The sequence below is a fragment of the Bradyrhizobium jicamae genome (assembly GCF_018130695.1).
In the GTDB taxonomy this organism is placed as follows: domain Bacteria; phylum Pseudomonadota; class Alphaproteobacteria; order Rhizobiales; family Xanthobacteraceae; genus Bradyrhizobium; species Bradyrhizobium jicamae_B.
This window is the reverse complement of record NZ_JAFCJX010000005.1, coordinates 54,843-170,185: the sequence shown is the minus strand read 5'-3', so window position 1 is coordinate 170,185 and position 115,343 is coordinate 54,843. Positions and strand designations below refer to the sequence as shown.

General features: G+C 64.8%; 90 protein-coding genes, 1 tRNA gene and 1 pseudogene (2 of these 92 cut by a window edge). 51 read left to right on the top strand and 41 right to left on the bottom strand.

Translation table 11 applies throughout. The annotated features are described in order from the left end of the window. The 9 genes from JQ604_RS09080 to JQ604_RS09040 form a co-directional block, all read left to right on the top strand. On the top strand, positions 1-506 hold the final stretch of the coding sequence (locus JQ604_RS09080) for a LamG domain-containing protein (protein ID WP_212355640.1). The gene continues 1,813 nt to the left of window position 1, outside the view; only the last 506 of its 2,319 coding nucleotides appear in the window; its start codon lies beyond the left edge, outside the window; its stop codon occupies positions 504-506. A gap of 267 nt (positions 507-773) precedes the next feature. Next, complete coding sequence (locus JQ604_RS09075) at positions 774-944, top strand: hypothetical protein (RefSeq protein ID WP_433996232.1); 171 nt, start codon at positions 774-776, stop codon at positions 942-944. 122 nt (positions 945-1,066) lie between these two features. Continuing rightward, the gene (locus tag JQ604_RS09070; protein ID WP_212355637.1) at positions 1,067-2,104 is read left to right on the top strand and encodes a putative FMN-dependent luciferase-like monooxygenase; all 1,038 of its coding nucleotides are present in this window, start codon (positions 1,067-1,069) and stop codon (positions 2,102-2,104) included. Between the two features lie 35 nt (positions 2,105-2,139). Next, a complete protein-coding gene (locus JQ604_RS09065) occupies positions 2,140-2,766 on the top strand; it encodes a CMD domain protein (protein WP_212355634.1) in 627 nt (208 codons plus the stop codon). Between the two features lie 12 nt (positions 2,767-2,778). Continuing rightward, entirely contained in the window at positions 2,779-3,363 is a 585-nt protein-coding gene (locus tag JQ604_RS09060) for an alkylhydroperoxidase domain protein (RefSeq protein WP_212355630.1), read from the top strand. Positions 3,364-3,420: 57 nt separating this feature from the next. Further along, on the top strand, positions 3,421-4,578 hold the full coding sequence (locus tag JQ604_RS09055) for an ABC transporter substrate-binding protein (protein WP_212355627.1): 1,158 nt from the start codon (positions 3,421-3,423) through the stop codon (positions 4,576-4,578). A gap of 41 nt (positions 4,579-4,619) precedes the next feature. After that, positions 4,620-6,443 carry an ABC transporter permease gene (locus JQ604_RS09050; protein ID WP_212355625.1) on the top strand — a complete coding sequence of 608 codons (1,824 nt, stop codon included), beginning with the start codon at positions 4,620-4,622 and terminating at the stop codon, positions 6,441-6,443. Then, positions 6,443-7,291: an ABC transporter ATP-binding protein gene (locus tag JQ604_RS09045; protein WP_212355622.1), complete on the top strand. Its 849-nt coding sequence runs from the start codon at positions 6,443-6,445 to the stop codon at positions 7,289-7,291. The genes JQ604_RS09050 and JQ604_RS09045 overlap by 1 nt, the downstream gene beginning before the upstream one ends. Continuing rightward, positions 7,288-8,028: an ABC transporter ATP-binding protein gene (locus JQ604_RS09040; protein ID WP_212355620.1), complete on the top strand. Its 741-nt coding sequence runs from the start codon at positions 7,288-7,290 to the stop codon at positions 8,026-8,028. Before JQ604_RS09045 ends, JQ604_RS09040 begins: the two co-directional genes overlap by 4 nt. An 86-nt stretch (positions 8,029-8,114) precedes the next feature. On the opposite strand, the gene JQ604_RS09035 is transcribed toward JQ604_RS09040, so the two are convergent. The 4 genes from JQ604_RS09035 to JQ604_RS09020 are packed head-to-tail and all read right to left on the bottom strand — an operon-like array spanning position 8,115 to position 11,043. Further along, entirely contained in the window at positions 8,115-8,780 is a 666-nt protein-coding gene (locus tag JQ604_RS09035; protein WP_212355618.1) for a TetR/AcrR family transcriptional regulator, read from the bottom strand. Continuing rightward, positions 8,777-9,985, bottom strand: coding sequence for an amidase (locus tag JQ604_RS09030; RefSeq protein ID WP_349631075.1), 1,209 nt, complete (start codon positions 9,983-9,985; stop codon positions 8,777-8,779). The genes JQ604_RS09035 and JQ604_RS09030 overlap by 4 nt, the downstream gene beginning before the upstream one ends. A gap of 1 nt (position 9,986) precedes the next feature. Further along, complete coding sequence (locus tag JQ604_RS09025; RefSeq protein ID WP_212355616.1) at positions 9,987-10,790, bottom strand: cysteine hydrolase; 804 nt, start codon at positions 10,788-10,790, stop codon at positions 9,987-9,989. Further along, complete coding sequence (locus JQ604_RS09020; RefSeq protein ID WP_212355614.1) at positions 10,777-11,043, bottom strand: hypothetical protein; 267 nt, start codon at positions 11,041-11,043, stop codon at positions 10,777-10,779. The genes JQ604_RS09025 and JQ604_RS09020 overlap by 14 nt, the downstream gene beginning before the upstream one ends. A gap of 73 nt (positions 11,044-11,116) precedes the next feature. Between JQ604_RS09020 and JQ604_RS09015 the strand changes: the two genes are divergently transcribed. Genes JQ604_RS09015 through JQ604_RS09000 form a run of 4 tightly spaced genes read left to right on the top strand, consistent with a single transcriptional unit; the run spans position 11,117 to position 15,674 of the window. Next, the gene (locus JQ604_RS09015; RefSeq protein WP_212355613.1) at positions 11,117-12,085 is read left to right on the top strand and encodes a BMP family protein; all 969 of its coding nucleotides are present in this window, start codon (positions 11,117-11,119) and stop codon (positions 12,083-12,085) included. 39 nt (positions 12,086-12,124) lie between these two features. Next, a complete protein-coding gene (locus JQ604_RS09010) occupies positions 12,125-13,672 on the top strand; it encodes an ABC transporter ATP-binding protein (RefSeq protein WP_349631074.1) in 1,548 nt (515 codons plus the stop codon). Next, a complete protein-coding gene (locus JQ604_RS09005) occupies positions 13,669-14,760 on the top strand; it encodes an ABC transporter permease (RefSeq protein WP_212355603.1) in 1,092 nt (363 codons plus the stop codon). The genes JQ604_RS09010 and JQ604_RS09005 overlap by 4 nt, the downstream gene beginning before the upstream one ends. After that, positions 14,757-15,674, top strand: coding sequence for an ABC transporter permease (locus JQ604_RS09000; RefSeq protein WP_212355601.1), 918 nt, complete (start codon positions 14,757-14,759; stop codon positions 15,672-15,674). Before JQ604_RS09005 ends, JQ604_RS09000 begins: the two co-directional genes overlap by 4 nt. Before the next feature lie 245 nt (positions 15,675-15,919). On the opposite strand, the gene JQ604_RS08995 is transcribed toward JQ604_RS09000, so the two are convergent. Together JQ604_RS08995 and JQ604_RS08990 are read right to left on the bottom strand one after the other, a co-directional pair. Then, a tRNA-Ile gene (locus JQ604_RS08995) sits at positions 15,920-15,995 on the bottom strand. 814 nt (positions 15,996-16,809) lie between these two features. Further along, positions 16,810-17,778 (bottom strand): Bug family tripartite tricarboxylate transporter substrate binding protein, encoded by a 969-nt coding sequence (locus JQ604_RS08990; protein WP_212355599.1) that lies wholly within the window; start codon positions 17,776-17,778, stop codon positions 16,810-16,812. 125 nt (positions 17,779-17,903) lie between these two features. Here JQ604_RS08990 and JQ604_RS08985 point away from each other — a divergent pair, with 125 nt between their 5' ends. Further along, entirely contained in the window at positions 17,904-18,872 is a 969-nt protein-coding gene (locus JQ604_RS08985) for a TAXI family TRAP transporter solute-binding subunit (protein ID WP_212355597.1), read from the top strand. An 84-nt stretch (positions 18,873-18,956) separates the two neighbouring features. On the opposite strand, the gene JQ604_RS08980 is transcribed toward JQ604_RS08985, so the two are convergent. Further along, positions 18,957-20,147, bottom strand: a complete 1,191-nt coding sequence (locus JQ604_RS08980) for an ABC transporter substrate-binding protein (protein WP_249158140.1) — start codon at positions 20,145-20,147, stop codon at positions 18,957-18,959. 204 nt (positions 20,148-20,351) lie between these two features. Between JQ604_RS08980 and JQ604_RS08975 the strand changes: the two genes are divergently transcribed. Genes JQ604_RS08975 through JQ604_RS08965 form a run of 3 tightly spaced genes read left to right on the top strand, consistent with a single transcriptional unit; the run spans position 20,352 to position 24,596 of the window. Then, complete coding sequence (locus JQ604_RS08975) at positions 20,352-21,464, top strand: molybdopterin-binding protein (RefSeq protein ID WP_212355592.1); 1,113 nt, start codon at positions 20,352-20,354, stop codon at positions 21,462-21,464. Between the two features lie 6 nt (positions 21,465-21,470). Then, positions 21,471-23,420 (top strand): molybdopterin biosynthesis protein, encoded by a 1,950-nt coding sequence (locus JQ604_RS08970; RefSeq protein ID WP_212355590.1) that lies wholly within the window; start codon positions 21,471-21,473, stop codon positions 23,418-23,420. A 45-nt stretch (positions 23,421-23,465) separates the two neighbouring features. Then, complete coding sequence (locus JQ604_RS08965) at positions 23,466-24,596, top strand: FAD-dependent monooxygenase (RefSeq protein ID WP_212355588.1); 1,131 nt, start codon at positions 23,466-23,468, stop codon at positions 24,594-24,596. A 3-nt stretch (positions 24,597-24,599) separates the two neighbouring features. On the opposite strand, the gene JQ604_RS08960 is transcribed toward JQ604_RS08965, so the two are convergent. From JQ604_RS08960 to fdhD, 3 genes are all read right to left on the bottom strand, one after another. After that, on the bottom strand, positions 24,600-24,845 hold the full coding sequence (locus JQ604_RS08960) for a hypothetical protein (RefSeq protein WP_212355970.1): 246 nt from the start codon (positions 24,843-24,845) through the stop codon (positions 24,600-24,602). A 73-nt stretch (positions 24,846-24,918) separates the two neighbouring features. After that, positions 24,919-25,617, bottom strand: a complete 699-nt coding sequence (gene mobA / locus JQ604_RS08955) for a molybdenum cofactor guanylyltransferase MobA (RefSeq protein WP_212355586.1) — start codon at positions 25,615-25,617, stop codon at positions 24,919-24,921. Beyond that, complete coding sequence (gene fdhD / locus JQ604_RS08950) at positions 25,562-26,452, bottom strand: formate dehydrogenase accessory sulfurtransferase FdhD (RefSeq protein WP_212355584.1); 891 nt, start codon at positions 26,450-26,452, stop codon at positions 25,562-25,564. The genes mobA and fdhD overlap by 56 nt, the downstream gene beginning before the upstream one ends. Before the next feature lie 93 nt (positions 26,453-26,545). Between fdhD and mobB the strand changes: the two genes are divergently transcribed. The 7 genes from mobB to fdhF all read left to right on the top strand — a co-directional run bounded on the left by mobB (position 26,546) and on the right by fdhF (position 35,761). Next, positions 26,546-27,073, top strand: coding sequence for a molybdopterin-guanine dinucleotide biosynthesis protein B (mobB, locus tag JQ604_RS08945; RefSeq protein WP_212355582.1), 528 nt, complete (start codon positions 26,546-26,548; stop codon positions 27,071-27,073). Between the two features lie 9 nt (positions 27,074-27,082). Continuing rightward, positions 27,083-28,336, top strand: a complete 1,254-nt coding sequence (locus JQ604_RS08940; RefSeq protein ID WP_212355580.1) for a molybdopterin molybdotransferase MoeA — start codon at positions 27,083-27,085, stop codon at positions 28,334-28,336. Between the two features lie 15 nt (positions 28,337-28,351). Continuing rightward, positions 28,352-28,615 carry a sulfurtransferase TusA family protein gene (locus tag JQ604_RS08935; protein ID WP_212355578.1) on the top strand — a complete coding sequence of 88 codons (264 nt, stop codon included), beginning with the start codon at positions 28,352-28,354 and terminating at the stop codon, positions 28,613-28,615. Positions 28,616-28,949: 334 nt separating this feature from the next. Further along, positions 28,950-30,602, top strand: coding sequence for an OFA family MFS transporter (locus JQ604_RS08930; RefSeq protein ID WP_212355576.1), 1,653 nt, complete (start codon positions 28,950-28,952; stop codon positions 30,600-30,602). 88 nt (positions 30,603-30,690) lie between these two features. Next, positions 30,691-30,942: a hypothetical protein gene (locus JQ604_RS08925; RefSeq protein ID WP_212355574.1), complete on the top strand. Its 252-nt coding sequence runs from the start codon at positions 30,691-30,693 to the stop codon at positions 30,940-30,942. A gap of 350 nt (positions 30,943-31,292) precedes the next feature. Next, the gene (locus JQ604_RS08920; RefSeq protein WP_212355572.1) at positions 31,293-32,999 is read left to right on the top strand and encodes an NADH-ubiquinone oxidoreductase-F iron-sulfur binding region domain-containing protein; all 1,707 of its coding nucleotides are present in this window, start codon (positions 31,293-31,295) and stop codon (positions 32,997-32,999) included. Beyond that, complete coding sequence (gene fdhF / locus JQ604_RS08915) at positions 32,996-35,761, top strand: formate dehydrogenase subunit alpha (protein ID WP_212355570.1); 2,766 nt, start codon at positions 32,996-32,998, stop codon at positions 35,759-35,761. The genes JQ604_RS08920 and fdhF overlap by 4 nt, the downstream gene beginning before the upstream one ends. A gap of 102 nt (positions 35,762-35,863) precedes the next feature. On the opposite strand, the gene corA is transcribed toward fdhF, so the two are convergent. Then, on the bottom strand, positions 35,864-36,880 hold the full coding sequence (corA, locus tag JQ604_RS08910; RefSeq protein ID WP_212355568.1) for a magnesium/cobalt transporter CorA: 1,017 nt from the start codon (positions 36,878-36,880) through the stop codon (positions 35,864-35,866). 236 nt (positions 36,881-37,116) lie between these two features. Between corA and JQ604_RS08905 the strand changes: the two genes are divergently transcribed. Then, complete coding sequence (locus JQ604_RS08905) at positions 37,117-37,398, top strand: hypothetical protein (RefSeq protein WP_212355566.1); 282 nt, start codon at positions 37,117-37,119, stop codon at positions 37,396-37,398. Positions 37,399-37,594: 196 nt separating this feature from the next. Here the strand turns inward: JQ604_RS08905 and JQ604_RS08900 are convergent, their stop codons facing one another. The 3 genes from JQ604_RS08900 to JQ604_RS08890 form a co-directional block, all read right to left on the bottom strand. Continuing rightward, positions 37,595-38,356, bottom strand: a complete 762-nt coding sequence (locus tag JQ604_RS08900; protein ID WP_212355564.1) for a slipin family protein — start codon at positions 38,354-38,356, stop codon at positions 37,595-37,597. After that, on the bottom strand, positions 38,353-39,750 hold the full coding sequence (locus JQ604_RS08895) for an NfeD family protein (protein WP_212355562.1): 1,398 nt from the start codon (positions 39,748-39,750) through the stop codon (positions 38,353-38,355). Before JQ604_RS08895 ends, JQ604_RS08900 begins: the two co-directional genes overlap by 4 nt. 247 nt (positions 39,751-39,997) lie before the next feature. Next, positions 39,998-40,462, bottom strand: a complete 465-nt coding sequence (locus tag JQ604_RS08890) for a hypothetical protein (RefSeq protein ID WP_212355560.1) — start codon at positions 40,460-40,462, stop codon at positions 39,998-40,000. 460 nt (positions 40,463-40,922) lie between these two features. Between JQ604_RS08890 and JQ604_RS08885 the strand changes: the two genes are divergently transcribed. From JQ604_RS08885 to JQ604_RS08855, 7 genes are all read left to right on the top strand, one after another. After that, entirely contained in the window at positions 40,923-41,012 is a 90-nt protein-coding gene (locus JQ604_RS08885; protein ID WP_016846764.1) for a K(+)-transporting ATPase subunit F, read from the top strand. Between the two features lie 117 nt (positions 41,013-41,129). Further along, positions 41,130-42,833: a potassium-transporting ATPase subunit KdpA gene (gene kdpA / locus JQ604_RS08880; protein ID WP_212355558.1), complete on the top strand. Its 1,704-nt coding sequence runs from the start codon at positions 41,130-41,132 to the stop codon at positions 42,831-42,833. A 23-nt stretch (positions 42,834-42,856) separates the two neighbouring features. Beyond that, positions 42,857-44,968 (top strand): potassium-transporting ATPase subunit KdpB, encoded by a 2,112-nt coding sequence (gene kdpB / locus JQ604_RS08875; protein ID WP_212355556.1) that lies wholly within the window; start codon positions 42,857-42,859, stop codon positions 44,966-44,968. A 12-nt stretch (positions 44,969-44,980) separates the two neighbouring features. After that, the gene (locus tag JQ604_RS08870; protein WP_212355546.1) at positions 44,981-45,586 is read left to right on the top strand and encodes a K(+)-transporting ATPase subunit C; all 606 of its coding nucleotides are present in this window, start codon (positions 44,981-44,983) and stop codon (positions 45,584-45,586) included. 40 nt (positions 45,587-45,626) lie between these two features. Then, positions 45,627-48,341, top strand: a complete 2,715-nt coding sequence (locus JQ604_RS08865) for a sensor histidine kinase (RefSeq protein ID WP_212355538.1) — start codon at positions 45,627-45,629, stop codon at positions 48,339-48,341. Further along, positions 48,338-49,027 (top strand): response regulator, encoded by a 690-nt coding sequence (locus JQ604_RS08860; RefSeq protein ID WP_212355536.1) that lies wholly within the window; start codon positions 48,338-48,340, stop codon positions 49,025-49,027. Before JQ604_RS08865 ends, JQ604_RS08860 begins: the two co-directional genes overlap by 4 nt. Before the next feature lie 53 nt (positions 49,028-49,080). Beyond that, entirely contained in the window at positions 49,081-49,308 is a 228-nt protein-coding gene (locus tag JQ604_RS08855; RefSeq protein ID WP_212355534.1) for a DUF6496 domain-containing protein, read from the top strand. Between the two features lie 106 nt (positions 49,309-49,414). Here the strand turns inward: JQ604_RS08855 and JQ604_RS08850 are convergent, their stop codons facing one another. Next, positions 49,415-50,299: a Ku protein gene (locus JQ604_RS08850; protein ID WP_212355532.1), complete on the bottom strand. Its 885-nt coding sequence runs from the start codon at positions 50,297-50,299 to the stop codon at positions 49,415-49,417. Between the two features lie 121 nt (positions 50,300-50,420). On the opposite strand from JQ604_RS08850, the gene ligD reads away from it, so the two are divergent. Beyond that, entirely contained in the window at positions 50,421-53,036 is a 2,616-nt protein-coding gene (ligD, locus tag JQ604_RS08845) for a DNA ligase D (protein ID WP_212355521.1), read from the top strand. Between the two features lie 129 nt (positions 53,037-53,165). Here ligD and JQ604_RS08840 read toward each other — a convergent pair whose 3' ends face one another. Next, entirely contained in the window at positions 53,166-53,330 is a 165-nt protein-coding gene (locus JQ604_RS08840) for a DUF3309 family protein (protein ID WP_082190472.1), read from the bottom strand. Between the two features lie 166 nt (positions 53,331-53,496). Here JQ604_RS08840 and JQ604_RS08835 point away from each other — a divergent pair. Beyond that, a pseudogene (locus tag JQ604_RS08835) lies at positions 53,497-53,807 on the top strand (polyhydroxyalkanoic acid system family protein). Between the two features lie 177 nt (positions 53,808-53,984). Here JQ604_RS08835 and treY read toward each other — a convergent pair. Genes treY through JQ604_RS08805 form a run of 6 tightly spaced genes read right to left on the bottom strand, consistent with a single transcriptional unit; the run spans position 53,985 to position 68,009 of the window. Beyond that, on the bottom strand, positions 53,985-56,774 hold the full coding sequence (gene treY / locus JQ604_RS08830; RefSeq protein ID WP_212355519.1) for a malto-oligosyltrehalose synthase: 2,790 nt from the start codon (positions 56,772-56,774) through the stop codon (positions 53,985-53,987). Positions 56,775-56,778: 4 nt separating this feature from the next. Next, a complete protein-coding gene (treZ, locus tag JQ604_RS08825) occupies positions 56,779-58,533 on the bottom strand; it encodes a malto-oligosyltrehalose trehalohydrolase (RefSeq protein ID WP_212355517.1) in 1,755 nt (584 codons plus the stop codon). Continuing rightward, a complete protein-coding gene (gene glgX / locus JQ604_RS08820) occupies positions 58,530-60,602 on the bottom strand; it encodes a glycogen debranching protein GlgX (RefSeq protein ID WP_212355515.1) in 2,073 nt (690 codons plus the stop codon). The genes treZ and glgX overlap by 4 nt, the downstream gene beginning before the upstream one ends. A gap of 3 nt (positions 60,603-60,605) precedes the next feature. Continuing rightward, a complete protein-coding gene (gene glgB / locus JQ604_RS08815; protein ID WP_212355513.1) occupies positions 60,606-62,753 on the bottom strand; it encodes a 1,4-alpha-glucan branching protein GlgB in 2,148 nt (715 codons plus the stop codon). Beyond that, on the bottom strand, positions 62,750-66,055 hold the full coding sequence (treS, locus tag JQ604_RS08810) for a maltose alpha-D-glucosyltransferase (RefSeq protein WP_212355511.1): 3,306 nt from the start codon (positions 66,053-66,055) through the stop codon (positions 62,750-62,752). Before treS ends, glgB begins: the two co-directional genes overlap by 4 nt. A gap of 10 nt (positions 66,056-66,065) precedes the next feature. Then, complete coding sequence (locus JQ604_RS08805) at positions 66,066-68,009, bottom strand: alpha-1,4-glucan--maltose-1-phosphate maltosyltransferase (protein ID WP_349631081.1); 1,944 nt, start codon at positions 68,007-68,009, stop codon at positions 66,066-66,068. Positions 68,010-68,222: 213 nt separating this feature from the next. Here JQ604_RS08805 and malQ point away from each other — a divergent pair, with 213 nt between their 5' ends. Then, positions 68,223-70,172, top strand: coding sequence for a 4-alpha-glucanotransferase (malQ, locus tag JQ604_RS08800; protein ID WP_212355499.1), 1,950 nt, complete (start codon positions 68,223-68,225; stop codon positions 70,170-70,172). A 22-nt stretch (positions 70,173-70,194) separates the two neighbouring features. After that, positions 70,195-72,003, top strand: coding sequence for a glycoside hydrolase family 15 protein (locus tag JQ604_RS08795; RefSeq protein WP_212355497.1), 1,809 nt, complete (start codon positions 70,195-70,197; stop codon positions 72,001-72,003). A 114-nt stretch (positions 72,004-72,117) separates the two neighbouring features. Here JQ604_RS08795 and JQ604_RS08790 read toward each other — a convergent pair whose 3' ends face one another. The 8 genes from JQ604_RS08790 to JQ604_RS08755 form a co-directional block, all read right to left on the bottom strand. Then, a complete protein-coding gene (locus JQ604_RS08790; RefSeq protein WP_212355495.1) occupies positions 72,118-76,218 on the bottom strand; it encodes a beta strand repeat-containing protein in 4,101 nt (1,366 codons plus the stop codon). Positions 76,219-76,559: 341 nt separating this feature from the next. Beyond that, positions 76,560-77,363: an HAD family hydrolase gene (locus tag JQ604_RS08785; protein ID WP_212355493.1), complete on the bottom strand. Its 804-nt coding sequence runs from the start codon at positions 77,361-77,363 to the stop codon at positions 76,560-76,562. After that, positions 77,360-77,848, bottom strand: a complete 489-nt coding sequence (locus JQ604_RS08780; protein WP_249158153.1) for a gluconokinase — start codon at positions 77,846-77,848, stop codon at positions 77,360-77,362. The genes JQ604_RS08785 and JQ604_RS08780 overlap by 4 nt, the downstream gene beginning before the upstream one ends. 28 nt (positions 77,849-77,876) lie before the next feature. Then, entirely contained in the window at positions 77,877-78,629 is a 753-nt protein-coding gene (pgl, locus tag JQ604_RS08775; protein ID WP_212355489.1) for a 6-phosphogluconolactonase, read from the bottom strand. Between the two features lies 1 nt (position 78,630). Beyond that, positions 78,631-80,142: a glucose-6-phosphate dehydrogenase gene (zwf, locus tag JQ604_RS08770; protein WP_212355482.1), complete on the bottom strand. Its 1,512-nt coding sequence runs from the start codon at positions 80,140-80,142 to the stop codon at positions 78,631-78,633. Next, positions 80,142-81,125, bottom strand: a complete 984-nt coding sequence (gnd, locus tag JQ604_RS08765) for a phosphogluconate dehydrogenase (NAD(+)-dependent, decarboxylating) (protein WP_212355480.1) — start codon at positions 81,123-81,125, stop codon at positions 80,142-80,144. The genes zwf and gnd overlap by 1 nt, the downstream gene beginning before the upstream one ends. A 12-nt stretch (positions 81,126-81,137) precedes the next feature. Continuing rightward, positions 81,138-83,984 carry a bifunctional transaldolase/phosoglucose isomerase gene (locus JQ604_RS08760; RefSeq protein WP_212355478.1) on the bottom strand — a complete coding sequence of 949 codons (2,847 nt, stop codon included), beginning with the start codon at positions 83,982-83,984 and terminating at the stop codon, positions 81,138-81,140. A gap of 215 nt (positions 83,985-84,199) precedes the next feature. Further along, positions 84,200-84,649 (bottom strand): DsrE family protein, encoded by a 450-nt coding sequence (locus JQ604_RS08755; RefSeq protein ID WP_212355476.1) that lies wholly within the window; start codon positions 84,647-84,649, stop codon positions 84,200-84,202. A 788-nt stretch (positions 84,650-85,437) separates the two neighbouring features. Here JQ604_RS08755 and JQ604_RS08750 point away from each other — a divergent pair. From JQ604_RS08750 to JQ604_RS08740, 3 genes are all read left to right on the top strand, one after another. Next, positions 85,438-87,381, top strand: coding sequence for a PrkA family serine protein kinase (locus JQ604_RS08750; protein WP_212355474.1), 1,944 nt, complete (start codon positions 85,438-85,440; stop codon positions 87,379-87,381). A gap of 138 nt (positions 87,382-87,519) precedes the next feature. Further along, positions 87,520-88,791 carry a YeaH/YhbH family protein gene (locus JQ604_RS08745; protein ID WP_212355926.1) on the top strand — a complete coding sequence of 424 codons (1,272 nt, stop codon included), beginning with the start codon at positions 87,520-87,522 and terminating at the stop codon, positions 88,789-88,791. Next, positions 88,791-90,323 (top strand): SpoVR family protein, encoded by a 1,533-nt coding sequence (locus JQ604_RS08740; RefSeq protein ID WP_212355472.1) that lies wholly within the window; start codon positions 88,791-88,793, stop codon positions 90,321-90,323. Before JQ604_RS08745 ends, JQ604_RS08740 begins: the two co-directional genes overlap by 1 nt. A 250-nt stretch (positions 90,324-90,573) precedes the next feature. Here JQ604_RS08740 and JQ604_RS08735 read toward each other — a convergent pair whose 3' ends face one another. From JQ604_RS08735 to JQ604_RS08720, 4 genes are all read right to left on the bottom strand, one after another. Beyond that, positions 90,574-91,629 carry a 2-oxoacid:ferredoxin oxidoreductase subunit beta gene (locus tag JQ604_RS08735; protein WP_212355470.1) on the bottom strand — a complete coding sequence of 352 codons (1,056 nt, stop codon included), beginning with the start codon at positions 91,627-91,629 and terminating at the stop codon, positions 90,574-90,576. Continuing rightward, positions 91,626-93,473: a 2-oxoacid:acceptor oxidoreductase subunit alpha gene (locus tag JQ604_RS08730; RefSeq protein WP_212355468.1), complete on the bottom strand. Its 1,848-nt coding sequence runs from the start codon at positions 93,471-93,473 to the stop codon at positions 91,626-91,628. The genes JQ604_RS08735 and JQ604_RS08730 overlap by 4 nt, the downstream gene beginning before the upstream one ends. Beyond that, a complete protein-coding gene (locus JQ604_RS08725; protein WP_212355466.1) occupies positions 93,443-95,242 on the bottom strand; it encodes an FAD-dependent oxidoreductase in 1,800 nt (599 codons plus the stop codon). Before JQ604_RS08725 ends, JQ604_RS08730 begins: the two co-directional genes overlap by 31 nt. A gap of 241 nt (positions 95,243-95,483) precedes the next feature. Continuing rightward, the gene (locus JQ604_RS08720; protein ID WP_212355464.1) at positions 95,484-96,152 is read right to left on the bottom strand and encodes a DUF4286 family protein; all 669 of its coding nucleotides are present in this window, start codon (positions 96,150-96,152) and stop codon (positions 95,484-95,486) included. Between the two features lie 219 nt (positions 96,153-96,371). Between JQ604_RS08720 and JQ604_RS08715 the strand changes: the two genes are divergently transcribed. From JQ604_RS08715 to JQ604_RS08705, 3 genes are all read left to right on the top strand, one after another. Continuing rightward, entirely contained in the window at positions 96,372-98,567 is a 2,196-nt protein-coding gene (locus tag JQ604_RS08715; RefSeq protein ID WP_212355462.1) for a caspase family protein, read from the top strand. Positions 98,568-98,707: 140 nt separating this feature from the next. Then, on the top strand, positions 98,708-100,252 hold the full coding sequence (locus JQ604_RS08710) for a DUF1800 domain-containing protein (RefSeq protein ID WP_212355460.1): 1,545 nt from the start codon (positions 98,708-98,710) through the stop codon (positions 100,250-100,252). A gap of 13 nt (positions 100,253-100,265) precedes the next feature. Next, positions 100,266-101,459, top strand: a complete 1,194-nt coding sequence (locus tag JQ604_RS08705) for a DUF1501 domain-containing protein (RefSeq protein ID WP_212355458.1) — start codon at positions 100,266-100,268, stop codon at positions 101,457-101,459. A gap of 135 nt (positions 101,460-101,594) precedes the next feature. Here the strand turns inward: JQ604_RS08705 and pip are convergent, their stop codons facing one another. The 6 genes from pip to pqqA form a co-directional block, all read right to left on the bottom strand. Then, positions 101,595-102,578 (bottom strand): prolyl aminopeptidase, encoded by a 984-nt coding sequence (pip, locus tag JQ604_RS08700; RefSeq protein WP_212355456.1) that lies wholly within the window; start codon positions 102,576-102,578, stop codon positions 101,595-101,597. Further along, positions 102,568-103,797 carry a pyrroloquinoline quinone biosynthesis protein PqqE gene (gene pqqE / locus JQ604_RS08695; protein WP_212355454.1) on the bottom strand — a complete coding sequence of 410 codons (1,230 nt, stop codon included), beginning with the start codon at positions 103,795-103,797 and terminating at the stop codon, positions 102,568-102,570. Before pqqE ends, pip begins: the two co-directional genes overlap by 11 nt. After that, on the bottom strand, positions 103,794-104,102 hold the full coding sequence (gene pqqD, locus JQ604_RS08690; RefSeq protein WP_212355452.1) for a pyrroloquinoline quinone biosynthesis peptide chaperone PqqD: 309 nt from the start codon (positions 104,100-104,102) through the stop codon (positions 103,794-103,796). The genes pqqE and pqqD overlap by 4 nt, the downstream gene beginning before the upstream one ends. A gap of 9 nt (positions 104,103-104,111) precedes the next feature. Further along, on the bottom strand, positions 104,112-104,867 hold the full coding sequence (pqqC, locus tag JQ604_RS08685) for a pyrroloquinoline-quinone synthase PqqC (RefSeq protein WP_212355450.1): 756 nt from the start codon (positions 104,865-104,867) through the stop codon (positions 104,112-104,114). Positions 104,868-104,887: 20 nt separating this feature from the next. Further along, positions 104,888-105,817: a pyrroloquinoline quinone biosynthesis protein PqqB gene (pqqB, locus tag JQ604_RS08680; protein WP_212355447.1), complete on the bottom strand. Its 930-nt coding sequence runs from the start codon at positions 105,815-105,817 to the stop codon at positions 104,888-104,890. Between the two features lie 148 nt (positions 105,818-105,965). After that, the gene (pqqA, locus tag JQ604_RS08675) at positions 105,966-106,046 is read right to left on the bottom strand and encodes a pyrroloquinoline quinone precursor peptide PqqA (RefSeq protein ID WP_035635412.1); all 81 of its coding nucleotides are present in this window, start codon (positions 106,044-106,046) and stop codon (positions 105,966-105,968) included. A gap of 303 nt (positions 106,047-106,349) precedes the next feature. Here pqqA and JQ604_RS08670 point away from each other — a divergent pair, with 303 nt between their 5' ends. From JQ604_RS08670 to JQ604_RS08660, 3 genes are all read left to right on the top strand, one after another. Then, a complete protein-coding gene (locus tag JQ604_RS08670) occupies positions 106,350-106,607 on the top strand; it encodes a DUF6894 family protein (protein ID WP_212355445.1) in 258 nt (85 codons plus the stop codon). A gap of 155 nt (positions 106,608-106,762) precedes the next feature. Beyond that, positions 106,763-108,037: a PQQ-dependent sugar dehydrogenase gene (locus JQ604_RS08665; RefSeq protein WP_212355443.1), complete on the top strand. Its 1,275-nt coding sequence runs from the start codon at positions 106,763-106,765 to the stop codon at positions 108,035-108,037. Between the two features lie 74 nt (positions 108,038-108,111). Continuing rightward, positions 108,112-108,678, top strand: a complete 567-nt coding sequence (locus JQ604_RS08660) for a c-type cytochrome (RefSeq protein WP_212355441.1) — start codon at positions 108,112-108,114, stop codon at positions 108,676-108,678. Positions 108,679-108,695: 17 nt separating this feature from the next. Here the strand turns inward: JQ604_RS08660 and JQ604_RS08655 are convergent, their stop codons facing one another. Then, positions 108,696-109,061: a hypothetical protein gene (locus tag JQ604_RS08655; RefSeq protein ID WP_212355439.1), complete on the bottom strand. Its 366-nt coding sequence runs from the start codon at positions 109,059-109,061 to the stop codon at positions 108,696-108,698. Positions 109,062-109,203: 142 nt separating this feature from the next. Between JQ604_RS08655 and JQ604_RS08650 the strand changes: the two genes are divergently transcribed. The 6 genes from JQ604_RS08650 to JQ604_RS08625 form a co-directional block, all read left to right on the top strand. Then, complete coding sequence (locus JQ604_RS08650) at positions 109,204-110,595, top strand: amidase family protein (protein ID WP_212355437.1); 1,392 nt, start codon at positions 109,204-109,206, stop codon at positions 110,593-110,595. Between the two features lie 9 nt (positions 110,596-110,604). After that, positions 110,605-111,081 (top strand): glutathione peroxidase, encoded by a 477-nt coding sequence (locus tag JQ604_RS08645; protein WP_212355435.1) that lies wholly within the window; start codon positions 110,605-110,607, stop codon positions 111,079-111,081. Beyond that, a complete protein-coding gene (locus tag JQ604_RS08640) occupies positions 111,078-111,344 on the top strand; it encodes a DUF3297 family protein (protein ID WP_212355434.1) in 267 nt (88 codons plus the stop codon). Before JQ604_RS08645 ends, JQ604_RS08640 begins: the two co-directional genes overlap by 4 nt. A 148-nt stretch (positions 111,345-111,492) precedes the next feature. Next, positions 111,493-112,662, top strand: coding sequence for a mandelate racemase/muconate lactonizing enzyme family protein (locus JQ604_RS08635; RefSeq protein ID WP_212355431.1), 1,170 nt, complete (start codon positions 111,493-111,495; stop codon positions 112,660-112,662). 67 nt (positions 112,663-112,729) lie between these two features. Next, positions 112,730-113,995 (top strand): phosphoglycerate dehydrogenase, encoded by a 1,266-nt coding sequence (serA, locus tag JQ604_RS08630; RefSeq protein WP_212355429.1) that lies wholly within the window; start codon positions 112,730-112,732, stop codon positions 113,993-113,995. A 397-nt stretch (positions 113,996-114,392) separates the two neighbouring features. Then, positions 114,393-115,343, top strand: partial view of a hypothetical protein gene (locus JQ604_RS08625; protein ID WP_212355427.1) — the 5' portion only. It continues 96 nt past the right edge of the window; 951 of the gene's 1,047 nt are visible here — the first part of the coding sequence; the start codon lies at positions 114,393-114,395; its stop codon lies off the right edge, out of view.

Here is a 115,343-nt window from a genome sequence, read left to right as displayed (position 1 = left end):
TCGGCGTCGGCTTCATCTCGGAAGGATTCGACTCCTCGCGTCCGTTCCGCCGGATGCCCGACAGCTGGCATCGTCGTGCCGACTGGATATTCAAGGGAATCGAAGGCGAGATCATCGGCGACTTCGGCCTCGCCCACGGCGCGGCCGGCGGACTGGAGATCGACCGCTACGACCTCGCGCTCGGCACGCCGCCGCATTCATTGATTGTCGCCTCGTCGGGCGGGCACAGCGACAACTACCAGACCGTGGTCGAGGAGATCCTCTATCCCTATCCCGGACTGTCCGGCTCGCATGATTACCGCGTGCGCGCCGACATGGTCTACTTCACCGCCCCGAACAATGGCGCCGTGTTCTCGACCGGCTCGATCGCCTTCAGCCAGTCGCTGCCCTACAACAATTTCGACAACAACGTCTCGCGACTCCTGGACAACATCGTCACCGCGTTCAGTCGGGAAGGCCGGCTGCCGGGCTGGGCCTGGACGGCCGAGGAGAAGCAATGGCGGTAGGCTGCGTCAGCCGTTGAGGCGTTACTGGTGCCGTGGCCGCGCCGGGCTCTCATTGCGACAAGGCCGCCGCTCAGCCGTGTGATCCAAGCAGGAAAATCTGCAATCGCCGATCATGATGGGCTGGCGGAGCCACCCCACCCGGTTCCATCTCTTTTCATCGTCGCGGCAAGATCTATGTTCCGCTGCTGCAGCAATTTTGAATTTCCATTTCATTGATTTCACCGGCGATGCGGGCGATACGACGACCTCAATTCCTCGGAGAATGACATGTCATCTCGTCCCGTCCTGCTCCTCGCACCCTTGCTTGCCGCCTGGTCGGCTGATGCCTCGGCTGAGACGATCAAGATCGAAATCACGCCGGGACCGCATGCCCGGATACTCGAAGCCGTGAAGCCGATCGCAGCGACGGGCCGGCTCGACCTTCTGCCGAACTGGTAGGCAGTCTGCCCAGCCGCGCTCGGGGCTATTCCGGCGGGCAGCCTTGCGCAATGCCCGCTTGTCCTTGGCAGCGGCAACCGACATCATCGGGCGGAGGCAATTCTCGCCCCGACCGGAGTCCTATGAAACGTCTTGCAAACCTGAAACGGCTGGGGTTCTTCACGCGGCTGCTCGACGAGGCGCCACCCGCCGACCGCTACCGCTTCGCGGCCGAGCAGATCGTCCGTGCGGAGAAGGCCGGCCTCGATTCGGCGTGGATCGCGCAGCACCATTTCCATGAGCGCGAGGGCGGCCTGCCGTCGCCCTTCGCCTTTCTCGGCTACGTCGCCGCACAGACCTCGCGCATTCGCCTCGGCACCGGGATCGTCACGCTCCCATTGGAGAGCGCGGTGAGGGTGGCGGAGGACGCCGCCGTGCTCGATCTGCTTTGCAAAGGGCGGTTCGAACTCGGCGTCGGCACCGGCGGCAATCCGACGGCCTTTGCCGCCTTCGGCCTCGACAGCACCCAGCGCAACGAGATCTTTGCCCGCAATCTCGACATCGTCCGCAGGGCCCTGGTCGGCAAGCCGCTCGACGGGGGTGACACGCTCTATCCGCAGCGGCCGGAATTGGACAGGCGCATCTGGCAGGCGACATTCTCGGTCGCGGGCGGTGCCCGCGCCGGCAAGGCGGGCGATGGCCTCCTGTTGTCGCGCACCCAGCCGCGGACCAAAGAGGCGCCGAAGGCGACCCTTGCCGAGATCCAGAATCCGATCATCGATGCTTATCTCGCAGCGCTGCCGTCGGGATGCGAGCCGCGCATCATGGCCTCACGCAGTGTCTTCGTCGCCGACGATCATCGCGAGGCGATGCGCCTCGCAGACATCGGATTGCGCCGCGCGCTGCCGCAATTTATGAAGGGCGGTCACCTTCCTCCGGGCGACACGCTGGAGGAGATGATCGAGGCCTTCGACACCCATGTCGGCGCGGCCGACGAGGTCATCGCCTCGCTCCGCACCGACGCCACGCTGGAGCGGGTGACTGATCTCGTCTTCCAGGCGCATTCGGTCGATGCCCCGCATCCTCATATCTTGCGCTCGATCGAGCTCGTCGCGGCCAAGGTCGCGCCGGCGCTGGGCTGGGTCCGAACGGCGGCGGCTGACGTCGCGCTGGCGGGCTAGTCGCGACTTCTGACGGAATTGCACGAGGCTGAATGATGAGTACGAAGGATATCATCGACACGCTGGCCGGGATCGAATCGGGCTCGGCCCTGGACGGCATCCGCGCCCGCCGCTTGCAGGCGCGCGAGAACGCACAGAAGAGCTATCTCTCTCTGTTCGAGCCGATCGACGCCAGCGATTTTTCGCTTGCCGAACGCGCCGCGGTCGCGGCCTTCGTGGTCGGCCTCCACGGTGAGTCCCCTGTCGCCGCCTTCTACCGCGAGAAGCTTTCAGCGAGCGCGGGTGGAGCGGCCCTGTGGGATGCGATCAAGGCCGAGATCGCGCACGGCAAGACGTCGGGTCCGTATGGTGCGTTTCCGGCTGGCCCGTTGTCGGTCGAGAACGCGGCCGGGTTGATCTACCGCGTGAGTGCGGCGGGCAAATCCGTTCTCGGCGCCAAGCTCGCCGCAGCGCTGGAACATGCGCATCTTCTGGTATTCCGCCCACGTGATGCGGCGTCTTCAGACATGAAGACGCTGCAGGCCGCCGGCTGGTCGGACACCGGCATCGTCACGTTCTCGCAGCTGGTTGCGTTCCTGTCGTTCCAGGTGCGCGTCGTCACTGGCCTCCGGGTGCTCGGCGCCTCGTTCGGGCGCACCACGAACGCCGCGGCCGGCGCGTAAGGAGACTGCATCATGAGCACCGCAAACACCGTCAATCCGCCCGTCGTGTTCACCCAGGACGAGCTCGGCTGGGTGTCCTGGATTGATCCGCTGCCCGAGCCTGACCTGACCGAGCGGCATTTCGCCGGTCTCGTCGATCGCGCGCGGGCCAAGTCGGAATATTTCCGCCTGCTGGTGCGCGATCCCGAAGTGCTGGAAGCCCGCACCAAAACCGACAAGGACATCTTTTATAACGTCGCCGATGGCCTGCCGCGCGCCGAGCGCGAGCTCGCGGCGGCTGCGACCTCGCGCTACAATGGCTGCATTTACTGCGCCTCCGTGCATGCGCGATTTGCCAGCACCTATTCCAGGCGCCGCGAGGATGTGCAGCGCCTGCTCGACGAAGGCATCAAGGCCGATCTCGGCGAGCGCTGGAACGCCGTGGTCAAGGCATCGGTGGCGCTGGCGGCGACGCCAATCGCGTTCGGTCCTAACAATATCGAGGAGCTGCGCCGCGCCGGTCTCGACGACGCCGAGATCGTCGACGTCATCAACGGCGCGTCGTTCTTCAACTGGGCGAACCGGCTGATGCTGTCGCTCGGCGAGCCCTCGAAATAGGCAACCTCACTGGCACAAGAATTGCCAATTGATCACCACATCTGGATGGAGCCGGACATGAGCAACATCGATCGTCGTACCCTGGTCAAGGGCTCTCTCGCCGCCGTGATGGCGGGAGCCAGCTTCTCGCGCGCGGCGTTCGCGCAATCCTCCGAGCCGATCCTGCTCGGCGTCAGCGGCCCGCTGACCGGGCCGAACGCGCAATATGGCACGCAATGGAAGCAGGGCTTTGACCTCGCGCTGGACGAGATCCTCGCCGCCGGCGGCATCAATGGCCGCAAGCTCGCCTATCAATTCGAGGACAGCCAGAGCGACCCGCGCCAGTCGGTGGCGATCGCCCAGAAATTCGTCTCCAATCCAGGCATTGTCATGGAGCTCGGCGATTTCTCCAGCCCGGCCTCGATGGCGGCATCGCCGATCTATCAGCGCGGCGGCCTGGTGCAGTTCGGCTTCACCAATTCGCATCCCGATTTCACCAAGGGCGGCGATTTCATGTGGAGCACGTCGGTGAGCCAGGCCGACGAGCAGCCGCTGTTGGCGGCCTATGCCGTCAAGCGCCTCGGCCTCAAGAAGCTCGCGGTGCTTCATCTCAACACCGACTGGGGCCGCACCAGCCGCGACTATTTCGTCAAGGCGGCCAAGGAGCATGGCGCGGAGATCGCCGTCACCGAAGGCTACATTGCGGAGGAGCGCGATTTCCGTTCCACGCTGGTGCGCGTCCGCGACGCCAATCCGGACGGGCTGATCCTGATTTCCTATTACTCGGACGGCGCGCTGATCGCGCGCCAGGCGCGTCAGGTCGGGCTGAAGCAGGTGATCTGCGCCGCGAGCTCGGTCTACTCGCCGAAATTCCTCGAGCTCGGCGGCGAGGCGGTCGAGGACGTCCATGTCGGCACGCGCTACTTCCCGGAAGACCCGCGCCCCGAGGTGCAGAAATTCATCGCGGGCTTCAAGAAGAAATACAACGGGCTGGAGCCCGATGCCTTCAACGCCTATTCCTATGACGCGATGAACATGGCGGCCGCCGTCCTCAGGATCGGTGGCACCGACCGGCGCGCCATCCGCGACGCCTTCGCCAAGGTGAAGGATGTCTCGAGCGTCATCTTCGGGACCGCGACGTTCGACGTCGAGACCCGCCGCGTCAAGGGCGCCATGAACGCCGAACTCGTCGTGCGCAAGGGCCAGTTCGCGCTTTGGGACGGCAAGCCGACCTGACATGACGGCTGAAGCGCTCTTTCTCTGAGTAGGACCATCGCGTGTCTTCCTGGCTCGACTACACGATCAACGGGCTGATCGTCGGTAATGTGTACGCCCTTGTTGCGGTCGGGCTCGCGCTGATCTTCGGCGTCAGCCGGCTGATCAACTTCGCGCAGGGCTCGATCTATCTGGTCGGCGCCTATATCGGCTGGGTCGCGGTGGTGCAGCTGCATACCCCGCTGCCGCTCACCATCATCCTGGTGGCGGTGGTGGCGGCGCTGGTGGGGCTGATCATCGAGCGGTTCGGCCTGCGTCCACTGCAGAACTCGGTGCGCATCGCGCCACTGCTCGCCACCATCGGCATCAGCTTCGTGCTCGATCAGCTGGTGATGCTGACCTTCTCGCCCAATCCGCGCGCGCTGCCGAGCCAATTGCCGGATGTGCGGTTCCAGGTCGGTGGCGGCACCATCGGCCCGCTCGATCTGTTGATCGCCGGCGTCGGCCTCACCAGCGCGCTGCTGCTGTTCGCCTTCCTGCGCTACAGCAAGCTCGGCTGGGCGGTGCGGGCTGCGTCGCAGGATCGCGACGCCGCGATGCAGATGGGCGTCGACGTCAATCGCGTCAATCAGGCGGTGTTCGGCATTGCCGCGGCGCTCGGCGGCGTCTCCGGCCTGCTGGTCGGCATGTACTACAACCAGATCGACACCGCGATGAGCCTGCAGGCGACGCTCAAGGGCGTCGTTGCCGAAGTGGTCGGCGGCGCCGGCAATGTGCCGGGCGCCGTGGTCGGCAGCCTGCTGCTTGGCCTCGTCGAGAGCTACGGCGTCGCGGTGTTCGGCACCAGCTATCGCAATCTGTTCGCGTTCCTGCTGCTGGTCGTCGTGCTGGTGCTGCGGCCGAACGGTCTGTTTGCCAGCGCCCGCCAGGCGCCGCCCGAGCCGCTCACCGGCACCTTCATCGCGCCGAGCCGTCCGTTGCGCATTCCGCGCTGGGCGTTGCTGGTCACGGCCGCCGTCTTCGCGATCCTGCCGTTCTTCCCGGTGTCCTTCTACGTGCTGCAGACCCTGATCAACGCCTGGCTGCTCGGCATGCTCGCGCTGAGCCTGACGCTCGTTGCCGGCACGGTCGGACAGGTGTCGCTTGGGCATGCCGCGTTGCTCGCGATCGGCGCCTATACCTCCGCGCTGCTGTCGCTGACCTTGTCCGTTCCCGTCGGTCTCGCCATCATTGCCGGCGGACTGATGAGTGCCGCGCTCGGCACGCTGCTGATCTCGCCGTCGTTCCGCCTGCGTGGGCACTATGTCTCGATCGCGACGCTCGCGATCGGCGAGATCGTCTCACTGGTGATCCTGAACTGGGAGAGCGTCACCCGCGGGCCGATCGGCATCTCCGGGATCCCGCCGCTGTCGCTGTTCGGCTACGACCTGATCAGCCCGGCCTCGATCTACTGGTTCAGCTTTGTCGTGATGGTCGTGCTGGCACTGCTGCAGGGGCGGCTGCTCGGCTCGCATCTCGGCCGCAGCTTTCGCGCCATCCGCGACGACGACATCGCCGCGCGCGCCTATGGTCTCAGCCTGAACCGCTACAAGTCGCTGGCCTTCATCTTCGGCGGCTTCGCGGCGGGCGTCAGCGGCGGCATTGCCGCGCATCTTTATTCCTACATCAACCACGAGACCTTCAACACGCAGCAATCCATCCTGGCGCTGACGGTCGTGATCCTTGGCGGACTGGGCAACGTCGTCGGCGCGATCGTTGGAGCGGTCGCGCTGGTCGGCCTGCCGGAAGTCTTCCGGATCGCGGCCGAGTACCGCATCCTGATCTACGGCATCGTGCTGCTGCTGCTCGTGCGGTTCAGGCCGCAGGGCCTGCTGGGGACGATCTGATGGCGGAGCAGCTTCACGCCATGCTGTCCTTGCGCGGGCTCACGCGCCGCTTTGGCGGCCTCACCGCGGTGGATGCCATCGATCTCGACCTCGCCAGGGGTGAGCTCGTCAGCATCATCGGCCCGAACGGTGCGGGCAAGACGACGCTGTTCAACCTCGTGACCGGGCTTGACCGGCCTGATGCCGGCCATGTCGGCTTCGAAGGTGGAGACATCACCGGCCTGTCACCGGAACGCCTGGCTGCAGCGGGAATTGCGCGCACCTTCCAACTTGGTCGCGTGTTCGGCAATCTCAGCGTCATGGACAACGTGCTGGTCGGCGCGCACACGCGGTTGCGGGCGGTGAAGCCCGCTGTGCCCGTCATCGGCCCGCTGCTGGAACTGGGCCTGGCGCTGCTGCGCCCGGCCAGCGTCAAGGTCGAGGAGGAGCGGCTGCGCGAGGAGGTGAAGGTGATCCTCGCCCGCTTCGGCGAGCGGTTGCTGCCGCGGATCGACCAGCCGGCCTACAGCCTGTCCTACGCCAACCGCCGCCGGGTCGAGATCGCCCGCGCGCTCGCGCTGATGCCACGCCTGTTGCTGCTCGACGAACCGACGGCCGGCATGAACCCGACCGAAACCGCTGAGATGCAGGCGCTGATCGCCGAGCTGAAGGCGGAAGGGCTGACCATCCTCCTGATCGAGCACAAGCTGGAGATGGTGATGCGCCTGTCCGACCGCGTCATCGTCATGGACGAGGGCAGGAAGATCGCGGAAGGTCCGGGCGAGGAGGTGCGCAACGACCCCAAGGTGATCGAGGCCTATCTCGGTCATGGCCTGTCGGGGACGGCGGAGCAGGAGAGCGCGGCATGACAAGCGCATCCGGACCGCTGTTGGCGCTCACAGGCGTCAACACCTTCTACGGCCAGGCCCAGGTGCATTTCGACCTGTCGATCACGGTCGCGCGCGGCCACATCGTCTGTCTGCTCGGCGGCAATGCCAGCGGCAAGTCGACGACGATGAAGATCATCCTCGGCCTCGTCAAACCGCGTTCGGGTGAGGTGTCGTTCGACGGTGCCTCGCTGATCGGGCTGACCACGCCGCAGATCGTCCGTCGCGGCATCGCCTCGGTGCCGGAGGCGCGGCGGCTGTTTGCGGACATGAGTGTGCGCGAGAACATCCTGATGGGCGCCTTCGTGCGCAACGACCGCGACGCGGTGGCGCAGGATCTCGACAAGATGCTGACGCTGTTCCCGAAGCTCGGGCAGCGCCTGTCGCAGCGCGCGGGCTCCTTGTCCGGCGGCGAGCAGCAGATGGCCGCAATGGCGCGCGCGCTGATGAGCCGGCCGCGCATGATCGTCATGGACGAACCGACCATGGGCCTGTCGCCGCTTTACGTCGATCGCGTGCTGGAATTGATCCGCACGATCAACCGAGAGGGCGTCTCGGTCTTCATGGTCGAGCAGAATGCCAGCCTCGCCCTGGACATCGCGCATGAAGCCTATGTGCTGCAAACCGGCAGGATCGTCCTGTCCGGCCCGGCGCGCGAACTCCGCGACGACCCCCGAATCCGCGACGCGTATCTCGGCGGCGCCGAGGCGGCCACTTGAGGCACGGAATGCGGTGCCCGTCGCAATCAGGTCTTTTTCTGGTGCGAAACGGGTGCGACTATAGTTCTAGCCAGATGTTCTCCTGCCTACTTCCGCTGCAAATAGGCTGCAAGCATCTTGCGTGCATCTTCCCGTCGGGCCGCACGCCACTTCGCCTCGGCAAGGTTACGCTCGAACATGGCCGACAACGTATGGACGTTCGCCAGATGAAACTGGCTGAGCGCAGCAATCATGACGTAGAGGCGCAGGGGATCGACATCGGCGGTGAGCTTTCCTTCGGCTACACCGCGCTTGAGCAGGCGCTCTGTCATCGACAGCACGGGTGAAGACATCTCGTGGATGCGTGCAGACTTCTTCATGAAGCGCGCCTTCATGAGGTTTTCGGTGCGAAGCAGGCTCACCAGGTGGCCGTTGCGCTCGAAGTGGCCGTTCATGAAGTCGAACAATTTCAGCAGGCCCTCCAGCGGATCGAGATGCATCACCTCGAGCGTCAGTTCCTCGGTGCGCAGGGCACTCAGGGCGTTCTCCAGCGTTGCGACGTACAGATTGGACTTGCTGCCGAACAGTTCGTAGATCATCCGCGGATTGGTTCCTGCCTTCTTGACGATGCGCGTGATCCGGCCGCCGGCAAAGCCATGCATTGCGAATTCCGTCGTTGCGGCGCGAAGGATCTCTGCGCGGTTCTGGTCTGCGGAGCGACGCGGGCGCCGGCGTTGCTTGTGCTCGGCGTCGCTGGAAGGGCGTTCGGTCATGTCGCGGTCTTGGTCGTGAGCTGAAGGGACCAGTCGCGCGCGCCATCGAGCAGCGAGCGGTCGCAGCCGGCCGCTGCGATGATCGACAGGCCAACGGGGCAGCCGTCAATCCTGCCCGCCGGCAGACTGATTTGCGGTTGGCCGGTGTGACCGGCAATCGAGGTCAGCGCCAATGCACGCTGATAGAACGCGCCAATCTCCTCGCCGCCAGCGGCCTTGTGTAATGCGATGGAAGGCGCGGTCGGTATCACGAGCCCGGTGCCGTCCGCAAGCGCGGCGCGGACGCGGGATGCGAACGCGCCGCGTAATGGGCCCCAGTGCGCGACGTCGGCCTCGGTGATATCAGCGGTGTCGGCGAAGCGCGGCGCGATATTGTCGCCGAAGGCTGGCTTGGTCGCCGTGATCCAGGGACCCAGTTCGCGCCAGATCTCGGCTCCCTGGAGGACCCGGTAGCATTCGCGCCAGTCGTCGGGGCGACCATCGAAGATGTCGATCTCGTCGCGTACGCCCAGCTTGAGGCAGGCATCGTGCAGCATGGCCGCAATCCGGGCGTCGGCGAGCGCGAAGGCGTCGCGGATCGCGACCAACCTGTTCACACGCGCGGGTGCGGCTTGCGGCAGCAAGACGTCGCCGACCGCCGCGAGCGTCGCGATGTCGCGTGCGAACCAGCCAATCGTGTCGTAGGACGGCGCGAACGGGACAACGCCGGCCAGTGAAATGGCATTGTGCGTGGGGCGAAAGCCGAACAGGCCGCAGAAGCTCGCGGGCACCCGCACCGATCCGCCCGTATCAGTGCCGAGCGCGAAATCGACGACGCCGGCTGCGACCGCGCAAGCCGAGCCCGACGACGAGCCTCCGGGGATCCGATCGGGGCAGCACGGATTCATCGGCGTGCCGTAATGGGCATTGACGCCTTCAAGGCTGAAGGCGAGCTCGTCGGTCACTGTCTTGCCGCGCAGCGTTGCACCCGCCGCAAGCAGTTGCTCCACCGCGGGCGCCGAACGTACGGCTGGCGCATGCGTGCGCAGCCAGTCCGGATTGCCGCCGCCGGTGATATGGCCTGCGAGATCGATCAGGTCTTTCACTGCGAAGGTGAGCCCGTTCAGCGGCCCGGCCGCCGTCGGCTCCTGAGTGACCGGCGGTCCGGGAACGAATGCGCCGATATCGGCGGCCGTTCCGCGTCCCAGGGTGGAAGCTGCGCTCACCTCAGGCGCGCTTGCCGAGTGCGTCGATGATCGCGGAGGATGCGGTGACGAAGCCAAAACACTTCTTCACGTTCCAGATCGTCGCCTCCGTGCAGAAATCCGGTGACGAGGTGGCGCAGCAATCCTCGACCAACAGGCAGCCATAGCCGAGGAAGTTCGCATCGGTCAGCGAATGCATCACGCATTGGTCGGTGTTGACCCCGGTGAACAGCACCGACTTGACACCAAGGTTGCGCAAGATGCTGTCGAGCGGCGTGTCCCAGAAGCCGCTGATGCGATATTTGTCGACCTTGATGTCCTCCGCTTCCTGCGGCAGCTCGTCGACGACGGCGGCCGCCCATGAATCCTTCTCCAGCACATGTGAGCCGTTTCCCGGCAGGGGATCGCCGAGCCCGACGCCGGTGCCTTTCGGCTTGTAGAGGTGAATCTGGTTCGGCGGCATGTTTGCGAGGTCAGGGCGATTGCCCCAGTTGACCCAGATCACCGGCACGCCGGCCTTGCGCAGCGCCGGCAGCAGACGCCGCAGCGGCTCGATCGGCTTGCGGTCCGGACGATAGTCGCCACCGATATGGTCGACCCAGCCGCCCGCCGTGCAGAAATCGTTCTGCATGTCGATGACGATGATGGCGGTGCGAAGGAGATCGACGGTGACGTTCTGCGGTGCGCAGGGAATCGTCACGGGAACAGGCGTCGGCTGCGGCATCGCCATGTTCACGTCGGTCTCGGTCGCCCACCACGCGTACTGCCGGCCGAGGCCGAGTTGCCCGCCGGGAGCCGGTTGCGCGTGCTGTTCACTCGTCGTCATGATCTCCTCCTCTCGGGCGAACCTGCGCGTTCATTGAGCTGCGCGCGCCCCGTTCATCGATGCCGATCTGCAATTGCCTGCAATTGCAAGTTCGCTGCCAGAGACATTTCGCAAGGGAATTCAATGGCGACGATGAAGCGAACCGCGCAGTTGCCCATGAATCCGACAGACGCCCACGCAGCTTGGGTAAAAAGTAAGCATTTGTTTGTTTCGGAAGGTCTTCATGACGGGAATAGATAGCAATTTCAAGCATGTGCGCCTCTGGCACGCCGCTTGCTGCATAACTATCGCCGGACGATTTTCAACACTGTGCGAGGGGTTTTTCCATGAGGTCACGCCGTTTAGTTCTTCAGACTGCGCTGCTCGCCGGCGCACTGGCGCTTTCCGCCAATGCGGCTCACGCCGACGCACTTAAGGTCGGCATCCTGATTCCGGGATCGAAGTCCGACAAGGGATGGATGGAGTCGTCCTATGATGGACTGAAGGCCGCCGAAAAGAAGTACGGCGACAAGATCCAGGTGCAGATGATCGAGAACATCAACTACGCCGACATGGATCAGGCGCTGACCAACCTCGCGAGCAAGAACGAGCTCGTGATCGGCGTGGGTGGCCAGACCCAGGCCTCCGTCTACAAGATCGCCAAGCGCTTCCCCAAGGTTCACTTCTCGATCGTCGGCGGCAATGACGGCGAGAGCGCGCCGAACGTTGCGGGCTACGACGTCAAGCAGGCCGAAATCGCCTACGTCGCCGGCGCCGCGGCGGCGCTGCTGTCGAAGACGGGCGCGATCAGTTATGTCGGCGGGCTTGAAATTCCGTCGATCGTCAATGCCGGCAAGGAATTCGGCAACGGCGCGAAGTCGATCAATCCGAACATCAAGTACACCGAGAACTACACCGGCGATTTCGACGACGTCGCCAAGGCCAAGGAAGCGACGCTGGCCGCGATCGCGCAGGGCGCCGACATCCACTACCACATCCTCAATCTCGGCCTGCGCGGCATGGAGCAGGCGGCGAAGGAGAAGGGCACCCACATCATCGGCAGCTACACCGACCGTTGCGGCACCGACCCGCTGTACGTCGCCTATTCAATCACCGGCACCGGCTATCAGGTGCAGTATGCGATCGACGAGGCGGTGAAGGGCACGTGGGCGGCCGGCTACAAGGAGTTCGGCTTGAAGATGGGCCCCCAGGCCTCCAGCATGGTGATCTGCGGTGCGACGCCGGAACAGAAGGCGAAGCTCGACCAGATCATGAAGGACCTGCTCGACGGCAAGATCAAAGTGCTGAAGGGCTGAGGCCTGATGGAGGCCGTCTCGCCCCGACCGGCTGAAGCCGTGGCCGAGCCGCTTCTCGCCCTGTCCGAGGTGACGAAGCGGTTCGGCAACTTCGCGGCATTGTCGGACGTCTCGCTCGATCTCCGGCCCGGTGAGGTGCACTGTATCCTTGGCGAGAACGGCGCCGGCAAGTCGACGCTCTGCAACCTGATCTTCGGCGTGCACCGGCCCGATGGCGGGGGCATGCGCTACCAAGGCGCGCCGTTCCTGCCTGCAGGACCGGCGGATGCGCTGAGACAGGGCATCGCGATGGTGCACCAGCATTTCAGCCTGGTTGGCGACATGAGCGTCGTCGACAACGTGCTGCTGGGGCGCGAGCGCGGCATCCTCGACCGCAAGGGCTGCGCGCGGCAGCTCGCGAAGATCGCCGACCAATACGGTCTTCCGCTCGATCCCTTTGCGAAGATCGAGGATCTGTCGGTCGGCGAGCGCCAGCGGGTCGAAATCGTCAAATGCCTGATCCGCGATCCCCGGCTCTTCGTTCTCGACGAACCGACCGCGGTGCTGCTCCCGGCCGAAATCTCGGCTCTGCTCGATGTCTGCCGCCGGGTCGCGGCCGAAGGCCGCGCGGTCGTGCTGGTGACCCACAAGCTCGCCGAGATCAAGCAGGTCGCCGACCGCGTCACCGTGCTGCGGGGCGGGCGCACCGTGGCGACGTCCAGCGAGCCGTCGAAAGACATCGATGCGCTGGTGCGCGCGATGATCCAGGGCAACGTCGAGGCGCTCGACACTTCGGCGGCGTCGATCCTCGGGCTCGAGCTCGTCGCCCATGTCGACCACGAGCCGGCCGCGAAAGCCGGGATCGAGGCGCTCCAGATCGACGGCCTCACCGTGAAGGACAGCCAGGGCGTGACGCGGCTCGACAATTTCACCCTCACCGTCGACCGCGGCGAGATCGTCGGTGTCGCCGGGGTCGAAGGCAACGGCCAGAGCGAGTTGACCGCCGTGCTCGCCGGCATGATGGCGTCGACCGGGGGGCGCATCCATCTCGGCAGCACCGATCTCACCGGCCGGTCTCCGAAGGAGATCACCGCGGCCGGCGTCGGCATCGTGCCGGAGGACCGCCACGCGGTCGGCTGCGTGCCTGGAATGAGCCTTGCGGAAAACATCTACCTCAACCGGCTCGACGAATTCACCCGCTTCGGCTTCCTCAACCGCACCGCGTTGGAGCGCGAAGCGACGACGCTGATGCAGCGCTTCGACGTCCGCGCTCGCGGACCGGGCGCGCTGTTCTCATCGCTTTCCGGCGGCAACCAGCAGAAGGCCGTGCTCGCGCGCGAGATCACGCTGCCGAACCTGTCGTGCCTGATCGCGGCGCAGCCGACGCGCGGCCTCGACGTCGGCGCGGTCGCCGCGGTCTACGGCCACGTTCGCGAGGCCTGCAGCCGCGGCATTGCGGTTCTGCTGGTATCCTCGGAAATCGACGAACTCCTCACTGTCGCCGATCGCATCGTCGTGCTCTACCGCGGCCGGATCATGGGATCCTGTCCGGCCGATCCGGCGCGAAAGGATGCGATCGGCGCGATGATGGCGGGGCAGCCGCTATGACCGCCGTCAACCAGGAACGGTCCTTCGCCGCCGCGCTGCGCTACGTGCTGCGCCCGGCCTTGCTGGTGCCGGTGCTCGCAGTTGCGTTTGCAGCCCTGGTCGGGCTCGTGCTGATCGCGATGATCGGGGTCTCCGTGCCGAAGGCGGTGGCGGCGTTCATCGACGGCACCTTCGGCTCACCCTTTGCGCTCGCAGCCTCGCTCAACCGCAGCTCGGTCTTCGCGCTGGTCGGCTTCGGTTTCGTTCTCGCCAACCGCGCGAATCTGACCAATGTCGGTGGTGAGGGGCAGATCGCGGTCGGCGGCATCGCCGCCACCGCCGTGGCGCTCTACGGCCATGTCAGCGGCTTCCCGCTCGGCCTGGCCTTCATCCTGCCGATGCTCGCAGCCGTGATCGCCGGCGCGCTGTGGGGCGGGCTCGCCGCAGTTCTGAAGGTGAACTCGGGCACCAACGAGGTCATTTCGACGCTGTTGCTGTCCTTCATTGGCGTTTGGCTGCTGTATTGGTCGGTGCAGTCTCCGGCACTGTTGCGCAAGCCGATGACCAGTTCGGCGACACTGCCGGAATCACTCGAAATCCCCGATGCCACGCAGCTTCCGCTGCTGACCGGCGACTATTCCTTCCCGGTTCATATCGGCCTGCCGCTGACGCTGCTCCTCGCCATCGTCGTCGGCGTGATCCTGTCGCGGACGATTCTCGGCTTTCGTCTCCGGGCGGTCGGTCTCAATCCGGCCGCGGCCAAGCGGGCCGGCGTCTCCTACGCCAGGACCGTGATCTTCGCGCTCTCGACTGCCGGCGCGCTCGGAGGCCTGGCCGGCGCGCTGATGCTGCTTGGTGAACAGTACACACTCAAGGATGGCTTCTCATCGGGCTACGGCTTCGACGGTCTCGTCGCCGGGCTATTGGCACGCGGCTCGATTTTGGGCGTGATCGCGGCGTCGCTGTTGTTCGGCTTCATGCGCTCCGGTGGCATCAACATGGAGATGGTGGCGGCGGTACCGACTGCGCTCGTCGTCGTCATCCAGGGCCTGATCGTCATCACGCTCGCGGGCGCGAACCTCTTCATCGAGAAGTGGGAGCGGCGATGACCTTGGAGCTGTTCGCGGTCTTCCTGGGCTCCTCGATCCGGCTTGCGACGCCGCTGTTGCTTGCAGGTATCGGGGAGATGGTGTCGGAACGGGCCGGCGTGCTCAACATGAGCATCGAAGGCATGATGCTGATGTCGGCCTTCGCCGCCGCCGTTGGAGCATGGGGGACCGGCGATCCACTGATCGGCCTCCTGATCGGCATTGTGTCGGTGGTGCCCGTCGCGCTGCTCCAGGCTTGCCTGAGCAATACCCTGCGCGCCAACCAGATCGTTTCCGGCATCGGCATCAACATCCTGGTGCTTGGTGCCACCACACTCGCCTATCGCGAGATTTTTGGCGCGCGGTCGCGCGCGGAAATTCCCGGGCTTGCCAAGGTGAAGCCGCCGCTGCTCGGCGACATCCCGACGTTCGGCCCGGCCGTGTTCGAGCAGGTCTGGCTGCTCTATGCCGGCGTTGCCCTGATCATCATCACAGCGCTGACGCTGCGTTATACCTCGATCGGTCTCGCCATCCACGCTGCGGGCGCCGAGCCCAAGGCGGCCGACAAGTCCGGCCTTTCAGTGACGCGTATACGCTATGGCTGCGTGGTATTCGCCGGCTTCATGGCCTCGCTCGCCGGCGCGTTCCTGTCGATCGGCGACATCCATACCTTCACCGAAGGCATGACCCGCGGCGCCGGCTATCTCGCCATCGCCTCGGTCATCTTCGGCAAGTGGCGGATCGGCGGCACCACGATTGCCTGTCTGCTCTTCGGCACCGCGACCGCGCTGCAATTCCAATTGCCGGCGCTCGGCGTGGTCCTGCCCAATGCGCTCTTGATAATGCTCCCTTATCTCCTGGCATTGCTCGCCGTGAGTGGCCTCGTCGGCCGCCAGTTCGCGCCGGCAACGTTGGGAGAGCCATACCGCCGTTAACTTGGGAAAGGGCGCGCGGATCGCAGTCCGTGCAGAGATCGACCTGTTCATCGCATCCGAGACTGCTCCAATTGAGCCGCAATCTAATGAATCCGGCGAAACGGTCACGCTGAAAACTGTCATTGGCTGTGCGCACCATTGCGCGCCGCTCCCGCACAACTGAAGCGATGAGGAATCGGCCGATGCGTCTCCGGTGCGGTGACCGACGGTCGACGACATCAAGATCTGATAAGTGATTGATTTGTTGGTGGGCCCGGCAGGACTCGAACCTGCAACCAGACCGTTATGAGCGGCCGGCTCTAACCATTGAGCTACAGGCCCCGCCGCGGGCGGCCTTTCGGCCGGCAACGGTGCCGGGACCGTTTACAGGGTGAGCGGCGTTCGGGCAATGGCGCTTCTCGATCGGCGGGGATAACCGGCGAAATCCGGGTCGGACGTTGCGTGACCAGCGGCCGCGCCGATTCCAGGGGGCGAATCCCATGCGCCAAAGATCGAATTTTATCAATGATTTCAAGCTGATTTGGGTTGTCCAGTCCCCCAGCGAAAAAGAATTCTGTTTACATGAAATTCCGATTCTGTTAGTTATTGCCCGTCTCACCCGGCAAGAGGGGCGTTGCGCAACGTCAGGAACGCGGGTCGGGATGCGGTGGACGCCGAACGTGCGAGTGATGTGCGCGCGCAAGGCGTACGGCGAAGTCGTGTGGGCCTGCCGCCCCGATGCTGGTGGTAAGTCCGTGAGGGATGAAAATTCCTCGAGGGCGACGGTGACACCCAGGCATGGTCTCGCCGGGGCGAGCACGTATAAGCCGTAGAGCCATCGCGCAGGGAAGGCCGGCGTGCCTCCGCTGCATTTGTATGCCCGTGTGCGCCACTTTCTACTCATGGCACATGGGACCGCGGGTGCAGCGTGCGCCCGGTCTTCCCTGCGCCCTCGCTCAAGAGAGAGGGCGGAACGAGATGCAAGACTCGGACAGATCATGTCGCGAGAATGTTGATGCACGGCCGGCTGCCGTAGGGTGGGCAAAGCGCAAGCGTGCCCACCATCACGAGCACGCCGAGAATGGTGGGCACGTCGCTACGCTCCTTTGCCCACCCTACGGCTTCCATGATTGACGATGTGAGACCGATTGCGTTCTCAATCCACCGACACCCCGGCGAACTCCACCACCTTGCGCCATTTCTCGGTCTCGTCGCTGACCAGCTTGCCGAACTCGGCCGGCGTCATTGGCTTCGGGATGCCGCCGACTTCGGCGAGCCGGGCCACCAGCTTCGGATCCTTCAACGCTTCGCCGACCGCCTTGTTGAGGATCTCGATCACCTCCGGCGGCGTGCCCTTCGGCGCGGAGATGCCGTAGAAGCCGACCGACTCGAAGCCCGGCACGGTCTCGGCGATCGCGGGCACGTCGGGGACGCTGGGCCAGCGCTGCGGCGAGGTGACGCCGAGCGCGCGGACGCTGCCGCCGCGGGCCTGCTCCAGCGCCGACGGCAGATTGTCGAAGATCAGCTGCACCTTGTTGGAGATGATGTCGGGGAATGCGATCGCCGACCCGCGATACGGCACGTGCAGCATGTCGCACTTGGTCATCGCCTTGAACAGCTCGGCCGACATGTGCACGGAGGTGCCGTTGCCCGACGAGGCATAGGAGATCTTGCCGGGATTGGCCTTGCAATAGTCGATGAACTCCTGAACCGTCTTCACCGGCATCGCGTTCGACACCACCAGCATGTTGGTGAGCTGCATGATGCTGGCGACCGGGGTGGTGTCGCGCAGGAAGTCGAACGGCAGCTTCTTGTAGAGCGAGGTCGAGATCGCATTGTTCGGCGCGACGAACAACAGCGTGTAGCCGTCCGCCGGCGCGTTGATGGCAGCGGCAGCCGCGATGTTGCCGCCGGAGCCGGTGCGGTTCTCCACGATGAATTGCTGGCCGAGGCGGTCCGACAGCCACTGGCTCATGATGCGCGCGACGATGTCGACCGGGCCGCCGGCGGCAAAGCCGATCATCCAGCGCACGGGGCGGTTCGGGTAATCGGCGGCGAGGGAGGGGGCGGCGGAGGCAATGCAGCAAATCAAAGCGAGCAATATCGAACGAACCAGGCGGATCATTATTCTTCCCGTCATTTTCTTGTGACCGTTGGCGCCATGCTTTCACAAAACGCCGGTTTTGCCTACAACCCCTGCCGTGCAACGTTAGTCTGGCGGCCTGCGTGGAACGACGGTTGAGGCTCAACATGAAATTCGCTTTGATGATGTGTGCGGGAGCGCTGCTGTTCGCAGGCAGTGCGATCGCCGAGGAGGGAAACAAGGCCATGACAAAAACAACCATCAGCCTCGCGACCGCAACACCGGGCGGCGGCTTTCCGCTCTATGGCAACGCCTTTGCCGAAGCGATGAATGCGGCCGATCCGTCGCTGTCGATCGAGCCGCGCAACACCAAGGGCTCCAACGAGAACATCCCGCTGCTCGAGGCTGGCTCCGTCGATATCGCCACGGTGGCGGGCGAGCCGGCCTACGAGGCCTTCATGGGCATCGGGCGTGCGCCGGCGACGAAGATGAAAATCCTCACCGCGATGTATTCGAGCCCAGGCATGTTCGTGGTCCGCGGCGACAGTCCCTTCAGGACGATCCGTGATCTCGTCGGCCAGCCGGTTGCGTTCGGCGCAAAGGGCTCCGGCCTGCCGATCCTGTCGCGCTACATATTGGATGGCATCGGGCTGAAGCAGGACGAGGATTTCAAGTCGATCTATCTCGATCGCGCCGGCGACGGCCCCGCGATGGTGCAGGACGGCCGCGCCGCGGCGCTGTGGGGCGCCGGCATCGGCTGGCCCGGCTTCACCGCGATGGCCGAAAGCGCCAGCGGTGCGCGCTTCATCGCGCCGGATGCGGACGAGATCGCAAAAATCCGCGCCAAGCACACCTTCCTCAAGCCGCTGACGATTGCCGCCAACAGCTATCCGAAGCAGCCAGAGGCGATCTCATCGGTCGGCTCATGGAGCTACATCCTGGTACGCGACGGCCTGCCCGACGATGTCGCCTATCGCCTCGCGAAGACACTGCATGGCATCGAGGCGTCGTTCTGCCAGAAGCTTGCGCAGGCCTGCGAAACCACGGCCGCAAACACGGTGGCGGCCGCGCCGAAGGTGGAGCTGATCCACCCAGGTGTGCTCAAATATTTCCGCGAGATCGGGGTGGCGAAGTGAAGAGCGCGAATAGCGAATGGCGAGTAGCGAATAGGTCGCTCTCATCTCGCCGTGTCGTTTCGCTATTCGCTACTCCCTATTCGCCTACTTCTTCAACATCGAGCAAGCCGGGTCCGGCGGACCGAACGCGTCGTCACCCGAAATTTTTGCGAGGATCTTGTAATAGTCCCACGGATATTTCGACTCCTCCGGCGTCTTGACCTGGACCAGCCAGAGATCATGCACCATCAGATTGTCGTCGCGGATCTTGCCGTTGCGGGAGAAGAAATCCTCCACCGGCTTCTCGCGCATCTTGGCGGCGACCTTGAGCGGCTCGTCGGTGCCGGCCTCCTTGATGGCGTTGAGATAGGCCATCACCGAGGAGTAGACGCCGGCCTGCCACATCGTCGGCATCCGGTTCATCTTGGCGAAATAGCGCTTCGACCATTCGCGGGTCTTGTCGTCCATGTCCCAGTAGAACGAGGTCGTCAGCAACAGGCCTTGCGCTGCGGGCAGGCCGAGCGAATGGATGTCGGTGATCAGCGCGAGCAGCGCGGCCATCTGCTGGCCGCCCTTGAACACGCCGAACTCGGAGCCGGTCTTGATCTCGTTCATGTTGTTGGGCGGGCCGCCGGCGATGCCGATGATCTTGGCCTTGGAGGCCTGGGCCTGCAGCACGAAGGAGGACAGGTCGGGGGTGGCGAGCGGCGGCTTCACCGAGCCGAGCACCTTGCCGCCGTTCTTGGTGATGACGCTGGTTGCATCGCGCTCCAGCGAATGACCGAAGGCATAGTCGTCGGTGATGAAGAACCAGGTGTCGCCGCCGCGCTTCACCACGGCGTCCGCGGTGCCGACGGCGAGCGCGCGGGTGTCGAACACCCACTGCATCGCATAGGGCGAGCAGAACTTGCCGTGGAAGTCCGCGGTGCCGGTCGAATGGGTGATGAACAGCTTCTTCTTTTCATTGGCGATGTTCTGCACCGCAAGCCCGACCGCGGAGACCGGCACGTCGACGATCAGGTCGACCTGATCGACGTCGTACCAGCGCCGCGCGATGCTGGCGCCGATATCGGCTTTCAGCTGGTGATCGCCGATGGTGATCGAGATTGGCTTGCCCAGGACCTTGCCGCCGAAATCGTCGATCGCCATCTGGGCTGCGGTGACCGAGCCCTGGCCGGTCGGTGTCGAGGCCGGGCCATTCATGTCGGTGAGCACGCCGATCTTGACCTGGTCGTCGGAGATCTGCGCGCGCGCGGCGGTCGAGGCCATGAGCGCTGCGGCGAGCGTTCCAGCCATGGCTAAGTGTCTGGCGAACATCCTGTTTCCCTCCCGTCTGATGATCCGGCGCTTTGGCCATTGTTGCTTGCGGCCGCACCCTCCAGCGCGAGCCATATTGGTTTCTTTTGCAACTATTTCGGGGGCCCCGTCAACGCGCCTTCGGTCTAATGCCGCGGCCTCGGGAGGAGTTTATTTCGCACCCGATTCAGGTCATAGCGGATCATGACCAACGCTCAACGCCTGCCGGCTTCGCTGACCTCGCTCGATGTGGCGCTTGCCGCCGCACTCCGCGACGTCGCGCCGGTGGCGTCGGTCGAACTGCCCCTTGCCGAAGCGCTCGGCTGTGTCGCGGCCGAGATGCCGCTGCTGTCAGCACATCCGCCGCGCGATGTTGCGGTCGCCGATGGCTGGGCGATGCGCGCCAACGATCTGGTCGGCGCGTCCTCCTATGCGCCGCTGCCGCTGACCGCGCCGCCGATTTGGGTCGAGGCGGGCGACGCGATGCCCGACGGCACCGACTGTGTGATCGATGCCGACGCGGTCGATGCGACTGGTCCGCTTGTGCAGGTGCTCGCCGAAGCCATACCGGGACAAGGCGTTCGCCGCGCGGGCAGCGACATCGCCAATGGGAGCGCGATGTTGGACACGGGACGCCGCGTGAGCGCGCGCGGTCTCCTGTTCGCGCAAGCGGCTGGGCTCCAGACATTGCGTGTTCGGCGGCCGCGCGTTCGTCTCGTCAATATTCCGGGCGGACTTGCGACCACGCAATTCGTTGCCGCAAGCGCGCGCGCCGCCGGTGCCGAGCTGGAGATGCGCGCGGCTGCAGGGCGCGATGCCGCGTCGATCGCGAAAGCGCTCGACGGTGGCGACTGCGATCTGCTGTTGAGTGTCGGCGGCACTGGCGTGGGCCGCAGCGATGCGACCGTGACCGCCTTGGCTGCGCGCGGTGACGTGCTGGCGCATGGCATCGCGCTGCAGCCGGGGCGGACTGCTGCATTGGGACGCATCGGTGCAACGCCGGTCGTCGCACTGCCCGGTGCGCCAGACCAGGCGTTCGCGGCATGGTGGACGCTGGCGCGGCCCGTGCTCGATCGGCTGTCCGGACAGCGCGGGCGCGCGACGGTTCAATTGCCGCTGGCGCGCAAAATTGCCTCCAGCGTCGGCGTCGCCGAGCTGGTGCTGTTGAAACGCAAGGACGATCAATGGGTGCCGCTCGCCATCGGCGAGCTGTCGCTCGACGCAATCGCGCGTGCCGAAGCCTGGTTACTCGTTCCCGGCGGCGCCGAAGGTTTTGCTGCGGGCACGCCCGCCGACGGTTATATGGTGGGTGAGTGAGGTCCCATGACAAATACGCCCGCAGCAAACCACCGCAGCCACGTCGAGCAGGACCAGTTCCTGACCATCCTCTCGCGCGAGGAGGCCTTGGCGCGTTTCGAAGCCGCGCTGTTTCCGCGCGACCTGCCGGGCGAGATAAGGCCGCTCGCCGATGCGCTTGGCTGCGCGCTCGCCGGCGACGTGGTGGCGCCGATCGACGTGCCGCCGTTCGATCGCTCCAATGTCGACGGCTTTGCCGTGCGCTCGGCCGATCTCACATCGGCCGGCGAAGCAGCACCGGTCCGGCTGATGCTCAACGATGAGACGATTGCCTGCGGCATCGCGCCGACGCGGCCGGTGCTGTCGGGCACGACGACGGCGATCGCGACCGGCGGACCGGTGCCGCGTGGCGCCGATGCAATCGTGATGGTCGAGCACACCCAGCCGGCGGGCGATCGGGCCATCGAGATCCGCCGCGCGGCATCGCCCGGGCAATCCGTGTCCTATGCCGGCTCCGACATCGCGCGCGGCGAGGTGCTGCTGCGCGCCGGCACCGTCATTGGTTCGCGCGAGATCGGCATGTGTGCGGCTTGCGGGATTTCCGAGGTCCGGGTGGCGCGGCGGCTGCGCGTTGCGGTCCTCTCGACCGGCGACGAACTGGTGCAGCCGGGCGAGGCGCTGCGCCCCGCTGCGATCTATGACAGCAACGGCGCGATCGTCACAGCGGCGGTGTCCGAGAATGGCGGCGATGCGATGTTCCTCGGCGCGGTTGCCGACGACGAAAAGGCGCTCGAATCCGCGATGCGCGCAGCACTTGCGATTTGTGACATGCTGGTGCTCTCCGGCGGCACCTCGAAGGGCGCCGGCGATGTCTCGCACCGGATCATCGCGCGGCTCGGCAAGCCCGGCATCATCGCGCATGGTGTGGCGCTGAAGCCCGGCAAGCCGCTGTGCCTTGCGGTCTGCGACGGCAAGCCGGTGATCATCCTGCCGGGATTTCCGACCTCGGCGATGTTCACCTTCCACGACATGATCGTGCCTGTGCTGCGGCGAATGGCCGGCCTGCCGCCGCGCGCGGATGCCAAGGTCGACGCGAAGGTGCCGGTGCGCATCGCCTCCGAGCTCGGCCGCACCGAATTCGTGATGGTCTCGCTGGTCGAGGGCGCGGACGGACTGATCGCCTATCCCACCGGCAAGGGCTCCGGCGCGATCACCTCGTTCGCGCAGGCCGACGGCTTTCTGAAGATCGACGCGCTCGCCGACCAGATGCCGGCGGGCCGCGAGGTCGAGGTGACCTTGTTCACGCCGCATGTGCGGGTGCCTGATCTCGTCATCGTCGGCAGCCATTGCACCGGGCTCGATCGCGTCACCGCGCCGCTGGCGCGGGCCGGCCTCACGGTGCGCTCGATCGCGGTCGGCAGTCTCGGCGGGCTTGCGGCGGCCAAGCGCGGCGAATGCGACTTCGCGCCGATCCATCTGTTCGACGACAAGACCGAGACCTACAACACGCCCTATCTTTCCGACGGGCTCGAACTGGTGCCGGGCTGGCGGCGCATGCAGGGCATCGTGTTCCGGAAGGGTGATGCGCGCTTCGAGGGCCTGAGCGCCGAGGATGCGGTGCGCGCGGCGCTCGCCGATCCCGCCTGCATCATGGTCAACCGCAACCAAGGCGCGGGCACGCGGATCCTGATCGATCGCCTGCTGAAGGGCGCGCGGCCGGACGGCTACTGGAATCAGCCGCGCTCGCACAATGCGGTGGCCGCCGCGGTGGCGCAGCATCGTGCGGACTGGGGCATGACCATCGCGCCGGTCGCCCATGCGTCCGGCCTCGGTTTCATTCCGCACGCCGAGGAGCATTATGATTTCGCGCTGGTGACGGCGCGCAAGCAGCGGCCGGCCGTGCAGGCCTTTTTCGATGCGCTGTCGTCGGAGGAGGTGCGCGCCGCGCTGACGGAAGCGGGGTTCAGGCCGGCCTGACCGGCACGGGCTTCGCCAAAAAGAAATCGTGGGGCAGGGGGCAGCATGGCGAAGCCGTTGTCAGTTGCGATCATCGGCGCCGGCATGGGCGGGCTCGCCACCGCCGCAGCGCTGCGCCGCGTCGGCATCGACGTGACCGTCTACGAGCAGGCTATGCAATTCGCCCGCCTCGGCGCCGGCATCCAGATCGGCTGCAACGCGATGCAGGTGCTGCGCAAGCTCGGCCTCGAAGGGCGCCTGCGCGGCGGCTCGTTCTATCCGCGCTCCTGGAACAACCGCGATTGGCAGACCGGCGAGATCAAGTTCGACATGATTTTCGGCGAGAGCGCCGAAGAGAAATTCGGCGCACCCTATCTGCTCGCGCATCGCGGCGATCTGCATGCGGCGCTCGCGAGTATCGTGCCCAATGAGTTTGTCAGGCTGAGCCACAAGCTGACCGGTCTCGACCAGACGGCTGACGGCATCAAGCTCAGCTTCGCCAATGGCGAGACGGCAACGGCCGATGCGGTGGTCGGCGCCGACGGCGTGCACTCGGTGGTACGCGACATGCTGTTCAGCACGGCGCCGGCAAAATTCTCCGGGCGGATCGCCTATCGCACGACCTATCCGGCGGCGCTGCTCGGGACCGAGCGGATCGACGATTGCACGAAGTGGTGGGGCGAGGACCGCCACATCGTGATCTATTACGTCAAGCCGGACCGTAGCGAGATCTATCTCGTCACCAGCCAGCCGGAGCCTGACTTCCGCATCGAGTCATGGTCGGCGAAGGGCGACGTCCGCGAGTTGCGCAAGGCGTTCGACGGCTTCCATCCGGAGGTCACGCAGGTGCTGGCGGCGTGTCCTGACGTGCACAAATGGGCGATCATGGATCGCGAGGCGCTGCCCCGCTGGGCGGACGGCAATGTCACGTTGCTTGGCGACGCCTGTCATCCGATGACGCCCTACATGGCGCAGGGCGCGGCGATGGCGATCGAGGACGCTGCCGTGCTGTCGCGCTGCCTGGAGGGTGTCGATCGCGATGGTGTGACTGATGCCTTCCGTCGCTTCGAGGCGACGCGAAAGGAACGCACCACACGTGTGCAGGAAACGTCACGCGCCAACACCTGGCTGCGCGGCAGGACCAATGCTGATTGGGTCTATGGCTATGATGCGTGGAACGTGCCGCTGGCGGCGTAGGAGTCAGTCGTGGGCGGCCGCGTCGCGCCGCTGCTCGGCCTCGGCCAGCGCCCGCTCGGCGGCCGGCGGCAGCACCTTGGGGTCGGCAGGCACCTCGACGATCTCATCGCTGCCGGTCGCCTGGGCAGCCAGGCGCTTGGTGCGGTCATAGAAGAACAGGATATCCAGGAGTTCGCAGATCCCCCGGAAAATCAAGCCGACAAGGCCCCAGATGATCTCGACCACGATGCTGATGAGGAGGTCGACCATGGTGAATCGGTTGTGAAATTGCCCGCGATGACAGTTGGTCGCACCCCGGCGCCATCAGGTTCATGGGCAGGGCTTACCGCCCGCCGGCCTCATCCAGCGCCGCCAGCCGCTCGGCCTCGGCGATGTCGTCCATCGTGTTGGCGTTGAAGAAGGGATCGAGCGGGGTGGTCGGCCAGGTCACGGTGGCGAGCTTGTATCGTGCGGTCCAGCGGTCGATTTTCCTGACATCCTCGACCACCAGCGCATGGCGGAGTTCGTCGCGCAGGGCGACACTCCACAGGCCGATCACCGGATGCGATTGGCCGTCGGAGGCGGCGACCGCGAGCTGGGCGTTCTCGTCAGTTAGCGCGCGATGCAGCCGCGCGACGAGATCACGCGGCAGGAAAGGGCAGTCTGCGGCGGCGCTCAGCACAAGCCGGATGTTCGGGCGGTTGGCGGCGACCCAGTCGAGCGCGGCGAGGATGCCGGCGAGCGGGCCCGGGAAATCCGCGACGCCGTCAGCGATCACCGGCAGGCCGAACGCAGCGAAGCGCCCGGGATCGCCATTGGCGTTGAGCAGCAATTCGGCGCATTGCGGCTTAAGGCGCGTGATCACGCGCTCCAGAATGGTGCGGCCGCCGATAGTGCGCATCGGCTTGTCGCCGCCGCCCATGCGGCGGGCGAGGCCGCCGGCCAGAAGCACGCCCGGGATGTCCAGTGCGCCGCTCGGCGTCACGTCACTCGTCACGGGCTTCGCCCTTGCGTTTGTGGCGCGCCGCTTCCTCCTCGACATAGTCGAGGTTCTGGTCGAACACGATGCGCTCCTGCCCCGACAGCGCGATAAACCGCTTGCCGCGGGTGCGGCCGACCAAAGTCAGCCCGACCTGGCGCGCGAGCTCGACGCCCCAGGCTGTGAAGCCGGAGCGCGAGACGAGAATCGGAATCCCCATCCGCACCGTCTTGATCACCATCTCCGAGGTCAGCCGGCCCGTGGTGTAGAGGATCTTGTCGCCGGCATCGACGCCGTGCCGGAACATCCAGCCGGCGATCTTGTCGACGGCGTTGTGGCGGCCGACGTCCTCGGTGTAGCAGACCGGCGTCCCTTCCTTGCACAGCACGCAGCCATGGATCGCGCCGGCCTCCAGATACAGCGAGGGCATGGTGTTGATCGCATGCGTCATCTGGTAGAGCCAGGAGGTGCGCAGCTCGGCCTTCGGCAACGCGACGCTTTCGACGGCCTCGAGCAGATCACCGAACGCGGTGCCCTGCGCGCAGCCCGAGGTCTGCGTGCGCTTTTTCAGCTTCTGCTCGAAATTGGTGTTGTGCTCGGTGCGCACGACCACGACCTGAAGGTCGTCGTGATATTCGACCTCGGTGACGACGTCGTCGTATTTGAGCATGTTCTGGTTTAGGAGGTAGCCGAGCGCCAGATATTCCGGGTAGTCGCCGATCGTCATCATGGTGACGATCTCCTGCGCGTTGAGATAAAGCGTCAGCGGCCGCTCGACCGGCACCTTGGTCTCGATCCTGGCCCCGGTCTGGTCGATCCCCTCCACGCGCTCGGTGAGGCGCGGATCGTCCGGATTGGGGACGATCAGGGGAACGGGGGCTTTCTCCATTTTCATCATATGGCCGACGTTAGCATGACAAGGGCTCACAGCCGATATAAAGCGTCCCTAGATAATGCCTAGCCCCCGGTTCCGGCCGGTTTGGAGACCGCAATGAAAGTGATAGGCCTCGCGGGATGGAGCGGCGCCGGCAAGACCACCTTGCTGTCGCGGGTGATTCCGCACCTGCTCGGCCGGGGCCTGCGGGTCTCCGTGATCAAGCACGCCCATCACGAGTTCGACGTCGATATTCCGGGCAAGGATTCCTGGGTGCACCGCCAGTCCGGCGCCACCGAGGTGCTGGTGTCCTCGACGCGGCGCTGGGCGCTGATGCATGAGCTGCGCGGCGCCAACGAGCCGCGGCTGCCGGAGCTGCTGGCGAAGATGGCGCGGGTCGATCTGGTCGTGGTCGAGGGTTTCAAGCGCGAGCCGCTCAACAAGATCGAGGTGCACCGCGCCGCCAACGGCAAGCCGCTGCTGTTCCCCGACGATGCCGGCATCGTCGGGATCGCGAGCGATGTTGCGGTCGACACCAAACTGCCGGTGGCGCATCTCGACGACATCGAAGCGGTCGCCGCGCTGATGCTGCGGTCCGCGATTCCCGTCGACGACGTGCTCGCGACATCAGACGCCGACAGCTGACGAGGCCGCATGGCGCAACTGTCCGACGATTGCTTTGCATTCGGTGGGCCGATGATGTCGGTGGATGAGGCCGTGCGTCTCATCGCAGAGCGCGTGACGAAGATTTCCGCTGTCGAGACCGTGACGCTCGCCGCTGCCGATGGCCGCGTGCTGGCCGGCGACCTCGCCGCACCGCTGCCGCTGCCGCCGTTCACCAACTCCGCGGTCGACGGCTATGCGATTGCAAGCCGCCATTTGCCGACGTCCGAAGCGCAGGCCTTTCCCTTGTCCGGGCGCGTGCAGGCCGGTGCTTCGGCGCTGTCAGCGGTGAAAGCCGGCGAGGCCATGCGCATCTTCACGGGCGCGCCGATGCCCGAGGGCGCCGACACTGTGTTCATGCAGGAGGATGTCAGTCTCGAAGACGGCAAGGTCGTCCTGCCGACGGGGCTGAAGCCCGGCGCCAATGTGCGGCCGGCGGGCGAGGATATTCCGCTCGGGCATGCTGCGCTGAAGGCCGGCCAGCGGCTGCGGCCGCAGGATGTTGCCGTTGCCGCAGCGTTCGGGCTGACACAACTTTCGGTCGTCAGGCGACTGCGGGTTGCGGTGTTCTCGACCGGCAATGAGCTGGTTTCGCCGGGTGAAGTTCGTGCGGCGCCGCAATTGTTCGATTCCAACCGCTTCATGCTGATGGCGATGCTGCGGCGTCTCGGTTGTGAGGTCAGCGATCTCGGCATTTTGCGCGATGAGCGTGCCGCGCTTGCGGCTGCGCTGCGCGAGGTCGCAGGCAGCCATGATCTGATCCTCACCACCGGCGGCGTCTCGACCGGAGAGGAGGACCACGTCAAGGCAGCTGTCGAAGCGGTCGGAAAGCTCGTGCTGTGGCGGATGGCGATCAAACCGGGACGGCCGGTCGCGATGGGAATCATCGAGGGCACGCCGTTGATCGGTCTGCCCGGCAATCCCGTGGCGAGTTTTGTGACTTTCGTCCATGTGGTGCGCCCGACCATCCTGGCGCTATCGGGCGCGCGGCAGGAGCCGCTGCTGCCGATGCCGGTGCGCGCGGCCTTCACTTACAAGAAGAAGATCGCGCGGCGCGAATATGTCCGCGTCCATCTGCGCAGGGCCGACGACGGCGTGCTCGAAGCCGTCAAGTTTCCGCGCGAGGGGGCTGGGCTGTTGTCGTCGTTGACCGACACCGACGGACTGGTCGAGCTCAGCGAGGAGGTGACGCGCGTCGCGCCGGGCGACAGCGTCGGCTTCCTGTCCTACGCAACCTTGCTGTGAGGCCACGATCGACGCATGACCACGACAAAACTCGATCTCACCGGACTGAAATGCCCGCTGCCGGCCTTGAAGACGCGCAAGGCGCTGAAGAGCGTCATTGCGGGCGATTTCCTGGAGGTTCACTGCACCGATCCGCTGTCGGTGATCGACATTCCCGCCCTGATTCAGCAGACCGGCGACAAGGTCGAGATCACCGAGCGCAGCGAGAACCGCATCGTGTTCTTGATTGAAAAGACCGATGAACCAATAGGGAAATCCAATGGTGCGGCGCGTCCGTAAATTCTTGCGGTTGATTCCTACCATTTGCCTATCGACACCTGTTTCACCATCTGTGCCAATTGCTATTCTCCGCTGGGTTGCGGAGGAGCAGTCATGCCCCCGGGGACGGGGCGTGACGGGAGAGCTGGGCAGTACACTTCCAAATCGGGCCACGTGACCGGGCATATCCGGTCGCGCTGGGGGTTAAAATTCCGGAATGCGCATAGCGATCTCGGCGCATGCAAGGGATTTGTGCGGGGCAACGGGGCGACTTGTCGTGCCCGCACCGGGCTGAGACGGGATCGAAGATGGCAGCTGCGCCTCAGAAGGGGCGAACTGCAGGGGAGGATTCGCAATGACGATGACTAGCAGCGCCGGAACTGTTTCCGGAGCGGGCGCAGGGTTCCTCGACAAGGAGCGGACAATTGCCGCCGCCGGCTTCAATCGCTGGCTGGTGCCGCCGGCCGCACTTTGCATCCACCTGTGCATCGGCATGGCCTATGGCTTCTCGGTGTTCTGGCTGCCGCTGTCGCGCGCGATCGGTCTGACCGCGCCGAAGGCCTGCCCCGACATCTCGCTTTTCCAGGAGCTGTTCACCACCACCTGCGACTGGAAGGTGGCAAGCCTCGGCTGGATGTACACCCTGTTCTTTGTCGTGCTCGGTGTCGCTGCCGCGGTCTGGGGCGGCTGGCTGGAGAAGGCCGGGCCGCGCAAGGCCGGCTTCGTCTCGGCATTGTGCTGGTGCGGCGGTCTGTTCCTCGGTGCGATCGGCGTCTACACCCATCAGCTGTGGTTGATGTGGCTCGGCTCCGGCATCATTGGTGGCGTCGGCCTCGGCCTCGGCTACATCTCGCCGGTGTCGACGCTGGTGAAGTGGTTCCCCGATCGCCGCGGCATGGCGACCGGCATGGCCATCATGGGCTTCGGCGGCGGCGCGATGATCGGCGCACCGCTCGCGAACTGGCTGATGGACCAGTTCAAGACCTCGACCTCTGTCGGCGTCTGGGAAACCTTCTTCACCATGGGCGTGATCTATTTCGTGTTCATGATGATCGGCGCGTTCCGCTATCGCATTCCGCCGGCCGGCTGGCAGCCCGAGGGCTGGACCCCGCCCGCCAAGGCCAATGCGATGATCTCGAGCAAGAACGTTCACCTGAACGACGCGCACAAGACCCCGCAGTTCTGGCTGATCTGGTGGGTGTTGTGCTTGAACGTGTCCGCCGGCATCGGCGTGATCGGCATGGCCTCGCCGATGCTGCAGGAGATCTTCGCGGGCAAGCTGATCGGCCTGCCGGATGTCGGCTTCAACGCGTTGAACGCCGCGCAGAAGGCGCAAATCGCAGGCATCGCGGCGGGCTTCGCCGGATTGCTGTCGCTGTTTAACATCGGCGGCCGCTTCTTCTGGGCCTCGCTGTCGGACAAGATCGGCCGCAAGAACACCTACTACACGTTCTTCATCCTCGGCATCGTGCTCTATGCGCTGGCGCCGACCTTTGCGGCGATGGGCTCGAAGCTGCTGTTCGTGCTCGGCTTCGGCATCATCCTGTCGATGTATGGCGGCGGCTTCGCGACCGTTCCGGCGTATCTGGCCGACATGTTCGGCACCCAGTTCGTCGGCGCGATCCACGGCCGTCTGCTGACGGCCTGGTCGACCGCGGGTATCATCGGTCCGGTGGTGGTGAACTATCTGCGCGAGTTCCAGCTCGCCGCCGGTGTTCCGCGTGACCAGCTCTACAATTCCACCATGTACATCCTGTGCGGCATGCTGGTCGCCGGCCTAATCTGCAACTACCTGATCAAGCCGGTCAATCCGAAGTGGCACATGAGCGATGCCGACGTGGCGAAGCTGCAGGCCGCGACGGCGACCGCGGGTGCCGGACCGACCGGTTCGTTCGGCATCGGCAAGGGCGGCCTCGACGCCAAGGCCGCGCTGTTCTGGCTGTTCGTCGCGGTTCCGCTGGCCTATGGCGTCTACATGACGCTGCTCAGCGCGGTGAAGATCTTCTGATCTCGCTTGGGGTTCGCGGAACGGCATGCTCGTTCCGCGAACCGCTTCGCCTTTCAAATTCAACGCATGAATCTCAAGGACATTCCCCATGTTTCGTACCGGAACCTGCCTCGCCGCAGTGCTGCTGATCGCAGGCTCGCTGCACACGGCCTCGGCCCAGACCACGGACGCCAAGCCGCCGGGCAAGATCAAGCTCACCATGCAAAAGCTGAAGGACATGAAGGCCAAATGGGCGAGCAACCGGCCCAAGCTGAAGGCCTGCCGCGCCGAGGTGAAGACCAAGGGCCTCACCGGCGACGACCGCTGGTTCTATATCGAAGAATGCATGGGCAAGAGCTGAGGCCGCCGGTCGCGCTGAACCCGCCGGACGGTCGTCGACCGTCCGCCGTCCCCTGAGACGCGTGACTGCGCTCAATCACCAGCATCGAGCCTCGGCGGTGCTGGCGGCGGCCTTTGATGGGGGCTCCGAATCGATACGGATGCGCAATCGCAGCATGGGTCGGCTTTATTGATCTTGGGGTCGTTTCCGGCTCTCATTTGCTGTGAATACGCCGGGATCGGCTTGGCCTGCCATCCGTTAAATCATTGGCGACGTGCCACTATTACTTCTCTGGAATGATTCGAATTTAGTTGGCATCTGGCATGCCAGAGACTAGACTATTGATCTGACAGCAGAACGAGACGCCTCTCATGACGACGCATGACGTGCATCAGGTCCGCACCTTCGAGCATCCCGGCGCGGGCCGGAAGCGGGCGAAAGCCACGCCCAAGGGCCGCCAGGTCGACCCGACCGCCGCGCATGAGATCGAGCAACTGCTCGGCGAGGCGCCGCGGCAGCGCGACATGCTGATCGAATATCTGCACCTGATCCAGGACACCTATCACCAGATCTCCGCCGCCCATCTCGCAGCGCTCGCCGACGAGATGAAGCTCGCCTTTGCAGAAGTGTTCGAGACCGCGACCTTCTACGCGCATTTCGACGTGGTGAAAGAGGGCGAGCCCGACATCGCACCGCTGACCATCCGCGTCTGCGACTCGCTGACCTGCGCGATGCTCGGCGCCGAGCAATTGCTGCAGGATCTGCAGTCGAGCGTGGGTCCCGGCATCCGCGTCGTGCGGGCACCGTGTGTCGGCCGCTGCGACACCGCGCCTGCCGCAGAGGTCGGTCACAACTTCATCGATCACGCAACCGTGGACAATGTGCTGGCCACCGCGAAGGCGGGCGACACGCATGCCCATCTGCCCAAATACATCGACAATGCCGCCTATGTCGCCGATGGCGGATACAAGCTGCTCAATCGCCTGCGCTCGGGTCAGCTTCCGAAGGAAGATCTGCTGAAAGCGCTCGATGACGCGAGCCTGCGCGGGCTCGGCGGCGCAGGCTTCCCGACGGGACGCAAATGGCGCGCGGTGCTCGGTGAACCCGGTCCGCGGCTGATGGCGATCAATGGCGACGAGGGCGAGCCCGGTACGTTCAAGGATCGCGTCTATCTCGAGTCCGATCCGCATCGCTTCATCGAGGGCATGCTGATCGGCGCGCATGTCGTCGAAGCCACCGATGTCTACATCTACATCCGCGACGAATATCCGGCGTCGCGCGAGATCCTCGAACGCGAGATCGCCAAGCTTCCCGCCGGCGGTCCGAAGCTGCACATGCGCCGCGGCGCCGGCGCTTACATCTGCGGCGAGGAATCTTCGCTGCTGGAGAGCATCGAGGGCAAGCGCGGACTGCCCAGGCACAAGCCGCCATATCCGTTCCAGGTCGGCCTGTTCGGCCTGCCGACGCTGATCAACAACATCGAGACGCTGTGGTGGGTGCGCGACATCGTCGAGAAGGGCGCGACGTGGTGGAAGGGCCATGGCCGCCATGAGCGCTTCGGCCTGCGCAGCTTCTCGGTCTCCGGCCGGGTGAAGAACCCCGGCATGAAGCTCGCGCCTGCGGGCATCACGGTGCGCGAGTTGATCGACGAATATTGCGGCGGCATGGCCGATGGCCACACATTCCATGCGTATCTTCCCGGCGGCGCCTCCGGCGGCATCCTGCCGGCCTCGATGGACGACATACCCCTCGATTTCGGTACGCTGGAGAAATATGGCTGCTTCATCGGTTCGGCCGCGATCGTGATCCTGTCGCAGGCCGACAGCGTGAAATTCGCCGCGCTGAACCTGATGCGCTTCTTCGAGGACGAGAGTTGCGGCCAGTGCACGCCGTGCCGGGTCGGCACCCAGAAGGCGGCGCAGCTGATGGAGCGGCCGGTCTGGGACCAGAAGCTGCTCAATGAATTGAGCCAGGCGATGCGCGATGCGTCGATCTGCGGCCTCGGGCAGGCCGCATCGAATCCGTTAACGTCTGTGATCAAATACTTCCCCGACGAGTTCAAGGAAGCTGCCGAATGACCAGGATCACGTTCGAGCTCGACGGCAAGCAGGTCGAGGCCAACGCCGGCGAAACCATCTGGCAGGTGGCGAAGCGCCACCAGACCGAGATCCCGCATCTCTGCTACTCGCCCGAGCCCGACTATCGGCCCGACGGCAATTGCCGCGCCTGCATGGTCGAGATCGAGGGCGAGCGCGTGTTGGCCGCTTCCTGCAAGCGCACGCCCAGCGTTGGCATGAAGGTCAAGTCGGCGAGCGCGCGTGCGGTCGCGGCGCAGAAGATGGTGATGGAACTGCTCGTCGCCGACCAGCCGGCGCGCGAGACCTCGCACGATCCGGACTCCAAGTTCTGGCACTGGGCGGAAAAGACCGGCGTCACCGAAAGCCGCTTCCCGGCCGCCGAACGCTGGGAGACCGACGCCAGCCATCCGGCGATGCGGGTCAATCTCGATGCCTGCATCCAGTGCGGCCTGTGCGTGCGCGCCTGCCGCGAGGTGCAGGTCAACGACGTCATCGGCATGGCCTATCGCAGCCACGGCTCGAAGATCGTGTTCGACTTCGACGACCCCATGGGCGAGTCCACGTGCGTTGCCTGCGGTGAATGCGTGCAGGCCTGCCCGACCGGCGCGCTGATGCCGGCGGTGATGCTCGACGACAAGCAGACGCGCGTCACCTATGCCGACCGGAAGGTCGATTCACTCTGCCCGTTCTGCGGCGTCGGCTGCCAGGTGACCTATCAGGTCAAGGACGAGAAGGTGATCTATGCCGAAGGCCGCGATGGTCCGGCCAATCGCAATCGCCTCTGCGTCAAGGGCCGCTTCGGTTTCGACTACATCCACCACCCGCATCGCCTGACAAAGCCGCTGGTGCGGCTGCCGAATGCGAAGAAGGATGCCAACGACCAGGTCGACCCGGCCAATCCGTTCACGCATTTCCGTGAAGCATCGTGGGAAGAGGCGCTTGATCTCGCCGCCAACGGTCTGAAGAAGATCCGCGACGAGAAGGGCGTCAAGGCGCTCGCCGGCTTCGGCTCGGCGAAGGGCTCCAATGAGGAGGCCTATCTGTTCCAGAAGCTGGTGCGCACCGGCTTCGGCTCCAACAATGTCGATCACTGCACGCGGCTGTGCCATGCCTCGTCGGTCGCGGCGCTGTTCGAAGGCCTGAGTTCGGGCGCGGTGTCGGCGCCGTTCGCCGCCGCCATGGATGCCGAGGTCATCATCGTGATCGGCGCCAACCCGACGGTGAACCACCCGGTCGCCGCGACCTACATCAAGAACGCGGCCAAGAAGGGCGCCAAACTCTACGTGCTGGACCCGCGCCGGCAGACGCTGTCGCGCCATGCGACCAAGCATCTGCAGTTCAAGCCGGGCTCTGACGTCGCGATGCTGAACGCGATGCTCAACACCATCATCACCGAGGGCCTGACCGACGATCAGTATATCGCTGGATATACCGAAGGCTTCGCGGAGCTGAAGGAGAAGATCAAGGATTTCACGCCGGAGAAGATGGCGCCGATCTGCGGCATCGATGCCGAGACCCTGCGCGAGGTCGCGCGGAATTATGCACGCGCGAAGGCGTCGATCATCTTCTGGGGGATGGGCATCAGCCAGCATGTCCACGGCACCGACAATGCGCGCTGTCTGATCGCGCTCGCGCTGATCACCGGCCAGGTCGGCCGTCCCGGCACCGGGTTGCATCCGCTGCGCGGCCAGAACAACGTGCAGGGCGCCTCCGACGCCGGCCTGATCCCGATGTTCCTGCCCGACTACCAGCCTGTCAGCCGCGACGATCTGCGCGGCAATTTCGAGAAGCTGTGGCAGCAGGAACTCGACCCCGTGCGCGGCCTGACCGTGGTCGAGATCATGAATGCGATCCACGCCGGCGAGATCACAGGCATGTATATCGAGGGCGAGAACCCCGCGATGTCCGATCCCGACCTGCAGCACGCGCGCCAGGCGCTCGCGATGCTCGATCATCTCGTGGTGCAGGATCTCTTCGTCACCGAGACCGCGTTCCATGCCGACGTGATCCTGCCGGCCTCGGCGTTCGCGGAAAAGGACGGCTCGTTCACCAACACCGATCGCCGCGTCCAGCTGGCGCGCCAGGTGATCAAGCCGCCGGGCGATGCGCGGCAGGATCTCTGGATCATCCAGGAGATCGGCAAGCGCATGGGGCTGCCGTGGAATTATGCCGGCCCCGGCGACGTCTACACCGAGATGGCGGAGCTGATGCCGTCGCTGAAGAACATCAGCTGGGAACGGCTGGTCCGTGAAGGCGCCGTCACATATCCGGCTGACGATCCGAACAAGCCCGGCAACGAGATCATCTTCACGACGGGATTCCCGACCGCGAGCGGCCGCGGCAAGATCGTGCCGGCCAAGGTGATCCCGCCGGACGAGCTGCCCGACGCCGAATATCCGATGGTGCTGTCGACGGGACGCGTGCTCGAGCATTGGCACACCGGCTCGATGACGCGGCGTGCGCAGGTGCTGGACCAGATCGAGCCCGAGGCGGTCGCCTTCATGTCGCCCAAGGACATGCGGCGCCTGCAGGTCTGGCCGGGCGATTTCATCCGCCTGCAGACCCGCCGCGGCGCGGTCGAGGTCAAGGTGCGCTCCGACCGCGACGTGCCGGAGAACATGGTGTTCATGCCGTTCTGCTATGCGGAGGCGGCGGCGAACCTCTTGACCAATCCGGCGCTCGATCCGTTCGGCAAGATTCCGGAGTTCAAGTTCTGCGCGGTCAAGGCAGAGAAAGCCGAGTTGCGGTCAGCGGCCGAGTAGTTCGAATTGTAGCCCGGATGGAGCGAAGCGAAATCCGGGGCTGCATTCTCCGCGGTTGAAGCGGCCCCGGATTGCGCTGCGCTCCATCCGGGCTACGGACTGCTACAACCACCCCACTCGCCGGAACCGCCAGAACAGCACCGCGCAGACGGTCACGATCGCGCCGATCACGGCAAAGTAGCCATACTCCCATTCCAGCTCCGGCATGTGCTTGAAGTTCATGCCGTAGATTCCTGCAATCATGGTCGGCACTGCGACGATCGCGAGCCACGAGGCGAGCTTCTTGGAGATCGCGGTCTCCTGTGCCTGGCCGACCAGCAGGCTCGCTTCAAACGCGAACGCCAGAACCTCGCGCAGGGAATCGATCCGTTCCTGGACGGTGCGGACGTGGTCGGTGACGTCGCGGAACAACGGGCGCATCGTCGGGCGCACCATCGGCAGATTGTCATGCTCCAGCCGGCGGCAGACCTCGACGAGAGGCCCCACCGCGTTGCGCAGCCGCAGCAGATCGCGCCGCAAGAGATACAGCCGCTCGATCTGCGCACGCGTCATCGCGCTCGCTAGCACCTCGGCCTCCATCGCCTCGACCTCCACCTGAATGGTTTCGAGCACCGGCGAGTAGTTGTCGACGATGAAGTCGAGGATGGCGTAGAGGATGTAGTCTTCGCCGCGGGCGAGCGCGCGCGGACAGCTCTCGCAGCGTTCGCGCACCGGCTTGTACGAGGTCGAGGCGCCGTGGCGGACCGAGACGATGTAGCCCTCGCCGACGAACAGATGCGTCTCGCCGAAGGCGATGCTGTCGCCGTCGAGCTGCGCGGTGCGCGCCACGATGAACAGCGCGTCGCCATACTGCTCGATCTTCGGCCGCTGATGCGCATGATCGGCGTCCTCGATCGCGAGGTCGTGCAGCTCGAACTGCTGCTGCACCCGCTTGAGCAGTTGCGTCTCCGGCTCGTGCAGGCCGATCCACACCACATGATCCGGCTTGCTGCGCCAGCTGCCGGCCTCGTCGATCGCGATATTGGCGACGCGCCGTCCGTCGACATAGGCACCGGCGGCGATCACGCCGTCCGAGGTGACGGGTTCGGTGCTCGCACTGGCTGGCGATACGACGTTCATGGTTTCCACCCTTTGCGACAGATACCGGCCTGCTCGGCGGCGCGTCGTTTCGCAAAGGCTAGCACCGCCGGGGCTCTCGTCAATGCGTGGGGGAGAGGCCGTGTTCCCGTAGGGCCGGTCAACTCTTATGCGGACCCTATACGGATCGGTGGCAGCCCGTCTCGAATTCCTACGACGATGTCAGCATCTTCTCCCATGACGCGGTGCACAGCTGCGCCGCCATGGGATAACACGAGATGACCCTGCTTTATCAGAACGAGATTCGCCTGCGCGGGACGGCGCGCGCCCGGAGCTTTTCGCCGGCGCGCGTCCTCCGCCGGCTCGGCGCGACGCTGCGGATGATTCACCGGGCCATTGCTGCCGCGAAGATCAGGCGGTTGCGCAACGAGCTGAGGTGGCACGCGGCAAGCCAGAGGGACGGCGCGTTGACCGGCGACCGCCGCCTCGCCAATGCCGGCCAGGATGCCGAAAGCTATCCGCGGCAGCCGGTCGTGCTTGGTGAGAAATGGGACTATTGAGATGACGGCGCGCGCCCTGCTGCAAACGCTTCTCGGGCGGTTGCTATCCGTCCTCGCCAGGCTCGCCTGCGAGCCCGTCGGCATCTACCGTCCCGAAGCGCATTACATGCGTGGCCCCGGACCGGCATGGCGGGCGAAGCATCGTTAGTCCTGGCATGCGCCGGCGCGAGCCACGGTTCGCCGACAAGCGGCGAAGTCAGGTCGCTTCGCTGCGCCGTGTCAGGTGATCCAGCAGGTTCATCGGGAGCGGGAAGACGACAGTCGAGGAGCGTTCGCCCGCGATGTCATGCAGCGCCGCGAAATAGCGCAGCTGCATGGCTTGCGGCTCCTGCGCCAGGATCCTTCCCGCCTCGACCAGTTTCTCGGCGGCCTGCTGCTCGCCCATCGCGTTGATCACCTTGGCGCGCCGCAACCGTTCCGCCTCGGCCTGCTTGGCGATCGCCCGCACCATGGTCTCGTTGATATCGACATCCTTGATCTCGATCCCGGTCACCTTGATGCCCCAGACGTCGGTCTGCTTGTCGAGGATTTCCTGGATGTCGGCGTTCAGCCTGTCGCGTTCCGCCAGCATCTCGTCGAGCTCATGCTTGCCGAGCACCGAGCGCAGCGTGGTCTGTGCGAGCTGGCTGGTCGCGGCGAGGTAGTCGCTGACCTTGATGATGGCGCGCTCGGCATCGACGATGCGGAAGTAGAGGACGGCGTTGACCTTGACCGAGACGTTGTCGCGCGAAATCACGTCCTGCGGCGGCACGACCTGGACCACCACCCGAAGATCGACCTTCACGAGTTGCTGCACGACCGGAATCAGGATGATCAGCCCCGGGCCCTTGACTCCGGTGAAGCGGCCGAGCGTGAAGATGACGCCGCGCTCATATTCGCGCAGGACCCGAACGGCCTGGGTCAGGAATATGATCACGAGCAGCGCCAGCGCCGCGTAGCTGAAATAATCGAGCGTCATGCTGTACCTCCCTCGCCCGTGGAGGCCGGTGCGCGCCGGACCACGAGCGTCAAATCGATGATGTTGGCCACTTCGACCCGGTCTCCGGACTTGAACGTCTCGGTGCCGCGGGCCTGCCAGCGCTCACCATTGGTGAAGACGTGCCCCCTCGTCTCGGACCAGTCGAGCACCTCGGCGGGAAGGCCTTGCATCGCCTGCGCGCCGACCCGGACCGGCCCCTTGCGGGCGCGGCGAAGCGAGCCGAGCACGACGAGAAAGAACGCGACGAACACCGCGATCGTGCCGCCGATCACCCACCATGACAGCCTGTAGCCGGGTGCTTCAACGCGGAAGAGCATCAGCGCGCCCAGCGCAACGGCGATGGCCCCGCCGAAGCCAATCACGATCGTCGGGTTGAAGACTTCGATGGTGAGGAGCGCGAGCCCGACCAGCATCAGGGCGAAGCCGGCGTAGTTGATCGGGAGCATGTTGAGGGCATAGAGGCCGAGCAGCAGGCAGATTGTGCCGACGACCCCGGGGGCGACCGCGCCGGGGGACATGAACTCGAAGATCAGCCCGTAGATGCCGATCATCAGCAGGATAAAGGCCACGTTGGGATTGGTGATGACCGCAAGCAGGCGCGAGATCCAGCCGGGATCGATGGCTTCGACCGTTGCATCCGTCGTCGTCAGGCGTTGCGTCCTGCCGCCTGCAACCTCCACCACGCGCCCGTCGATCTGTTTTAGCAAATCCGCCGGATCGCGCGCGATGAGGTCGATGGCCTTGGCCTGCAGCGCGCCGTTGGCGGAGAGGGTGGCGGCTTCACGCACCGCCTTCTCGGCCCAGTCGGCATTGCGGCCACGCAATTCGGCAAGGCTGCGGATATAGGCGACGGCATCATTGGTCGCCTTGGCCATCATGGCGTCCTTTGCTTCCGCCGGACGGTCGCCATCCTTTTTGTCCTTGCCGTTCTTGTCGGGCGTTCCGCTCGGTAGCCCCGGAATCGGGCTGCCAATCTGCACCGGCGTTGCAGCACCGATATTGGTACCGGGCGCCATGGCCGCGATGTGCGTCGCGTAGAGGATGTAGGTCCCGGCACTCGCGGCATGGGCGCCGGAGGGCGCGACGAATCCGGCGACAGGAACGGGCGAGGCGAGCACGTCGGCGATGATCTCGCGCATGCTGGTGTTGAGACCGCCCGGCGTATTCAGGCGCAGCACGACGATTTCGGCGCGCCGTTCGGCCGCCTTGGCCAGGGCGTCCTTGACGTAGCTGGCCGACGCCGGTCCGATGGCGCCGTCGATTGAGATCGTCAGGGCCAGACGACGGTTCTCCTCCGCCGCACCCGGACGGATCGAGACAAAGAGAGCGACGACCACAGCCGCCGCAACGAGAGCCGCCTTCAAGGTCTGCACGGCAAGCACTCCCTTGCCGGGGATATGGGGTTCGGCTCGGGAACCTCAATATGGGTGGCACGCGCCGACGACGATCGCGCGAGGCATTGTGCATTGCGATGGAGCCGTGACGCTGCGCCTGTTGCGCGCGGCAGCGCGACCTTTATCGCGTTGGGATGGTCGCGCTCGAGCAGCGTGGCGAGAAGCCCATCAGGACTCGTGACGGATGAGGTCTTGCGGGAGGTCTCTTGTACCCATACGAGTACGATCAGCCGAAATTCTCGCTCAGCATCGGCTCATAGAGCGCGCCCGTGTTGCGGCGCACGGCCGGCACGCTGGTTCGGCTCTCCGGCGCCGTCGCGCGCTGCGCTTCGACGAAACCGGCGAGGATCGCAAGGGCGAGATCCGCATGATGGGTCTCGATCGACTGGTCGAGCCAGTCGGGCAACTCGCGCTCGCGCGACAGCGCACAGTGCCACTCGCCCTCGTCGTAGACCAGGCGGCGGACCTGCCATTGCGGCAGCTCCAGGTCGAGCAGCGCCAGCGCCGCGTCGGTCCAGGCGCCGGATGCGATCAGCCGCTCGACCTGCGCGGTCTTGCCGCGCTGCCCCTGCGACGGGAAGCGTCGGCAGGCCTGGCTGATGATGTCGGTCATGAACTCGGTGGTGACCGCACAGGCATCGCGGAGCCGGTCGCCGAGATCGGGGTGTAGATTTTCTGATAGCAACGACATGGCGTCATCTCGTCTCAAGCGCGGCCGAAAGCTCGGGCCGCATATGCAAAATGACCAAAGCGCCGTTTGAAAACGAGATGAGGCAGGCGCGCGAGATATAGGAATTTCATAGGCATGGGAGGGGATCTGTAGGGTGGGCAAAGCGAAGCGTGCCCACCACTCTTGCACCGCTCGTGCGATGGTGGGCACGTCGCTAGCGCTCCTTTGCCCACCCTACAGGTTGGGCCTGTGTCGAGCCCTTATAGGATTCCTATAACGTCCCTATTGGTCGCATCTCGAAAACCTATGCCGTGGATGGCACTTCACGACCATCCGGTGCGGAAGCCTTTATGGCCCTGCCGCGCCCACGACGTAGGAGCTTCCCATGATGGACATTCTGATGGCGTTGCTGGCGGCCGGCCTGTTCGCGGCCGGGATCGGCTACGCCTATGCCTGCGAACGGCTGTAAGCGGAGGGTGCGATGATCTTCGATTATTCGCTCGCCGGCCTCGTTTCGCTGGGCCTGCTGTTCTACCTCACCTACGCGCTGCTGCGGCCCGAGCGCTTCTGAGCCGCGCCGTGCTCACCCTGTGCACCATTCTGGCGGCAGATGCGGCCCTGACCGGGCTCCTGCTTGCCGTGGTCGTTTTGCTTCTGCCACCACAGCCCATTCGAAAGGTTTGACGCGATGACCGTCATCGGCTGGATCCAAATTCTCCTTTATTGCGCGATCGTGGTCGCGCTGGTCAAACCGCTCGGCTGGTACATGACCCGCGTATTCAACGGCGAGAGCACCTTCCTGTCTCCCGTGCTGCGCCCGCTCGAGCGCGGGCTGTACTGGGTCGGCGGTGTCGACGAGAAGCGCGAGCAGCACTGGCTCACCTACACGATCGCCATGCTGCTGTTCCACGTCGGCGGCGTCGTGATCATCTACGCCCTGATGCGGCTGCAGGCCGTTCTGCCGTTCAATCCGGCCGGCCAATCCGCGGTTGCCGAGGACCTCTCCTTCAATACGGCGATCTCCTTCATCACCAACACCAACTGGCAGAATTACGGCGGCGAGAGCACGCTGTCCTATCTGGTGCAGATGCTCGGCCTGACGCACCAGAACTTCCTGTCGGCTGCAACCGGCATCGCGCTCGCCGTGGCGCTGATCCGCGGCTTTTCGCGTTCCTCGATGCGAACCGTCGGCAATTTCTGGGTCGACGTCACGCGCTGCACGCTCTATGTGCTGCTGCCGATCTGCATCGTCTACACGCTGTTCCTGGTCTGGCAGGGCATGCCGCAGACGCTCGGCGCCTATGTCGATGCCACCACGCTGGAGGGCGGCAAGCAGACCATCGCGCTCGGTCCGGTCGCATCGCAAGTCGCCATCAAGATGCTCGGCACCAACGGCGGCGGCTTCTTCAACGCCAACGCCGCGCATCCGTTCGAGAACCCGACCGCGCTGTCGAATTTCGTGCAGATGATCTCGATCTTCGCGCTGGGGGCGGCCCTGACCAACGTGTTCGGCCGCATGGTCGGCAATGAGCGCCAGGGTTGGGCGATCCTCGCCGTGATGGGCGTGCTGTTCATCGCCGGCGTCGCCATCACTTACTGGGCGGAAGCCAATGGCACCACGGCGTTGCAGGCGCTCGGCCTGACCGGCGGCAACATGGAGGGCAAGGAGGTCCGCTTCGGCATCGTCGCGTCCTCGCTGTTCGCCGTCATCACCACGGCGGCCTCGTGCGGCGCGGTCAACGCCATGCATGACAGCTTCACCGCGCTGGGCGGCATGATCCCGCTGATCAATATCGAGCTCGGCGAGATCGTCGTCGGCGGCGTCGGCGCCGGCATGTACGGCATGCTGCTGTTCGTCATTCTCGCGATCTTCGTGGCGGGCCTGATGGTCGGCCGCACGCCGGAATATGTCGGCAAGAAGATCGAGGCGCGCGAGGTCAAGATGGCGATGCTCGCCATCCTGGTGCTGCCGCTGATGATCCTGGGCTGGACCGCGGTCGCCGTCGTGTATCCGCCGGCCGTGGCCTCGATGGCCAATGCCGGCCCGCACGGGTTCTCGGAAGTGCTGTACGCCTACACCTCGCAGACCGGCAATAACGGCTCGGCATTCGCAGGCCTGACCGGCAACACGTTCTTCTACAACACGACCGGTGCCGTTGCGATGTTCGTCGGCCGCTTCTTCATGATCGTCCCCGCGATGGCGATCGCGGGATCGCTTGCGGAGAAGAAGTCGATCCCGCCCTCGATGGGCACGTTCCCGACCACCGGCGGCCTGTTCGTCGGTCTTGTGGTCGGCGTGATCCTGATCATGGGCGGTCTCACCTTCTTCCCGGCGCTGGCGCTCGGACCGATCGTCGAGCATCTCGCCATGAACGCCAACATGCTGTTCTGATCGAATTGACTGGAGTGACTTCCATGGAAACCATGAAACTGCAGAAACAGGTCAAGGCGTCGACCATGCTCGACCCGAAGATTCTGCTGCCTGCGATCAAGTCGGCGGTGGTCAAGCTCGATCCGCGGCTGATGATCAAGAACCCCGTGATGTTCGTGGTCGAGATCGTCGCCGCGCTGACCACGGTGATCTTCATCCGTGATCTCGTGACCGGTGGTGCAAGCCTCGGCTTCACCTTCCAGATCATCGTCTGGCTCTGGTTCACCGTGCTGTTTGCCAATTTCGCCGAAGCCGTCGCCGAAGGCCGCGGCAAGGCGCAGGCTGAATCGCTGAAGAAGACCCGTACCGAGAGCCAGGCCAAGCTGCTCACCGGCACGGACCGGACCTATCGCATGGTACCCGGCACCTCGCTGAAGGTCGGCGACATCGTGCTGGTCGAGGCCGGCGACAACATCCCCTCCGACGGTGAGGTGATCGAAGGCGTTGCCTCGGTGAACGAAGCCGCCATCACCGGCGAGTCCGCGCCTGTGATCCGTGAGTCCGGCGGCGACCGTTCGGCGGTGACCGGCGGCACCCAGGTGCTGTCCGACTGGATCCGCGTCCGCATCACCGCGGCCCAGGGCTCGACCTTCATCGACCGCATGATCAAGCTGGTGGAAGGCGCCGAGCGGCAGAAGACGCCGAACGAGATCGCGCTGAACATCCTGCTCGCCGGCCTGACCATCATCTTCGTGTTTGCGACCGTCACGATCCCGAGCTACGCGGCCTATGCCGGGGGCTCGATCTCGGTCGTGATCCTGGTGGCGCTGTTCGTGACGCTGATCCCGACCACGATCGGTGCGCTCCTGTCGGCGATCGGCATTGCCGGCATGGACCGTCTGGTGCGCTTCAACGTGCTGGCGATGTCCGGTCGCGCGGTGGAAGCCGCCGGCGACGTCGATACGCTGCTGCTGGACAAGACCGGGACCATCACGCTCGGTAACCGTCAGGCGACCGCGTTCCGTCCCGTGCGCGGCGTCTCCGAGCAGGATCTGGCGGATGCGGCCCAGCTGGCTTCGCTGGCCGACGAGACGCCGGAAGGGCGCTCCATCGTCGTGCTGGCCAAGGAGAAATACGGTATCCGCGGCCGTGAGATGCACGAGCTTCACGCGACCTTCGTGCCGTTCACGGCGCAGACCCGGATGAGCGGCATCGACGCCGGCACCATGTCGGTCCGCAAGGGCGCGGTGGATGCGATCCTCAGCTATGTCGAAGGCGGCGAACCCCGCGTCGTCGCGTCCGGCAATACCGTTCGCTCCATTCAGGCGACGATGAGTGCGGAGGCGCGCGAGATCCAGTCCATCGCCGACGAGATCTCCAAGGCCGGCGGCACGCCGCTTGCGGTCGCCAAGGACGGCAAGCTGCTCGGTGTGGTGCACCTCAAGGACATCGTCAAGGGCGGCATCCGCGAGCGCTTCGCCGAGCTGCGTCGGATGGGCATCCGCACCGTGATGATCACCGGCGATAATCCGATGACGGCGGCGGCGATCGCGGCGGAAGCCGGCGTCGACGATTTCCTGGCGCAGGCGACCCCGGAGGACAAGCTCAAGCTGATCCGCGACGAGCAGGCCAAGGGCAAGCTGGTGGCGATGTGCGGCGACGGCACCAATGACGCGCCGGCGCTCGCCCAGGCCGACGTCGGCGTCGCCATGAACACCGGCACGCAGGCCGCGCGCGAGGCGGGCAACATGGTCGACCTCGACTCCAATCCGACCAAGCTGATCGAGGTGGTCGAGATCGGCAAGCAGCTGCTGATGACCCGTGGCGCGCTGACCACGTTCTCGATCGCCAACGACGTCGCGAAATACTTTGCGATCATTCCGGCGATGTTCCTGGCGTTCTATCCGCAACTCGGGGTGCTGAATGTCATGCATCTGGCGAGCCCGCAGAGCGCCATCCTGTCGGCGATCATCTTCAACGCGCTGATCATCATCGCGCTGATCCCGCTGGCGCTGAAGGGCGTCAAGTACCGCGCGGTCGGTGCCGGCGCGCTGCTCCGCCGCAACCTGATGATCTACGGCCTCGGCGGCATCATCATTCCCTTCATCGGCATCAAGGCGATCGACCTCGTCGTCGCCGCCCTGGGCCTGGCCTGAGGAGTTCACATCATGCTTCGCGAAATCCGCCCCGCCATCATCTTGCTGCTCGCGCTCACTGCGATCACGGGGCTTGCCTATCCGCTCGCCATGACCGCGATTGCCGGCGCCATCTTTCCGAAACAGGCTGAAGGCAGCCTGATCGAGAAGGACGGCAAGGTGGTTGGCTCCGCCCTGATCGGGCAGGAGTTCAAGGACGACAAATATTTCCACGGCCGCCTGTCCGCGACGCTCGCGCCTGATCCGAATGATTCGACCAAGACGGTTTCCGCGCCCTACAACGCGGCGAACTCCGGCGGCTCCAATCTCGGTCCGACCAGCAAGGCGCTGAACGACCGGATCAAGGAGGACGTCGACAAGCTGAAGGCCGAGAACCCCGACGCGGCCGTCCCCGTCGACCTCGTCACCACCTCCGCAAGCGGTCTGGACCCGGATATCTCGCCGGAGGCCGCACTGTTCCAGGTGCCGCGGATCGCGAAGGTGCGGAAGCTGCCGGAAGAGCAACTGCGCCAGCTGGTCACCCAGTACACGCAGTCCCGCTTTGCCGGTCTGCTCGGCGAGCCCCGCGTTAACGTTCTTGCGCTCAATCTGGCGCTGGACGGCGCTGCCACGAAATAGGAGAATTGGGCGGCCCCGAACCGGATGACTATATTGCCGTATGGCAAATCAGCGCCTCGACCTTGAAAAACGACCTTCGCCGGACGCGCTGCTGGAAGCGGCGCGCCGCGAGAACGACCGGGCGGGGCGGCTGAAAATCTTCATCGGCGCGGCGCCCGGCGTCGGCAAGACCTACGAGATGCTGCAAAGCGCCCACGCCCGCCTTAAGGCGGGCGTCGACGTCGTGGTCGGCTTTGTCGAGACCCACGGCCGGGTCGAGACCGAGGCGCTGGTCAAGGGGCTGGAGGTGATCCCGCGCAAGCGGCTCAGCTATCGCGACCAGACGCTGGAGGAGATGGATCTGGACGCGCTGATCGCGCGGCGCCCCCAACTGGCATTGGTCGACGAGCTCGCCCATACCAATGCGCCGGGCAGCCGTCATCCGAAGCGCCATCTCGACGTCGAGGAGTTGCTCTCGCACGGCATCGACGTCTACACCGCCGTCAACATCCAGCACATCGAGAGCCTCAACGATGTCGTCGCGCAGATCACCCATGTGCGGGTGCGCGAGACCGTGCCGGACTCGGTGTTCGATCGCGCCGATGCGATCGAGCTGATCGATCTCACGCCCGACGATCTGATCCAGCGGCTGAAGGAGGGCAAGGTCTATGTGCCCAAGCAGGCCGAGCGGGCGCTGGAGCATTACTTCTCGCCGGGCAACCTGACCGCGTTGCGCGAGCTGGCGTTGCGCCGCACCGCCGAACGGGTCGACGAGCAACTGCTCAACCACATGCAGGCCAACGCCATCGCCGGCCCCTGGGCGGCCGGTGAACGCATCCTGGTCTGCCTCAGCGAGGACCCGCGCGCCGCTGGTCTCGTGCGCTACACCAAGCGTCTCGCGGACCGTTTGCACGCACCCTGGACCGCGATCAGCATCGAGACGCGGCGCAGCCTGCAATTGACCGACGAGCAGCGCGACCGGCTCGCCGACACGATGCGGCTTGCGGAATCGCTCGGCGGCGAGGCGGTGACCGTTCCCGGCGTCGGGCGCCGCATTGCCGACGACGTCATCAATTTCGCCCACGCCAACAACGTCACCCAGATCATCATCGGCAAGTCGACGCGTTCGCGCTGGTTCGAGATGACGCGCGGCTCCGTTGTGCACGATCTGGTCCGCCGCGCCGGCAATATCAGCGTCAACGTGATCGCGGGCGACGAGCAGCCGGTCGGCAAGACGCCGGTGCAGACCGCGGCGCGGCAGGAGCCGTTCAATCCGCGGCCCTATCTCTGGTCGCTGCTGACGGTGGCGGTTGCGCTCGGTGTTGCCATTCTGATCGAACCCTGGTTCGGCATCGAGAATGTCGACCTCGTGCTGCTCACCGCCGTGGTTGGCGTCGCGGTCCGCTACGGCCTGTGGCCTTCGTTGCTGGCGACCGTCGCGGCGTCGCTATGCTACAATTTCTTCTTCCTGCCGCCGGTCTACACGTTCACGATCACCGATCCGACCAACGTCGCGGCCTTCTTCCTGTTCATGGTGGTCGCGATCCTGGTCTCCAATGTCGCTGCGCGGGTACGCACCCAGGCGGACACTGCGATCGGTCGCGTCCGCACCACGGAATCGCTTTACGCCTTCAGCCGCAAGCTCGCGGGCACTGCAACGCTCGACGATGTCTTGTGGGCGACCGCCTACCAGACGGCACTGATGCTGAAGGTGCGCGTGGTGCTGCTGCTGCCGGAGGAGGGCGTGCTGACCGTGAAGGCCGGCTATCCGCCGGAGGACCAGCTCGACAAGGCCGACCTTGCCGCCGCCAACTGGGCCTGGGGCAATGACCGGCCGGCCGGCCGTGGCTCCGACACGCTGCCTGGCGCCAAGCGGCTGTTCTTGCCGATGCGCACCGGCCGCGGCGCGATCGGCGTGATCGGCATCGACGACGACCGCACCGGGCCGCTGCTGACCCCGGATCAACGCCGTCTGCTGGATGCGCTGGTCGACCAGGGTGGGCTCGCCATCGAGCGCGTGCTGCTGGTCGAGGACATGGACCGCGTCAAGCGCACGGTGGAGTCCGATCGCCTGCGCGGCGCGCTCCTGACCTCCATCTCGCATGATCTCAAGACGCCGCTCGCTTCCGTGCTCGGCTCCGCTTCGACCTTGCGCGATCTTGGGGCGAGCCTCACCGATGCACAGAAGCACGATCTGCTGGCGACCGTGATCGACGAGTCCGAGCGGCTGAACCGCTTCATCGCCAATCTGCTCGATATGACCAAGCTCGAATCCGGCGCCGTCGTGCCGAACACCGCTCGCCACGATGTCGGCGAGATCGTCGGCAGCGCCCTGCGCCGCGCCGGCAAGATCCTCGTCCATCACAAGGTGTCGCTGGAGCTTGCCTCCGATCTGCCGATGCTGGAGCTCGACGCCGTGCTGTTCGAGCAGGTGCTGTTCAATCTGCTCGACAACGCCGCCAAATATGCGCCTGCGGACACCACCATTTCGATTCGCAGCGCGCGCGACCGCAATACGATCGCGCTGCAGATCATGGACGAGGGTAACGGCATTCCGCCTGCGGAGCTGGAAAGCGTGTTCGACAAGTTCTATCGCGCCGAGAAGGGCGACCATGTCCGCCCGGGTACTGGCCTCGGGCTCGCGATCTCCCGCGGCTTCGTCGAGGCGATGCGCGGCACGATCGCGGCCGCCAACCGCGCCGATCGCAGCGGGGCCGTGATCACCATCCGGCTGCCTGTGCCGGCCGACACCAACGCGCTGGATACCGCCGCATGAATGCAACGCCGATCAAGGTCCTGGTCATCGATGACGAGCCGCCGATCCGCAAATTGCTGCGGATGGGGCTCTCCACGCAAGGCTACGACATCCTGGAAGCCTCCAATGGCAAGATGGCGCTGGAGATGCTGAGCGAGGATCCTGCGCTGATCATCCTCGATCTTGGCCTGCCTGATATCCAGGGGCATGATCTCTTGCGCATGATCCGCGGCCGCAACGAGGCCGTGCCGATCGTGGTGCTGTCGAGCCGCGGCGACGAGGCCGGCAAGGTGCAGGCGCTCGACCTCGGCGCCGACGACTATCTGACAAAGCCGTTCGGCATGGATGAATTGCTGGCGCGGCTGCGCGCCGCGCTGCGTCACCAGCTGCAGGTGCAGGGCGAGCGTCCGGTGTTTCGCTCCGGCGATCTTTCGGTCGATTTGGTGCGGCGGATCGTCAAGGTCGGCGAGAAGGAGATAAAGCTCTCGCCGAAGGAGTACGATTTGCTGCGCGTGCTGGTGCAGCATGCCGGCAAGGTGCTGACGCATCGCTTCCTGCTGAAGGAATTGTGGGATGAGCTGACCGATGCGCAATATCTGCGCGTCTACGTCCGCCAGCTGCGCCAGAAGATCGAGGCCGATCCGGAACGTCCGCAATTCGTGCTGACCGAGACCGGCATCGGCTATCGGCTGCGTGCGGCGGACTAAACGGAACTTTCGCTCCTGGGATCGATTACCCGACATCACCCGGGAGCAACGTCATGGCAAGAAAGTATTCCAGGAAGGCGTCAGCCGACGTCAAGCGCGCGATGAAGAAGCGCAAGGCCGGCACGCTGCGCAGCGGCCGCTCCAAGAAGAAGGTGACGAGCCGCAAGCAGGCGATCGCGATCGGACTCTCCGAGGCGCGCGCCAAGGGCAAGAAGGTGCCGAAGAAGGCAGCCAAGAAGCGGAAGACCAGCAAGAAGCGCAAGAGCGCGAAGAAGCGCTGAGCGCGCAGCGTGCTCTCGTCATGCCCGGGCTTGTCCCGGGCATCCACTTTCTTGGGCAAAGAAGACGTGGATGGCCGGGACAAGCCCGGCCATGACGGAAGTGGACCTAGCTTGCCTTCCGCGACCGCGCTGTCGAGCGATGCGCCTTCTTCGCTGGCCTGCGGTGTGATGTCTGTCTCCGCGCGGTGGAACGGGACTTCCGCGCCGCGCCGCGACCCTTGAGGCTCTGTTTCAGCGCATCTATCAGGCTGACGACGTTGCTGGGCTTCTCCTCCCGTTCGACGGCCTTGATCGGCTTGCCCGAGGCCTTGCGGCGGACCAGCGCCTTGAGCGCGGTCTCGTACTCGTCCTTGAACTTCGACGGATCGAAATGCGCGGCCTTGCTGTCGAGGATATGGCCGGCCAGCTCGACCATGTCCTTGGTGATCTTCGGGCTCTTGATGTCGTCAAAATAGTCCTCCTCGTCGCGTAGCTCGTAGGGGAAGCGGAGGGTGGTGCCGAGCAAGCCCTTGCCCAGCGGCTCGATGGCGATGATGTGCTCGCGGTTGGTCAGCACAATGCGCGCCAACGCGACGCGGTCCTGATCCTTCATCGCGTCGCGGATCACCGCGAAGGCGTCGGCTCCGGCCTTGCCGTCGGGGCGGATATAATAGGGGTGGTTGAGGTAGCGCTTGTCGATCTCGTCGCGCGGAACGAAGCTGTCGATGTCGATGGCGTGGCTGCTTTCGATCGCCACCGCGTCGAGCTCGTCGCGTTCGATCTCGACATATTCGCCCTTCCTTAGCTCGTAGCCGCGGCCCTTCTGCTCGCCCTCGACGACATCGCCGGTCTCGGCGTCGACCATCTGCTGCTTGAGGCGGTTGCCGGTCTCGCGGTTGATCATGTGGAAGCGGGTTTTCTCGACCGAGGTCGAGGCCGGGTACAGCGCCACCGGGCACGACACCAGCGAGAGTTTGAGCGTGCCTTTCCAGTAGGGGCGAGGGGCGGCCATGATCGTCTCCAACAGCTTGAGTTTGAAACGCCTTGAGTTTGGAACTTGAACGGATACGGTGGGTTTTGGTTCCTGATGGCCGCGTCTCGCGGCCGGTTTTGCATGCGTTTGAGGCCTGCACGTGCCGCTGAGAAACCTGTCGACATATCGCAAGAAGCGCGATTTCGAGAAGACCGACGAGCCCTCCGGCGACGTCAAGGTCGCGCCTGCCACGCATCGGCGTTTCGTGATCCAGAAGCACGATGCGACGCGTCTGCATTACGATTTCCGGCTCGAGTTCGACGGCGTCTTCAAGTCCTGGGCGGTGACGCGCGGGCCTTCGCTCGATCCGCATGACAAGCGGCTCGCCGTCGAGGTCGAGGACCATCCGCTCGACTATGGCGACTTCGAAGGCACGATCCCGGACGACCAATATGGCGGCGGCACGGTGCAACTGTGGGACCGCGGCTATTGGGAGTGCGACGATCCCGAGCGAGGCTTCAGGAAAGGCGATCTGAAGTTTACGCTTGAAGGCCAGAAGCTGCATGGCAGCTGGGTGCTGGTGCGGATGAAGGGCGATCGCTACGGCGGCAAGCGCACCAACTGGCTGCTGATCAAGCACCGCGACGAATATGCGACCAACGGTAACGGTGAGGACGTCCTCGCAGAGGATCGCTCGGTTGCCTCCGGCCGATCGATGGCAGAGATCGCGGCCGGCAAGGGCAAGGCCCCAAAGCCGTTCATGCTGACGAAGAGCAACGGCAAGCCGAAGGCTGACGCCGTCTGGCACTCCAATCGCGGCGAAGCGGCTGAGGCGCGCGCCCGGACCAAGGCGGCGCCGCCCAAGGCGCGGCTGACGGCCAAGCCGAAGACTGTTTCGGTGATGCCGGAATTCGTGACGCCGCAGCTCTGTGCCGCCGTCGATGCGCCGCCAAACGGAGATGCCTGGTGCCATGAGATCAAGTTCGACGGTTATCGCATGCAGCTGCGCATTGAGGATGGTGAAGCGATTTTGAAGACGCGGAAAGGCCTCGACTGGACCGACAAGTTCGTTGCGATTGCCAAAGAGGGCGCCAGGCTGCCGGACGCGCTGATCGATGGTGAGATCGTCGCGCTCGACAGGAATGGCACGCCTCACTTTTCGACGCTGCAGGCAGCGCTCGCCGACGGCAAGACCGATCGTCTGATCTTCTACGCGTTCGACCTGCTGTTTGCCGGCAAGCAAGACCTGCGTCCGCTGCCATTGCGCGAGCGCAAGGCGCGTTTGAAGCAATTGCTCGACACGCGCAAGACCAAGGGGAAGCAGATCAAATATGTCGAGCATTTCGAAGATGACGGCGAGATCGTGCTGGAATCGGCGCGAAAGTTGGCGCTGGAGGGCATCGTCTCGAAAAGGCTCGATGGTGCCTATCGCTCCGGTCGGTCAGATGACTGGACGAAGGCAAAGATCCGTGGCGGCCACGAGGTCGTGCTCGGCGGCTGGAAGACGAACAACGGCAAATTCCGCTCGCTGATGGCCGGCGTCTATCGCGGCGATCATCTCGCGTTTGTCGGCATCGTCGGCACCGGCTTCGGCGCCGACACGGTCCGCCGCATCATGCCGGCGCTGAAGGCGTCGGCGTCGGACAAGAGCCCGTTCGGCGGCGAGAATGCGCCGAAGAAGACGCGGGACGTGCATTGGTTGAAGCCGGAGCTCGTCGCCGAGATCGAGTTTGGTGGCTGGACCGAAGCCAAGAATATCCGGCAGGCCGCCTTCAAGGGCTTGCGGCAGGACAAGCCGGCGCACGAGGTGGAAGCGGAGAAGCCGGCGATGGTCAAGGTGGTGAAGCCGATGGCGAAAGCCGGGACGAAGAAGGGCGCCGAAGTGATGGGCGTCGTGATCTCCCATCCGGACAAGGCGCTGTGGCCCGATGGCGGTGACGGCGAGGCCGTGACCAAGCTCGACCTCGCGCGCTATTTCGAGGCGGTCGGCGAGTGGATGATCGGTTATCTCAAGGGCCGGCCATGCTCGATCGTGCGCGCGCCCGACGGCATCACAAGCGAGACCTTTTTCCAGCGCCACGCCATGACCGGCACCTCGAAGCTGCTCAAGCTCGCGAAGGTCTCGGGCGATCGCAAGCCGTATCTGCAGATCGATCAGGTCGAGGGTCTGGCGGCGGTCGCGCAATCCGGCGGCGTCGAGCTGCATCCCTGGAACTGCGCGCCCGACGCTTACGACACGCCGGGACGGCTGGTGTTCGACCTCGATCCCGCGCCCGACGTCGACTTTGCCGATGTGATCGAGGCCGCCAAGGACATGCGCCAGCGGCTGACGGCGGTCGGGCTGGAAAGCTTCTGCAAGACCACCGGCGGCAAGGGCCTGCACGTGGTGACGCCGCTGCTGCACGGCGCGAAAGACAAGGTGACGTGGAAGGAGGCAAAAGCCTTCGCGCAGGCGATCTGTCAGTGGATGGAACGAGACGATCCCGAGCGCTACCTGATCAACATGTCCAAGGCCAAGCGCAAGGGAAAGATCTTTCTCGACTATCTCCGCAATGACCGGCTCTCGACGGCGGTCGCGGTGCTGTCGCCACGCGCGCGTGCGGGCGCGACGGTGTCGATGCCGCTGACCTGGGCGCAGCTGCGCGCGGGTCTCGATCCGAAGGCATACACGGTGCGAACCGTGCCGGCGCTGCTTAAGAAGACGAAGGCGTGGGATGGCTATGAGGATGCGGCCGCGTCGATCAAGAGCGCGATGAAGAAGCTGGCGGGGAAGTGAAGTGTCATGCCCGCGAAAGAAGACGCGTAGGGTGGGCAAAGCGCAGCGTGCCCACCATTCTTGCTGTGCTCGTGAAGGTGGGCACGGCGCTTCGCGCCTTTGCCCACCCTACGCAGCTACAACTGGCTGTTACAGCCTGCCCATCAACAGCAGGATCAGCAGGATCACGATGACGAGGCCAAGGCCGCCGCCGCCGTAATAGCCGGTGCCGTAAAACGGTCCGCCGCCGATGCCGCTGAAGCCGCCGAGCAGCGCGATGACCAGAATAATGAGAATGATGGTACCGATTGACATGTGAAGTCTCCTCAGCCCGCGGGCCTGTTTGATCTCTGCCCTTTTTGCGCGGGGGAAACCTTTCGTGGTTGTGAAAGTTCCGATTTCTGGGGTGCGATAATCGCCCTTGCCCTTCCTTTTGTGAGGAACGGAATTACATCGAGCGGACCAGTTGAGGAGGTCTGCAATGTCCGCGCCGCTCATCGTTTCGATTCCGCACAGCCTCGGCCGCGAGGAGGCGATGCGTCGCCTGAAGACGGCCTCACCCGCGCCGCGACCAGCGTCCCGATGCTAAGCGTCGACGAAGAGCGCTGGGACAACAACCGCATGACCTTTCGCGTCCGTGCGCTCGGGCAGGTTGCCGCGGGCCATCTCGATGTCGAGGAGACCAGTGTGCGGCTGGAGGTGACATTGCCCTGGCTGTTGCAGCGCTTTGCCGAAGCCGCGCAGATCGCGATCCAGAAGCGCGGGCAACTGCTGCTGACGAAGAAGAGCTGACGATCGTTGCTGCCATGCAGCAACGAAAATAATTGACGATGCAATCAGTCGTCAGCCTCCCGGTAACGAATTTGCCGGACCATCGGTGCAAGCGCGGGAAGAGGGAACCGACCTTCGTCGTCGGCACAACATCCGCCAGGCCGTCCGGCCGTCGATCCCGGACGGCCTTCCGCGTTTTTACGAAGTGCTCATGGCGCGTGCGCGCTTCGCCGGTGGTCTGGCGGGGCGGGTCACGTTTGCCTTCAGAACGGCAACAGGCAGCCGTTTGAACAGGGTGGCGAGTTGCAGTCCGCCGGTGCGGCCCTCGATCTTGTAGCCTTTGATATCGACTTCGCCTTCAAACGCCTCCGCATGCGGCCAGGCACGTCCCGCCTGGGTGAACGGCGCGAAGGCCCTTGTTGCGGCGACGATGATGGCATCGCGGCCGTGCCGGCGTGCAAAGGCAATGACGTGATCGCGATGCGGGCCGCTGATCTCGAGCGGCTGATAATCGCCGTCCGTGAAGACGGCGGCCAGTTCGTTTCTCAACCGCAGCAGATACCGCGTCCATGCGAGCTTCACATGGCCATCCTGCCAGTTGCGCGTCAGCTCCGCCCAATCCGGATTGTCCGGCGCGGCAAGGGCGGACGCACGCGCAGCGAAATCCACCGGCCGGCGATTGTCGGGATCGACCAGGGAGAAATCCCAGAACTCGGTGCCCTGGTAGATATCGGGCACGCCGGGCAGCGTCATCTTCAGCGTGAGCTGGCTCAGCGAGTTCAACGCGCCGAGCAGCGACAGACGCCTGGCCATCGTTCCCAGCATGTCGAGGAACTCCGCGGAAATGCCGCGATCCAGGATCTGCGCGACAAAGGTCTTCACTCCGCTCTCGTAAGCCTCATGCGGATTGAGCCAGCTGGTCTCCTGCTTGCCCTCGCGCGCGGCTTTCAGCGCGAACGCCTGCATCCGTTCGACGAAGGCGGGATCATCAGGCTCCCAGGCGCCGAGCAGGGCCTGATAGAGCATGTATTCGAAGGTCGCCGAGGGCGCGCGCATCTCGCCGTCCACGGTCAGATGCGGCGCGTTCAGCACTTTCCAGCGCGCCACCGCGCTGGTCCATTCGCCGGGGATTTCGGCCAGCGCCATGATGCGCGTGCGGGCATCCTCACCGCGCTTGGTGTCGTGGGTTGCGGTCGCCGTCATGCCGTGCGGCCAGTCCTTGGCGCGGCTCCGCATCAGCGCGTGGAAACGATCGATGGGAATTGCCTGCGCGGCCGGATCGCCGCCGACCTCATTCAGGGCAAGCAGGCGGTAATAACGATAGAAGCTGGTATCCTCCAGCGACTTTGCCATCATCGGCCCGGTGAATTGCTGGACCTTCAGCGCAAAGCGGCGCACCCGCGGCGCGCTGTGCGGCGGACGGCCGGGCTTGATCAGGTCCATGGTCAGCGCGTCGCGCAGGAAATCGAAGATGCCGTCGTCGGCAGCGAACCAATCGGCACGGGCGCGCTTGATTGTCTCGTTGATGATGGTGCGATCATGTGCAGTCGGGCCTGACGCGGTCAGGTAGGTGCGGTAGACCGGGAAGTGGAGCACATAGAGCTCGAGCGCCTGCCGCAAGCTGTCGGCGGAGAAATCGCGACTCGAATAATGACCGCTCGCGATCCGCGCTAATAGCCGCGCCAACACAGTGAATTCGCTTGTCAGCAGCGTCTCCAGCACGCGCCGCTTGGCCGCCCGCAATACCGGTTCGAGTTTTGGCGGCTGGTTGCTGATCTGCCGCCAGATCTCATTGAGGGGGTCGAGCCCATTGCCATCGACCAGCACCTGGCTGATCGTGTTCATCCACTCATAGCCGGTGGTGCCGTGCACGCCGGCGAACCTTGCCAGTCTCTCGTCTTCGCCGAGGATCTTTTCGATCACGATGTAGAACGGCTTTGCGCGTCCGCCCTGGGCCTCGCGGATCAGCCGGCGCAAGCGCTGAAAATATTGCGCGGGATCGCGCAGGCCATCGATGTGATCGAGCCGCAGGCCCTGCAGCTTGCCTTCAGCGATCAGCCGTTTGACCAAGCTGTGGCTGGCCTCGAACGTGTCGAGGTCTTCGACCCGCAAGCCTGCCAGCGTATTGACGTCGAAGAAGCGGCGATAATTGATGTCGCTGGAGGCGAGGCGCCAATGTCCGAGCTTGTAGTGCTGCCGTTCGAGCAGATGATGCAGCGCCAGCGTCTGGCTCGGGCGATCCTCGCCGGCGCGATAGACGGCGAGACCGCGCGTGATGATCTCCGCGCCGCCGGCGATCGCCTTCAGCTCCGCCTTGAAGGCCGGCGCTTCGGTGCGGTTCGGGTGGCGCAAGCCGCGATAGCGCGAGCCGAGCGCGAGCATGGCGTTGCCGGCTGCGCTATGGTTGGCGCCGGCTTCCTTGACGATCGCGCGCAACACCTCGCCATAGCGCTCGGGCGCGATCGGCAGGCGGTGCTCGTAGTACCAGGCCGAAAAGCTGCCCTCCTCGACGTCGTAGCGTAGCTCGATCTCGCCACGCTCCAGCGCCTCTCCGTAGGACGAGCCCAGGATCGGCAGCAGCACGCCGCCGCGGGCGCGATAGGGCAGTTGGTCCCAGTCGATATCGAAGGAGGCCGCGTGAGGCGACGTGGGACCCCATTCCAGCACGTCGAGCCACCAGGGATTGTCGGCGAAATGCACGCCGACATGGTTGGGCACGAAGTCGAGAATCAGGCCGAGATCATTCTGCTTCAGCGCCGCGCTCAGCCGCGCGAAGCCGGCTTCGCCGCCGAGCTCCGGATTGAGTTTGGCGTGATCGACCACGTCGTAGCCGTGGGTCGAGCCCTTGCGCGCCTTCATGAAGGGCGAGGCGTAGACATGGCTGATGCCGAGCGACTTCAGATACGGCACCACGCTGGCGGCGCTATCGAAGTTGAAATCGGCGGTGAGTTGCAGGCGGTATGTTGCGATCGGGATCGCCGGAGGCATTGTCCTATCCGATGTGCCAGCGCACCGCCCAGGCGGGCATCCGGCCGGACAACGCAGGGCCCCAGATCAGGGTTCCCTCGGAACTCGGAACGTCAGCGGTCTCGTCAGCCGACAGATTGGCCGTCAGTCCCAATTTGCGGCCATCGCCCATTGTCCAATGCGCGGTCAGCAGGCCGCCACTGACATGCGCCTCGCCAAACCGCGCCCCGGCCAATCGCGGTGTGATCTCACGGCGACGGATCGCGAGCAGGTCCCGCACCAGCGCCAGCCGCTTGCGGCTCGGCGCGTGCTTGAGGTCGTCCCAATCGAGTATTGCCGATCGCGCGGTCTCTTCAGCGAGCGGATCGGGCACCGCGTCACCATATCTGGCGTAGGCCCAGGCATACTCCTCGCGGCGGCCCTTGCGCACAGCGTCGGCAAGGCCGCCCTTGAAGTCGCAGAAGAACGGGAAGGGTGCCGTTGAGCCCCATTCCTCGCCCATGAACAGCATCGGCGTCATCGGCGCCAGCAACATCACGGCGAGCGCAGCCTCGATCGCCTTGGGATCGGCGATCGATTCAAGGCGGTCGCCGAGCGGGCGGTTGCCGATCTGGTCGTGGTTCTGCAGGAAGTTGATGAAGCAGGTCGGCGACAGCGCGCCGCTGGCTTCACCGCGCCGCTTGCCGCCCCAGAAAGTCGAGACCTCTCCCTGATAGACGTATCCCGATGACATTGCGCGAACGAGATCGTTGCTCGCGGATTGCTGATAGTCGGCGTAGTAGCCCTGATCCTCACCGGTCAGCATCACATGCCAGACGTGGTGATAATCGTCGTTCCACTGCCCACGATATTTGCCGCGCGGCGGATCTTCCGCAGCGTCAAGCAGGCTCGCGCGGTTGTCGCTGTTCTCGAGAACCATATTGATGTGGCGTCCGGTCTCGGCCGCAAGCTTGCCGACGGCCGTGCTCAGTGCATTCAGGAACGGCGGCTCACCGACCTCGATGATGGTGTTGACGGCGTCGAGCCGCAGGCCGTCGAAGCGATAGTCGCGCAGCCAGGACAGCGCATTCTCGATCGCAAAGCTGCGTACCTCCGGCACGCGGTAGTCGATCGCGCTGCCCCACGGCGTGTGGGCGTCGGTGAAGAAATTCGGCGCGTAGCGGCCGAGGTAATTTCCCTCCGGGCCGAAGTGGTTATAGACCACGTCGAGCATCACCATCAGCCCGCGCAGATGCGCCTCGTCGATCAGCGCCTTCAAATCCTCGGGCCGGCCATAGGCGCTGTCGGGCGCATACCAGAGCACGCCGTCATAGCCCCAGTTGCGCTTGCCGGCGAAATCGGCGAGCGGCATCAATTCCAGCGCGGTGATGCCGGCGGCGACGAGATGATCGAGCTTGTCGATGACAGCGCGGTAAGTGCCTTGCGGCGTGAAGGTGCCGACATGGGCTTCGAGGATCACCGCCTCATGCCACGGCCGGCCACGCCAATCCGTCGCCCGCCAGGGATAGGCTATGTGATCGATCACTTCACAGGGACCGAAGACATCGTCGGGCTGGAAGGCGGAGGCCGGATCGGGGACGTCGAGTTCGTCATCGATCCGAAACTTGTAGCGCGCGCCGGCGCGCGCATCCGCAATCTCGGCGCTGTACCAACCCTTGTCGTCGCGAACCATCGGATGCGGCTGGTCGAGCAGGAGATCGACGCGCTTGGCCGCGGGCGCCCAGAGGCGAAAACGCGTGCCGTCCCTGGTGATCTGCGGTCCGAAGGTCGGCGCGGTCATGCCGCGCCTGCAAAAGCCAGCACCGAGCGCGGTGGCGCCTTGGTCTCAACGCCCGAGGTGAAGGCGGGACCGTCCTGCTTGACCTCGGTGGTGTTGAGCACCTGCTGCCAGGTCTTGTAGTCCGGCATCTTCGGCATCGTGAACGCGATCTCCTCGGGGGCGGCATTCAGCACGATAAAGATCGGCGCCTGTCCTTGTTCCATCGGGCCGAGCACGTAGGAGAGAAAGCGTCCCTCCGGGAATTTCCAGTCGGATTCCGTCATCTCGGCTGCCGACGGCGTCAGCCACAGCACGCCATAGCTGCCATCGGTGCGGCGGCCGTCGAGCCAGCGCTGGCAGCGGATCTGGCCGAACTTGCGCCGCAGCTCGGCGAGATGGCTGATGAAGTCGGTGAAGTCGTCGTCAGTGCCGAGATTTTCCCAGCCGACCCAGCCGGTCTCGTTGTCCTGGCAATAGGCGTTGTTGTTGCCGGCTTGCGTGTTGGCGACTTCGTCGCCGGCGAGGATCAGCGGCGTGCCTTGCGCCAGCAGCAGGCAGGCCAGCGCATTCTTGCGCAACTGCCGGCGCAGCGCTGTTATCGCGGGATCGTCGGTCGGTCCTTCAACCCCGCAATTGTTGCTGTGGTTGTCGTTGGAGCCGTCGCGATTGTCCTCGCCATTGGCCTCGTTGTGCTTCTCGTTGTAGGCGAAGAGATCAGCCAGCGTGAAACCGTCATGCACGGTGATGTGGTTGATGCTGGCGCGCGTCGCGCGGTTGTCGTGATGGAACAGGTCGGAGGAGGCGGTCATGCGGCTGGAGATATCGCCGATCAAGCTGCCTTCGCCGCTCCAGTAGCGCCGCATGGCGCTGCGGTAGCGGTCATTCCACTCCGACCATTGTGACGGGAAGCCGCCGACCTGATAGCCGCCCATCCCGAGGTCCCAGGGCTCGGCGATCATCTTGACGGTCGCGAGCACCGGGTCCTGCCGGATCGCGGTGAGGAAGCCGTGGTTGCGATCATAGCCGTTCGGGCCGCGCGCCAGGGTCGTGGCGAGATCGAAGCGGAAGCCGTCGACATGGCAGACCTCGACCCAGTAACGCAGCGAGTCCATCACCATCTGCAGCACGCGCGGATGGCTGACCTTGACCGAGCTGCCGCAGCCGGTGAAGTCGTCGTAGTAGCGCGGGTTCTCGGGCTTCAGCCAGTAATAGGAGGCATTGTCGATGCCGCGGAAGCTGAGCGTCGGGCCCATATGGTTGCCCTCGGCGGTGTGGTTGTAGACGACGTCGAGCAGCACCTCGATGCCGGCATCGTGCAGCCGCGCCACGGTGGTGCGGAACGAATCCAGCGCATTGTCTTGGGCGTAGCGCGCTTCCGGCGCGAAGAAGGCGATGGTGTTGTAGCCCCAGTAATTGGCGAGCTTCTTCTCGACCAGCACGCGATCGTCGATCAGCCCGTGCACCGGCAATAGCTCGATCGTGGTGACGCCGAGCTTCTTGAGATGGTCGATCATCGCCGGCGACGACAACCCGCCATAGGTGCCGCGCAGATTGGGCGGCACGTCATCGCGTTTCTGCGTCAGACCCTTGACGTGCGCCTCATAGATGATGGTGTCTTCCCAGGGGATCTGTGGCCTGATCTCGCGGCGGCCCCAGTTGAAGGTCTCGTCGACCACCACGGCCTTGGGCATGCCGCGCGCATTGTCGCGCCGGTCGAAGGAGAGGTCTTCGCGCGCACTGCCGGTGCGATAGGCGAAATGCGCGTCGCTCCACACCAGCCGCCCGGCCAGCCGCTTGGCATAGGGGTCGAGCAGCAGCTTGTTCGCATTGAAGCGGTGGCCGCGCTCCGGCGCGTAGGGCCCGTACACGCGATAGCCGTAGAGCTGGCCCGGTGAAACGTCGTTGAGATAGCCGTGCCAGACGTCGTCGGTGCGCTCGGGCAATTCGATACGCTCGAGCTCGCGACGGCCCTGGCCGTCGAACAGGCACAATTCCACTTTCTCGGCATTGGCCGAGAACAGCGCGAAGTTCGTGCCTCTGCCGTCCCAGCTCGCGCCGAGACGCGTCGAGGTGCCCCCAGTCAGTCGCATGGATCAGCTTTCGGGTACGAGGAAGATCGCGGCCAGCGGTGGGATGGTGAGACTGAGCTCCGGCTTGGCGCCTTCGGAGGCGCGGACCTCGCCGATATTGCCGACATTGGTGCCGCCGTAATGGGCGGAGTCCGAATTCAGCACCTCGTGCCACTTGCCGCCGAACGGCACCCGGACGCGATAGTTGCGATAGACATTGGGCGAGAAGTTCGCGACGACGAGGCAGCGGGCGCGCTCGCCATGACCCTTGCGCAGCCAGGCAAACACGTTGTTGTTGGCGTCGTCAGTGATCACCCACTCGAATCCGGCATTGTCGCAATCGAGCTCATGCAGCGCGGGTACCGCGCGATAGAGCCGGTTGAGGTCGCGGATCAGCGACTGGATGCCGGCATATTTCTTTTGTTCGAGCAAATGCCAGTCCAGCGACTGGTCGTGATTCCACTCGCGTTCCTGGCCGAACTCGCAGCCCATGAACATCAGCTTCTTGCCGGGGTGGCCGAACATGAAGCTGTAATAGGCGCGCAGGTTTGCAAAGCGCTGCCAGTCGTCGCCGGGCATGCGGCCGAGGATCGAGCGTTTGCCGTGCACGACCTCGTCATGCGACAGCGGCAGGATGAAATTCTCGGAGAAGGCGTAGTGCAGGCCGAACAGGATGTCGCCGTGATGATGCTTGCGGTGAATGGGATCCTTGCCGATATATTTCAGCGTGTCGTGCATCCAGCCCATGTTCCACTTGTAGCCGAAGCCGAGCCCGCCATAGTCGACCGGGCGCGACACCTGCGGCCACGCGGTGGACTCTTCGGCAGCGGTTGTCGCATTCGGGAAGCGCGCGAACAGCTCGGTGTTGAAGCGGCGCAGGAAGGCGATCGCCTCGATGTTCTCGCGGCCGCCATATTTGTTCGGAATCCAGCCGCCGGAGGGGCGGCTGTAATCGAGATAAAGCATGGAAGCGACGGCATCGACGCGCAGGCCGTCGATGCCGTAACGATCGAGCCAGAACAGCGCGTTGGAGACCAGGAAGTTGGTCACTTCCGTGCGCCCGTAATTGTAGATCAGCGTGCCCCAGTCGAGGTGGCGGCCCTGCTGCGGGTTGGCGTGCTCATAGAGCGCGGTGCCGTCGAAATGGCCGAGCCCGTGCGGATCGTCCGGGAAATGCCCGGGCACCCAGTCGAGCAGCACGGCCAGCCCCTCGCGATGGCAGGCGTCGATCAGCGTGGCAAAGTCCAGCGGCGTGCCGAAGCGGCTGGTCGGCGCGAACATGCCGGTCGGCTGATAGCCCCAGGAGCCGTCGAACGGATGCTCGCTGACGGGCAGGAATTCGATGTGGGTAAAGCCCATGTCGCGGGCATAGGCGGGCAGCTGCTCGGCGAGCTCGCGATAGGTCAGCCATTCATTGTGGCCCTTGCGCCGCCACGAGCCGAGATGGACCTCATAGATCGACATCGGCGAGCCCAGCGCGTTGATGCGCTCGGGCGCTGCTTGCGGATGCGGGATCTTGCTCTGGTCGAACACGATCGAGGCGCTCTTCGGCCGGATCTCCGCCGCGAACGCCACCGGGTCCGACTTCTGCGGCAGATGGTGGCCGTTGGGGCCGATGATGTCGAACTTGTAGCGGTCGCCGACGCGGGCGCGCGGGATGAACAGCTCCCAGTAGCCGACGCCACGCACCCGCATCGGATGCCGTCGCGAATTCCAGTAGTTGAAGTCGCCGACCACGCTGACGCGGCGGGCATTCGGCGCCAGCACCACGAAGGCGACGCCCTCGACACCGTCGAGCGTCATCGGATGGGCGCCGAGCTTGTCGTAGACGCGCTGATGGGTGCCTTCGCCGAGCAGATAGAGGTCGAAGTCGCTCAAGACCGGCGGGAAGCGGTAGGGATCGTCGAGATCGACCACGTGGTCGCCGAAGCGGGCGCGGAGCTGGTAGCGCGTCGAGCCGTTCGGCATCGCGCCGGCAAACAGGCCGGAATCGTGGATGCGCTTGAGCTTCGCCGTCTCGCCATGCTCGCCGACCGCCTCGACATTGCTCGCCTCCGGCAGGAAGGCACGCACGACGCGCTTCTCACCCTCGGTGTGGAGGCCGAGATAGTGGAAGGGGTCGGAATGCCGGCCCTCGATGATGGCATAGGCTTCGGCGGGCAGTTTCGTCATGCAACCTCATGCGGCTGTTGCGCCAGGATCCTGAGCAAGCCGGTGAGCGGAATCCGCAGCCAGTCCGGCCGGTTTGCCAACTCATATTCGATCTCATAGAAGGCTTTCTCAAGCAGGAAAAAGCCCAGCATGCGCTCGGCGGCCGCAGGCTCGGCCGGCCACAGCCGCTGGTTAACCATGGTCTCGCGATAGCTGCCGAGGAAGGCCGCCACGGTGCGATCGCGCCAGTCGGCGAGCGCCAGCGCAAACTTGCCCTGATCGTCCGGGCCGAGCTTCAGCGCGCGGTCGAGAGCTGCCGTGGCGGCATAATCGATCGAGCGGACCAGGCCGGCGACGTCGCGCGCGGCAGGTGCCTTGCGGCGGCGCTCGGCGATGGTCCGGCGCGGCTCGCCCTCGAAGTCCACGATGAAGATGTCGTCCTTGACGATCAGCATCTGGCCGAGATTGAAGTCGCCGTGGTGGCGGATGCTGAAGCCGTCGATCTCGCGCGGCAGCAGCGACTTGAGCCGCTCCGGCAGCGTGTCCTGCTGCGCCAGAACCTGCTCGACCAGCGCACGATCGCCGTCCTTCAAACTCTCGCGCCGCTGTTCGAGCTGATCGAACACACGATCGGCGCGGGCCATGATCTCGTCGCTCCAGCGCTGCACGTCCTCGGGCCTCGTCGGCTCGGGTGCGAAGTCGACCAGCTCACGATTGCCGGCGAGCGCGATGTGCAACTCGGCGAGCCGCTTGCCGCCCTGCGACATGAAGTGCAGATAGGACATCCGCTCCTCATGGTCGCCATCCTGTTCGGCGCCGCCGATCAGTCGCAGCCGCTCGACGAAGCGGTCGAGATAGGACGCCGCCACGGTCCAGGCGTCGCCCTGGTTGATGACATAGGCATGGATGATGCCAATGGCGGTGCGCGCCTCGCCTTCGATGAGTTCGGCGGTGCCGAGCAAAGGCGGGGTGTTGGCGTAGCCTGCAACGTCGGTCAGGAAGCGGCCGATCTCGATTTCGGGATTGATGCCGGCTTCGAGCTTGCGGTAGATCTTGATCGCATAATCGTTGTCGACCAGCGCCACGCTGTGGGCCTGATCCTTCTCGATGGTGCGGACACGCTCCGGCGTCCGGATCGCCTTATCGGAGAAGCGGCTGGTCGGCCGGAATTCCAGCCGCAGGCCTTGCTCGCCTTCCTCGACCGTCAACTGCTCTCGCAGATTGCGCAGGAACAGCGAGATGAAGATCTGGTCGGTCGCGACATCCAGCAGCGTGCCTTCGCGCGCGCCCTGGCGGACCGCAGCGAAAGCCCTGGGATTATAGCGCTCGCGATCGAACCGCACCCATTCGATCTGCATCGGCAGCACCCAGCGACTGGTGCTACCGCGCTGCGTGGTCGCGAAGAAAGCGAGCCACGGACGGTTGTCGCCGATATCGCAGAACGGCACGGCGGAGACCACTGCCGGCTGGATCGCGTGCGCCGAGCGTTCCGGATACCACCGCGTGCGCGCCAGATGTCCGGGCAGCACGTCGCGCTCGAACACGCCGCGGGTGCGCGCCAGCGACATCCAGGTCGAATTGAGCGGCACCACCAGCGTCTCGAACTCCGGCACCGCACGCGAAACCACCGGCTCGGACTTGTCGCGCTCCTGCAACTGGAACCAGTAGAAGCCGTACGGTGCCAGCGTGATCATGTAGGGCAGGTCGCCGATCGCGGGAAAACGCGTGCGGCCGAGCATCTCGAGCGGAATGCGATCCTTGAACGCGGAGAGATCGAGCTCGGTCGCCTGCGCCGAGCGCGAGAGGTTGGCGACGCAGAGGATGACCTCGCCCTGGTACTGCCGGACATAGGCCAGCACCGAGCGGTTCTCCGGGCGGATGAACGTCATGGTGCCGCGGCCGAACGCCAGCGTCGACTTGCGCACCGAGATCAGCCGCTTGGTGGCCGACAGCAGCGACGACAGGCTGCGCGACTGCGCCTCCACATTGACGGATTCGTAGCCGTAGACGGGATCCATGATCGTCGGCGCATAGAGCCGCGCCGGGTCGGCGCGCGAAAAGCCGCCATTGCGGTCCGGCGACCACTGCATCGGCGTGCGCACGCCATTGCGGTCGCCGAGATAGATGTTGTCGCCCATGCCGATCTCGTCGCCGTAATAGATGATCGGCGTGCCCGGGAATGACAGCAACAGTGAGTTCATCAGCTCGATCTTGCGCCGGTCATTGTCCATCAGCGGCGCCAGCCGCCGGCGGATGCCGACATTGATGCGCGCGCGCGGATCGTTGGCGTAGGTCGACCACAGATAGTCGCGCTCGACGTCGGTGACCATTTCGAGCGTCAGCTCGTCGTGATTGCGCAGGAACAGCGCCCACTGGCAACTGGCCGGAATGTCCGGCGTCTGCCGCAGGATGTCGGTGATCGGAAAACGGTCCTCCTGCGCGATCGCCATGTAGATCCGCGGCATCAGCGGGAAGTGGTAGGCCATGTGACATTCGTCGCTATGGCCGAAATATTCCTGCACGTCCTCCGGCCATTGATTGGCCTCGGCGAGCAGCACCTTGTTCTTGGCGTAGGCGTCGAGCTCCTGGCGCAGCTTCTTGATGATGGCGTGCGTCTCCGGCAGGTTCTCGTTGTTGGTGCCGTCGCGCTCGCAGAGATAGGGGATGGCGTCGAGCCGGAAGCCGTCGACGCCGGTGTCGAGCCAGCGCTTCATCACCTGCATGATGGCGCTGACCACGCGGGGATTGTCGAAGTTGAGATCCGGCTGATGCGAGAAGAAGCGGTGCCAGTAGAACTGGCCGGCCTCGGGATCCCAGGTCCAGTTCGACTTCTCGGTATCGGTGAAGATGATCCGCGTGCCCTGGTACTTCTGGTCGGTGTCGCTCCAGACATACCAGTTGCGCGCGCTCGAGCCCGGCTGGCTGCGGCGGGCGCGCTTGAACCAGTCGTGCTGGTCCGAGGTGTGGTTGACGACCAGCTCGGTGATGACGCGCAGGCCGCGCTTCTTGGCCTCCTGGATGAAGCGCTTGAAATCCTTCATCGTCCCGAAATCGGGATTGATGTCGCCGTAGTCGGCGATGTCATAGCCGTCGTCGCGGCCGGGCGAGGGATAGAACGGCAACAGCCACAGCGCGGTGACGCCGAGCTCCTGCAGATAGCCGAGCTTCTCCGTCAGCCCCGCAAAGTCGCCGATGCCGTCATTGTTGCTGTCGGCAAAGGCCTTGACGTGGAGCTGGTAGATGATCGCGTCCTTGTACCAGAGCTCGTCGCCGGTTTCGGTGGCAATCAGGTTCTTCGGATCGACTGAAGACATCACGTTCATGGCGCTCTCCTCACGCCACACAGCGCAATAATAGCGCGGGATCGGTGGCGGGGTCGATACGCAGACGGATGCCGCCCCATTCGAGAGCATGACGTTCGCCGGTCGCGAGATTCTCGACCGCGGTGACGGGACGTCGCGCAGGACCGCTGCCGAGCTGGATATCAGCGAGCGGCAGCCAGAATTCGTGCAGGCCCGATGTCAGCGCGATCGCGACAGCGACGATGTTGTCGGCCGCCTGCTTGACGAAGCCGATGATATTGCCGTTCTCGATGCCGAGGAAGCGGAGATGGCTGGTCTGCTGCAGCGCCGGATTGGCGCGCCGGATACGGTTCAGCATCGCGATGTAGGGCTTGATGTTGCCGGGCCTGTCCCAATTCCGGACCTTGATCTGGTATTTCTCCGAATTGGCATATTCCTCGCGGCCGGGGATCGCCCCGTGCTCCAGCAGCTCGAATCCACTGTATATGCCGTAGTTCGAGGACAGGCTCGCCGCCAGCGCAACGCGCGATTTGAACATCCAGGACTCTCCGCTCTGCAGATGGAAGGGCAGGATGTCGGGCGTGTTGACGAAGAAATTTGGCCGCAGGAAGTCACGGGTCGGATAGCTGGTCAATTCACCGAGATAATGTTCGAGCTCGCCGCGCTCCGTGCGCCAGGTGAAGTAGCCGTAGGACTGGCTGAAGCCGAGCTTGGCCAGCCCCTTCATCAGCTTGGGGCGCGCAAAGGCTTCGGCCAGGAAGATCACATCGGAATCGTGACGCTGCACCTCGCGAATCAGCCACTCCCAGAACGGGAGGGGCTTTGTGTGGGGATTGTCGACGCGGAAAATCTTCACGCCCTGTTCGACCCAGAAGAGGACGACATCGCGCAGCGCATTCCAGAGCGCGGCCGTGTCGTCGCCGGTGAAATCGGGACTGACGATATCGCTCCAGGTCTGCGGCGGATGCTCGGCATGGCGCATCGATCCGTCCGGACGGCGCTTGAACCATTGCGGATGCTGCGTCAGCCAAGGATGGTCCGGCGCGCATTGCACGGCGAAATCGAGCGCGACCTCCATGCCGTGGCTCTGGCAGGCGGCGACGAAGGCGCGGAATTCTTCCAAGGTGCCCAGTTGCGGGTGGACGGCGTCATGGCCGCCTTCGGCCGCGCCGATCGCGTAGGGGCTGCCGGGATCGCCGTTCTGCGCGGTCGACGCATTGTTGCGTCCCTTGCGGCCCTGCCGGCCAATGGGGTGGATCGGCGTCAGGCACACCACGTCAAATCCCATCGCGGCGATATCGGGCAGCCGCGCGATGCAGTCGATGAAGGTGCCGTGCTGATCCGGGACCCGCCCCTGGCTGCGCGGAAACATCTGATACCAGGCGCCATGCTGCGCGCGCGGCCGGTCGATCACCAGCGGCAATAGCTGCGAGCGTGACAGGTCGCTGCGAAACTGGCTGTCGGCCATCGCGTCCCGCAAGTCGGAGGCGAGCAGCGGCGCGGCTTCGCCGGTCTGCAGATAGGTCTCGCATTGCTTGATGATCACGGCGGCGGCGTCAGGCCCGCTGGCCTGCGCCCTGGTCAGCAGGCCCGCGCCCTCGATGGCGTCGAGCGCGAGGTCGGCGCCCGCCTTCTGCTTGCCCTCGAAGCGCTTCTGCCAGCTGGCGAATTCGTCGGTCCAGGCCTCGATGGCGTAGACGTAACGACCGGGCAGGTCGGGCGTAAATGTGCCGACCCAGCGGTCGTCGCCATGCAGGGCCATCGGCGCGCGCTGCCAGGCGCCGTCAGGATCGCGCCGCCACACCACGGCCGCAGCGATCACATCGTGGCCGTCGCGATAGATGTCCGCCCAGACATCGATCGGCTCGCCCGCGATGCGCTTGACGGCAAAGCGGCCGCCATCGATCGCCGGATAGACGTCAGCAATATGAAAAGTGCCGCTGGCACTCTCGACAGATCGGGCAGTTTTGTTCACGGTGATGCCGCCACTGAAACGCGAAAGATGTCCCGGCGGCGGGAAGGAGGCGCGCCAGACCCATATAGAAAGCCGCTCGCCGAGCATTGGTTCCGTGAATAGTTCCTCGGGAACGGAGCGCGGGGCTGAGCGTTAGGCATCCATCTATCCCCTTCCTGCGTCTACACAATTTCGCGACGCTCCTGACATCGTCGCGTGCAAACAGCGTGCCGAATGGACCTTTACGCCAAAGCCCGATCCCTGGGAATCCAGACCGAATATATCGACGGCGGCGGTCACCGCCGTGTGACGACGCCGGAGGCGCTGACCACGATCCTGGACGCGCTGCCGCCGCAAACCCCGCGTCATTTTGTCAGCGAGCCGGTGGTGATCCGCACCGGTCAGGCGGCTGCGACCGACTTGCCGGAATCCGCCCGGCTGCCGGTGCGGTGGAAAATCGCCGATGGCGCCTCGGTGCTGGCCGAAGGCGAGGCCCGTGAGCGCCGGATCGCCTGGCCCGGAAATCTGCCCGAGGGCGTGCACCGGCTGCATCTCAGCGATGCGGCTGCGAGCGAAGAGGTGCCACTGCTGGTCGCGCCCCAGCGGGCGTTCGGCGGCGGCTTCGAGCGCTGCTGGCTGATCGCCGTCCAGCTCTATGGCGCGCGCTCGGCGCGCAACTGGGGCATCGGCGATTTCACCGATTTGCAGGCGCTGATGGAATTCGCCCATCAGCTCGGCGCCGACGGCATTGGCCTCAACCCGCTGCACGCGCTGTTCGACGATCGGCCCGGCGACTGCAGCCCGTATTCACCGAACAGCCGGCTGTTCCTCAATGCGCTCTATGTCGACGTCGAAAGAATTCCCGAGTTCAAGATCGGCGCCGGGACGCGCGACAGCCTCGCAAAGCTGCGCGCCAAGGACATCGTCGACTATGTCGGCGTCGCCCATCTGAAATGGCAGGCGCTGCGCGCCGCCTTCGCGGCGTTCAAGGCGAGCCCCGCGCTCGATCGCGTCGCCGATTTCGACAAGTATCGCAGCGAGCAGGGCACCTTGCTGTCGCGCTTCGCCTGTTTCGAGGTGATGCGGCACAAGTTCAGCGCGCCGTGGTGGGAATGGCCTGCCGAATGGCGCGAGCCCAATGATGCGGCCTGCGCGAAGCTGCGCAAGGCGCGCGACACGGCGGCCGAGGTCGAATTCGTGGAATTCGTGCAATGGACCGCGGATCGCCAGCTCGGCGCCTGCCAGGCGCTGGCGCACAAGCTCAACATGCGGGTCGGGCTTTATCTCGATGTCGCCGTCGGCGTGCAGTCGGACGGTTTCGATGCCTGGAATGAGCAGGTCGCGATCTCGCGCCAGCTCGGCGTCGGCGCGCCGCCGGACCCGCTCAACACCGCGGGCCAGGATTGGGGGCTTGCCGGCTTCAACGCGGCTGGTTTGGAGATGCGCTCATTTGCGCCGTTCCGCCAGATGCTGCGTGCCTCGATGCGCCACGCCGGCGCGATCCGGCTCGATCACGTGCTCGGGCTGAAGCGCCTTTATCTCGTGCCGCGCGGCTTCGGTCCGGCCAATGGCGCCTATGTGCAGATGCCGTTCGAGGCGCTGCTGGCCGCAGTGGCGCAGGAAAGCGTGGCCAGCCGCTGCGTCGTGATCGGCGAGGACCTCGGAACCGTGCCGGAAGGATTCCGCGACACCATGGCCGGATGGGGCATCTGGTCCTACCTGGTCATGATGTTCGAGCGCGACGACCAGCGCGCGTTCCGTAACGCCGACTATTACCTCGCCAATGCGCTGGTCACCTTCAACACCCACGACCTGTCGACCTATGCCGGCTGGCGCTCGTTCAGCGATCTCAGGACCAAGCGCGGGCTTGGAATCGATCCCGGCGAGAGTGACCAGGACCGCTGGGATGCGCTTGGCGCGCTCGACGCGATTCTGCGGCAGAACGACATCCACGACCACGATCTCTATTCGGTCGTGAGCTTCCTGGCGCGGACGCCGTCGCGGATGATGGTGGTGTCGATGGAGGATCTGCTCGGCATCGTCGACCAGCCGAACATTCCCGGCACCGTCAACGAGCATCCGAACTGGCGACGGCGGCTGTCGGTGTCGCTGGAGCAGTTGAATTCGGCGATCGATAGCGAAGCGTTGAAGGGGGCAACGCGCGTGCGGTCGCATATGGGGTGATCGAACGCGGAAAGTCGGTGACTTGCCCTCGCGCATTGAAGACTATGGCTTGATCGGCGACTGCGAGACCGCGGCCCTGGTCGGCCGCGACGGCTCGATCGATTGGCTGTGCTGGCCGGCCTTCGATTCCGATGCCTGTTTTGCAGCACTCCTGGGCACGTCGAAGAACGGACGCTGGCTGATCGCACCGGCCGATGACGCCAGCAAGACGTCGCGGCGCTATCGGGGCGACACGCTGATCCTGGAAACGCGGTTTGAGACGGAGAGCGGCGCGGTCGCGCTGATCGACTTCATGCCGCCGCGCGGCAAGGCCTCCGACATTGTGCGTCTGGTGCGCGGCATCAGCGGCCGGGTCAAGATGCGGATGGAGCTCGTGATCCGCTTCGGCTTCGGCATCGACGTGCCCTGGGTCAAGAAGAACGTGGATGGCGACGGGCTGCTCGCGATCTGCGGCCAGGACATGACCGTGCTGCGCACGCCGGTCGAGACCCGCGGCGAGGATCTGACGACGGTTGCGGATTTCGAGGTCGGCGAGGGCGAGACCATACCATTCGTGCTGACCTATGGGCCGTCGCATGTGCCGGTGCCCGAGCCGATCGATCCGGAAGCGGCGCTGAAAGACACCGAAGACTACTGGACCGAATGGTCGGGCCGTAGCACCTATGACGGGGGCCAGCGCCGCGATCTCGTGATGCGCTCGCTGATCACCCTGAAGGCGCTGACCTTCGCACCGACCGGCGGCATCGTCGCGGCGCCGACGACGTCGCTGCCGGAAAAGCTCGGCGGCGCCAGGAACTGGGACTATCGCTTCTGCTGGCTGCGCGACGCCACCTTCACGCTGCTGGCATTGATGAATTCCGGCTACACCGAGGAAGCGACGGCCTGGTACAATTGGCTGCTGCGCGCGGCGGCGGGGGCGCCGGCCAACATGCAGATCATGTACGGCATCTGGGGTCAGCGGCGCCTCTTGGAATGGGAGGCCGGCTGGCTCACCGGGTATGAGGGCGCTCAGCCGGTGCGGGTCGGCAATGCCGCGCATGCGCAGCTGCAGCTCGACGTCTATGGCGAGCTGATCGATGCGATCCACCAGGCGCGCATGGCCGAGCTGAAGCTCGGCGAGGAGAGCTGGGCGCTGGAATACGCCGTGCTCGGCCATCTCGCCGAGGTCTGGGACAAGCCCGACCATGGCATCTGGGAGCGTCGCGGTGACGGCAAGCACTATGTTTCTTCGAAGGTGATGACATGGGTCGCCTTCGATCGCGGGATCAAGAGCGCTGAAAGCTTCGGCTTCAAGGCGCCGCTGGTGAAATGGCGGGTGCTGCGCGATGCCATCCATCGCGACATCTGCGACAAGGGCTTTGACCGTGAGCTCAACAGCTTTGTCGAGAGTTACGGCTCAAAGCTGCTCGACGCCAGCATCTTGATGCTGCCCGCGGTCGGCTTCCTGCCGCCGGACGATCCGCGCGTCCGCGGCACGCTCGCCGCGGTCGAGCAGCATATGATGCGCGACGGCTTTGTGTTGCGGCACGATCCGCGTGAGGTCTCCGACGAGACGCAGCCGATCGAGGGCGCGTTCCTTGCGTGCAGCCTGTGGCTTGCGGATGCCTATGTGCTGGCGGGCGAGATCGACAAGGCGCAAGCGCTGTTCGATCGCGTGGTCGCGGTCGCCAATGATGTCGGGCTGCTCGCCGAGGAATACGACACCGGGGCTCGCCGCCAGACCGGCAACTTCCCGCAGGCGCTGACCCACATCGCGCTGATCAACACGGCGCACAATCTCGACGTTGCCAGGACGGCGGCCGAGAAACCAGCCGTGCAGCGGTCGAAATAGCGCTGATCGCGCGAGCCGGAATTCCTGACACCATTTCAGGCGGGGGGCTGGGGAACGCCCGTGATGGCCTCGCGAGAAGAGGCAGGTGAATGAATTCCGGCCCGCGCTTTCCGGTTACGGATGCAAATCGACCGGCGGATATGGCGTTCCCGCCGGCACCCCGAGGTAAAGGAACTTCAGCCCGAAGTGCTCGACAAAATTCTCGGCGGTCGCGTCCAGCAGGATGTTGCCGTTGTTGTCGAGATGCAGCTCCGGCCGCGTGAAGCCGCCGATCGTGAACGGTGGGATGACGTGGCCGTTTTCGTTGACCGGCAGCCCGCTGAAGGTCTGCGAGACATGGCTGAGGTCGGCGAGATTGCCGGCGAGATCGGCCACCGACGCGCCGTGCGGATTGAAGCCGGTGATCGACAGCGCGGTGGTCGGCGTATCGCCGGCCGCGACCACGTAGTCGAACACCAGCTTGCTCTTGTCGCCGAGCAGCACCGTGGCGGCCGCATCGTACACCGCCGTGCCGCCATCATTCAGCGACAGTGTCGGCGTGCCGCCGGCCAGATCGACGGCCTCGTCGAAATCGAGGGTGAACTTGATCAGCGCGCCGGCGGTCTGATTTCCGTTCGTCGGCGACGCCACGATGCTATCGAGATGTGGCGCAAGCGTATCGATGTTCAGCGTGCCCGCAGGATTGGTCACCGCGCCAGCGAGATTGGCATCGTTGCCGGCCGCATCCTTGACGGTCGCGCCATTGAGGCTGGAGCCGGTGACGGCGAGGTCGGCCGTGTTCTCGCCCGCGCCCACCATGTATTGGTAGATCAGGGTATCGGTGCCGCTGCCGCTGACGTAATGCGCGATGCCGCCATCATTCAGCGCCAGTGTGGGGACGCCGCCATTGACCGTGACGGCCTCATCGAGGTGCACGGCCAGCGAGATCAGCGAGCCCGCGCCCTTGTGGCCGTCGGCGGGCGTCGCCGCGACGTCCGTGACATGCGGGTTGATCGTGTCGATCTGCAGGGTTCCGGCGGGATTGACCAGCGCGCCGCTGAGATCGGCATCCTTGTTGAAGGGATCCTTCATCGTGCCGCCGTTCAGGTCGGCGCCGATAATGGTGAGGTCGGCGGTGTTCTCGCCGGCCGCGACCGTGTACTGATAGGTCAGCGTGTTGCTGCCGCTACCGCTCACGAAGGTCGCAATGCCGCCGTCGTTGAGCAGAAGGCGCGGCTGGCCGGTGACGGTGACGGTCTCGTCGAAGGTGACCGTGAACGTCACGACATGGCCGGCATTGAGATCGCCGGAGCCGGCCGTGATCCCGGTCCCTGATGTCGTGACCGAGGTGACGCCGGCGCCGCCCAGGATGAAATCGTCATCGCTGAGATCGGTCTTGGTGACGTTCTGCAGCGTCAGCGTGTTGCCGCCGCCGAAATCGATCACGGTGTCGGCGCCGACCTGGGTCGCGCGCGCAAGCACGGCGGTGAGGTCGTGGATGCCCGCGCTGGCAAACGCGGTGAGGCTGATCTTGTCCGGCGTGCCGGCGCCTGCGACGAAATCGGTGATGACATCGGCGCCGCCGCCGGTCTTGTAGACATAGGTGTCGTCGTCATTGCCGAGCGTCACCTGGTCGGCGCCGCCGCTGCCGGTGATCACGTCGTTGCCGTCGCCGCCGTTGATGACGAGCTTGATCTGGCCCGCGCCGAGCCCGGATGCGTCGATGATGTCGGCGCCTGCGAGGCCGTTGATGAACAGGGAGTCGTTGGCGGCTTCCTGCCCAAAGATCGAGACATCGGCATGCAACCCGTCAACGAGGATGTTGCCGCCACTTTGGGTCACCGTGATGTGATCGACGCCGGTGGTGGCGTTGACCGTCACGGTATCGGCCGCGCCGTCGCCGGTGCCGCTGTTTGGAGTGGCCGAGAGATCGATCGCGACCTTGGTGGTATTGGTGCCGGCGAGATCGTTGACCGTGATCCGATCGGCGCCGCCCCGCGCGGTGAAGTTGATGTTCTCGACGCCGTTGAGGTCCATCGTGATGCTGGCGACATCGCGGGTGAACAGGACGCGGCTGCCATTGGCCGAGATATTGATATTCTCGGCGATGTTGGCGCCGTTGAAGTCGAGTGTATCGGTGCCGGCCTGGCCCTCGACGATGTCGCTGCCATCGCCGGGATTCCAGATGAAGGTATCGTCGCCGCCGCCGAGCAGGGCGGTATCGTTGCCCTGTCCGCCCGTGACGATATCACCGCCGGCGCTGCCGACGATGAGGTCGTCGCCCGCGCCGCCATTGATCGCGAGTGCGATCGCACCGACCGCGATGCCGGACGCATTGATCACGTCGGCGCCGCCAAGCCCATTGACCGTCAGCACGTCGGTGGCGTCCTGGCCGTGAACCAGGACTTCAGCGGAGACGCCGTCGACCAGGATGTCGTTGCCGCTCTGGCTGAGGGCGATGGTATCGTCCGAATTGGTGGCGTTGACCACGACCGTATCGAGCGCGCCGTCCGGGCTGCCATTGGAGCCGGTGAGGTCGATCGCGACCTGCTGGGTACCGGTCCCGGAGAGGTCGTTGACCGAGATCGTGTCGGCGCCGCCGAGCGCGTGAAAGTTGATCTTCTCCACGCTGTTGAGGTCCATCGTGATGTTGGCGACGTCGCGGCTGAATCGCACCCGGCTGCCATTGGCCGAAATGTCGATTTGCTCGGCAATATTGGCGCCGTTGAACTGCAGCGTGTCGGTGCCGCCCTGGCCTTCGACCGTGTCGCTGCCGTCGCCGGGATTCCAGATGAAGGTATCATCATCGGCGCCCAGCAATGCGACGTCGTCGCCGCGACCGCCGGTGACGATGTCATTGCCATCGCCGCCAAGGATGGTGTCAGCGCCCGCGCTGCCGATCACAGTATCGTTTCCGGCGCCGGCATCGATGGTCAGGCGCAACTGCCCCGCCGGCAGGGCGGCCGCATTGATGGTGTCATTTCCGCCGAACGCGTTGATGACCAGCGTGTCGTTGGCGCCTTCCTGACCGGTGATGGTGACGTCGGCGGCCAGGCCGCTGACGACAACGTTGGCGCCGCTTTGCGCCACGGTGATCTGATTGGCATTGCCGGTGCCTTCGACCGTAATTGTGTCCGCTGCCCCGTCGCCGCCGCCACCACTGGCCTGCAGGTCGATGAAGACGTGCTTGGCGTCGGTGCCGGTCAGGTCGTGCACCGTGACATTGTCGGCGCCGCCGAGCGCCTTGAAATTGATGTTCTCGACGCCGTTGAGGTCCATCGTGACGTTGGCGACGTCGCGGGTGAAGCGCACGCGCGAGCCGTTGGCCGCGATGTCGATCCGCTCGGCGATGTTGGCGCCGTTGAATTGCAGCGTGTCGTTGCCGGCCTGGCCCTCGACGATGTCGCTGCCGTCGCCGGGGTTCCAGATGAAGGTGTCGGCGCCGTCGCCGAGCAGCGCGGTGTCATTGCCGCGGCCGCCGGCGACGATGTCGTTGCCGGCGCCACCCAGCAGCAGGTCGGCGCCGTCACCGCCGGTAATGGTGTCGTTGCCGTCGCCGCCGTCGAGGGTGAGCGAGATCAGCGCGCCGAGGCCATTGCCTGCGGTGATGACGTCGTCGCCGCCGCCGGCATGGAGCACCAGGTTTTCGGTGGTGCCGATATCAAGGCTGAACGGGGCCGGGCTGACGCGATCGAACCGGACGCGCGTGCCGTTGGCGGTGATTGTGAAGACTTCGGCACCGTTGCCGCCGTTGATCTGCGCCGTGTCGCTGCCGTCGCCGCCCTCGAACAGGTCGGTGCCGTCGCCGGGATTCCAGATCATCAGATCGTTGCCGGCCTCGCCGAACACCTGGTCGTCGCCGGCGCCGCCGATCAGCGTGTCGCTGCCGTCGCCACCGAACAGGAGATCGTTGCCGCCCTTGCCCAGCAGCGTGTCGTTGCCGGCCTGGCCGAACAGCTGATCGTTGCCCGAGCCGCCGGTCAGCGCATCGTCGCCGGTGCCGCCGAACAGCAGCGCGGGCGGCAGCGCGCCGTTGCTCTCGTCGATCGCGATGGTGTCGTTGCCGGCCTGGCCGAAGGCCTGAATCTGGCTGGTATTCGCCACCGTGGAGAAGCTGCCGAGGCCGCCATTGACCAGAATATTCCCCGGCGCGTTGCGGCTCACCGTGATGCCGTTGTCGGCGGCATCGCCGAAGATGCTGAGTATTCCGGCGGCGAAACTGGTCGTGACGGCCATGACTTTGCTCCAATAGACGTTGACGTGTCCGGGCATTTCCGGGAGCCCGATCCGAAGGGCTGGAAATAACGAGATCGGACGACGCCAAAAAAATTCCGGTAGCCCGCCGACTAAGACGGCTCTGAAGCAAGGGCGCTTTGACGTTTGCTCGATTTCTCCGCGACGAACGCTTGATATTCAGGCGCGTCGAAGGAACCGACCCGACGGTCGGACGCCCGTGACGAGCTCCCGCGCGGTCAGACACGACATTTCGGCACGTAATCAGGATGACGTGATCAATTGTGATGGACTATGAGCGGGATCACTGTGGAACTGCTGACAATGTGCAGTTCGCGACGACCTCAGCGAAGCGCGAGCACGCGCTCCATGGCACGGGCAAAGCCGTCCTGCGCGTTGCTCTCGGTGACGTGCGTGGCGCGCGCCTTCACGTCATCGCTGGCATTGCCCATCGCGAAGGAGACGCCGCTTCTCGCAAACATCGGAAGATCGTTTTGCATGTCGCCGATCGTGGCGACGTTGGCGAGATCGACGCCAAGCCGCTTTGCGATGGCGGCGACGAAGGTGCCCTTGTCGTGGCCGGGCGGCGTGATGTCGAGATAGTAGGTCTGTGAGCGGACCGCAGTCGCCTCATGACCAACGGCCTGCTGTACAGCGGCTTCGCAACGCTTGAGGAGCTCCGGGTTCGAGCTCGCGCCGACGATCTTGCAGACGCTGCCGAGATACGGCGTAAAGTCCGGAACGATGGTCGGGTCGTGCTTGATCGCGCGCTTCTCGTGTTCGACGTATTCGCCGTCGGGATTGCGGGTCAGCCAGCGGTCGTTGGTGAACAGCCAGATGTCGACGCCGAACTCGGCGAGGATCTTGAGGCTCCTCTCGACCACGGCCGGCGGAATCACATGCTGCTCGATCGGCTTGAGCTGGGCATCCACGATCGAGCTGCCGTTGAAGGCGCCGATCGGCAACGTGATCGACAGCGGCGCGATCAGGAAATCCATGCCGATGGTCGGCCGGCTGGAGACGACGGTGAAGCCGATATTGGCTTCGTGCAGCTTGCGCACCGCGGCCCTGGCGTCGTCGGTCAGGATCTTGTCCTTGGTCACGAGCGTGCCGTCGACGTCGGACACGACAAGGGCGATACGGGTCATGGGGAATCCAATTTCAGTTGGGCGACGATGTCGTCGACGATGGCCTCGACGCTGGCGTCGATGGAGACGGTGAGGGGATGCTCGTCCGCGCCCGGCGGCTCCAGCGTGTTGAACTGGCTGGTCAAGAGCCCCGGCGGCATGAAGTGGTTCTTGCGTGCAGCCAGCCGGCCCGCGATCAGCTCCTGTGTGCCCTTCAGGAAGACGAAGCGGACGTCGGTCCGGCCATTCAGCAGCACCTCGCGATAGACGCGCTTCAGCGACGAGCAGGCGATCACGACGTGCTCGCCGGCCTTGCAGGCGCGGCCGATCTCGGCGGCGATCGCCCGGAGCCACGGCCAGCGATCCTCGTCGGTCAGGGGGTGGCCGGCGTGCATCTTGGCGACGTTGCTGGGCGGATGAAAGCTGTCGCCGTCCTCGAACCGCCAGCCGAGGCTGATGGCGAGGCGATCGGCGACCGTGCTCTTGCCGGAGCCGGACACGCCCATCACGATCAGCGCGCAGGGCAATTGCTCGTCAGCCACGAAACTCCTCCGGCAGCGCGGCCTGATCGACGAGCCAAACCGTTTCGCCTATCGATCGTGCGCGGTTCGCCGGCAGATTCTCGCCTGCGAGCAGCCGCGTCAAGATCGCGCGCTTGCCGCTGCCGGCCGCCTGAAACAGCATTTCGCGGCAGGAGGCCAGCGCTGATAGCGTCAGGCTCACGCGCGGCACGAACGGCTCGACATTGGCCTTGGGCACGCCGACCACCCAGCGCTGCGTCTCCTCGACGGCCGGGAAGCCTGGAAACAGCGAAGCGGTGTGGCCGTCGGGGCCGATGCCCATCAGCACGAGGTCGAACAGCGGGCGCGCCGGGTCGAGCTGCTCGGCGCCATAGAACGCCATCAGTCCGTTCTCGTAGAGCGCGGCGCTGACGTCGGGGTCTTTCAGGTCGGCCGTATCGGTCGCGATGGGATGGACGTTGGCCGCCGGGGCGCAGCGGTCGAGGAAGGCCTGCCGCGCCATGCCCATGTTGTGCAGCGGATCCTTGCGCGGCACCAGGCGCTCGTCGCCGATGAACCAGTCGATGCGGTCCCAGGGAATCTTGCTGCGATACTCCGCCGTCGCCAGCAATTGGTACAGCGCCTTGGGGCTGGAGCCGCCGGTGAGACAGATCGCGATGCGGTCGTCGTTGGCGGCGATCCGCGCGATCAGCCGCTCGGCGGCCATGCGTGCCATTGCCTCGGGGTCGGCGACGGTGAGGATCTTGCGTGCGCGATCATCAGCCATGTCAGCTCAGCTTTCGCCAGCTCCGGCCGTCGCGCTCGAGGAGGTCGTTCGCCTCTTCGGGGCCCTCGCTGCCGGGTTCGTAGACTTTCAGCCCCTTGCCGCCGGCGTTCTTCCAGGCGTCCAGGAAGGGTTGCACCGCCCGCCAGCCGGCCTCGACGCTGTCGGCGCGCTGGAACAGGATGTTGTCGCCGATCATGCAGTCATAGATCAGCGTCTCGTATCCGGTCGATGGTTCGGCCTGGAAGTAATCCTTGTAGCGGAACTTCATCTCGACGCCATCGATGTTGATCGCCGGGCCCGGCACCTTGGTGTTGAACTGCAGCGCGATGCCTTCGGTCGGCTCGGTCGAGATGATCAGGTAGTTCTGCGACAGCCGGTCGACCGGCGTATTGCGGAACATGGCAAAGGGGGCCTGCTTGAACTTGATCGCGATCTCGGTGCGCTTGACGCCGAGCGCCTTGCCGGTGCGGAGATAAAACGGCACGCCGGCCCAGCGCCAATTGTCGATGGTCAGCTTCAGCGCGGCGTAGGTCTCCGTGGTGCTGGATGGCTGGACGTCGGCGGTCCTGCGATAATCCTCGATCTCGGTGTCGCCGATTCTGCCGGCGCGATACTGCCCGCGGACCGAGTTGTGCAACGCTTCCTGCTCGGTCTGGGTCTGGATCGCGGCCAGCACGTCGGCCTTTTCCGAGCGCACGGCGTGCGCGTCGAAGCGTCCCGGCGGCTCCATGGTTACCAGCGAGAGCAGCTGGAACAGATGGTTCGGCACCATGTCGCGCAGTGCGCCGGTCGCGTCGTAGAAGCTGCCGCGGTGGCCGACGCCGAGCTTCTCATCGACGGTGATCTGGATGTGGTCGATGTGGTTGCGATTCCAGATCGGCTCGAACATGCCGTTGGCGAAGCGCAGCACCAGGATGTTCTGCACCGTTTCCTTGCCGAGGTAATGGTCGATCCGGTAGATCTGGTGCTCCTCCATCAGCTTGAGCAATTCGCTGTTGAGCGCCTTTGCCGAGGCGAGGTCGGTGCCGAACGGCTTTTCAACCACCAGCCGTCGCCATACGCCGTTTTCGGCGAGCATGCCGGTGCGGGCCAGTTCCTTGCTGATGGGCAGGAAACCGCTCGGCGGCGTCGCCAGGTAGAACAGCCGATTGCCCTGTGTCTCGCGTGCGGATTCGAGCTTGTCGAGCCGATCGCGCATCGCATCGAACGACGCCGGATCCTTCGGATCAGCCTCGATGCAAGTGACGCAGGCCAGCAGCCGCTTGGCGATGGCGTCATCGACCTTGCGGGTGGCGTATTGGTGCAGGCCCTTGGTCAGGCTCTCGGTCAGTTGCTCGTTCGACATGCCTTTGCGGGCGATGCCGACGATGCAGAAATTGTCCGGCAACAGGTCGTTGGCGGCGAGGTTATAGAGCGCGGGGATCACCAGCCGGTGCGCCAGATCGCCGGTCACACCGAAGATGACGATGCTGCAGGGATCCGGCTTCTTTTGTTTGGCTTGCGTGACCGTCATCAGGCCGGCTTCTTCGGTTCTTTGTGCCCGCCAAACCCTGCGCGCATTGCCGAGAGGATCTTCTCCGCAAAGGTATGATCCTTGCGCGAGCGGAAGCGGGTGTAGAGCGCCGCCGTCAGCACCTCGGCCGGCACGGCCTCGTCGACCGCGGCATTGACCGTCCAGCGGCCCTCGCCGGAATCCTCGACAAAGCCCGAGTAGTTGTCGAGCGTGTGGTTCTCGGCCAGCGCCGTCGCGGTGAGGTCGAGCAGCCAGGACGGGATCACGCTGCCGCGGCGCCATACCTCCGCGATGTCGGCGATGTCGAGGTCGAAGCGGTGCTCTGGCGGCAGCGCCTCGATATTGGCGTTCTTGAGGATGTCGAAGCCTTCGGCATAGGCCTGCATCAACCCGTATTCGATGCCGTTGTGAATCATCTTGACGAAGTGTCCGGCGCCCACGGGGCCGGCATGGATGTAGCCCTGCTCGATGCGGGGATCGCGCTTCTCGCGGCCCGGGGTGCGCGGAATATCTCCGATCCCGGGCGCAAGCGCCTTGAAGATCGGATCGAGCCGGTCGACGACCGCCTTCTCGCCGCCGATCATCATGCAATAGCCGCGCTCGAGGCCCCAGACGCCGCCGCTGGTGCCGATGTCGATATAGTGCAGGCCGCGCTCTCTCAGCGCCTTGCCGCGGCGGACGTCGTCCTGCCAGAACGAGTTGCCGCCGTCGATGATGGTGTCGCCGGGCTGCATCAGCTTCGACAGCGCATCGATGGTCGCTTCGGTGATCTTGCCGGCCGGCAGCATCACCCAGGCGGTGCGCGGCGCTTCCAGCTTGAGCACGAAGTCTTCCAGCGAGGAGGCGCCGACCCCCTTGTCGGCCGTCAGCGCCTCGACCGCCCTGGCGTCCCTGTCATAGACCACGGTCGAGTGGCCGCGATTCATCAGGCGGCGGACGATGTTGCCGCCCATCCGCCCGAGGCCGATCATGCCGAGCTGCATTTTGGCGCTCCCTCAGTTCAGTGCATTGGCGATCGCCGCGTCGAGCGCCGCGAGGCCGGAGAGCAAATCGCCCTTCAGGTGGACGCGCAGCGCGCGCCGGCCACGTTCGGTCAGCACGTCGAAGTCGCCGCGCGCCTGCGCCGCCTTGACCACGCCAAAGCTCGCCTTCTGGCCGGGCACCGGCAGGTCGGCGGCGTCATCGGCCGTGATCTGCAGGAACACGCCGCTGTCGGGGCCGCCCTTGTAGGCCTGGCCGGTCGAGTGCAGGAAGCGCGGGCCGAACTCGGCGCAGGTCGCCAGATGCCGGGCATCGCGCAGCTTCAGCCGCATCGCCTGCATGGCGTCGATCGTGTCGCCGTCGCGCTCGATATAGGCGAGCAGGGCGACATAGTCGCCGCGGCCGGAGCGCGACAGGTGCGCCTTGATCCAGGAGTTCAGGTCGCCATTGGCGCCGGCCTTGCGCAGATCGTCGGCGTTCTGGGCGTCGGTGTAGAGATCGGCCTCCGCCGTCGACACCGCCGGCTTTTCGCCCGGCAACGCGCCGGTCTTCTCGAACGCAGCGGTCAGTTCGCGGGTCTTGATCTTGGCGGCCTCGACGTCCGGCTGGTTGAACGGGTTGATGCCGAGGATCGCGCCTGCGACCGCGGTTGCGATCTCGAAGCGGAAGAACTCCTGGCCGATATGGTCGATCGACTTCATCACGATCCGCACCACGGGATGGCCGGCGGCTTCGAGCGCCGCAAGTTTTGCGTCATGCCCGGCGTCGTCGTCGCTTTCAGTCCGTAGGTCGATGAAGAAGCGGTCATTGCCATAGACCGAGACGTCGCCAATCGTCTCGCCGTCGATCGGGATCAGGCCCTTGCCGTCCTTGCCGGTGGATTCCGCGATCAGCTGCTCCGCCCAGGCACCGAAATCGGCGACGCTGTCGGAGGCGAAGATCGTCACCTTGTCGCGGCCTTCGAGACCGGCGATTCCCATCGCGAGCCCGAGCTGCACGCCGGGGTTCTCATGCGGCGGCACGTCGGCACCGCAGGAGCGCACCATGGACAACGCGTGATTGATCAGGCTGCGCACATCGATCCCCGCAGCCGCGGCCGGGACGAGACCAAACGGCGACAGCACGGAGTAGCGGCCGCCGATCGTGGGATCGCCGTAGAAGATGCGGGCAAAGCCTTGGTTGATCGCGACCTTCTGCAGCGAGGAGCCCGGATCGGTCACCGCGATGAAGCGGTGGCCGGCCTTGTCCTTGCCAACAGCCTTCGACACCCGGTCGAAGAAATAATCCTTCATCACGTTCGGCTCGGTGGTGCCGCCGGACTTGCTGGAGACGATGAACAGCGTCTTCGAAATGTCGACGTACTCTTCCATCGCGCGCACCTGCGCCGGATCGGTGGAGTCGAGCACGTGCAGCCGCGGGAAACCTGATTTGTGCGGGAAGGTCTGCGCCAGCACCTCGGGCCCGAGGCTCGATCCGCCCATGCCGAGCACCACCGCATCGGTGAAGTTCTGCCCCTTCACGCGCTTTGCGAAATCCTCGTAGTCGGCGAGGTTGGCGGCGGCGGCGCTGGTCAGCCAGCCCAGCCATTTGTGCTCGTCATCGCTGGTCCAGACCGACCTGTCCTTCTGCCAGAGCCTGCGGATCTTGGCTGCGGCGCGCCATTCCTCGGTGCTCTTCTCGACCGCCTTCTCGATGGCAGCGCCGAGCGCAAGCTTCTGGCGATCGATGCCGCCGCCGAGCGAGGTCGCGCGCTTGTGGGCGACCGCGCCATAGAGCTTGTCGGCGGCGTCAGCGAACAATTTGACGCCGTCCTTGACCAGTTCTTCCGTGATCGCGTCGAGCGAGATGCCGGACTTCTCCAGCTCCTCCAGCACGCGGCGGGCGTCCTCGACATTCTCCTCCAGACTGTCGCGCAGCTTGCCATGGTCGCGGAAGGCGTCGAGCGTCGCCGGCGGCACGGTGTTGACGGTGTCGGGGCCGATCAGCTCCTCGACATAGAGGACGTCGCTGTAGTCCTTGTTCTTGGTGCCAGTCGAGGCCCACAGCAGCCGCTGCGGTTTGGCACCTTTGGCCTTCAACTTGTCCCAGCGGGTGCCCGCGAACAGGCGCTTGTAGTCCTGGTAGGCCATCTTGGCGTTGGCGATCGCGACCTTGCCCTTCAGCGCGGCGAGCCGCTCCTTCTCGGTCGGATCGTTGGCCTTGGCGATCTTCTCGTCGAGCTGCTTGTCGACGGAGGAGTCGATCCGGCTGACGAAGAAGCTGGCGACGCTCGCGACATGCGAGGGATCGCCGCCTTTGGCGACGTATTTCTCCAGGCCTTTGAGATAGGCTTCCGCGACTTGGCGGTAGACGTCCTGCGAGAACAGCAGCGTGATGTTGATGCTGATGCCTTCGCCGATCAGCTGCTCGATCGCCGGCAGGCCTTCCGGCGTCGCCGGCACCTTCACCATCAAATTCTTGCGGTACACATCCTTCCAGAGCCGCTGCGCCTCCGCGATCGTGCCCTTGGTGTCCATCGCCAGGTACGGCGAGACTTCCAGGCTGACGAAACCGTCGCCGCCCTTGGTGTGGTCATAGACCGGCCGCAGCACGTCCGCCGCGTTCTGGATGTCCTCGACCGCGATGTGCTCGAACAGGTCGGCGACGGAGCGGTCGCCCTTTTTGAGGGCCTGGCCGATCGCGCCGTCATATTCGTCCGAGCTGCCGATCGCCTTCTCGAAGATCGAGGGGTTGGACGTGACGCCTTTGACGCCGTCGGTGTCGATCAGCGCCTTCAGGTCGCCCTTGCCGATGAAGCCGCGGGCGAGGAAGTCCAGCCAGACGGCCTGACCATGGTTTTCGAGTGCTTTGACGGGATTCATGGGTGCCTGTTTCTTGTTCGATCGGGGGCGATTTTGGGGTTCCCGGGCAGCTTTCTGGGGTCGCACCGGAATGTCAACCGAGGGGAGGGAGGTCCGGCAGAATATCAGCGATTTCAAGGGATAACGCCATTCACTTCAGTTCGATCCCTTGAGGCGCTGATGCGCCTTAGAGAAACCCGCAGCCGGCACAATTTTATGACGGCGGGGCGCCGTCGTCAGGGCCGCAGGTACAGGTAACCCTGGGACTGCAGTTCGGCGAGGCGCACCACGCCGCCGCGGTCGGCACTGATGAAGCCCGGCAGCAGGTCCTTCAGGGTGACATTCTGCGACTTCATGGTGTTGCCGCAGGCAGCGAGCTCCAGTCCCGCCCTGGCGAACTGGCCGACATGGCGCGACAGATCGGGGCTGGCTGCGACAGAATGAAACGCCTTCAGCGCCTGGCCGTGCACCACCAGCGCGATCGTCACATTCTCGGGACCGCCGACGCCGTCGAGATGGTTCTGGATATTGCCGATGACGAAATTGACCTTGTCGAGATCGCTGAGGTGATAGACCACCTTCAGCCTGCCGCCGGCAGGCGCTTCGGTCGCAGCGTTGGCACGCGAGGCGGCGAAGACTGCGCCGAAGGCGGTCACTGCGCTCCACAACATGTTGCGTCGGTCCATCGCATCCTCCGTTCTTCGTGGTTGTCCGCAGCCTAGCATTGACGGCGCGACGAGACGAGTTCCTTTGCGCGTGCAAACATGCGCGAAAGCCTGCAAAACAAGGCACACCGCGCCGTCGGATGTTTGTGGTCCGATGTCGCGATTTCGTTCAGGCGTCGATCACAAAGCGTTTAGTGCCACACTCATGCCATCCGTTCTCGCAACCGGCGACACATTCGAAACGTAGCTTCCAGGCGCTCACGGCGAGGAACGAATGCAGGCTCCCGGGAATAAACATGACGCATCACGCGTCAGTGTTCGTGCACGGAAGCTGCGACGTTGAGTTGCCAGGAATTGGTTGGTCATCGGTTGGTAGTCGATGCCTTAGTCACGACCGGAGGAGGATGGTTCAAGGCTTTCCTGAATGAATGTTCATCGCACCCCGTAACGTGCACATCTTGACGTCGCCAAGCGGGGAGCACACATTTTAAGGGAGCCAAACGTGCATTGCCGAGCGTGGATTTTGTTCAGTTCGGTAGCGACCCTGGAAGGCCTGTATCCCCGGTAAACCACGGATGTGGCGGGAGAGCTACAGAAGCCAAAATCCGGCTCTCGACAGTGCTCGTTGATGAACTATTAACCTTACTGCTTGTTGATAAGGCATAGGCTGCACACGCAGTGCGTTGCCGAAGTGAGTCGGTCGAGTGTCCAATGGACGAAGCGCGCCGACGCTGATTCGATCCTTGGTGCTCTTGAAAGTTACGACTCGTTTCAGTCGTGCGGCGATTCATATCGTGGAGAGAGGGATCATGTACAACGATTCTTTGTTCAACGCCTTCGCAAGGTCGTTCGAAGCGCGAAGCCAGACCGACATGTCGATGGCGGAGTATCTGGAGTCGTGTCGAAGTGACCCGATGCGATATGCGAATGCCGCAGAACGGTTACTTGCTGCGATCGGTGAACCGCAAATGATCGACACGGCCAAGGATCCTCGCCTTGGCCGTATTTTTTTGAACCGCACGATGCGCTCTTATCCCGCCTTCTCCGGCTTCTACGGCATGGAGGATACGATCGAGCGTCTCGTCGGCTTCTTCCGGCACGCAGCCCAGGGTCTCGAAGAGCGCAAGCAGATACTCTATCTGCTCGGCCCGGTCGGCGGCGGCAAGTCATCGCTCGCCGAACGCATCAAGGCGTTGATGGAAGTCCATCCGATCTATGTGCTGAAGGCCGGCGATGAGCTGAGCCCCGTGTTCGAAAGCCCGCTCGGCCTGTTCGATCCGGATCAGCTCGGGCCGATGATCGAGGAGAAGTACGGCATTCCGCGCCGCAGGCTGAGTGGTCTGATGAGCCCGTGGGCCTACAAGCGGCTCGAAGCCTTCGGCGGCGATATCTCGCAATTCCGAGTCGCGCGCCTCCAGCCCTCGCGGCTGCGCCAGATCGCGGTCGCCAAGACCGAGCCCGGCGACGAGAACAATCAGGACATCTCCTCGCTGGTCGGCAAGGTCGACATCCGCAAGCTCGAGACTTACGCCCAGAACGATCCCGACGCCTACAGCTATTCCGGCGGCCTCAACCGCGCCAACCAGGGCGTGCTCGAGTTCGTCGAAATGTTCAAGGCACCGATCAAGATGCTGCATCCGCTGCTGACGGCGACGCAGGAAGGCAACTACATCGGCACCGAGAATATCGGCGCGATCCCCTTCACCGGCGTCATCCTGGCGCACTCCAACGAAGCGGAGTGGCAGAGCTTCAAGACCAACAAGAACAACGAGGCCTTCATCGACCGCATCTGCGTCATCAAGGTCCCGTACTGCCTGCGCGTCACCGAAGAGCAGAAGATCTACGAGAAGCTGATCCAGAGCTCCGAGCTCGCCGCCGCGCCCTGCGCGCCGGCGACGCTGGAAACGATGTCGCGCTTCTCTGTGATGTCGCGCCTGCGTCGGCATGAGAACTCCACGGTATTCGCCAAGATGCGGGTCTATGACGGCGAGAGCCTGAAGGAGTCGGATCCCAAGGCGCGCAGCGTCCAGGAGTACAAGGACGCCGCGGGCGTCGACGAAGGCATGGACGGCGTCTCCACCCGCTTTGCCTTCAAGGTGCTGGCCTCGACCTTCAACCACGACACGACGGAAGTCGGTGCCGATGCGGTGCATCTGATGTACGTGCTGGAGCAGGCGATCCGTCGCGAGCAGCTGCCCGATGAGGTCGAGAAGCGCTATCTCGAATTCATCAAGGCCGATCTCGCGCCGCGCTACGCCGAGTTCATCGGCAACGAGATCCAGAAGGCCTATCTGGAATCCTACGCCGATTACGGCCAGAACCTGTTCGATCGCTACGTCGACTACGCCGACGCCTGGATCGAGGACCAGGACTTCAAGGATCCCGACACCGGCCAGCTGATGAATCGCGAGCTCCTGAACCAGGAGCTGACCAAGATCGAGAAGCCCGCCGGCATCGCCAACCCGAAGGACTTCCGCAACGAGGTCGTCAAGTTCTCGCTGCGCTCGCGGGCCCACAACAACGGCAAGAACCCGAGCTGGACGTCCTACGAGAAAGTCCGCGACGTGATCGAGAAGCGCATCTTCTCGCAGGTCGAGGATCTCTTGCCCGTCATCTCCTTCGGTTCGAAGAAGGATGGCGAGACCGAGAAGAAGCACGGCGAGTTCGTCGCACGGATGGTGGAGCGCGGTTACACCGAGCGCCAGGTTCGCCGTCTGGTCGAATGGTACATGCGGGTGAAGCAGGCCGGCTAGAGCATGATTTCAACCCCGCCGAGCGCGTCAGCGCCTTGGCGGGGCCGGTTGTTCCAAAAAATCGTGCTCAACAAAGACAGCAGATCATGATGTGATGCTGTGAATCGCATCATGATCTAGAGTGGATGCAACGTGGCCATTCATATCGTCGATCGGCGCCTGAATCCGGGTAGCAAGAGCCTCGAGAACCGCCAGCGGTTCCTCCGGCGAGCCAAGGCTCTGGTGCAGGGAGCCGTCAAGAAAACCTCTCAGGATCGGGACATCAAGGATGTCCTCGAAGGCGGCGAAGTCGCGATCCCCATGGACGGGATGGAGGAACCGCGGTTCCGCCGCGAGGGTGGAACCCGGGACATGGTGCTGCCCGGCAACAAGAAATTCGTCGAGGGCGACTATCTGCCCCGGCCGAGCCAAAGCGGCGGCAAAGGGTCCGGCGCCGGTGAGGGCGACAGCGAGGATGCCTTCCGCTTCGTGCTCAGCCGTGACGAGTTCGTCGACCTGTTCCTCGACGATCTGGAACTGCCCGACCTTGCCAAGCGCAAGCTGGCGGAGACCGAACACGAGGGCCTGCAGCGCGCCGGCTACGCCACGTCGGGCTCGCCCGCGAACATCTCGGTCAGCCGCACCGTGAGCCGGGCGCTGGCGCGGCGTGTTGCGCTGCGAAGGCCGCGCCAGGAGGACATCGACGCGCTCGAGGCGGAACTCGCCGAATGCGACGACGAGAAGCGCCGTACCGAGATCCGCGCTCAGCTCGAGGCCTTAAAGGCCAAGTTCAAGCGGATCCCGTTCATCGATCCGATCGACATCCGCTATCGCCGCTTCGAGACCGTGCCGAAGCCGGTGGCGCAGGCGGTGATGTTCTGCCTGATGGACGTGTCGGGCTCGATGTCCGAGCACATGAAGGACCTCGCCAAGCGGTTCTACATGCTGCTCTACGTGTTCCTGAAGCGGCGCTACAAGCACGTCGAGATCGTGTTCATTCGCCATACCGACCGCGCCGAGGAAGTCGACGAGGATACATTCTTCCACGGCCCGGCCTCCGGCGGCACGCTGGTGTCGAGCGCGCTGGTCGCGATGACCGACATCCTGCGGACGCGCTTCCGCCCCGCCGACTGGAACATCTATGCGGCGCAGGCCTCCGACGGTGACAACATGACGTCGGACAGTGCGCTGACCGGACAGCTCCTGACCGAGAAGATCCTGCCCGTCTGTCAGTTCTTCGCCTATCTCGAGGTCGGCGAGGCTGCCAACTACACGTTCGACATGCCCGACTCCTCGCTGTGGACGCTGTACGAGCGTCTGCGCAACGACGGCGCGCCGCTGTCGATGCGCAAGGTCAGCGAGCGCGGCGAGATCTTCCCGGTGTTCCAGGATTTGTTCAAGAAGCGCGGCGCGCAGGAGAGGGTGGCCTGATGGCGGGACTGCTGTTCGAAGGCGCCGATTGGGATTTCCACACCCTGCAGCGCGTCCACGACGCCTGCGAGGAGATCGCCAGGAAAGAGCTCGGTCTCGACGTCTATCCGAACCAGATCGAGGTCATCACCGCCGAGCAGATGCTGGACGCCTATTCGTCGGTCGGCATGCCCTTGTTCTACAAGCACTGGTCGTTCGGCAAGCAGTTCGCCTTCCAGGAAGCGTCCTACCGCAAGGGCCTGATGGGCCTCGCCTATGAGATTGTGATCAACTCCTCGCCGTGCATTTCCTACCTGATGGAGGAAAACACCGCGACGATGCAGACGCTGGTGATCGCGCACGCAGCCTTCGGCCACAACCACTTCTTCAAGAACAATTATTTGTTCAAGCAGTGGACCGATGCCGACGGCATCCTCGACTATCTCGAATTCGCCAAGGGCTACATCATGGCCTGCGAGGAGCGTCACGGCCGCCTCGCGGTCGAGCGCACGCTCGACGCCGCGCATGCGCTGATGTCGCACGGCATCGACCGCTATCCCGGCAAGAAGACGCTCGATCTTCGCGCCGAGGAGAAGCGCGCCGGCGATCGTCGCCGCCACGAGGAGGCTGCGTTCAACGACCTCTGGCGGACGGTGCCGACCACCAAGACCAAGAACACCACGACACTCTCCGCCGAGCGCCGCCGTGCGCTGCTCGGGCTGCCGCAGGAGAACATCCTTCGCTTCCTGGAGAAGACCGCGCCGCGGTTGCACCCCTGGCAGCGCGAGATCATCCGGATCGTGCGCCACATCGCGCAGTACTTCTATCCGCAGGGCCAGACCAAGGTGATGAACGAGGGCACCGCGACCTACGTGCATTACCGCATCATGAGCCGCCTGCATCAGCAGGGCCAGATTTCCGACGGCAACTTCCTCGAATTCCTGGGCTCGCACACCAATGTGGTGTTCCAGCCGGAGTTCGACGACCGCCGCTGGTCCGGCTTCAACCCCTATGCACTCGGCTTCGCCATGATGCAGGACATCGAACGCATCGTGACCAATCCGGAGCAGGAGGACCGCGAGTGGTTCCCGGATATCGCCGGCAAGGGCGACGTCGAGGGCGTGCTGCGCGATATCTGGGCCAATTACCGCGATGAAAGCTTCATCGGCCAGTTCCTGAGCCCGGCGCTGATCCGCCGCTTCCGTCTCTTCCATCTGCACGATAATCCAGCCGACACCAACGGCATCAAGGTCGACGCCATCCATGACGAGCGCGGCTATCGCCGGGTCAGGCGCGAGCTGTCGCGGCAATACGATGTCGGCTTCATCGACGCCAATATCGAGGTGGTCGACGTCGACCTCGCCGGCGACCGTCGCCTGATGCTGCGCCATTCGACGGTGAAGGGCTCGCAGCTCAACGAAACCGACGCGCGCCGCGTGCTGCAGCACCTCGCCGACCTCTGGACCTACGACGTCGCGCTGACCGAAGTCGACGGCGACAAGGTGCTGAAGGAATACGTCGTCAGCCCGCGCACCGCGGCGGTGGCGGCTTAAAGACCTCTTCACCTCTCCCCGCTCTTCAGCGGGGAGAGGTCGGATTGCGCGGAGCGCAATCCGGGTGAGGGGCAAGGCACGCTACCTGCTACAGGTTCGCAACGTGCCGACTCATCTATCGAGAAGTCAGACAGTATCGAGGAGTCGGAAAGGCTGCTTGTGCGGCAGCGCCGTGCATGGCCCCTCACCCGCCGCCTGCGCTGCGCTCCGGCGTCGACCTCTCCCCGCAAAGCGCGGGGAGAGGTGAAGCCTACCGCAGGCTCGCGTTGATCTTGTCCAGCACGGCCGAGCCCGGGCACAGCGTGTCCGCCTCCAGCGTATTGAGCGGCGTCTCCACCGTGTCGAGATGGGTGTGCAGATCGTCGGCTTCGGGATCGACATAGAGCAAGCCGGTGACGATCTGCCCCTTCGCGGCGTGCCTGGCGAGGAAGGTCTGGGCGCCGAGCCGGTCATGCGGATCGTAGTCGGCGTCGAGCTTGCGCAGCGCGAGCTTGGTGCCGTCATGCTGCTCGACCACCTGCACGGTGCCGGGTGCGTAATCGACGCTGATCGGATCACGGCCGACCAGCACGTCGAGCCGGTTCACCGCGTCATTGTGCTCGCGGACATAGTCAAAACTCTTGGTCGAGCCGGCATGGTTGTTGAAGGCGATGCAGGGGCTGATCACGTCGATGAAGGACGCGCCCTTGTGGCGGATCGCAGCGGCAATCAGCGGCACCAGTTGCGTCTTGTCGCCGGAGAAGCTGCGCGCCACGAAGGTGGCCCCGAGCTGCAGCGCGATCGCCACCAGATCGATCGCATTGTCGGTGTTGGTGACGCCCTTCTTCGACTTCGAGCCGCGGTCGGCGGTCGCCGAGAACTGGCCCTTGGTCAGGCCGTACACGCCGTTGTTCTCGACGATGTAGGTCATGTTGACACCGCGCCGGATCGAGTGCGCGAACTGGCCGAAGCCGATGGAAGCGCTGTCGCCGTCGCCGGAGACGCCGAGATAGATCAAATCGCGGTTGGCGAGGTTGGCGCCGGTCAGGACCGACGGCATGCGGCCGTGCACCGAGTTGAAGCCGTGCGAATTGCCGAGGAAATAGTCGGGCGTCTTGGAAGAACAGCCGATGCCGGAGATCTTCGCCACCCGGTGCGGCTCGATCGAGAGCTCGTAACAGGCCTCGATGATCGAGGCGGTAATCGAGTCGTGGCCGCAGCCGGCGCACAGCGTCGAGATCTTGCCCTCGTAATCACGATGGGTGTAGCCGAGGTCGTTCTTCTTCAGGCTCGGGTGATGGAATTTCGGCTTTGCGATATAGGTCATGACACGGCCTTGCGAAGCGGGGTCACCTTCAGGTGGTCCTGGTGGTCGCCAATGGAATTGGCGATGAAACGGGCGGTGATGGGTGTGCCGTCATAATGCAGGATCGGCACCAGCCGCACGGGATCGATGCCGTTCTCGTTGACGATCAACTGGCGCAGCTGCGCGTCGCGGTTCTGCTCGACCACATAGACGAAGTCGTGATCGGCGATGAAGCTTGCGACGCTGGAGTGGAACGGGAAGGCGCGGATCCGCATCCGGTCGAGCAGGTGCCCGCGCGCCTCCAGCAGTCCGATCGCCTCGTCCATCGCCGGCGACGTCGAGCCGAAATAGATCACGCCGTATTTGGTGGGCCTCTCCGCATTGGCCTGCAACGGTCGCGGCACCAGATCCTGCGCGGTCTCGAACTTGCGCACCAGCCGCTGCATGTTGTCGGCGTAGACGGCGCCTTCTTCCGAGTAGCGGGCGTAGCGGTCGCGCGAGGTGCCGCGGGTGAAGTAGGAGCCCTTGGTCGGATGCGTGCCGGGATAGGTGCGGTAGGGGATGCCGTCGCCGTCGACGTCGAGATAGCGGCCGAAGTCGCGGCCCTCCTCCAGCATGTCAGCGGTCATCACCTTGCCGCGGTCATACTGCCGGGCGTCGTCCCACTTCAGCGGGCGGGACAGCCGGTGGTTCATGCCGATGTCGAGATCGAGCATCAGGAAGATCATGGTCTGCAGCCGCTCGGCGAGATCGAACGACTGCGCCGCGAACTCGAATGCCTCGGCCGGATCTTCCGGGAACAGCAGGATGTGCTTGGTGTCGCCATGCGAGGCATAGGCGCAGGCGATGATGTCGCATTGCTGGGTGCGGGTCGGCATGCCCGTCGAGGGGCCGGCGCGCTGGATGTTCATGATCACGGCGGGAATCTCGGCGAAATAGGAGAGGCCGATGAACTCGGTCATCAGGGAGACGCCGGGGCCCGATGTCGCGGTGAACGCACGCGCGCCGTTCCAGGAGGCGCCGATCACGATGCCGATCGAGGCCAGTTCGTCCTCACCCTGCACGATGGCGTATTTCGCCTTGCCCGTTTCAGGATCGTGACGATACTTCTTGCAGTGCGCGGTGAACGCCTCCGCCACCGACGAGGATGGCGTGATCGGATACCAGGCGCAAACCGTGGCGCCGCCATAGACCGCGCCAAGCGCGGCCGCGCTGTTGCCTTCGATGAAGATGCGGTCGCCGACCTTGTCGGACTTCTTGACCCGCAAGCCGATCGGGCACTTCAGGTTCTGCAGCGCCCAGTCGCGGCCGAGATGCAGCGCGTGGACGTTGGACGAGAGCAGTTTCTCCTTGCCCTTGTACTGCTCGCCGATCAGCTGCTCGATCACCTTCGGGTCCATGTCGAGCAGCGCCGAGAGCGCGCCGAGATAGATGATGTTCTTGAACAGCTGGCGCTGCCGCGGATCGGTGTAGGTCGAGTTGGTGATCGCGGTCAGGGGCACGCCGATGACGTTGATGTCCTCGCGGAATTTCGACGTCGGCATCGGCTTGGTCGAATCGTAGAACAGGTAGCCGCCCGGCTCGATGCCGGCGACGTCCTTGTCCCAGGTCTGCGGGTTCATCGCCACCATCATGTCGACGCCGCCGCGTGCGCCGAGATGGCCGGCTTCGGTGACCCGCACCTCGTACCAGGTCGGCAGACCCTGGATGTTGGACGGGAAGATGTTGCGCGGTGACACCGGCACGCCGTGGCGCAGGATCGAGCGCGCGAACAGTTCGTTGGCGGACGCCGAGCCCGAACCGTTGACGTTGGCGAAGCGGACGACGAAGTCGTTTACGCTGCTGATCGGGCTTTGGACTGACATGATGATCCCGCGTGAACCATATCGATGAGGTACTTCTGCATGTCCCAGGCGCCGGTCGGGCAGCGCTCGGCACACAGCCCGCAATGCAGGCAGACGTCTTCGTCCTTGATCATGACGCGCCCGGTCTTCAAATCGCCGGAGACATAGAGCGCCTGGTCGTGATGCGGCGAGGGCGCTTTCAGCCGCTGGCGCACGTCATCCTCTTCGCCGTTCTCGGTGAAGGTGATGCAATCCATCGGGCAGATGTCGACGCAGGCGTCGCACTCGATGCACAGCGGTGCCGAGAACACCGTCTGCACGTCGCAGTTCAGGCAGCGCTGGGCTTCGCCGAGCGCGAGCTTGACGTCGTAGCCGAGCTCGACCTCGGCGCGGATGTCCTTCAGCGCGATCACCTTGTCGCGATGCGGCACCTTGAAGCGCTGGTCGGCGGAGATGTCGTTGTCGTAGCTCCACTCGTGAATGCCCATCTTCTGCGAGGAGACGTGCACCTCGGGCAGCGGACGCTCGGTGATGTCCTCGCCGGACAGCATCCTGTGAATCGACAGCGCGGCATCGTGGCCGTGCGCCACCGCCCAGATGATGTTCTTCGGGCCGAAGGCCGCGTCGCCGCCGAAGAACACCTTCGGGTTGGTCGAGACGAAGGTTTTGGGATCGACCTTCGGCATGTGCCATTTGTCGAACTCGATGCCGCAATCGGCCTCGATCCAGGGGAAGGCGTTCTCCTGGCCGACCGCGACCAGCACGTCGTCGCAGGCGATGGTGTGATCGGGATCGCCCGACGGCACCAGGTTGCGGCGGCCCTTGGCGTCGTACTCGGCCTTGACCTGCTGGAAGGTGACGCCGATCAGCTTGCCGCCGACATGCTTGAATTCGATCGGCACCATGTAGTTGAGGATCGGAATGTCCTCGTGGATCGCGTCTTCCTTCTCCCAGGGCGAGGCCTTCATCTCCTCGAAGCCGGAGCGGACCACGACCTTGACGCTCTCGCCGCCGAGCCGGCGCGCGGTGCGGCAGCAATCCATCGCGGTGTTGCCGCCGCCGAGCACGATGACGCGCTTGCCGATCTTGCTGACATGGCCGAACGACACGTTGGCCAGCCACTCGATGCCGATATGGATGTTGCTGGCTGCTTCCTTGCGGCCGGGAATATCGAGCTCGCGGCCGCGCGGTGCGCCGGAGCCTACGAAGATCGCATCATATTTGTCGGATAGCAGCGCCTTCATGCTGTCGACGCGCTGGCCGCCCCTGAACTCGACGCCGAGGCCCAGGATGTAATCGGTCTCTTCGTCGATCACGGAGTCGGGCAGGCGGAATTTTGGAATCTGGCTGCGCATCATGCCGCCGGCCTTGGGATCGCCGTCGAACACGATGCAGTGATAGCCGAGCGGGGCGAGGTCGCGGGCGACCGAAAGCGAGGCCGGACCGCCGCCGACCAGCGCGATGCGCTTGCCGTTCTTCGGTCCGGGCTTCGGCAGCCGGTGCTTGATGTCGTCCTTGAAGTCGGCGGCGACGCGCTTCAGGCGGCAGATCGCGACCGGATTCTCCTCGACGCGGCCGCGGCGACAGGCGGGCTCGCAGGGGCGGTCGCAAGTGCGTCCCAGAATTCCGGGAAACACGTTGGACTTCCAATTGATCATGTAGGCGTCGCTGTAACGCCCTTCAGCAATCAAGCGGATGTACTCGGGAACCGGGGTGTGTGCGGGGCAAGCCCATTGGCAATCGACCACTTTATGAAAGTAGTCTGGCGCCGAGATATCAGTCGGTTTCATTCCTACCTTGTCCCGCGCTTGAAAATACCAAGTGTGGCGCGGCCTTATCTTTGCCTTTGAACGCTCACGCGGCGTTCTTCTGGTTTTTGAATTGGATCATAGGCTTATCTTATTAGAGCCATTCAAGACGGTGCACAAAGGCAAATTTGGGCGATCATCCGCTTTCGCGATGCTGATCTGCGTTTGGCGTTAATCTCGATCGTGAACGTCATGCGGCGGTGCAGCATGACTCGATGTACACTCACGCGTGCTGCAGATCACCCTTCGCGAGGTCCCACATCAACATGTAGATGCCGTTGGTCACGACCAGCGGCTTGAACGCCGCATTGTCGGTGATGCCTGCAATCGCTTGGGGCACCACACTTACGCCTGTCGCATCAATCAGCACGAACCAGTCGCCGGCGCCGGGATCGGCTTTTGCGGCATCCGCGGTCAGCGGTTTCGACAGCGTTGGATCATTCTCGAACAGATGCATCGAGATGATGCCATCCTGCGAGGGCACAAGCTGCTCTCGCAGTGCAGCGCGGAGTTTTTCCGCACCGCCCTCGGCAGGGCGCAGGCGGATGAGGCCGAGTGCCGCACCTCGGCCGGTACCGCGGCTGATCGTGATGCGCGCGACGCCGCGGATCATATTCTCAAAGCGGGCGATGTTGGCCTTCGACCAGTCGGTCTGGCTGGCGAGCGCCTTGCGGTAGGCGGGGCTGTCCAGCACCTCGAAAGTCTCGGTCGAGTAGAGGCTCAGATATTTGGGTTTCGCATCATGCGCGACATAGCGGCGAGCCTCGACGAATCCGTCGATGGCGACGCGTTCCTCGAGATGCTCGCGGTCGTACCAGCGATTGAATTCAGCCTCATGTAAGGGATCGACATCCATCGATGTCAGCAGCATGCCCTGTCCGGCGATCGGCATCGCAAATTCCTGTCGGCCTGTGTTTCAAGCAGGATTCCTAGCTTTGAACGCTTGCAGTCACAATCGCGCACGCCGCGCATCTGCGATGCCGCTGCGCGAGTTCCTTCACCTGCAGGTGTCAACGACCAAGGATTGCCACAATTGCTCGAATTCCTGTTCAGCGCGGGTTCACTTGAGCAGGCCTTTGATCAGCCCGCATGCTGTAAAGAGGGGACGACAATGGCGCGGATGTTTTGGGCACTGATCATCGGTCTGGTGTCGCTGGCGTCATTGCCCGCACAGGCGCAGGAGCAGGAAAAGCGGCTTGCGCTGGTGATCGGCAACGGTGCCTATGAAAGCGGCGCGCTGCCGACCGCCGCCAACGACGCCGGCCTGATCGCGCAGACCTTGCAGGCGGCCGGCTTCGACGTGATCGGCGCGCGCGATCTCGACGGCGAGACGCTGCGAAAATCCTTCCGCGACTTCGTGCAGAAGGTGCAGGGCGCAGGTCCCAACACGGTCGCCTTTGTCTATCTCGCCGGTTACGGCGTGCAGCTCACCGGCGAAAATTACTTCGTGCCCATCGATGCCAAGATTGCGCGCGACACGGACGTGCCAGTCGAGGCGATCCGCATCTCCGATTACACGCGGCAGCTCTCGGCGTTGCCGTCGAAAGCGAACGTGATCGTGCTCGATGCCGCGCGCAACAACACGTTCGCCAAGGAAGGCCAGCCGCTCGCCGGCGGCCTCGCGCTGGTCGATCCCGATCCCAAGATGCTGATCGCCTTCAACTCCGCGCCCGGCACCGTCGCGCCCGATGGTCAGCCGCCCTATGGACCCTATGCGCAGGCCCTCGCCGAGATGATCCGCACCGGCGGCTTGAACCTGCCCGAGATGTTCGATCGCGTCCGCCTGCGCGTCAACGACATGACCAAGGGCGCGCAGATCCCGTGGGATGCGCAGAAGATCGATGCGCCCTTCATGTTCTTCGAGCGCCAGCCGGATGCGCCGCCGGTGCAGGCCAGTGCCGCGCCTCGCAACAAGCCGATCCGCGAGTACCCGCCGCAGGATGCTTATGCTGCCGCGCTGGAGCGCGACACGATGCAGGGCTACGAGGACTATCTGCAGGCTTACCCGAGGGATCCGCAGGCCGCGCGCGTGCGTGCGATTGTCGCTGCGCGGCGCGAGGCCATCACCTGGCGGCGCACCTATCTCGCCGACACGCCGCCGGCCTATTGGTCGTATCTCGACCGTTATCCGCGCGGCCCGCATGCCTATGATGCGCGGCGCCGGCTTGCCTATCTTTCGGCGGCGCTCGAGCCGCCGCCGCAGTTTGCCGCGCTCGCCTATGACGTGCCGCCGCCGCCGCCGGATGAGATCGTCTATGTCGATCGCCCCGTGCTCTATTACGGCGATCCCGTGTTCGCCTTCGCGCCGCCGCCTCCGCCGCCGGTGTACTTCCTGCCGCCGCCGCCGCCCGATTTCGTCGTGCTGGCGCCGCCCCCGCCTCCGATCGGCGTGTTCATATTGCCGACCCCGCTGTTCGTGGCGATGCCGGCCTATGTCGTCGCGCCCCGCTATGTCGCGCCGCCGCCGAACAACATCGTGTTCGCCAACATCCACAACACGACCGTCATCAACAACGTGATCAATAATCCCCGCCCGACGCCGGCGCAGCTAAGTGCGGCCGGCTTGCGTCCCGGTGCTTCCGGCGCACCCGTGACCGCCGCGCCATCGCTGCCGGCCGCCGCCGCGCAACGGGCAACGCTGGTGCAGCCCGCGCCGGGCCGGCCGGGTGCACCAGGTGCTCCGCCGACGACAATGGCGCCGGCAACATCAGCGCATACGCTGCCGGGCGGCACCGCCGGCCAGCCGTTGCCAAGAGCCGCGACCTTGCCGCCGACCACCGCCGCGCCCGCAACGGCCGGCAGGCCCACAGGCGCCGCCGCGTTCGCGCCGGCAACGGGCAAGCCCACGGCGACGACAACAGCTCCCGCCGGTGGCAGGCCGCAGGTTGGCGCCGTGCAGCCAGGCGCGCCAGCTTCGACGGCCGTCAAGCCGGACAGCTTCAAGCGCACCGGCATGCCGCCGCCGTCGACGCAGGCGGCAACGACGCCGACCACGACCGTGAAGCCCGCGACGGCGGCAACGACCGTAAGACCCGCCGTGACATCGACGGCGCCGGTTCATGTCGCGCCGGGCAGGCCGATGCCGCCCGCGCATGCCGCGCCGGCCCATGCGGCGGTCAGCAACGCGCCGGTTGCGCGTCCGACGCCACCGCCGCCGCGTGCCGCCGCACCGCCTCCGCCCCGCGCTGCGGCGCCGCCGCCGCCGCGGCCGATGCAACAGGTGCAGCATGCTGCGCCGCCGCCACGCCCTGTCGCGGCAGCCCGCCCGGCCGCGCCCGCCTGCGCGCCGGGGAAATGCAGGCATTGAACGCGTCGGTCTACAGCATGATCCGGAAAAGTGTGAAGCGGTTTTCCGAAAAGATCATGCTCAAACAAAGGGCTAAAGCGCGATGACGATTCTACCCAATCTCATCGCGCTTTAGCGACGCGCTACACAGGTCCCCATCCATGCGAGCTCTTTTGCTCACCCTTCGACCGATCGCGCCGCTGCTCGGTGGCGCGATCGCCGCGCTGGCGCTCGCCGGCGCAACGCCTTCCGCAGCGGCGGAGTTGGCGCCTCAGGACATCGCGATGCTCGATCGCCTGACCTGGGGCGTCAACGCGTCTGCCGCCGGGCATCTGCGTGATGTCGGCGTCGAGCGCTGGCTGCAGGAGCAGTTGCATCCGGCCAACCCGCCGCTGCCGGAGGCGGCGCGCGCGCAGATCGAGGCGATGCCCGATGTGCACAAATTCCCGTTCGATATCGCGGTTGCCTTCGAGCAGCAGCAGAAGTCGGCCAGCCAGGTCACCGATCCCGAGCAGCGCAAGGCGGTGCAGCAGGTGTTCCAGCAGGCGATGACCGATCGCGCTCGCCAGGCGGCGGCCCGCACCGTGTTGCGCGCGCTCTACGCGCCCGATCAGTTGCGCGAGCGGCTGACCTGGTTCTGGTTCAACCACTTCAATGTGCACCAGAACAAGTCGAACCTCCGCGTGCTCGTTGGTGACTATGAGGATCGCGCGATCCGCCCCTTTGCGCTTGGCCGTTTCCGCGACCTGCTCGCGGCGACGCTGCATCATCCGGCGATGCTGCGCTATCTCGACAATGCCGACAACGCGGCCGGCCATCTCAACGAGAATTACGCCCGCGAGATCATGGAGCTGCACACGATGGGCGTCGGCTCCGGCTATTCGCAGGCCGACGTCGAGGCGCTCGCGCGGATCCTGACCGGCGTCGGCATCGACCTGAAGCCGGAAGACCCCAGGCTGAAGCCCGAGCTGCAGTCGCAATTGGTCCGCGAGGGTGCGTTCGAATTCAATCCGGCGCGGCACGACTATGGCGACAAGACATTCCTCGGCCACCCGATCAAGGGCCGCGGCCTCGCCGAGGTCGACGAAGCCCTCGACATCCTGTGCCGCCACCCCGCAACCGCGCTGCATCTGTCGAAGCAGCTTGCGACCTATTTCGTGGCCGACAATCCGCCCGATGCGCTGGTGCAGCGCATGGCGCAGACCTTCCAGAAATCCGACGGCGACATCGCCGCCGTGATGTCGACCATGGTGCACGCGCCGGAATTCGCCGCCACTTTGAAGGGGACTGCGAAGTTCAAGGATCCCATGCACTACGTGATGTCGGCGGTGCGGCTCGCCTATGACGACAAGGTGATCCTCAACACCATGCCGATCCAGGGCTGGCTCAATCGCCTCTCCGAAGGGCTGTTCAACCACGAGACCCCCGACGGCTATTCGATGCTGTCGGCCGCCTGGAGCGGACCCGGCCAGATGATGCTGCGCTTCGAGATTGCGCGTGCGATCGGCTCGGGCTCGGCCGGGCTGTTCAAGCCGAACGAGCCCAATGCGGTCGACCAGCCTGCCTTTCCGCTGGTCATGAACGGACTCTACTTCAACCATCTCCGGCAAACCCTGAGCCCGACCACGCTCGCAGCCCTCGAGCAGGCGGTGTCGCCGCAGGACTGGAACACGCTGTATCTGTCGTCGCCCGAATTCATGCACTGAAGGAGGTTCGCCAATGAACCGCCGCGAATTGATCAAGGCCTTCGCAGCTTCCGCCTCGCTCACCGTCGCGGGGCGGGTATGGGCGGCACCGGCCACCGATGCACGTATGCTGGTCGTGTTCCTGCGCGGCGCCTATGACGCGGCCAATGTCATCGTGCCGACCGGCAGCGACTTCTACTATAATTCGCGGCCGACGCTTGCGATCGCGCGCCCCGACGCCGGCAATCCGAACGCGGCGCTCCCGCTCGATGCCGTCTGGGGCCTGCATCCGGCCTTGCGCGACACCATCTATCCGCTGTGGGCGAAGCGCGAGGTCGCCTTCATCCCCTTCGCCGGCACCAGTGACGATCTCTCGCGCAGCCATTTCGAAACCCAGGACACGATCGAGCTCGGGCAGGCCGTCGGCGGCAGCCGCGATTATCGCTCCGGCTTCATGAGCCGGCTCGCCGTCGAGCTGACGCGGGTGAAGCCGATCTCCTTCACCGACCAGCTGCCGTTGATCTTCCGCGGCCAGAGCCAGATCCCGAACATCGGCATCGCAACCGTCAGCAAGCCCGGCGTCGACGACCGCCAGGCGCGGCTGATCAAACAGATGTACGCGGGCAGCAACCTCGCCAATTCGGTGTCCGAAGGTTTTCGCGTCCGCGACGACGTCTACAAGTCCGTCTCCGAGGAGATGACCGCCGCCAACCGCGGCGCAGTGTCGCCGCGCGGCTTCGAGCTGTCGGCGCGCCGCATCGGCCGGCTGATGCGCGAGCAGTTCAATCTCGGCTTCGTCGACGTCGGCGGCTGGGACACCCACGTCAACCAGGGCGCCGCCACCGGCTATCTCGCCGATCGTTTGGGTGAATTGGGCCGCGGGCTCGCCGGCTTCTCGGAGGAGATCGGGCCCGCGATGTGGCGCGACACGGTCGTCGTCGTGATCTCCGAGTTCGGCCGCACCTTCCGCGAGAACGGCGATCGCGGCACCGACCACGGCCATGGCAGCGTCTACTGGGTGATGGGCGGCGGCATCAACGGCGGCCGCCTCGCCGGCGAGCAGACGCAGGTGTCGCAAGCCACGTTGTTCCAGAACCGCGATTATCCGGTGCTGACCGACTACAAGGCGTTCTTCGCCGGCCTGATCCAGCACGTCTACGGACTGCAGCAGCCAAGCCTCGAGCGGATATTTGCGGGAATCAAGCCGAAGGATTTGAGCTTGGTTTAGTTGCAGTTCCAAGTCATGAGCTATAGAGACCCCTTCTATAGCTCATGATTCCGCAAATTCTGAGTTATAGCGAGGAGTCCTATAGCTCACCGGCCTCTGCGAGCAGGCGGTGCGGGCTAAAGAGAAATCTGCAGCTCAAGCGATCTTCGACCCCACATCCGCGATCGCCCTCATCACCGCATTCCGGATGCCGGGGTCGTAGAGCATGTGGCCGGCGCCGTCGATGATGCGGATCTCGCTGCCCGGCCAGCGCGCGGAGAGCGCGTGCGAGATCGCCGGCGGGCACAGCAGGTCGTAACGGCCCTGCACGATGATGCCGGGAATGCCGGCGAGGCGGGTGGCATTCATCATCAGCTGGTTGGGTGCCATGAAGCTGTCGTTGACGAAATAATGCGCCTCCATGTAGGGCGTCGACGGCAGCGTGCTGGATGAGGCGATCGCGGCGAGATCGAGCCGTGTCTTGTTCGGCGCGTGTTCCGAGAGGATGCGCTCGGTCTCCTGCCAGGCCCGCGCGGCCGGGCCATGCACGGCAGGATCGGGATAGAGGATGCGGCGGTAGTAGGCGGCAACCGGCTGCGCGCGCTCTTCGGGCGGCAGCAGGCTGAGGAAGTCCTCGTAGAGGCCGGGATAGAAGCAGGGCAAAGTGTGCTGAAAGCCGCTCTCGACCTCCTGCCTGGTGCCGAGGAAAGTCGCGCGCAGCACGATGCCGCTGACGCGATCGGGATGCGCCTGCGCGTAGGCCAGCGCCAGCGTCGCGCCCCAGGAGCCGCCAACCACCATCCAGCGTTCGAAGCCGAATGTCTGCCGGATCTTTTCCATGTCCGCGATCAGATGCGCTGTCGTGTTGTGCTCGCGGCTGCCCTTCGGGCGGCTGCGGCCGCAGCCGCGCTGGTCGAACAGCACGGCGTGGAATCTCTCGGGATCGAACAGGCGGCGATGATCGGGCTGGCAGCCGCTGCCGGGCCCGCCATGCAGATAGACCGCGGGAATGCCGCCCTCGCGCCCGACGCTCTCCACATAAAGCGTGTGGCTGTCGCCGACATCGAGCATCTCTGTCGTCAATGGTGTGAATGGTTCGGAACGTCGCGACGCCGTGCCGGCATCGGCATCAGGCGCCATGGCCGTTGTCCTGGCCGTTGTCCTGGCCGTGCTCCGTCTCCAGCGTGCCGCCGGCGAAGTTGCGATAGAGGAAGCGGTTCTGCTCGGCCGCGGCCTCGGTCTCGGCGAGCTTGAAGATCTTCTCATGCATCGGCGACAGCGTGCAGGCCGGATCGGTATTGCCGGCATCGCCCGTCAGCGCAAAGGCCTGGCAGCGGCAGCCGCCGAAATCTTCCTCGCGGAACTCGCAGGACTTGCACGGCTCGGGCATCCAGCCTGTGCCGCGATAGCGGTTGAAGGCTTCCGAGTTCTGCCAGATCCAGGCAATCGAATGGTTGGAGCGGACCGACTCGAATTCGAGCCCGGTGATGCTCTCGGCCGCATGACACGGCAGCACTTTGCCGGCCGGCGAGATGTTGAAGAACTGCCGGCCCCAGCCACCCATGCATTTCTTCGGCCGCAGCGCGTAATAGTCCGGCACCACATAGTCGATCGCCAGCGTACCCTTCAGCCGCACCTGCGCTTCCTCGACGATGCGGCTGGTCTCCTCGATCTGCGCGATGGTCGGCATCAGCGCGGCGCGGTTCTTCAGCGCCCAGCCGTAATATTGCACGTTGGCGACCTCGAGCCGGTCGGCGTCGAGATTAACAGCCATCTGGATGATGTCGGCGAGCTGATGCAGATTCTGCCGATGCATCACCGCATTCACGGTGAGCGGCAGCTCCAGCTCGCGCGTCCATTTCGCGACTTCGAGCTTCTTGCGGTGCGCATCCTTCAGTCCGGCGACACGATCGGCAACGATGGACTCATTGCCCTGGAAGCTGATCTGGACGTGGCAGAGGCCGGCATCCGCCAGCGCGGAGAGTTTGTCCTTTGTCAGCAGCACCGCCGAGGTGATCAGGTTGGAATACAGTCCGACATCGGTCGCATGCTGCACCAGCTCGACGATGTCCTTGCGCGCGGTCGGCTCGCCGCCGGAGAAATGGATCTGCAGCACGCCGAGCTCGGCGAGCTCGCTCAGGACTTTCTTCCATTCCTCGGTGGTGAGCTCCGTGCTGCCGCGGTCGAGCTCGACCGGGTTGGAGCAATAGGGGCATTGCAGCGGGCAGCGATGCGTCACTTCGAGGAGTACGGCCAGCGGAATGCCGTAGGTCTCGGCCGGCGAGCGGCGGCTCTCCAGCACGGCGAGCCCGTCGCTCGGGCCGGTCTTGGCGGTGTTGTCAGCGAGCGTATCACTCATGGTGTTTTCTCGCGCGCTTCGGTGAGAAAGCCCTTGTCGGCCAGATCCTGCAGCATGGCAACCACGTCGGTCGCAATAGCCTCGCGCGGCGCGGCGTATTTCTCCGCCAGCAGACCGGCGATGTCGGAGACGCTGCGCTCGCCGTCGCAAAGCTGCAGCACTTCCACCGCGATCTCGTCCGGCGCCAGTACGCGCTCCGGCGCCAGGATCACCCAGACCTTTCGCGTCTCGTCGAATTTCAGCCTGGCATGGCGCGGCAGCTTCGGCCGGCTGGTCTCGCTGACGCTGATGTTGCGGCCTGCCATGATTTGCCCCTAGCTCGACTTCGGCACGAACGCGCCGGGCGGAATGTTGTCGTTGACATAGGCATGATAGAGCGCGTCGAGCTGCACCCACAGCACGTTGGTCTTGAAGATCAGCGCATTGCAGACCGACTCGCGCTCGGCCGGCGTCCTGGCGTGCTGCTTGACGTACTCAAGCGCAAAGCCGGCATCGCGCGGCGCCTGGGTCAGGCGGCGGCTGAAATAGCTCATGATGTCGGGGTTGACGAAGTCGTAGTGCTTCAGCATTCCCGAGATGCGCTCCTCATGCAGGTTCGGCGCGAACAACTCAGTCAGAGAAGAGGCGATCGCCTCCAGCGGCGTGCGGTCACGGCAGAAATGCACATAGGCTTCCACCGCAAACCGCGTCGCCGGCAGAATGCCCTCGGTCGATTCCACGTAAGATGTGTCGAGGCCGAGGCCCTCGGTCAGCTTGAGCCAGCGCTCGATGCCGCCTTCGCTGCCGATGTCGCCGTCATGATCCTCGATGCGGTGCCGCCACTCGACGCGGGTGGCGCGGTCGCGGAAGCGCGAGATCACCATCGCGTCCTTCAGCGGGATCGTGCTCTGGTAGTAGTAGCGGTTCAGCGCCCAGGCCTGCACCTGGCCCTTGTTGAGCTTGCCGCCGTGCAGCAGGCGGTGGAACGGATGCAGGCTGTGATAGCGCGTCGCGCCGATCGTGCGCAGCGTCGCTTCCATCTCCTCGGCGGAATTGAGCTGGATGCCCTTGCCGATGGTCAGCGCGGTCATCCCAGTGGTCGGCACCATATTCACAGCACGATCTCCGTTCCATCGGAGGGAATCTGCCATCCCGCGCGCTCAGTCGCCTTGCGTTCAGCCGAGGTCCCAAGCAGCGCCGGGTTGGAATTGTTGATATGCAAAAACACTTTTCGTCCGATGTCGAGGGCCGCGAGGCTTTCGATCGCACCGTGATCGCCCGACATCGCGATATGTCCCATGCCCTGACCGGTCTTGTTGCCGAGCCCCGCCACGATCAGCTCGTCGTCGCGCCACACCGTGCCGTCGAAGAACACCAGCGGCGCGCCGGTGATGCGTTGCCGCACGTCATCGGTGACCCGCGCGCAGGCGGCCAGGAAGTAGAAATATTTGCCGCTGGCCTTGTCCGCAATGCGCAGGCCCAAAGTATCGCCGACCCCGTCGGCGCCGGCCGGATGCGCCTTGCCTTCGAGATACCAGGCCCCCTTGCCGGGAACCTCGAACGGCAGCACCTCGATGCCGGAGGGCGAGCCGTCGGGCAGGGCGGGCTCAAAGGCGCGGTCGACGTCGATTGCGATGCGCTTGACGTTCTTCTCGCTCAGCACGTTGAAGATGCTGTTGGACTTTAGGATCGAGAGCACGCGCTCATGGGCGTAGATCGCGAAGGGCGAGCCCTCGCGCATCGACAATAGCCCGGTGACGGCATCGATCTCGCTGTTGGTCAGGATCACGCCCGCGATCGGCGTATGGCGCAGCTCGCCCGCCTTCGGATGAAGCTGCGGCGTCGCGATCAGTTGCTGGCGCAGGTCGGGTGAGGCGTTGACCAGGAACCAGTGCGCACCATCGCGACTGAACGCGATGGAGGCCTGCGTGCTCTGCAGCTCGGGATAATCGCTGCGCGCCTTGCGACAGACGTCGCAGCCGCAGTTCCACTGCGGAACGCCACCACCGGCGGCAGCACCCAGGACGACGATGCGAAGCATGAACCGTCCCCCGGCGCGACTTCACAGACCCCTGAAAGGGGTGCCAAAAAAATCGAAGGTGGAGCCCGGACTTGAACCACGATCCCTCAGCGGGAGCGCGTCAACGCCCGGACGTCCACCTGCGCTAACCTGTATAGGACGCGTCCGCTTACTTGCGGGTGGCGCACATATACATGTTGATTTCCATGCCGACCGACACTTCGACGATCTTCGGTGCTTTCCAGGCCATTTTGGCTCTCCATTTGCGACCGGACGAATTTCCGCCCTCACACTAAGGTACTTCGGCTGGAAAAGTTCGCCACTTAAATTTTTCGCAACGTTGCGCTGCGCAAATCATGTTGCGCTGCGATGGTCCGCTCACGGAGTTGTGCGCGCGTTCCCCTCAAAACCCCGTGGGATCAGACGTTTTTCCTGTTGTTCGTGCCAGCGGGAATAGTGATCTTGAGCTTTGGGCGGGGCCGCAAGCCTTCCTCCCAAGGTCCTGGTGACGATTAGCCGCTTCACCCACCCGAACCCGAGCCGAGTTCCGCCGATGCCCCGCTATTTCTTCAACACCCGTATCGGCGACGAGCTGATCTCCGATCCTGATGGCGAAATCCTCAGGGATCCCGACCGCGCCTGGGAGATGGCGCGGGCGATGATCCGCGAGCTGCTGAAGACCGAGGGCGCCGACGGGGCGCTGCTGAATGCCGTCATCGAGGTCACCGATGACGACGGCGATATCGTGCTGGAATTTCCGTTCACGGAGGCGATCCTGGAGTCGCCGGACCGCTCCGTCACACGGCATTGATCCGCAGCGCGAGCTGGCGCCAACACCGCCGGCCCGCGCCGATTCCGAAATGTTTCCGATTGCATTTGTCCGGACAAACTCGGAGACTGCGACCCCGGAAAAGCCGCCGGCGCGCCAGCGCCAGGAAGACGGCTTCCGTCCAGGGGAGAAACACCATGATGCGTCATTCGTCTGCGTCGCGCAGCCTGTTGCTGGCCGGCGCCTTCTTCGGTGCCTTCACGCTTTCCGCGATCGCCCAACAGCCCGCCAGTCCGCCTGCGGCGGGCGCGGCACCCACCGCAGCGCCGCTGCCGCCGGGCTCGCCCATGATCGGACGTCCGGACAATGAGGCGGCCGCCAAGCTCGCTCCGGTTGCGCCGCCGCCGCTGCCGTCCGCGCCCGACAAGCTGCCGCTCGCCAAGCTCAAGGTGCCGGCCGGCTTCAACATCGAGGTCTATGCCGCCGGCATGGCGAACGCGCGTTCGCTGGCGCAGGGCGACAAGGGCACCGTGTTCGTCGGCAGCCGCCTCGTCGACAAGGTCTATGCCATCGTCAACAAGGACGGCAAACGCTCGGTCAAGGTGATCGCCTCCGGCCTCTATCGCCCGAACGGCGTCGCGTTCAAGGACGGCACGCTCTACATCGCCGAGCTGTCGCAGGTCTCCAAGATCGACAAGATCGAGGACGTCCTCGACAACCCGCCGAAGCCGACGGTGATCTATGACAAGCTGCCGAAGGACGAGGCGCATGGCTGGAAGTTCATCGCCATCGGCCCGGACAACAAGCTCTATGTCCCGGTCGGTCAGCCCGGCAACAACGTGCTGCATGACGACGCCCACGGCCAGATCCGCCGCATGAATCTCGACGGCTCCGGCGCCGAGGTCTACGCGCTCGGGGTGCGCAACAGCGTCGGCTTCGACTGGAATCCGGAAAACAAGCAGATGTACTTCACCGACAATGGCCGCGACTGGCTGTCGGAGACGGTGCCTGAGGACGAGCTCAACCGCGTCACCAAGGCCGGCGAGGATTTCGGCGCGCCGTTCTGCTATCAGGGCAACATCATCGACCAGGAGCTCGGCTGGGGCAAGAACTGCAAGGACTACACCGCGCCGGTCGGCCTGATGGGCCCGCATACAGCAGCGCTCGGCATGCGCTTCTACACCGGAAGCCAGTTCCCGAAGGCTTACAAGAACGCGATCTTCATCGCGCGCCACGGCTCCTGGAACAAGTCGCAGAAGCAGGGCGGTGACGTCGTCGTCGTCAAGCTGAACAAGGACGGCACCGTGAAGTCGATGGAGCCGTTCCTCACCGGCTTCCTCGAAGACAACAAATATGTCGGCCGCCCCGTCGACGTGATGCTGCTGAAGGACGGTTCGATGCTGGTCTCCGACGACTGGAACGGCGCGGTCTACCGCATCACCTACGGCAAGCCGAAGGTCGCGGCGCAGTAATCTGATGCGATCGATCGGGGGCAGCGCCCGCTGCCCCCGATTTTCTTTTGAACGATGCATGTGAGGATGGATCGATGCGCAAGCTCGCAATCACTGTGGCACTTGCCTCTCTCTCATTCTCCGCATCCGCCGAAACCATCCAGGAGCGTGCCGCGCCGTGCCTGGCCTGCCATGGCGAGCGCGGCAGTTCGGAGACCGAGAACACGCCCTCGCTCGGCGGCCAGCAGGCGCCGTATGCGCTGATCCAGCTCTTCATGTTCCGCGAGAAGCTGCGCACCTTCGAGCCGATGAACGAGATGGCGAAGCCGCTGACCGACGACGATCTGCGCGCTTTCTCCGATTTCATCGCCAGCTTGCCAAAACCCGCGGCGCCGAAGGATGCCGGCGATGCCGCACGAATGGCGCGCGGCGAGGGGCTCGCGAAGCAGAACCGCTGCAACACCTGCCACAACACCGATTACTCCGGGAAGGACAACGTCCCGCGCATCGCCAACCAGCGCGAGGATTACCTCGCGAAAACGCTGGCCGAGTACAAGGACAACAGCCGCCACGGCTATGACGCCACCATGGCCGACGTGATGGGCGCGATACCCAAGGAGCAGATCGCCGATCTCGCCTATTACGTGGCCCATGTGAGGTAGGCCTACCAACCCCTCGACTATGGTTGGCGAACAGCGGATTGAGCAAAGAGTTCGTGGCAGCCCGTTTCGTCCAGAAATATTCGATAGTGATGGAGTTCTCGATAAGCCCGCCGGGGATACCGATCGGCCTTGATGAATGCGGCCAATGTTCTTGAGTCCCTGAGTTCGACCAAGCGAAAGTAGGCGCCCTGAATCATCTCGATGCTGCAATTCGGCAGAGCCGTGAATTGATGCCATCGCGCGCGTGAGAAGTTGATCCTGACCTCAGGGAGCTCGGAAAAGAACAGTTTCAGCCGGGCATCGCCGCCCGACATGATGAATTCGCAGCCTTCGTATTGGCCGGTATCAAATGCGGGCAGTTCGACGATCAGGTCAGTTGTCATTGAGGTTCGTCCCCGGGAGCAGTTTTCCCGCCGTGTCGGGCTGAGTTTCGGCCCTCGCGGCAGGCAATCCATAGCGGCGCCCGGCGCCGCTGGCCATGCCCTCCCTGCGGCGCTAAAAGGCAACCTCCACACGGAGTTGCACATGCAGGATCTTTGGCGTCTGTCGGCCGCGGAACTGGCCAGCCTCATCAAATCCAAAAAGGTTTCGGCGAAAGAGGCGGCCGAAGCGGGCCTCGCCCGGCTCGACGCGGTGAACCCCAAGATCAATGCGGTGGTCGATCATCGCCCGGCCGATGTGCTGGCGCAGGCTGCCAAGGTCGATGCGGCGATCGCGCGCGGCGAGGATGCCGGCCCACTCGCCGGCGTGCCCATCACGATCAAGGTCAATGTCGACCAGGAGGGCTTTGCCACCACCAACGGCCTGAAGCTGCAGCGCGACGTGATCGCCAAGGTCGACAATCCCGTGGTGGCGAATCTGCGCAAGGCGGGCGCCGTGATTCTCGGCCGCACCAATTGCCCGGCCTTCTCCTATCGCTGGTTCACCACCAATCTGATCCATGGCGACACCAAGAACCCGCGCGATCCCGGCATCACGCCGGGCGGCTCCTCGGGCGGCGCGGGCTCGGCGGTCGCGGCCGGCATCGGCCACATCGCGCACGGCACCGACATCGCCGGCTCGATCCGCTATCCCGCCTATGCCTGCGGCGTGCACGGCCTGCGGCCGAGCCTGGGCCGGATCCCTGCCTTCAACGCCGCGCTGCCGGAGCGGCCGATCGGCCCGCAGATCAGCGCGGTGTCCGGCCCGCTTGCGCGGACGATCAACGATCTCCGCATCTCGCTCGCGGCAATGTCGGCGCCCGACTATCGCGATCCCTGGTACGCGCCGGTGCCGCTCGAAGGGCCAAAGCGGGAGAAGCGCGTCGCGATGTGCCTCAATCCGGATGGACTGAACCCGGTGCCGGAGGTCGTCGCAGCCGTGGCCGATGCCGGCAAGCGGCTGCAGGCCGCGGGCTGGATCGTCGAGGAGATCGACGACACGCCGCCGCTGCGCGAGGCCGCCGAAATCCAGACCAGGCTCTGGCTCGGCGACGGCTATGAGGCGCAGCTCGAGGCCGCCGAGCGCGAGGGCGATCCCGGCGCGCTGGCCTGCCTGCGCGGCAACCGCGCAAAAGTGCATCCGTTCGATCTCTCCAGGTCGTTGGCGCGCCGCGCCACGCTGACCCGCGAATGGTTCGCCTTCCTCGACAAATATCCGGTGCTGCTGATGCCGGTGTCCGGCGAGCTGCCGTTCCCCGATCATCTCGACCGCAAGGACGAGGCGTCGTTTGCGCGGGTGTGGCATGCGCAATTGCCGCAGATTGCCATTCCCTTCATGGGGCTTCCCGGGCTAACGGTCTCCACCGGACTGGTCGGACGGATTCCCGTCGGCGTGCAGCTGGTCGCAGCGCGCTATCGCGAGGATCTCTGCCTTGCCGCGGGCGAGGCGGTGGAAGCCGGCGGGACACCATCGGCGGCGATCGACCCAGTGACCTGAAGAGGACAGATGCCGAGCGTCTATGATTTCACGGCCAAGTCGCTGGCCGGCGACGACGTGCCGCTGCAGCGGTTCGAGGGTCAGGTGCTCTTGATCGTCAACACTGCCAGCGCCTGCGGGTTCACGCCGCAATACAAGGGGCTGCAGGAGCTGCACGCGGATCTCGCGCCGCGCGGCTTTGCCGTGCTCGGCTTTCCCTGCAACCAGTTCGGCGCGCAGGAGCCGGGCACTGCCGCGCAGATCGCGCAGTTCTGCGAGACCAATTACGCCGTGACGTTTCCGATGTTCGCCAAGATCGACGTCAACGGCAGCGATGCGCATCCGCTGTATGAGTATCTGAAGCGCGAGAGAGCGGGCCTGCTGGGGTCGTCGATCAAATGGAATTTCACCAAATTCCTGGTCGACCGCGCCGGCAAGGTGGTGGCGCGGCATGCGCCGACTGCCCGGCCCGAAGGATTGAGACGAGACATTGAGGCCCTGCTATGAGCGACAATCACGACACCACCAACGACCAGTTTCCCGATCGGCTTTCGATCGACCCGAACAGCCCGTACTACAACGAGGCGATCCTCTCGCGCGACGTCGGCATCCGCTTCAAGGGCGCCGAGAAGACCAATGTCGAGGAGTACTGCATCAGCGAAGGCTGGGTGCGCGTCACCGCGGGGAATGCCAAGGATCGTCACGGCAATCCGCTGACGCTGAAGGTGCACGGCACCGTCGAGCCGTATTTCCGCGACAAGAAGGCCTGATGAAGCGCGCCGTCGGCGCAACACACACCGTCATTGCGAGGAGCAAAGCGACGAAGCAATCCATGTCTCCGCAAGCGCAAGGATGGAATGCTTCGCTTCGCTCGCAATGACGGGGAGGGAGCGGCGGCCTTAACCGAAAGAGCACACCATGTCCGTCCGCATCGTTGACGTCCGCGAGGTGACAAAACCGATCTCCTCGCCGATCCGCAACGCCTATATCGACTTCACCAAGATGACCTCGAGCCTGGTTGCCGTGGTCACCGACGTGGTGCGCGACGGCAAGCGGGTTGTCGGCTATGGCTTCAATTCCAACGGCCGCTATGGCCAGGGCGGTCTGATCCGCGAGCGCTTCGCGGCGCGGCTGACGGAAGCCGATCCGAAGTCACTGCTGAACGCGGCCGGCGACAATCTCGATCCGGACAAGGTCTGGTCGACGCTGATGTCGAACGAGAAGCCGGGCGGCCATGGCGAGCGCTCGGTCGCGGTCGGCACCATCGACATGGCGGTGTGGGATGCGGTGGCGAAGATCGCCGGCAAGCCGCTGTTCCGGCTGCTCGCCGAACGTCACGGCGTCACCGCCAATCCGCGCGTCTTCGTCTATGCCGCCGGCGGCTATTATTATCCCGGCAAGGATCTCGGCGCGCTGCGCAAGGAGATGCGCGGCTATCTCGATCGCGGCTACAACGTCGTGAAGATGAAGATCGGCGGCGCACCGATCGCGGAGGACCGCGAGCGCATCGAGGCGGTGCTGAAGGAGATCGGCAGCAACGCGCAGCTCGCCGTCGACGCCAATGGCCGCTTCGACCTGGAGACCGCGATCGCCTACGCCAAGATGCTGCGAGAGTATCCGCTGTTCTGGTACGAGGAGGCCGGCGATCCCCTCGACTATGCGCTGCAGGCCGCGCTCGCCGAGTTCTATCCGGGGGCGATGGCGACCGGCGAGAATCTGTTCAGCCACCAGGACGCGAAGAACCTGATCCGCTATGGCGGCATGCGGCCGGATCGCGACTGGCTGCAATTCGACTGCGCGCTGTCCTACGGCCTCTGCGAATATCAGCGCACGCTGGAGGTGTTGAAGACCCACGGCTGGTCGACGAGCCGCTGCATCCCGCATGGCGGCCACCAGATGTCGCTCAACATCGCCGCCGGCTTAGGCCTCGGCGGCAATGAGAGCTATCCCGACCTGTTCCAGCCCTACGGCGGTTTCCCCGACGGCGTGAGCGTCGAGGCCGGCCATATCGTGATGCCGGACCTGCCGGGCATCGGTTTCGAGGGCAAATCCGATCTCTACAAGGAAATGAAGGCGCTGGCCGAATAAGGACGATTGGCAGGCCGGACATCTTTTGGTAGCCCACCGCTCATCGCCCTCTGAAGGACGCCGAGCCTTGGCCAAAAATCTTCCGCTTCCCCAACTCTCGCTCTCGAAGGACAAGATTCGGGTCTTGCTCCTCGAAGGGGTCAACGACAGCGCCGCGCAGCTGATCGAGACGGCGGGCTATTCCAACATGACGCGCCTGTCCAAGGCGCTGGAGGGCGATGCGCTCAAGGAGGCCGTCAAGGGCGTGCATATCCTCGGCATCCGCTCGCGCACGCAGATCACGCCCGACGTGCTCGAGGCTGCGGACCGGCTGATCGCGATCGGTTGCTTCAGCGTCGGCACCAACCAGGTCGATCTCGATGCCGCGCGCCGCAGCGGCATTCCCGTGTTCAACGCGCCGTTCTCCAACACGCGCAGCGTCGCGGAACTGGTGATCGGCGAGATCGTGTTCTTGCTGCGCCGGATCGTCGGCCGTTCCAACGCCGCGCATGAGGGCCGCTGGGACAAGTCCGCCAACGACAGCTACGAGGTGCGGGGCAAGACGCTCGGCATCATCGGCTACGGCAATATCGGCTCACAGCTCTCCAACCTCGCCGAAGCGCTGGGCATGCGGGTGATCTTCTACGATCACACCGACAAGCTTCGCCATGGCAACACCGAGCCGACCGCGAGCCTGCAGGAGCTCTTGGCGCAAAGCGACGTGGTGTCGCTGCATGTGCCGGAAACGCCCTCGACGCATGGCATGATCGGGCGCGAGGAGATCGCGGCGATCAAGCCGGGCGCCTATTTCATCAACAACAGCCGCGGCTCGGTGGTCGACCTCGACGCGCTCGCCGACGCGCTGCGCGAGGGCAGGCTGCGTGGTGCCGCGGTCGACGTCTTCCCGGTCGAGCCGCGCTCGAACGCGGATCGCTTCGTCTCGCCGCTGCAGGGGCTGGAGAACGTCATCCTCACCCCGCACATTGGAGGGTCGACCGAAGAGGCGCAGGAACGGATCGGCGCCGAAGTCGCGCGCAAGCTGGTCGACTACAGCGATTCCGGCTCGACCATGGGCGCGGTCAATTTCCCCCAGGTCCAGCTGCCGTCGCGTCCGACCGGCACGCGCTTCATCCAGGTCCAGCGCAATCTGCCGGGCATGCTCGGCCGCCTGAACGAAGTGCTCGCCCGCCACGCCGTCAACATCGCCGCGCAGTACTACGAGACCGACCACGAGGTCGGCTACGTGGTTCTGGACGCCGATGCCTCCGCCGCCGACAGCCAGCGCGTGCTGGCGGACATCCGGGCCCTGGAGGGCACCATCCGCGCCCGGCTGCTGTACGAATACAAGGCCTGAGCCTAGCCAGGTCTCACGCCGCCGATCTTGCTTCAGGCCACGCGGAAGGCGGTAGGGCTCTCTCCCCCCTTGCGGGGGAGAGTTGGAGAGAGGGGTAAGCCACAAACACCGCCTGCGCGGCTTACCCCTCTCCCTAACCCTCCCCCGCAAGGGGGGAGGGAACCCAACCGCTTGTGCCTTCCTGACTTCTGCGCGTGAACACGGCTTCGCCTGAGCGGGGGCGGTGTTCCATCTAAACATCTCACGAAATCGTGTGAGCGATGCTCAAGTTTGTCTTGAACGTCGTTCAAGAGTGAACATACTCACCGGTAGATACCACCACAATGGCGGCCCGACGCCCGCCACGCCCTGAGGGCGTGGGCGCGCGTGGCCGCATGGCAGCGGAGAGGCTTGAGAGATGCGATATTCAGAAGGTGATCTTCGTTCGGCCGAGAGTGCCGGCGTGATCAGCGCCACCGACCTGCAGCGGCTGCTGGCCTTCCTGCAGGCCTCGGCCGCTGGCACTGCGCCACGGGCGAAGTTCGATGCCGCGCATCTGCTCTGGTACGCCGGCGCGCTGATCGTGATCGGCGCGATGGGCCTGTTCTCGACGCTCGCGTTTGCGCAGATGGGTGGCGGCGCGCTCGTTGCCTGCGCCCTGGCCTATGCCGGCGCGTTCGCGTTTGCCGGCCATCATCTCTGGCACCGCAAGAACCTGCACGTGCCCGGCGGCCTCTTGATCGCGGTCGCGGTGTCGATGGCGCCGCTCGCGGTTTACGGCGTTCAGGAACAGCTCGGCTGGTGGGGCAAGTTCGGCAAGCCCGGCACGGTCCACGACTTCTATGTCTGGATCAAGGGCAGCTGGATCTTCATGGAGGTCGCCGCCGTCGTGGCCGGCACCATCGCGCTGCGCTTCTTCCGCTTCCCCTTCATCGTCGCGATCATCGCGTTCGCGCTGTGGTTCATGTCGATGGATCTCGCGCCGTGGGTTTTCAATGCCGAGCATTCCGATTTCGAGATGCAGCGCAAGGTGTCGATCTGGTTCGGGCTTGCGATCCTCGCGATCGCCTGGACCACCGACTATCGCAGCCGCAACGGTGACTTTGCGTTCTGGCTGCATCTGTTCGGCCTGATGGCGTTCTGGGGCGGCATCTCCGCCACCGAAGGCGCGAGCGAGCTCGGCAAGGCGCTCTACTGCCTGTTCAATGTCGGCCTGCTGGCTCTCGCGGTGATCCTGATGCGGCGCGCCTATGCGTTGTTCGGCACGTTCGGCATTGTCGGTTATCTCGGCCATCTCGCCGACGTCGTGTTCAAGGACTCGCTGATGTTTCCGTTCGCGCTGTCGCTGATCGGCATCGCCATGATCGCG

Excerpts from the sequence above, each read along its gene's own strand:
- JQ604_RS08645 (WP_212355435.1), top strand. The coding sequence starts at position 110,605 with ATGCCGAGCGTCTATGATTTCACGGCCAAGTCGCTGGCCGGCGACGAC.
- JQ604_RS08925 (WP_212355574.1), top strand. The coding sequence starts at position 30,691 with ATGTTTCGTACCGGAACCTGCCTCGCCGCAGTGCTGCTGATCGCAGGC.
- JQ604_RS08900 (WP_212355564.1), bottom strand. The coding sequence starts at position 38,356 with ATGACGCTCGATTATTTCAGCTACGCGGCGCTGGCGCTGCTCGTGATC.
- JQ604_RS08850 (WP_212355532.1), bottom strand. The coding sequence starts at position 50,299 with ATGGCCGCCCCTCGCCCCTACTGGAAAGGCACGCTCAAACTCTCGCTG.
- JQ604_RS08750 (WP_212355474.1), top strand. The coding sequence starts at position 85,438 with ATGTACAACGATTCTTTGTTCAACGCCTTCGCAAGGTCGTTCGAAGCG.
- malQ (WP_212355499.1), top strand. The coding sequence starts at position 68,223 with ATGGACCTTTACGCCAAAGCCCGATCCCTGGGAATCCAGACCGAATAT.
- JQ604_RS08905 (WP_212355566.1), top strand. The coding sequence starts at position 37,117 with ATGACCCTGCTTTATCAGAACGAGATTCGCCTGCGCGGGACGGCGCGC.
- JQ604_RS08920 (WP_212355572.1), top strand. The coding sequence starts at position 31,293 with ATGACGACGCATGACGTGCATCAGGTCCGCACCTTCGAGCATCCCGGC.
- treY (WP_212355519.1), bottom strand. The coding sequence starts at position 56,774 with ATGCCTCCGGCGATCCCGATCGCAACATACCGCCTGCAACTCACCGCC.
- JQ604_RS08705 (WP_212355458.1), top strand. The coding sequence starts at position 100,266 with ATGAACCGCCGCGAATTGATCAAGGCCTTCGCAGCTTCCGCCTCGCTC.
- JQ604_RS08970 (WP_212355590.1), top strand. The coding sequence starts at position 21,471 with ATGACAAATACGCCCGCAGCAAACCACCGCAGCCACGTCGAGCAGGAC.
- pgl (WP_212355489.1), bottom strand. The coding sequence starts at position 78,629 with ATGGCTGATGATCGCGCACGCAAGATCCTCACCGTCGCCGACCCCGAG.
- JQ604_RS08640 (WP_212355434.1), top strand. The coding sequence starts at position 111,078 with ATGAGCGACAATCACGACACCACCAACGACCAGTTTCCCGATCGGCTT.
- pqqA (WP_035635412.1), bottom strand. The coding sequence starts at position 106,046 with ATGGCCTGGAAAGCACCGAAGATCGTCGAAGTGTCGGTCGGCATGGAA.
- JQ604_RS08985 (WP_212355597.1), top strand. The coding sequence starts at position 17,904 with ATGAAATTCGCTTTGATGATGTGTGCGGGAGCGCTGCTGTTCGCAGGC.
- JQ604_RS08740 (WP_212355472.1), top strand. The coding sequence starts at position 88,791 with ATGGCGGGACTGCTGTTCGAAGGCGCCGATTGGGATTTCCACACCCTG.
- pqqB (WP_212355447.1), bottom strand. The coding sequence starts at position 105,817 with ATGCTTCGCATCGTCGTCCTGGGTGCTGCCGCCGGTGGTGGCGTTCCG.
- JQ604_RS08670 (WP_212355445.1), top strand. The coding sequence starts at position 106,350 with ATGCCCCGCTATTTCTTCAACACCCGTATCGGCGACGAGCTGATCTCC.
- JQ604_RS09020 (WP_212355614.1), bottom strand. The coding sequence starts at position 11,043 with ATGCTTGAAATTGCTATCTATTCCCGTCATGAAGACCTTCCGAAACAA.
- JQ604_RS08980 (WP_249158140.1), bottom strand. The coding sequence starts at position 20,147 with ATGGCTGGAACGCTCGCCGCAGCGCTCATGGCCTCGACCGCCGCGCGC.
- JQ604_RS08755 (WP_212355476.1), bottom strand. The coding sequence starts at position 84,649 with ATGGACCGACGCAACATGTTGTGGAGCGCAGTGACCGCCTTCGGCGCA.
- JQ604_RS08790 (WP_212355495.1), bottom strand. The coding sequence starts at position 76,218 with ATGGCCGTCACGACCAGTTTCGCCGCCGGAATACTCAGCATCTTCGGC.
- JQ604_RS08735 (WP_212355470.1), bottom strand. The coding sequence starts at position 91,629 with ATGACCTATATCGCAAAGCCGAAATTCCATCACCCGAGCCTGAAGAAG.
- JQ604_RS08760 (WP_212355478.1), bottom strand. The coding sequence starts at position 83,984 with ATGAATCCCGTCAAAGCACTCGAAAACCATGGTCAGGCCGTCTGGCTG.
- JQ604_RS08840 (WP_082190472.1), bottom strand. The coding sequence starts at position 53,330 with ATGTCAATCGGTACCATCATTCTCATTATTCTGGTCATCGCGCTGCTC.
- corA (WP_212355568.1), bottom strand. The coding sequence starts at position 36,880 with ATGAACGTCGTATCGCCAGCCAGTGCGAGCACCGAACCCGTCACCTCG.
- JQ604_RS09000 (WP_212355601.1), top strand. The coding sequence starts at position 14,757 with ATGACCTTGGAGCTGTTCGCGGTCTTCCTGGGCTCCTCGATCCGGCTT.
- JQ604_RS08665 (WP_212355443.1), top strand. The coding sequence starts at position 106,763 with ATGATGCGTCATTCGTCTGCGTCGCGCAGCCTGTTGCTGGCCGGCGCC.
- JQ604_RS08635 (WP_212355431.1), top strand. The coding sequence starts at position 111,493 with ATGTCCGTCCGCATCGTTGACGTCCGCGAGGTGACAAAACCGATCTCC.
- JQ604_RS08660 (WP_212355441.1), top strand. The coding sequence starts at position 108,112 with ATGCGCAAGCTCGCAATCACTGTGGCACTTGCCTCTCTCTCATTCTCC.
- JQ604_RS08870 (WP_212355546.1), top strand. The coding sequence starts at position 44,981 with ATGCTTCGCGAAATCCGCCCCGCCATCATCTTGCTGCTCGCGCTCACT.
- JQ604_RS08710 (WP_212355460.1), top strand. The coding sequence starts at position 98,708 with ATGCGAGCTCTTTTGCTCACCCTTCGACCGATCGCGCCGCTGCTCGGT.
- kdpA (WP_212355558.1), top strand. The coding sequence starts at position 41,130 with ATGACCGTCATCGGCTGGATCCAAATTCTCCTTTATTGCGCGATCGTG.
- JQ604_RS09035 (WP_212355618.1), bottom strand. The coding sequence starts at position 8,780 with ATGACCGAACGCCCTTCCAGCGACGCCGAGCACAAGCAACGCCGGCGC.
- zwf (WP_212355482.1), bottom strand. The coding sequence starts at position 80,142 with ATGACGGTCACGCAAGCCAAACAAAAGAAGCCGGATCCCTGCAGCATC.
- mobB (WP_212355582.1), top strand. The coding sequence starts at position 26,546 with ATGAAAGTGATAGGCCTCGCGGGATGGAGCGGCGCCGGCAAGACCACC.
- pqqC (WP_212355450.1), bottom strand. The coding sequence starts at position 104,867 with ATGACCGCGCTGACCATCGGCAAGGGCATCCAGCTCAATTCCGCCGAG.
- mobA (WP_212355586.1), bottom strand. The coding sequence starts at position 25,617 with ATGTCGAGGAGGAAGCGGCGCGCCACAAACGCAAGGGCGAAGCCCGTG.
- JQ604_RS08935 (WP_212355578.1), top strand. The coding sequence starts at position 28,352 with ATGACCACGACAAAACTCGATCTCACCGGACTGAAATGCCCGCTGCCG.
- JQ604_RS09040 (WP_212355620.1), top strand. The coding sequence starts at position 7,288 with ATGACAAGCGCATCCGGACCGCTGTTGGCGCTCACAGGCGTCAACACC.
- kdpB (WP_212355556.1), top strand. The coding sequence starts at position 42,857 with ATGGAAACCATGAAACTGCAGAAACAGGTCAAGGCGTCGACCATGCTC.
- JQ604_RS08940 (WP_212355580.1), top strand. The coding sequence starts at position 27,083 with ATGGCGCAACTGTCCGACGATTGCTTTGCATTCGGTGGGCCGATGATG.
- JQ604_RS08885 (WP_016846764.1), top strand. The coding sequence starts at position 40,923 with ATGATCTTCGATTATTCGCTCGCCGGCCTCGTTTCGCTGGGCCTGCTG.
- fdhF (WP_212355570.1), top strand. The coding sequence starts at position 32,996 with ATGACCAGGATCACGTTCGAGCTCGACGGCAAGCAGGTCGAGGCCAAC.
- JQ604_RS08990 (WP_212355599.1), bottom strand. The coding sequence starts at position 17,778 with ATGATCCGCCTGGTTCGTTCGATATTGCTCGCTTTGATTTGCTGCATT.
- pqqD (WP_212355452.1), bottom strand. The coding sequence starts at position 104,102 with ATGGCAGGCCGCAACATCAGCGTCAGCGAGACCAGCCGGCCGAAGCTG.
- JQ604_RS08860 (WP_212355536.1), top strand. The coding sequence starts at position 48,338 with ATGAATGCAACGCCGATCAAGGTCCTGGTCATCGATGACGAGCCGCCG.
- JQ604_RS08855 (WP_212355534.1), top strand. The coding sequence starts at position 49,081 with ATGGCAAGAAAGTATTCCAGGAAGGCGTCAGCCGACGTCAAGCGCGCG.
- JQ604_RS08965 (WP_212355588.1), top strand. The coding sequence starts at position 23,466 with ATGGCGAAGCCGTTGTCAGTTGCGATCATCGGCGCCGGCATGGGCGGG.
- JQ604_RS09075 (WP_433996232.1), top strand. The coding sequence starts at position 774 with ATGTCATCTCGTCCCGTCCTGCTCCTCGCACCCTTGCTTGCCGCCTGG.
- JQ604_RS09055 (WP_212355627.1), top strand. The coding sequence starts at position 3,421 with ATGAGCAACATCGATCGTCGTACCCTGGTCAAGGGCTCTCTCGCCGCC.
- JQ604_RS09015 (WP_212355613.1), top strand. The coding sequence starts at position 11,117 with ATGAGGTCACGCCGTTTAGTTCTTCAGACTGCGCTGCTCGCCGGCGCA.
- JQ604_RS09060 (WP_212355630.1), top strand. The coding sequence starts at position 2,779 with ATGAGCACCGCAAACACCGTCAATCCGCCCGTCGTGTTCACCCAGGAC.
- treS (WP_212355511.1), bottom strand. The coding sequence starts at position 66,055 with ATGAACGTGATGTCTTCAGTCGATCCGAAGAACCTGATTGCCACCGAA.
- JQ604_RS08780 (WP_249158153.1), bottom strand. The coding sequence starts at position 77,848 with ATGGGCGTGTCCGGCTCCGGCAAGAGCACGGTCGCCGATCGCCTCGCC.
- JQ604_RS08715 (WP_212355462.1), top strand. The coding sequence starts at position 96,372 with ATGGCGCGGATGTTTTGGGCACTGATCATCGGTCTGGTGTCGCTGGCG.
- JQ604_RS08865 (WP_212355538.1), top strand. The coding sequence starts at position 45,627 with ATGGCAAATCAGCGCCTCGACCTTGAAAAACGACCTTCGCCGGACGCG.
- JQ604_RS09070 (WP_212355637.1), top strand. The coding sequence starts at position 1,067 with ATGAAACGTCTTGCAAACCTGAAACGGCTGGGGTTCTTCACGCGGCTG.
- pip (WP_212355456.1), bottom strand. The coding sequence starts at position 102,578 with ATGGCGCCTGATGCCGATGCCGGCACGGCGTCGCGACGTTCCGAACCA.
- fdhD (WP_212355584.1), bottom strand. The coding sequence starts at position 26,452 with ATGATGAAAATGGAGAAAGCCCCCGTTCCCCTGATCGTCCCCAATCCG.
- JQ604_RS08975 (WP_212355592.1), top strand. The coding sequence starts at position 20,352 with ATGACCAACGCTCAACGCCTGCCGGCTTCGCTGACCTCGCTCGATGTG.
- JQ604_RS09065 (WP_212355634.1), top strand. The coding sequence starts at position 2,140 with ATGAGTACGAAGGATATCATCGACACGCTGGCCGGGATCGAATCGGGC.
- JQ604_RS08890 (WP_212355560.1), bottom strand. The coding sequence starts at position 40,462 with ATGTCGTTGCTATCAGAAAATCTACACCCCGATCTCGGCGACCGGCTC.
- JQ604_RS08720 (WP_212355464.1), bottom strand. The coding sequence starts at position 96,152 with ATGCCGATCGCCGGACAGGGCATGCTGCTGACATCGATGGATGTCGAT.
- glgB (WP_212355513.1), bottom strand. The coding sequence starts at position 62,753 with ATGACGAAACTGCCCGCCGAAGCCTATGCCATCATCGAGGGCCGGCAT.
- treZ (WP_212355517.1), bottom strand. The coding sequence starts at position 58,533 with ATGACCGCGCCGACCTTCGGACCGCAGATCACCAGGGACGGCACGCGT.
- JQ604_RS08650 (WP_212355437.1), top strand. The coding sequence starts at position 109,204 with ATGCAGGATCTTTGGCGTCTGTCGGCCGCGGAACTGGCCAGCCTCATC.
- pqqE (WP_212355454.1), bottom strand. The coding sequence starts at position 103,797 with ATGAGTGATACGCTCGCTGACAACACCGCCAAGACCGGCCCGAGCGAC.
- JQ604_RS09045 (WP_212355622.1), top strand. The coding sequence starts at position 6,443 with ATGGCGGAGCAGCTTCACGCCATGCTGTCCTTGCGCGGGCTCACGCGC.
- JQ604_RS09005 (WP_212355603.1), top strand. The coding sequence starts at position 13,669 with ATGACCGCCGTCAACCAGGAACGGTCCTTCGCCGCCGCGCTGCGCTAC.
- gnd (WP_212355480.1), bottom strand. The coding sequence starts at position 81,125 with ATGCAGCTCGGCATGATCGGCCTCGGGCGGATGGGCGGCAACATCGTC.
- JQ604_RS08960 (WP_212355970.1), bottom strand. The coding sequence starts at position 24,845 with ATGGTCGACCTCCTCATCAGCATCGTGGTCGAGATCATCTGGGGCCTT.
- JQ604_RS08655 (WP_212355439.1), bottom strand. The coding sequence starts at position 109,061 with ATGACAACTGACCTGATCGTCGAACTGCCCGCATTTGATACCGGCCAA.
- JQ604_RS08730 (WP_212355468.1), bottom strand. The coding sequence starts at position 93,473 with ATGTCAGTCCAAAGCCCGATCAGCAGCGTAAACGACTTCGTCGTCCGC.
- JQ604_RS08785 (WP_212355493.1), bottom strand. The coding sequence starts at position 77,363 with ATGACCCGTATCGCCCTTGTCGTGTCCGACGTCGACGGCACGCTCGTG.
- JQ604_RS08725 (WP_212355466.1), bottom strand. The coding sequence starts at position 95,242 with ATGAAACCGACTGATATCTCGGCGCCAGACTACTTTCATAAAGTGGTC.
- JQ604_RS09025 (WP_212355616.1), bottom strand. The coding sequence starts at position 10,790 with ATGACGACGAGTGAACAGCACGCGCAACCGGCTCCCGGCGGGCAACTC.
- JQ604_RS08930 (WP_212355576.1), top strand. The coding sequence starts at position 28,950 with ATGACGATGACTAGCAGCGCCGGAACTGTTTCCGGAGCGGGCGCAGGG.
- glgX (WP_212355515.1), bottom strand. The coding sequence starts at position 60,602 with ATGCGACTGACTGGGGGCACCTCGACGCGTCTCGGCGCGAGCTGGGAC.